Annotated in this window: 106 protein-coding genes, 1 tRNA gene, 4 rRNA genes, 1 other RNA gene and 1 pseudogene (2 of these 113 only partly in view); 53 read left to right on the forward strand and 60 right to left on the reverse strand. The window is 64.9% G+C overall.

The genetic code is table 11. The features are described from left to right. The 3 genes from fbaA to MUK71_RS00880 all read left to right on the forward strand — a co-directional run. Positions 1 to 283 carry the final stretch of a class II fructose-bisphosphate aldolase gene (fbaA, locus tag MUK71_RS00870; RefSeq protein ID WP_227905920.1) on the forward strand. 737 nt of this gene lie to the left of the window's left edge, so 283 of the gene's 1020 nt are visible here — the last part of the coding sequence; its start codon lies beyond the left edge, outside the window; the stop codon is at positions 281 to 283. Next, entirely contained in the window at positions 283 to 711 is a 429-nt protein-coding gene (locus MUK71_RS00875; protein WP_227905918.1) for a DUF3151 domain-containing protein, read from the forward strand. Before fbaA ends, MUK71_RS00875 begins: the two co-directional genes overlap by 1 nt. Positions 712 to 862: 151 nt before the next feature. Continuing rightward, on the forward strand, positions 863 to 1480 hold the full coding sequence (locus MUK71_RS00880) for a GyrI-like domain-containing protein (RefSeq protein WP_227929727.1): 618 nt from the start codon (positions 863 to 865) through the stop codon (positions 1478 to 1480). 22 nt (positions 1481 to 1502) lie between these two features. Here MUK71_RS00880 and MUK71_RS00885 read toward each other — a convergent pair whose 3' ends face one another. Next, positions 1503 to 2096, reverse strand: coding sequence for a hypothetical protein (locus MUK71_RS00885; protein WP_227929726.1), 594 nt, complete (start codon positions 2094 to 2096; stop codon positions 1503 to 1505). Between the two features lie 198 nt (positions 2097 to 2294). On the opposite strand from MUK71_RS00885, the gene MUK71_RS00890 reads away from it, so the two are divergent. Continuing rightward, positions 2295 to 3584 carry an adenylosuccinate synthase gene (locus MUK71_RS00890; RefSeq protein ID WP_227905912.1) on the forward strand — a complete coding sequence of 430 codons (1290 nt, stop codon included), beginning with the start codon at positions 2295 to 2297 and terminating at the stop codon, positions 3582 to 3584. 64 nt (positions 3585 to 3648) lie between these two features. On the opposite strand, the gene MUK71_RS00895 is transcribed toward MUK71_RS00890, so the two are convergent. Further along, positions 3649 to 4032, reverse strand: coding sequence for a VOC family protein (locus MUK71_RS00895; RefSeq protein ID WP_227929725.1), 384 nt, complete (start codon positions 4030 to 4032; stop codon positions 3649 to 3651). A gap of 133 nt (positions 4033 to 4165) precedes the next feature. Here MUK71_RS00895 and MUK71_RS00900 point away from each other — a divergent pair, with 133 nt between their 5' ends. Then, complete coding sequence (locus tag MUK71_RS00900; RefSeq protein ID WP_227929724.1) at positions 4166 to 5467, forward strand: ATP-binding protein; 1302 nt, start codon at positions 4166 to 4168, stop codon at positions 5465 to 5467. Further along, positions 5464 to 6939, forward strand: a complete 1476-nt coding sequence (locus tag MUK71_RS00905; RefSeq protein ID WP_227929723.1) for a tetratricopeptide repeat protein — start codon at positions 5464 to 5466, stop codon at positions 6937 to 6939. The genes MUK71_RS00900 and MUK71_RS00905 overlap by 4 nt, the downstream gene beginning before the upstream one ends. Before the next feature lie 10 nt (positions 6940 to 6949). Here the strand turns inward: MUK71_RS00905 and MUK71_RS00910 are convergent, their stop codons facing one another. Beyond that, positions 6950 to 7945, reverse strand: coding sequence for a DUF2804 domain-containing protein (locus tag MUK71_RS00910; protein WP_227929722.1), 996 nt, complete (start codon positions 7943 to 7945; stop codon positions 6950 to 6952). Between the two features lie 110 nt (positions 7946 to 8055). On the opposite strand from MUK71_RS00910, the gene MUK71_RS00915 reads away from it, so the two are divergent. The 4 genes from MUK71_RS00915 to MUK71_RS00930 all read left to right on the forward strand — a co-directional run bounded on the left by MUK71_RS00915 (position 8056) and on the right by MUK71_RS00930 (position 11559). Beyond that, the gene (locus MUK71_RS00915; protein ID WP_227929721.1) at positions 8056 to 9174 is read left to right on the forward strand and encodes an NAD(P)-dependent alcohol dehydrogenase; all 1119 of its coding nucleotides are present in this window, start codon (positions 8056 to 8058) and stop codon (positions 9172 to 9174) included. 39 nt (positions 9175 to 9213) lie between these two features. Next, positions 9214 to 10020, forward strand: a complete 807-nt coding sequence (locus MUK71_RS00920) for a carbon-nitrogen hydrolase family protein (RefSeq protein WP_227905903.1) — start codon at positions 9214 to 9216, stop codon at positions 10018 to 10020. Between the two features lie 194 nt (positions 10021 to 10214). Then, on the forward strand, positions 10215 to 10775 hold the full coding sequence (locus tag MUK71_RS00925) for an RNA polymerase sigma factor (RefSeq protein WP_227929720.1): 561 nt from the start codon (positions 10215 to 10217) through the stop codon (positions 10773 to 10775). Then, entirely contained in the window at positions 10759 to 11559 is an 801-nt protein-coding gene (locus MUK71_RS00930) for a hypothetical protein (RefSeq protein WP_227929719.1), read from the forward strand. Before MUK71_RS00925 ends, MUK71_RS00930 begins: the two co-directional genes overlap by 17 nt. Here the strand turns inward: MUK71_RS00930 and MUK71_RS00935 are convergent. Together MUK71_RS00935 and MUK71_RS00940 are read right to left on the reverse strand one after the other, a co-directional pair. Beyond that, entirely contained in the window at positions 11556 to 12062 is a 507-nt protein-coding gene (locus MUK71_RS00935; RefSeq protein ID WP_227929718.1) for a CoA-binding protein, read from the reverse strand. The genes MUK71_RS00930 and MUK71_RS00935 overlap by 4 nt on opposite strands. Next, the gene (locus tag MUK71_RS00940; RefSeq protein ID WP_227905893.1) at positions 12052 to 13389 is read right to left on the reverse strand and encodes an O-acetylhomoserine aminocarboxypropyltransferase/cysteine synthase family protein; all 1338 of its coding nucleotides are present in this window, start codon (positions 13387 to 13389) and stop codon (positions 12052 to 12054) included. Before MUK71_RS00940 ends, MUK71_RS00935 begins: the two co-directional genes overlap by 11 nt. 95 nt (positions 13390 to 13484) lie before the next feature. On the opposite strand from MUK71_RS00940, the gene MUK71_RS00945 reads away from it, so the two are divergent. Continuing rightward, entirely contained in the window at positions 13485 to 13793 is a 309-nt protein-coding gene (locus MUK71_RS00945; protein WP_227905891.1) for a hypothetical protein, read from the forward strand. On the opposite strand, the gene acs is transcribed toward MUK71_RS00945, so the two are convergent. From acs to MUK71_RS00965, 4 genes are all read right to left on the reverse strand, one after another. Next, complete coding sequence (gene acs, locus MUK71_RS00950; RefSeq protein ID WP_227929717.1) at positions 13777 to 15780, reverse strand: acetate--CoA ligase; 2004 nt, start codon at positions 15778 to 15780, stop codon at positions 13777 to 13779. The genes MUK71_RS00945 and acs overlap by 17 nt on opposite strands. Continuing rightward, a complete protein-coding gene (locus MUK71_RS00955; protein WP_227929716.1) occupies positions 15771 to 16598 on the reverse strand; it encodes an ABC transporter permease in 828 nt (275 codons plus the stop codon). The genes acs and MUK71_RS00955 overlap by 10 nt, the downstream gene beginning before the upstream one ends. Then, complete coding sequence (locus MUK71_RS00960) at positions 16595 to 17680, reverse strand: aliphatic sulfonate ABC transporter substrate-binding protein (protein WP_227929715.1); 1086 nt, start codon at positions 17678 to 17680, stop codon at positions 16595 to 16597. The genes MUK71_RS00955 and MUK71_RS00960 overlap by 4 nt, the downstream gene beginning before the upstream one ends. A gap of 166 nt (positions 17681 to 17846) precedes the next feature. Then, entirely contained in the window at positions 17847 to 18674 is an 828-nt protein-coding gene (locus MUK71_RS00965) for an ABC transporter ATP-binding protein (protein WP_227905882.1), read from the reverse strand. A gap of 427 nt (positions 18675 to 19101) precedes the next feature. Between MUK71_RS00965 and MUK71_RS00970 the strand changes: the two genes are divergently transcribed. Both MUK71_RS00970 and MUK71_RS00975 read left to right on the forward strand, forming a co-directional pair. After that, positions 19102 to 19719 (forward strand): alpha/beta fold hydrolase, encoded by a 618-nt coding sequence (locus tag MUK71_RS00970; RefSeq protein ID WP_227929714.1) that lies wholly within the window; start codon positions 19102 to 19104, stop codon positions 19717 to 19719. Positions 19720 to 19772: 53 nt separating this feature from the next. Beyond that, the gene (locus tag MUK71_RS00975) at positions 19773 to 20213 is read left to right on the forward strand and encodes a CoA-binding protein (RefSeq protein WP_227929713.1); all 441 of its coding nucleotides are present in this window, start codon (positions 19773 to 19775) and stop codon (positions 20211 to 20213) included. A gap of 18 nt (positions 20214 to 20231) precedes the next feature. Here MUK71_RS00975 and MUK71_RS00980 read toward each other — a convergent pair whose 3' ends face one another. Further along, positions 20232 to 21065, reverse strand: coding sequence for a DUF1206 domain-containing protein (locus MUK71_RS00980; protein ID WP_227929712.1), 834 nt, complete (start codon positions 21063 to 21065; stop codon positions 20232 to 20234). Positions 21066 to 21180: 115 nt separating this feature from the next. Between MUK71_RS00980 and MUK71_RS00985 the strand changes: the two genes are divergently transcribed. After that, the gene (locus MUK71_RS00985) at positions 21181 to 21567 is read left to right on the forward strand and encodes an MmcQ/YjbR family DNA-binding protein (RefSeq protein ID WP_227929711.1); all 387 of its coding nucleotides are present in this window, start codon (positions 21181 to 21183) and stop codon (positions 21565 to 21567) included. After that, the gene (locus MUK71_RS00990) at positions 21564 to 22142 is read left to right on the forward strand and encodes a DUF1990 domain-containing protein (RefSeq protein WP_227929710.1); all 579 of its coding nucleotides are present in this window, start codon (positions 21564 to 21566) and stop codon (positions 22140 to 22142) included. The genes MUK71_RS00985 and MUK71_RS00990 overlap by 4 nt, the downstream gene beginning before the upstream one ends. Here the strand turns inward: MUK71_RS00990 and MUK71_RS00995 are convergent. The 5 genes from MUK71_RS00995 to MUK71_RS01015 all read right to left on the reverse strand — a co-directional run bounded on the left by MUK71_RS00995 (position 22118) and on the right by MUK71_RS01015 (position 26733). Beyond that, the gene (locus tag MUK71_RS00995) at positions 22118 to 22654 is read right to left on the reverse strand and encodes a GNAT family N-acetyltransferase (protein WP_227905874.1); all 537 of its coding nucleotides are present in this window, start codon (positions 22652 to 22654) and stop codon (positions 22118 to 22120) included. The genes MUK71_RS00990 and MUK71_RS00995 overlap by 25 nt on opposite strands. A gap of 201 nt (positions 22655 to 22855) precedes the next feature. Then, positions 22856 to 25153: a phosphoribosylformylglycinamidine synthase subunit PurL gene (gene purL, locus MUK71_RS01000; protein WP_227929709.1), complete on the reverse strand. Its 2298-nt coding sequence runs from the start codon at positions 25151 to 25153 to the stop codon at positions 22856 to 22858. Further along, positions 25150 to 25929, reverse strand: a complete 780-nt coding sequence (gene purQ / locus MUK71_RS01005; protein WP_423724638.1) for a phosphoribosylformylglycinamidine synthase subunit PurQ — start codon at positions 25927 to 25929, stop codon at positions 25150 to 25152. Before purQ ends, purL begins: the two co-directional genes overlap by 4 nt. Next, entirely contained in the window at positions 25929 to 26183 is a 255-nt protein-coding gene (gene purS / locus MUK71_RS01010; RefSeq protein WP_227905872.1) for a phosphoribosylformylglycinamidine synthase subunit PurS, read from the reverse strand. The genes purQ and purS overlap by 1 nt, the downstream gene beginning before the upstream one ends. A gap of 124 nt (positions 26184 to 26307) precedes the next feature. After that, a complete protein-coding gene (locus MUK71_RS01015; protein WP_227905871.1) occupies positions 26308 to 26733 on the reverse strand; it encodes a hypothetical protein in 426 nt (141 codons plus the stop codon). Positions 26734 to 26887: 154 nt separating this feature from the next. Here MUK71_RS01015 and MUK71_RS01020 point away from each other — a divergent pair, with 154 nt between their 5' ends. Both MUK71_RS01020 and MUK71_RS01025 read left to right on the forward strand, forming a co-directional pair. Then, entirely contained in the window at positions 26888 to 27382 is a 495-nt protein-coding gene (locus MUK71_RS01020; protein WP_227929708.1) for a DUF4442 domain-containing protein, read from the forward strand. After that, positions 27375 to 27662 carry a hypothetical protein gene (locus MUK71_RS01025; protein ID WP_227929707.1) on the forward strand — a complete coding sequence of 96 codons (288 nt, stop codon included), beginning with the start codon at positions 27375 to 27377 and terminating at the stop codon, positions 27660 to 27662. Before MUK71_RS01020 ends, MUK71_RS01025 begins: the two co-directional genes overlap by 8 nt. On the opposite strand, the gene MUK71_RS01030 is transcribed toward MUK71_RS01025, so the two are convergent. The 3 genes from MUK71_RS01030 to MUK71_RS01040 form a co-directional block, all read right to left on the reverse strand. Then, complete coding sequence (locus tag MUK71_RS01030; RefSeq protein WP_227929706.1) at positions 27659 to 28240, reverse strand: hypothetical protein; 582 nt, start codon at positions 28238 to 28240, stop codon at positions 27659 to 27661. The genes MUK71_RS01025 and MUK71_RS01030 overlap by 4 nt on opposite strands. Before the next feature lie 93 nt (positions 28241 to 28333). Then, entirely contained in the window at positions 28334 to 28903 is a 570-nt protein-coding gene (locus tag MUK71_RS01035; RefSeq protein WP_227929705.1) for an SRPBCC domain-containing protein, read from the reverse strand. Between the two features lie 202 nt (positions 28904 to 29105). Beyond that, positions 29106 to 30563: an MDR family MFS transporter gene (locus tag MUK71_RS01040; protein ID WP_227929704.1), complete on the reverse strand. Its 1458-nt coding sequence runs from the start codon at positions 30561 to 30563 to the stop codon at positions 29106 to 29108. 151 nt (positions 30564 to 30714) lie between these two features. Here MUK71_RS01040 and MUK71_RS01045 point away from each other — a divergent pair, with 151 nt between their 5' ends. After that, positions 30715 to 31308 (forward strand): TetR/AcrR family transcriptional regulator, encoded by a 594-nt coding sequence (locus tag MUK71_RS01045; RefSeq protein WP_227905860.1) that lies wholly within the window; start codon positions 30715 to 30717, stop codon positions 31306 to 31308. On the opposite strand, the gene MUK71_RS01050 is transcribed toward MUK71_RS01045, so the two are convergent. The 3 genes from MUK71_RS01050 to MUK71_RS01060 all read right to left on the reverse strand — a co-directional run bounded on the left by MUK71_RS01050 (position 31291) and on the right by MUK71_RS01060 (position 35031). Continuing rightward, positions 31291 to 32226: a 3-methyladenine DNA glycosylase gene (locus MUK71_RS01050; RefSeq protein ID WP_227929703.1), complete on the reverse strand. Its 936-nt coding sequence runs from the start codon at positions 32224 to 32226 to the stop codon at positions 31291 to 31293. The genes MUK71_RS01045 and MUK71_RS01050 overlap by 18 nt on opposite strands. A 51-nt stretch (positions 32227 to 32277) precedes the next feature. Beyond that, the gene (locus tag MUK71_RS01055) at positions 32278 to 34350 is read right to left on the reverse strand and encodes a BCCT family transporter (RefSeq protein WP_227929702.1); all 2073 of its coding nucleotides are present in this window, start codon (positions 34348 to 34350) and stop codon (positions 32278 to 32280) included. Positions 34351 to 34560: 210 nt separating this feature from the next. Beyond that, on the reverse strand, positions 34561 to 35031 hold the full coding sequence (locus MUK71_RS01060; protein ID WP_227929701.1) for a MarR family winged helix-turn-helix transcriptional regulator: 471 nt from the start codon (positions 35029 to 35031) through the stop codon (positions 34561 to 34563). Between the two features lie 102 nt (positions 35032 to 35133). On the opposite strand from MUK71_RS01060, the gene MUK71_RS01065 reads away from it, so the two are divergent. After that, entirely contained in the window at positions 35134 to 35349 is a 216-nt protein-coding gene (locus tag MUK71_RS01065; protein ID WP_227905852.1) for a hypothetical protein, read from the forward strand. 75 nt (positions 35350 to 35424) lie between these two features. Here the strand turns inward: MUK71_RS01065 and MUK71_RS01070 are convergent, their stop codons facing one another. Beyond that, complete coding sequence (locus tag MUK71_RS01070; RefSeq protein ID WP_227905850.1) at positions 35425 to 36711, reverse strand: aspartate kinase; 1287 nt, start codon at positions 36709 to 36711, stop codon at positions 35425 to 35427. A 230-nt stretch (positions 36712 to 36941) separates the two neighbouring features. On the opposite strand from MUK71_RS01070, the gene MUK71_RS01075 reads away from it, so the two are divergent. Then, complete coding sequence (locus MUK71_RS01075) at positions 36942 to 37883, forward strand: ABC transporter ATP-binding protein (RefSeq protein WP_227929700.1); 942 nt, start codon at positions 36942 to 36944, stop codon at positions 37881 to 37883. Continuing rightward, on the forward strand, positions 37880 to 38944 hold the full coding sequence (locus tag MUK71_RS01080) for an ABC transporter permease (protein ID WP_227905844.1): 1065 nt from the start codon (positions 37880 to 37882) through the stop codon (positions 38942 to 38944). The genes MUK71_RS01075 and MUK71_RS01080 overlap by 4 nt, the downstream gene beginning before the upstream one ends. Before the next feature lie 14 nt (positions 38945 to 38958). Here the strand turns inward: MUK71_RS01080 and recR are convergent, their stop codons facing one another. From recR to ffs, 3 genes are all read right to left on the reverse strand, one after another. After that, on the reverse strand, positions 38959 to 39555 hold the full coding sequence (gene recR / locus MUK71_RS01085; RefSeq protein WP_227905842.1) for a recombination mediator RecR: 597 nt from the start codon (positions 39553 to 39555) through the stop codon (positions 38959 to 38961). A gap of 128 nt (positions 39556 to 39683) precedes the next feature. Next, on the reverse strand, positions 39684 to 43055 hold the full coding sequence (locus MUK71_RS01090; RefSeq protein ID WP_227929699.1) for a DNA polymerase III subunit gamma and tau: 3372 nt from the start codon (positions 43053 to 43055) through the stop codon (positions 39684 to 39686). 77 nt (positions 43056 to 43132) lie between these two features. After that, an RNA gene (gene ffs, locus MUK71_RS01095) (signal recognition particle sRNA small type) lies at positions 43133 to 43228 on the reverse strand. Between the two features lie 1305 nt (positions 43229 to 44533). Here ffs and MUK71_RS01100 point away from each other — a divergent pair. The 6 genes from MUK71_RS01100 to MUK71_RS01125 all read left to right on the forward strand — a co-directional run bounded on the left by MUK71_RS01100 (position 44534) and on the right by MUK71_RS01125 (position 51620). Next, positions 44534 to 46062 (forward strand): 16S ribosomal RNA (locus tag MUK71_RS01100). 539 nt (positions 46063 to 46601) lie between these two features. Then, positions 46602 to 49735: ribosomal RNA gene (locus MUK71_RS01105) — 23S ribosomal RNA — on the forward strand. Positions 49736 to 49964: 229 nt separating this feature from the next. Beyond that, positions 49965 to 50081: ribosomal RNA gene (gene rrf, locus MUK71_RS01110) — 5S ribosomal RNA — on the forward strand. A gap of 412 nt (positions 50082 to 50493) precedes the next feature. Then, positions 50494 to 50610 (forward strand): 5S ribosomal RNA (gene rrf, locus MUK71_RS01115). The 16S, 23S and 5S rRNA genes sit together here, the layout of an rRNA operon. Positions 50611 to 50806: 196 nt before the next feature. Further along, complete coding sequence (locus MUK71_RS01120; RefSeq protein ID WP_227904626.1) at positions 50807 to 51454, forward strand: TMEM175 family protein; 648 nt, start codon at positions 50807 to 50809, stop codon at positions 51452 to 51454. Between the two features lie 78 nt (positions 51455 to 51532). Continuing rightward, positions 51533 to 51620 (forward strand) — tRNA-Ser (locus MUK71_RS01125). 57 nt (positions 51621 to 51677) lie between these two features. Here MUK71_RS01125 and MUK71_RS01130 read toward each other — a convergent pair. Next, entirely contained in the window at positions 51678 to 54155 is a 2478-nt protein-coding gene (locus tag MUK71_RS01130) for an ABC transporter permease (RefSeq protein ID WP_227929242.1), read from the reverse strand. A gap of 2 nt (positions 54156 to 54157) precedes the next feature. Then, positions 54158 to 54913, reverse strand: coding sequence for an ABC transporter ATP-binding protein (locus MUK71_RS01135; RefSeq protein ID WP_227904636.1), 756 nt, complete (start codon positions 54911 to 54913; stop codon positions 54158 to 54160). A 146-nt stretch (positions 54914 to 55059) separates the two neighbouring features. Between MUK71_RS01135 and MUK71_RS01140 the strand changes: the two genes are divergently transcribed. The 6 genes from MUK71_RS01140 to MUK71_RS01165 all read left to right on the forward strand — a co-directional run bounded on the left by MUK71_RS01140 (position 55060) and on the right by MUK71_RS01165 (position 61863). Further along, complete coding sequence (locus MUK71_RS01140; protein ID WP_227929243.1) at positions 55060 to 56388, forward strand: sensor histidine kinase; 1329 nt, start codon at positions 55060 to 55062, stop codon at positions 56386 to 56388. Further along, on the forward strand, positions 56376 to 57020 hold the full coding sequence (locus MUK71_RS01145) for a response regulator transcription factor (RefSeq protein ID WP_227904641.1): 645 nt from the start codon (positions 56376 to 56378) through the stop codon (positions 57018 to 57020). The genes MUK71_RS01140 and MUK71_RS01145 overlap by 13 nt, the downstream gene beginning before the upstream one ends. Positions 57021 to 57143: 123 nt before the next feature. Then, positions 57144 to 57974: an SDR family oxidoreductase gene (locus MUK71_RS01150; protein ID WP_227904643.1), complete on the forward strand. Its 831-nt coding sequence runs from the start codon at positions 57144 to 57146 to the stop codon at positions 57972 to 57974. 23 nt (positions 57975 to 57997) lie between these two features. After that, positions 57998 to 59686, forward strand: a complete 1689-nt coding sequence (locus MUK71_RS01155; RefSeq protein ID WP_227929244.1) for a class I adenylate-forming enzyme family protein — start codon at positions 57998 to 58000, stop codon at positions 59684 to 59686. 7 nt (positions 59687 to 59693) lie between these two features. After that, a complete protein-coding gene (locus MUK71_RS01160; RefSeq protein WP_227929245.1) occupies positions 59694 to 60941 on the forward strand; it encodes a beta-ketoacyl-[acyl-carrier-protein] synthase family protein in 1248 nt (415 codons plus the stop codon). Positions 60942 to 61299: 358 nt separating this feature from the next. Next, complete coding sequence (locus tag MUK71_RS01165) at positions 61300 to 61863, forward strand: chloramphenicol phosphotransferase CPT family protein (protein WP_227929246.1); 564 nt, start codon at positions 61300 to 61302, stop codon at positions 61861 to 61863. 28 nt (positions 61864 to 61891) lie between these two features. Here MUK71_RS01165 and MUK71_RS01170 read toward each other — a convergent pair whose 3' ends face one another. The 5 genes from MUK71_RS01170 to MUK71_RS01190 form a co-directional block, all read right to left on the reverse strand. Continuing rightward, a complete protein-coding gene (locus MUK71_RS01170) occupies positions 61892 to 62503 on the reverse strand; it encodes a DUF305 domain-containing protein (protein WP_227929247.1) in 612 nt (203 codons plus the stop codon). 112 nt (positions 62504 to 62615) lie between these two features. Next, complete coding sequence (locus MUK71_RS01175; RefSeq protein WP_227929248.1) at positions 62616 to 63299, reverse strand: DsbA family protein; 684 nt, start codon at positions 63297 to 63299, stop codon at positions 62616 to 62618. A gap of 179 nt (positions 63300 to 63478) precedes the next feature. Then, positions 63479 to 64087, reverse strand: coding sequence for an isochorismatase family protein (locus MUK71_RS01180; RefSeq protein ID WP_227904655.1), 609 nt, complete (start codon positions 64085 to 64087; stop codon positions 63479 to 63481). Further along, positions 64084 to 65958 carry a hydantoinase B/oxoprolinase family protein gene (locus MUK71_RS01185; RefSeq protein WP_227929249.1) on the reverse strand — a complete coding sequence of 625 codons (1875 nt, stop codon included), beginning with the start codon at positions 65956 to 65958 and terminating at the stop codon, positions 64084 to 64086. Before MUK71_RS01185 ends, MUK71_RS01180 begins: the two co-directional genes overlap by 4 nt. A gap of 4 nt (positions 65959 to 65962) precedes the next feature. Next, the gene (locus tag MUK71_RS01190) at positions 65963 to 68038 is read right to left on the reverse strand and encodes a hydantoinase/oxoprolinase family protein (protein WP_227929250.1); all 2076 of its coding nucleotides are present in this window, start codon (positions 68036 to 68038) and stop codon (positions 65963 to 65965) included. A gap of 307 nt (positions 68039 to 68345) precedes the next feature. Between MUK71_RS01190 and MUK71_RS01195 the strand changes: the two genes are divergently transcribed. The 3 genes from MUK71_RS01195 to MUK71_RS01205 are packed head-to-tail and all read left to right on the forward strand — an operon-like array spanning position 68346 to position 71321. After that, positions 68346 to 69554, forward strand: a complete 1209-nt coding sequence (locus MUK71_RS01195; RefSeq protein ID WP_227904663.1) for a CaiB/BaiF CoA transferase family protein — start codon at positions 68346 to 68348, stop codon at positions 69552 to 69554. Next, positions 69551 to 70522: a beta/alpha barrel domain-containing protein gene (locus MUK71_RS01200; RefSeq protein WP_227904665.1), complete on the forward strand. Its 972-nt coding sequence runs from the start codon at positions 69551 to 69553 to the stop codon at positions 70520 to 70522. Before MUK71_RS01195 ends, MUK71_RS01200 begins: the two co-directional genes overlap by 4 nt. 10 nt (positions 70523 to 70532) lie before the next feature. Continuing rightward, complete coding sequence (locus MUK71_RS01205) at positions 70533 to 71321, forward strand: GntR family transcriptional regulator (protein WP_227904666.1); 789 nt, start codon at positions 70533 to 70535, stop codon at positions 71319 to 71321. A gap of 54 nt (positions 71322 to 71375) precedes the next feature. On the opposite strand, the gene MUK71_RS01210 is transcribed toward MUK71_RS01205, so the two are convergent. From MUK71_RS01210 to MUK71_RS01235, 6 genes are all read right to left on the reverse strand, one after another. Beyond that, a complete protein-coding gene (locus tag MUK71_RS01210; RefSeq protein WP_227929251.1) occupies positions 71376 to 72842 on the reverse strand; it encodes an HNH endonuclease signature motif containing protein in 1467 nt (488 codons plus the stop codon). Between the two features lie 365 nt (positions 72843 to 73207). Continuing rightward, entirely contained in the window at positions 73208 to 74125 is a 918-nt protein-coding gene (locus MUK71_RS01215; RefSeq protein WP_227904668.1) for an oxygenase MpaB family protein, read from the reverse strand. Between the two features lie 67 nt (positions 74126 to 74192). After that, positions 74193 to 74420 (reverse strand): hypothetical protein, encoded by a 228-nt coding sequence (locus MUK71_RS01220; RefSeq protein WP_227929252.1) that lies wholly within the window; start codon positions 74418 to 74420, stop codon positions 74193 to 74195. Between the two features lie 34 nt (positions 74421 to 74454). Then, positions 74455 to 77766: an ATP-binding protein gene (locus tag MUK71_RS01225; RefSeq protein ID WP_227929253.1), complete on the reverse strand. Its 3312-nt coding sequence runs from the start codon at positions 77764 to 77766 to the stop codon at positions 74455 to 74457. Then, entirely contained in the window at positions 77763 to 78554 is a 792-nt protein-coding gene (locus MUK71_RS01230) for a DUF4194 domain-containing protein (RefSeq protein ID WP_227929254.1), read from the reverse strand. The genes MUK71_RS01225 and MUK71_RS01230 overlap by 4 nt, the downstream gene beginning before the upstream one ends. After that, entirely contained in the window at positions 78551 to 80005 is a 1455-nt protein-coding gene (locus MUK71_RS01235; RefSeq protein WP_227929255.1) for a DUF3375 domain-containing protein, read from the reverse strand. The genes MUK71_RS01230 and MUK71_RS01235 overlap by 4 nt, the downstream gene beginning before the upstream one ends. Before the next feature lie 262 nt (positions 80006 to 80267). Between MUK71_RS01235 and MUK71_RS01240 the strand changes: the two genes are divergently transcribed. Genes MUK71_RS01240 through MUK71_RS01245 form a run of 3 tightly spaced genes read left to right on the forward strand, consistent with a single transcriptional unit; the run spans position 80268 to position 83045 of the window. Continuing rightward, positions 80268 to 81074 (forward strand): ABC-three component system protein, encoded by an 807-nt coding sequence (locus MUK71_RS01240; protein WP_227929256.1) that lies wholly within the window; start codon positions 80268 to 80270, stop codon positions 81072 to 81074. Beyond that, entirely contained in the window at positions 81071 to 81295 is a 225-nt protein-coding gene (locus tag MUK71_RS16290; protein WP_423724623.1) for an ABC-three component system middle component 6, read from the forward strand. Before MUK71_RS01240 ends, MUK71_RS16290 begins: the two co-directional genes overlap by 4 nt. 7 nt (positions 81296 to 81302) lie before the next feature. Continuing rightward, positions 81303 to 83045 (forward strand): DUF2326 domain-containing protein, encoded by a 1743-nt coding sequence (locus tag MUK71_RS01245; RefSeq protein WP_227929257.1) that lies wholly within the window; start codon positions 81303 to 81305, stop codon positions 83043 to 83045. Positions 83046 to 83453: 408 nt separating this feature from the next. On the opposite strand, the gene MUK71_RS01250 is transcribed toward MUK71_RS01245, so the two are convergent. From MUK71_RS01250 to MUK71_RS01260, 3 genes are all read right to left on the reverse strand, one after another. After that, entirely contained in the window at positions 83454 to 83726 is a 273-nt protein-coding gene (locus tag MUK71_RS01250) for a DUF3375 family protein (protein ID WP_231710101.1), read from the reverse strand. Positions 83727 to 84095: 369 nt separating this feature from the next. Then, positions 84096 to 84758, reverse strand: a complete 663-nt coding sequence (locus MUK71_RS01255) for an RES family NAD+ phosphorylase (protein WP_227929259.1) — start codon at positions 84756 to 84758, stop codon at positions 84096 to 84098. Next, positions 84755 to 85630, reverse strand: a complete 876-nt coding sequence (locus tag MUK71_RS01260; RefSeq protein WP_227929260.1) for a hypothetical protein — start codon at positions 85628 to 85630, stop codon at positions 84755 to 84757. Before MUK71_RS01260 ends, MUK71_RS01255 begins: the two co-directional genes overlap by 4 nt. Positions 85631 to 85828: 198 nt before the next feature. On the opposite strand from MUK71_RS01260, the gene poxB reads away from it, so the two are divergent. From poxB to MUK71_RS01285, 5 genes are all read left to right on the forward strand, one after another. Further along, positions 85829 to 87547, forward strand: coding sequence for a ubiquinone-dependent pyruvate dehydrogenase (poxB, locus tag MUK71_RS01265; protein ID WP_227929261.1), 1719 nt, complete (start codon positions 85829 to 85831; stop codon positions 87545 to 87547). Positions 87548 to 87900: 353 nt separating this feature from the next. After that, the gene (locus tag MUK71_RS01270) at positions 87901 to 88575 is read left to right on the forward strand and encodes a hypothetical protein (RefSeq protein WP_227929262.1); all 675 of its coding nucleotides are present in this window, start codon (positions 87901 to 87903) and stop codon (positions 88573 to 88575) included. An 83-nt stretch (positions 88576 to 88658) separates the two neighbouring features. Further along, positions 88659 to 89201, forward strand: coding sequence for a hypothetical protein (locus MUK71_RS01275; protein WP_227929263.1), 543 nt, complete (start codon positions 88659 to 88661; stop codon positions 89199 to 89201). A 244-nt stretch (positions 89202 to 89445) separates the two neighbouring features. Continuing rightward, positions 89446 to 89691 carry a hypothetical protein gene (locus MUK71_RS01280; protein WP_227929264.1) on the forward strand — a complete coding sequence of 82 codons (246 nt, stop codon included), beginning with the start codon at positions 89446 to 89448 and terminating at the stop codon, positions 89689 to 89691. Positions 89692 to 89800: 109 nt separating this feature from the next. Continuing rightward, positions 89801 to 90421, forward strand: coding sequence for a hypothetical protein (locus MUK71_RS01285; protein ID WP_244802806.1), 621 nt, complete (start codon positions 89801 to 89803; stop codon positions 90419 to 90421). Positions 90422 to 90496: 75 nt separating this feature from the next. On the opposite strand, the gene MUK71_RS01290 is transcribed toward MUK71_RS01285, so the two are convergent. From MUK71_RS01290 to MUK71_RS01315, 6 genes and pseudogenes are all read right to left on the reverse strand, one after another. After that, positions 90497 to 91192: an 8-oxoguanine DNA glycosylase OGG fold protein gene (locus MUK71_RS01290; RefSeq protein ID WP_227929266.1), complete on the reverse strand. Its 696-nt coding sequence runs from the start codon at positions 91190 to 91192 to the stop codon at positions 90497 to 90499. A gap of 177 nt (positions 91193 to 91369) precedes the next feature. After that, positions 91370 to 93475, reverse strand: coding sequence for an acyltransferase family protein (locus MUK71_RS01295; RefSeq protein ID WP_227929267.1), 2106 nt, complete (start codon positions 93473 to 93475; stop codon positions 91370 to 91372). A 207-nt stretch (positions 93476 to 93682) separates the two neighbouring features. Next, complete coding sequence (locus tag MUK71_RS01300) at positions 93683 to 94450, reverse strand: SCO1664 family protein (RefSeq protein ID WP_227929268.1); 768 nt, start codon at positions 94448 to 94450, stop codon at positions 93683 to 93685. After that, positions 94450 to 95007: a DUF3090 family protein gene (locus MUK71_RS01305; RefSeq protein ID WP_227929269.1), complete on the reverse strand. Its 558-nt coding sequence runs from the start codon at positions 95005 to 95007 to the stop codon at positions 94450 to 94452. The genes MUK71_RS01300 and MUK71_RS01305 overlap by 1 nt, the downstream gene beginning before the upstream one ends. 15 nt (positions 95008 to 95022) lie before the next feature. Then, positions 95023 to 95724: a histidine phosphatase family protein gene (locus MUK71_RS01310; protein WP_227929270.1), complete on the reverse strand. Its 702-nt coding sequence runs from the start codon at positions 95722 to 95724 to the stop codon at positions 95023 to 95025. Between the two features lie 76 nt (positions 95725 to 95800). Continuing rightward, a pseudogene (locus MUK71_RS01315) lies at positions 95801 to 96274 on the reverse strand (recombinase family protein); the annotation flags it as partial. Between the two features lie 153 nt (positions 96275 to 96427). Between MUK71_RS01315 and MUK71_RS01320 the strand changes: the two are divergent. Further along, positions 96428 to 97030 (forward strand): hypothetical protein, encoded by a 603-nt coding sequence (locus tag MUK71_RS01320; RefSeq protein ID WP_227904736.1) that lies wholly within the window; start codon positions 96428 to 96430, stop codon positions 97028 to 97030. On the opposite strand, the gene MUK71_RS16350 is transcribed toward MUK71_RS01320, so the two are convergent. Continuing rightward, complete coding sequence (locus tag MUK71_RS16350; protein WP_489884320.1) at positions 96942 to 97445, reverse strand: hypothetical protein; 504 nt, start codon at positions 97443 to 97445, stop codon at positions 96942 to 96944. The genes MUK71_RS01320 and MUK71_RS16350 overlap by 89 nt on opposite strands. Positions 97446 to 97922: 477 nt before the next feature. Here MUK71_RS16350 and MUK71_RS01325 point away from each other — a divergent pair, with 477 nt between their 5' ends. Together MUK71_RS01325 and MUK71_RS01330 are read left to right on the forward strand one after the other, a co-directional pair. Continuing rightward, positions 97923 to 98837, forward strand: coding sequence for an ABC transporter ATP-binding protein (locus MUK71_RS01325; protein ID WP_227904738.1), 915 nt, complete (start codon positions 97923 to 97925; stop codon positions 98835 to 98837). Further along, entirely contained in the window at positions 98830 to 100419 is a 1590-nt protein-coding gene (locus tag MUK71_RS01330) for an ABC transporter permease (protein WP_227904740.1), read from the forward strand. Before MUK71_RS01325 ends, MUK71_RS01330 begins: the two co-directional genes overlap by 8 nt. 72 nt (positions 100420 to 100491) lie before the next feature. On the opposite strand, the gene MUK71_RS01335 is transcribed toward MUK71_RS01330, so the two are convergent. Next, the gene (locus tag MUK71_RS01335) at positions 100492 to 100857 is read right to left on the reverse strand and encodes a nuclear transport factor 2 family protein (RefSeq protein ID WP_227929271.1); all 366 of its coding nucleotides are present in this window, start codon (positions 100855 to 100857) and stop codon (positions 100492 to 100494) included. 166 nt (positions 100858 to 101023) lie between these two features. Continuing rightward, positions 101024 to 101875: an aminoglycoside phosphotransferase family protein gene (locus MUK71_RS01340; protein ID WP_227929272.1), complete on the reverse strand. Its 852-nt coding sequence runs from the start codon at positions 101873 to 101875 to the stop codon at positions 101024 to 101026. A 186-nt stretch (positions 101876 to 102061) separates the two neighbouring features. Here MUK71_RS01340 and MUK71_RS01345 point away from each other — a divergent pair, with 186 nt between their 5' ends. Further along, positions 102062 to 102745 carry a hypothetical protein gene (locus MUK71_RS01345; RefSeq protein ID WP_227904747.1) on the forward strand — a complete coding sequence of 228 codons (684 nt, stop codon included), beginning with the start codon at positions 102062 to 102064 and terminating at the stop codon, positions 102743 to 102745. Between the two features lie 14 nt (positions 102746 to 102759). Here the strand turns inward: MUK71_RS01345 and MUK71_RS01350 are convergent, their stop codons facing one another. The 4 genes from MUK71_RS01350 to MUK71_RS01365 all read right to left on the reverse strand — a co-directional run bounded on the left by MUK71_RS01350 (position 102760) and on the right by MUK71_RS01365 (position 105375). Next, the gene (locus tag MUK71_RS01350) at positions 102760 to 103365 is read right to left on the reverse strand and encodes a DUF1349 domain-containing protein (RefSeq protein ID WP_227929273.1); all 606 of its coding nucleotides are present in this window, start codon (positions 103363 to 103365) and stop codon (positions 102760 to 102762) included. A gap of 173 nt (positions 103366 to 103538) precedes the next feature. Then, a complete protein-coding gene (locus tag MUK71_RS01355) occupies positions 103539 to 104006 on the reverse strand; it encodes a DUF2975 domain-containing protein (protein ID WP_227929274.1) in 468 nt (155 codons plus the stop codon). Positions 104007 to 104085: 79 nt separating this feature from the next. After that, positions 104086 to 104595, reverse strand: a complete 510-nt coding sequence (locus MUK71_RS01360) for a putative immunity protein (RefSeq protein WP_227929275.1) — start codon at positions 104593 to 104595, stop codon at positions 104086 to 104088. 63 nt (positions 104596 to 104658) lie between these two features. Beyond that, entirely contained in the window at positions 104659 to 105375 is a 717-nt protein-coding gene (locus MUK71_RS01365) for a DUF998 domain-containing protein (protein ID WP_227929276.1), read from the reverse strand. Between the two features lie 52 nt (positions 105376 to 105427). Between MUK71_RS01365 and MUK71_RS01370 the strand changes: the two genes are divergently transcribed. After that, positions 105428 to 106018 carry a TetR/AcrR family transcriptional regulator gene (locus tag MUK71_RS01370; RefSeq protein WP_227904761.1) on the forward strand — a complete coding sequence of 197 codons (591 nt, stop codon included), beginning with the start codon at positions 105428 to 105430 and terminating at the stop codon, positions 106016 to 106018. On the opposite strand, the gene MUK71_RS01375 is transcribed toward MUK71_RS01370, so the two are convergent. Then, on the reverse strand, positions 105982 to 106377 hold the full coding sequence (locus MUK71_RS01375) for a VOC family protein (protein WP_227904764.1): 396 nt from the start codon (positions 106375 to 106377) through the stop codon (positions 105982 to 105984). The genes MUK71_RS01370 and MUK71_RS01375 overlap by 37 nt on opposite strands. A gap of 150 nt (positions 106378 to 106527) precedes the next feature. On the opposite strand from MUK71_RS01375, the gene MUK71_RS01380 reads away from it, so the two are divergent. Further along, positions 106528 to 107382 carry a MerR family transcriptional regulator gene (locus MUK71_RS01380; RefSeq protein ID WP_227929277.1) on the forward strand — a complete coding sequence of 285 codons (855 nt, stop codon included), beginning with the start codon at positions 106528 to 106530 and terminating at the stop codon, positions 107380 to 107382. Here MUK71_RS01380 and MUK71_RS01385 read toward each other — a convergent pair. Beyond that, positions 107375 to 107827: a hypothetical protein gene (locus MUK71_RS01385; RefSeq protein ID WP_227929278.1), complete on the reverse strand. Its 453-nt coding sequence runs from the start codon at positions 107825 to 107827 to the stop codon at positions 107375 to 107377. The two genes, MUK71_RS01380 and MUK71_RS01385, sit on opposite strands and share 8 nt — an antisense overlap. 84 nt (positions 107828 to 107911) lie before the next feature. After that, on the reverse strand, positions 107912 to 108376 hold the full coding sequence (locus MUK71_RS01390) for a DUF2306 domain-containing protein (protein ID WP_227929279.1): 465 nt from the start codon (positions 108374 to 108376) through the stop codon (positions 107912 to 107914). Positions 108377 to 108699: 323 nt separating this feature from the next. Between MUK71_RS01390 and MUK71_RS01395 the strand changes: the two genes are divergently transcribed. After that, on the forward strand, positions 108700 to 109524 hold the full coding sequence (locus MUK71_RS01395) for an NAD(P)H-binding protein (protein WP_227929280.1): 825 nt from the start codon (positions 108700 to 108702) through the stop codon (positions 109522 to 109524). 264 nt (positions 109525 to 109788) lie between these two features. After that, entirely contained in the window at positions 109789 to 110370 is a 582-nt protein-coding gene (locus MUK71_RS01400; RefSeq protein ID WP_227929281.1) for an amino acid permease, read from the forward strand. A gap of 12 nt (positions 110371 to 110382) precedes the next feature. Here the strand turns inward: MUK71_RS01400 and MUK71_RS01405 are convergent, their stop codons facing one another. Then, positions 110383 to 110943, reverse strand: a complete 561-nt coding sequence (locus MUK71_RS01405) for a TetR/AcrR family transcriptional regulator (RefSeq protein ID WP_227929282.1) — start codon at positions 110941 to 110943, stop codon at positions 110383 to 110385. Between the two features lie 84 nt (positions 110944 to 111027). On the opposite strand from MUK71_RS01405, the gene MUK71_RS01410 reads away from it, so the two are divergent. Next, the gene (locus MUK71_RS01410) at positions 111028 to 111774 is read left to right on the forward strand and encodes an SDR family NAD(P)-dependent oxidoreductase (protein ID WP_227929283.1); all 747 of its coding nucleotides are present in this window, start codon (positions 111028 to 111030) and stop codon (positions 111772 to 111774) included. Positions 111775 to 111807: 33 nt separating this feature from the next. Here the strand turns inward: MUK71_RS01410 and MUK71_RS01415 are convergent, their stop codons facing one another. Both MUK71_RS01415 and MUK71_RS01420 read right to left on the reverse strand, forming a co-directional pair. Further along, positions 111808 to 112317: a universal stress protein gene (locus MUK71_RS01415; RefSeq protein WP_227929284.1), complete on the reverse strand. Its 510-nt coding sequence runs from the start codon at positions 112315 to 112317 to the stop codon at positions 111808 to 111810. Between the two features lie 208 nt (positions 112318 to 112525). After that, positions 112526 to 113201 carry the 3' portion of an MFS transporter gene (locus tag MUK71_RS01420; RefSeq protein ID WP_227929285.1) on the reverse strand. 605 nt of this gene lie beyond the right edge of the window, so 676 of the gene's 1281 nt are visible here — the last part of the coding sequence; its start codon lies off the right edge, out of view; it ends in the stop codon at positions 112526 to 112528.

Here is a 113201-nt window from a genome sequence, read left to right on the forward strand (position 1 = left end):
GGTCTTCCACGGCGGCTCGGGTTCCTCCGCCCAGGAGATTGCCGACGCCGTCTCCTACGGCGTCATCAAGATGAACATCGACACCGACACCCAGTACGCCTACACCCGGCCGGTGGTAGACCACATGCTGCGCAACTATGACGGCGTGCTGAAGGTGGACGGCGAAGTGGGCAACAAGAAGCAGTACGATCCGCGCGTCTGGGGTGCCTCGGCAGAAAAGGGCATGGCCGCCCGTGTGGTGGAAGCTGCACAGAACCTCGGATCGGCAGGCAAGGCGCTCTAATGTCAGACGAATTCCGCAAGAACCTGCTCGGCCCGGACGCCACCTACCTGCCCGAGGAAACCGACGTCGTCGCCCGCCTGGAGGCAGGCGACGAAGCCGTGGACCTCGCCGCGAAATTCCCCACCTCCTCGCAGGTGTGGGCCACGCTGGCGGACGAGGCGTTCGAAGAGGGCCAGAATGTTGAGTCCTACGCCTACGCCCGCGTCGGCTACCACCGCGGACTGGATGCCCTGCGCCGCGCCGGCTGGCGCGGTGTCGGTCCCATCCCGTGGTCGCATGTCCCCAACCGCGGCTTCCTGCGCTCGCTGTACGCGCTGGGCCGTGCGGCGGCCGCCATCGGTGAAGCTGACGAAGTGGACCGGATCCGGAAGTTCCTGGATGACTCTGATCCGCAGGCCAAGGCTGCCATCGAGGGCCAGCTCGCCTAACTGTATTCCGTGAGAGCCGGCGGTCCCCATACCGGGGGCCGCCGGTTTTTTGTTGTGCAGGGCCGATTGTCCTGCCCAAGCCGGCCCCGAACGCCTACCCTGAAGTCCGCCGAACGCCTACCCTGAAGTCCGAAGGGGAAGGGGAACTGCCATGGACACGTTCGAATTCCGCAGGAGCTACCCGGAGCTCTACGCGCCCGGCCGCAGGGATTTCACCCTGGTAGAGGTTCCGCCGCTGCAGTACCTGGCCGTGGACGGACACGGGAATCCGAACACCTCGCCCGAGTATGCCCGCGCCCTGGAGTGCCTGTATCCGGTGGCCTATACGCTGAAGTTCCGGTCCAAGCGGGAACTGCAACAGGATTTCACCGTGGGCCCGTTGGAAGGGCTTTGGCGGGCGGAGAACCCGGAGGCGTTTGTCAGTGGGGATAAGGACTCCTGGGACTGGACCATGCTGATCCCGCAGCCGGAATGGATCACGGCGGAGATGGTCGAGCAGGCAGGCGCCGAGGTGGCGGCGAAAAAGAAACTGCCGGAAGCGGCCCGGGTGCGGCTGCTGCCGTTGCATGAAGGATTGTCGGCGCAGATCCTGTTTATCGGTCCTTACGACGACGAGGCGCCGGTCCTCGCCCGGCTGCACGACACCTGGATGCCCGAACGGAACCTGGCCTTCAACGGCGACCATCACGAGATCTACCTGAACGACCCCCGGCGCACCGCTCCGGAGAAGCTCCGCACCGTGCTGCGACAACCGGTCCGGCCCGTCTGAGCGTTCCCGGCGCCGGTGTAATTCAGGGAAGGATGGTGGTGGTGACCGCGACAATCTGCGGGGTGGCCGGCACGGAGCTGAAACCGAACTTCACCGGAGGATCAACCGGCCGCAGCGGACCCAGATCCGCCCCGTCCCACGCGGCGTCCACACCGGTAAGGGAACGGATGGACCGGACACCGTAGAACTCGCGCCGTCCGCCGCCCGCAGACCCTGCCGTCTGCACACCGGGCACCAGCAGGGCCGCCATCGGACTGATGATCCGCAGCCACCAGGGGGCGACGGCGAGCGGCGCCGGCACGTGCTCCAGCAGCCGGCCCAAAACCGTTACCGGCCCCAGCCGCACGTCCAGCCGCAGCGGCCCGGCGGCCACCCGCAGGGTGCCCGGCGCCAGCTCCGCGTGCACCGGTGCCACCACGGTCCGGTCAAAACGGTAGGTAGCGTTCACGTAATCCGCCACGGTGTCGGAGGGGGCCAGCAGTGTGCGAAGGCCGGCGTCGTCCTCCACCATCACATCGGTGAACGCGCCCAGCGGGGAATCCTGCCAGTGCCCCACCACAAAACGGGTGCCGGAAGCGGTGCCCAGTCCGGCGATATAGCCGCGGAATCGGTCCATGACGCCCACGGTACCTGCGGGAGAGCGTATTTTCGGGTGAGCGAAAGCATGATCGGCTAAACTTGGCAGGTAAGAGCCCCGCAACTTGCGCTGAGGTAGGCCGTTACGGCAGCACCGGCAAGTTCAGGGGCGTTCTCATGCACGGTAGCGGATCTGCAACCAAGCAGGTTCCCGCCGTAACTAATGGGGGAGGATCCCATGCCAGCTATAGTCATCGTCGGCGCCCAGTGGGGCGACGAAGGTAAAGGTAAGGCCACCGACCTGCTCGGCGGCCGCGTCGACTACGTCGTCAAGCCCAACGGCGGCAACAATGCCGGCCACACCGTCGTCGTCGGCGGTGAAAAATACGAACTTAAGCTGCTGCCTGCGGGCATCCTCAGCCCCAATGCCATTCCCGTGATCGGCAACGGCTGCGTGGTGAACCTCGAAGCTCTCTTCACCGAGATCGACGGCCTGGAATCCCGCGGTGCGGACACCTCCAAGCTGCGCATCTCCGCCAACGCCCACCTGGTGGCACCGTTCCACCAGGTCATGGACAAGGTCACCGAACGGTTCCTGGGCAAGCGTGCCATCGGCACCACCGGGCGCGGTATCGGCCCGGCCTACATGGACAAGGTGGCCCGCCTGGGCATCCGCGTGCAGGACATCTTTGACGAGTCCATCCTGCGCCAGAAGGTCGAAGGCTCCCTGAAGCAGAAGAACCAGCTGCTGCTGAAGGTCTACAACCGCCGCGACGTCGACGCCGAAGAGATGGTGCAGTACTTCCTCTCCTACGCGGACCGGCTGCGGCCCATGGTCATCGACTCCACGTACGAGCTGAACACCGCCCTGGACGAGGGCAAGGTCATCCTGATGGAGGGCGGCCAGGCCACCTTCCTGGACGTGGACCACGGCACCTACCCGTTTGTGACCTCCTCCAACCCGACCGCCGGCGGCGCGTCCGTGGGCTCGGGCATCGGCCCCACCCGGATCACCCGTTCCGTGGGCATCATCAAGGCGTACACCACCCGTGTGGGCGCCGGACCGTTCCCCACCGAGCTGTTCGATGACATGGGCCTGTACCTGCAGAAGACCGGCGGCGAATTCGGTGTCAACACCGGCCGTCCGCGCCGCTGCGGCTGGTACGACGCCGTGCTGGCCCGCCACGCGTCCCGCGTCAACGGTTTCACGGACTACTTCGTCACCAAGCTGGACGTGCTCACCGGCATCGAAAAGATCCCGGTATGCGTGGCCTACGACGTCGACGGCGTGCGCTTCGACGAGATGCCGATGACGCAGACCGACTTCCACCACGCGAAGCCGATCTTCGAATACTTCGACGGCTGGACCGAGGACATCACCGGCGCCAAGACCCTGGAGGACCTGCCGGAGAACGCCCGCAACTATGTGCTGGCCCTGGAGAAGATGTCCGGCACCCGGTTCTCAGCGATCGGCGTGGGCCCGGACCGGGACCAGACCATTGTGGTGCGGGACCTGATCAACGACTAGGTCCGCACGCTCCGTTCGAAAGCCCCGCAAAGCTGCGGGGCTTTCGCCGTTAACGGGCGGACGGTTACCCCAGTGCCGCTTCCTCGGCGGAACGGCTGAGCACGCAGAATTCGTTGCCCTCCGGATCGGCCAGCACCACCCAGTCCACCTCGGACCCCTGCCCGACATCGGCACGGACCGCACCGAGTGAGAGCAGCCGGTCCACTTCCTGGGCCTGCGTGCTGCCCTCGGAGGCACGCAGGTCCAGGTGCAGCCGGTTCTTGACGGTCTTGCCCTCGGGTACGGGAATGATGTCGATGTCCGGTCCCACCCCGTCCGTTCCAACCAGGGAAATGACGTCGGCGTCGTTGGTTTCCTCGATCCGGTAGCCGAGCGCCTGGGTCCAAAACCCCGCCAGCCGCCGGGGATCGGCTGCGTCGAGGGCTATGGATGAGATGACACTGCTCATGGAGGGGCTCCTGACTTCGCATGATGGGTGGCCCGAAGCTAACAGCACGCAGGAGGCACCGTCAATGGAAACGCCGCTCGCGTCGGACGGGCGCATCCGGGCCATGGCAGCCGCTGGGCTAGAGTTTTGGACCATGGACGGAATCAGTGAAGAACTCATTGCCAGCCTGCGGCGTGCCGTCACGGCAGCCCCGGAGGACACGGCGCTGCGGCTGCATCTGGCCCAGCTGCTGCTGGACGGCAACCGGGCCGTGGAAGCACTGGGACAGATCAACACCGTCCTGGGCTCCGAGCCCGCAAGTGCCTCCGCCCTGGCATTGCTCAACCGGGCCGCTGCCGCACTGAGTTCCACCGTGCCCGACGTCGCTGCCTCCGACGGCGCTGCTTCCGACGTCGCTCCCGCCCCCGAAACGCCCGCCCCCGACGCGGGAAGCGATGACCGGCCGGATTTCGACTGGGAACGGGCAGAATCCGACATCGATTCCACCCTGCCCCCGCCCTTCGTGGAACCCGGGCGGATCAGCATGGGCGAGGACGGCGAGCCGGTCGCCATTACCGAACCCGAGGTGCCGGCCCTGACACTGGCCGACGTCGGCGGTCTGGAGCCGGTCAAGCAGCGGCTCAACGAATCCTTCCTGGTGCCCATGCGGCACGCCGACGTGGCCAAGACGTTTAGGAAATCCCTGCGCGGCGGACTGCTGCTGTACGGGCCGCCCGGATGCGGCAAAACGTTCCTTGCCCGCGCCGTTGCCGGCGAGCTCGGCGCCGCGTTTATGTCCGTGTCCATTACGGACGTGGTTGACCCGCTGATCGGGCAGACGGAGAAGAACCTCAAAGCCATCTTCGACTCAGCACGTGCACACCGGCCGACCGTCCTGTTTATTGACGAGGTGGACGCCATCGGGCTCAAGCGCAGTTCCATGGTGGGAAGCTCGGTCTGGCTGCGCCAGATGGTCAACCAGCTGCTGCTGGAACTGGACTCCATGTCCGGAGACAATGACGGCCTCTACGTGCTGGCCGCCACCAACCATCCCTGGGACCTGGACGAGGCGCTGATGCGCCCCGGCCGGCTGGACCGCGCGGTATTGGTGATTCCGCCGGATCCGGCGGCGCGCCGGGCCATCCTGAACCACAACCTCAAGGACCGGCCGCTTGCCGGGATCAACCTGGAGGAAATAGTGGGCCGCACGGACGGTTTCTCCGGCGCCGACCTTGCCCACCTGTGCACCACCGCCGCGGAGAAAGCGATGATGCGCTCCATCGAGGCAAACGAAATCCGGCCCGTCACCATGGAGCACATCAACCTCGCCTTTGCCGAGGTGCGGCCCTCCACCCTGCCGTGGCTCGAATCGGCGGTCAACGTAGTGAAGTTCAGCAACCGGCATGGCAGGTATAACGACCTCGCCGAGTACCTGCGGGCGAGGCAGATGCTGTGAGCACCGGCGCTGACCTGGACCGGATAGGCGCCCGGTGGCAGGTCCTGACCGCAGCGGCCCGCCACCGGGATGCGCTGGAACTGATTCAGGCACACCTGGACGCCCACCGTGCGGAGCCGTATGTCTGGACGCTGCTGAGCCAGACGCTGAACAACCTGGGGGAGGGGACGGACGGTGAGTCCGCAGCCCGTGAGGCATTGGAACTGGAGCCGCTCAGCACCTCGGCACTGATCAACCTCTCCCGCGGACTGGCGCTGCAGGGCAGGTTCACCGAAGCCGAAACGGCCGCCGCGCAGGCCCGGGACCTGGACGACCAGCAGGCCGGAACACACGCGTGGCTGGCGCTGGTGCACCACGAGCAGGGCCGCTATGTGGAGGCGCTGGAAGGCGTGCAGGAAGCCCTCCGCCTGCAGCCCTCAGGGGATAATTTCGCCTTGCTCGCCGAGATCCGGATCAGCATGGGCCAGCATGATCAGGCCCGCCGGGCGCTCGCGGACGGGCTGGCCGCGGACCCGCAGAACCGGCAGCTGCTGCTGCTCAGCGGACGCGTGTCCCACGGTGAAGAGGTGGTGGGGGACCAGGTTGAGCTGCTGAGCGGAATGCTGGCGGCGTCCCCGACGGACCGCGGGCCCCTGGACCAGCTGAAGCAGGAAGTCCTGGCCCGGGGGCGGCATCTGGCCCTGCTGCCCTGGCTGCAGGGAGTTCTCTTTTGTTTCCTGGCGCCGCTGATCACCCAGGTCCCGGCGGGCGGTGCCGCTGCGCTCGCGCTCTGGCTGGGATTGGCGGTGATCCTCCGGGCACGGTTCCTGCTTCGGCGCCTGTCCCGCGCCGTTCCGGCCGGGTTCCTCCGGGACGTGCTGCGGGAATCCCCGGACGCCCGAAAGGGCGTGGCGGCCCTGATCGCTGCGGAGGCATGGGTGCTCGCAGCCGGCTTTGGTGCCGGTCTCGCTGCCGCCGGCGACGGCCTTCGATGGTCCCTGGTTCTGCTGATGGGTGGAACGGTACTCGTGCTGGCTGCCCGGTATCTGCTGCACCGGGCCGCCTACCGGGCTTTGGAGGGTTTCACCGAAGAAGCGGCGCCCGAGTACGCGGCCGCCCGGGACCGGTATGCCGGAGACCGATCGGGCCGGGCCCTCTGGGCTGGTGTGCTGGGCGCCCTGCTTGGCCTGCTGGCCCTGCTGCAGCAGACCTACACTGTGTTTGCCGGTGCCGCGAGTGCCTTCGCCGGGGCCTTCGTCCTGGCCGAAGCGGTGCATTTCAGTGTCGTGAAACTCTCGCTGCGCCGCCACCTGAACAGCCGCCACCTAAACCACCGGACTCCGCCGGAAGGTCATCCCGGTGATACGGACCGGCCGGGCAGGCTCGGAAAACCGCCGCCCCGTGTCCTGCTGCTGGGGGTGGCGGTGCTGCTTGTTCCGGCACTGATGCTGGCGGCCGGCACCTGGCTGCTGGCAGCGGGAAGCGTTCCGTAGGCCCGCGGGCCTACCAGCGGTTCCGGGCTTCCTCGATCCAGCCGGTCAGCCCGTCCAGTGAATACTCCGTCCCGTCCGGCGTCCGGGCGGTGCCCGCCCAGGTGCCAAAGGCCTGCCAGACCTGCGCCTTGATCACGACGGCGTTGGTTGCCGAGGTGCGCCGGTGGAAGGGCGTCAGCACCGCATCGATCCAGGGGCCGCGCACCCGCCAGGTCGACGCCGGATCGGTGAGGTCGTATTCGAACTCCAGTTCGCCGTCGTAATGGTGCAGCCGGCCGTCCACAATGAGCGCGTTTTCCGTCGCCGGGGTGCCGGCGGTCCATTTGCCGCCGAACTGCAGTCCCAGCCGTGTGCCGTCCACCGTGCCCGAACCCACGCCCCAGTTCCACCGGCGGGAGTACGGCCAGCGTCCGCGGCCGCGGTCCAGCACGGCAAAGGAATCCTCGCCGCCCACCGTGTATTCCCGGCCGTCCACCGTGACGCTGCCGCAGACGCGGCGTGCCACGTCCTTCAGGGTGTACTGGTAGCGGCGCTCGGACCACGGGACCACCACACCAAGCACATCTCCGTCAGCAGCAGCGAACAGGTCCGCGGAAATCCGTGCGGAGGAGGCGTGCAGATGCGTGCCGCCGTCGGCGTCGTGGAAGCGGAGGGTGGCTCCGCCAAAGGAACCGAACGCGGTCAGCGGCGGAAGCGCATCAGGGACGGAGACATCCGCGAAGGAGGGCAGCAGCTTCAACGGTTCGGCACTGGTTTCCTTCCCGCTTGCGCGCTCCAGCACATAAAACTGCAGGGTCGAGGCGTAGTCCAGGTGTGCGATGGTCATGCCCAGCACCAGGTCCGGCGTCACAATGCCCCAGTATTCCCAGCGTTTGGTCCGCCAGCCGCCGGCTGCCCCGGAGGGAACCACCGGGCGGTGCAGCGCACTGCGGGCAAAGCCCACCGCAGCGGGATTCAGGGCTCCGGCAGGGGAGCCGAGATCAACGGGAGCAGTGATTTCATCCATGCGCCCCAAGTGTAGGGGAGCGTAGGGTGGGAACCGTGCCGGATTGCACCTCAGCGATGGCGTCGCTGCTGCCACGGGTGTCCCTGTCCGGCAGGAAAAGGAGAAAGCACATGGGTATCACCGCCACCGCCGCCGTCCTGCGCGGCACCAACCAGCCGTTCGAACTCACCGAGGTAACCCTGGACGATCCCCGGCCGGACGAGGTGCTGGTCCGTGTAGTTGCCAGCGGAGTCTGCGGAACGGATCTGGGTGTGCAGGCCGGTCACATTCCCTTCCCGCTGCCCGGCGTCCTGGGCCATGAAGGTGCCGGCGTGGTGGAAGCAGTCGGTGCCGCGGTGACCTCCGTCAAGCCCGGGGACCACGTACTGCTCACCTTCACCAGCTGCGGCATCTGCCGCAACTGCCGCAGCGGGCACCCGGCGTACTGTGTGGAATTCCTGCCGCGGAACCTGCTGGGAGGAGAACGCGCAGACGGCAGTTCCACCCTCACGGAGAACGGAGCGGAACTGCACGGGCATTTCTTCGCGCAGTCCTCCTTCGCCAACCTGGTACTGGCGGACGAGCGGGGTGTCACCAAGGTCGATCCCACGGCGGACCTGTCCCTGCTGGCACCGCTGGGCTGCGGTATTCAGACCGGTGCCGGTGCGGTGCTGAACGTGCTTAAGCCCGAACCGGGCTCCGTCCTGGCCGTGTTCGGCGCCGGCCCCGTGGGCCTGGCCGCAGTGATGGCCGCTGCCCTGTCACCGGCCACCCGGATTGTGGTGATGGACCTCGTGGATTCCCGGCTCGAACTGGCAAAGGAACTCGGGGCCACCGATGTGGTGAATTCGGGTACTGCCGATGCCGTGGAAGCCCTGATGGAACTGACCGGCGGTGAAGGGGTGACCCATGCCCTGGAAACCACCGGCAGCGTCCGGGTGGCCGAGACAGCGGCGTCGGTACTGGCACCGTTGGGCAAACTTGGCCTGATCGGTGCCCCCGCAGCCGGAAGCACCATGAGCCTGGACGTGAACTTCATGCTCAACGGCCGGCAGGTGCTCGGTATCACCGAGGGCGATTCCAACCCGCAGCTATTCCTGCCGGCACTGGTGGACCTGGTGCAGCAGGGGCGGTTCCCGCTGGAGAAGATGATCACCGGGTTCTCCTTCAGGGACATCAATGACGCCGCCGCGGCTGCCAAGAGCGGCAGCGTCCTGAAACCTGTGCTTCACTTCGATGACCTCGGCTAGGCTGGGCAGCAAACGTGCTTTAGCAAAGGTGGTTCTCCGGTGAAAGTCAGCGTCGGCCAGTTCAGCCCCTCAGGGGACGTCCGGGAGAATCTGGACGTCATGCGCACCCTCGCCGGGAAAGCCCGGGCGGAGGGCTCGGACCTGATCATTTTTCCCGAGGAATCCATGTTCAGCATCGGGAAAGTCGAAGGTGTGCTGGCCGAAGCCGTCGCCGCGTCCTGGTCGACCTTTGTCCAGCAGCTCTCCCTGCTGGCAGCTGAGCTTGGCATCGCGGTGATTGCCGGCGGGTACGAGTCAAGCGATGAGGAACGGCCCTACAACACCCTGGTCCTGATAGATGCCACCGGCCGGATCGCCGGCACATACCGCAAACTGCACCTGTATGACGCGTTCAGCTATGCCGAATCGGACCGGATCAAGCCCGGCGACGGCGGCGTCATGGTTATGCAGGTAGGGGACCTGCGGGTGGGGGTCATGACCTGCTATGACCTGCGCTTTCCGGAACTCGCCCGCGCGCTCGCGGACCTCGACGCGGACCTGCTGGCCGTCCCGGCCGCGTGGTTCAAGGGCGAACACAAGGTGGAGCATTGGGAAACCCTGCTCAAGGCCCGGGCAATTGAAAACACGCTCTGGGTTGCGGCGGCGGGAACATCAAGCCGGCATACGGTGGGACACTCCGCGATCCTGGACCCCATGGGAGTGCCGCAGGCCAGCTTGGCTGACGAACGGGAGGCAGTGGTGACAGCCGACGTCACCCGACGGCGGATTGACGATGTCCGCCAGTTCCTGCCGGTGCTGAAGAACCGCCGTTTCGCCGAAAACCCGCGGATTGTCGAGGCCCACTAGGCCCCGCAGTAGACAGGAAAAAGTTTTTTTCACCGGTGCGTAACCTTTTCGTACCCGCCGGCGATTACCTATTTGTAACGGCCGCGCCGAGGCTTATCCCCCCAACGAGCATCGGTGCGGCCGTTGCACATGCGCTTACAGGCACGGGCACGGTAGCATTTGGACCACCCCGCACCCTACGAGAGTGATCCGCCGTGGCCGCCCCCATTACCGAGCAAACGCTCCGTGATGCGTGCGCCCGGAAACCGGTGGCCCTGCGGGAAATTTACGACGACTTCGCACCGGGCATCCTCGGCTATCTCCGGTCCAAGGGCTGCGAGGATCCGGAAGCGCTGACCCAGGAAGTCTTCCTGACCCTGTTTTCCAAGCTGGACACTCTCGACGGCGGCCTCCGCGGCGCCCGCACCTTCGCTTTCTCCGTGGCGCATGCGCGGATGGTGGATGACACCCGCCGGCGCGAGCGTGAACCGGGGATGGCTGCTTTTGACCCGGGTGAGGATACACGGGCCTCGGAATCCGCTGAGGACAGCGTCCTGGGCGGTGCTGCCGGTGTTGCCTACCTGTTGGAGGGACTGCCGCCCCAGCAGAAGGAAGTCCTCCTGCTGCGCGTGGTTGCTGATCTTTCCATCGACGAATCGGCGAAGATCATGGGACGAACGCCGGGAGCGGTAAAGCAGCTTCAACGCCGGGCCCTGGGGACACTGAAGGAGCGACTGGAACGGAAGGAGGAGGCAGCGGATGAGCGGGCAAGCTGACGACAAACTCTATGTCCGCGGCCTCCTGGCGGAAGCCGGGATCGAGGAATCCCCCGAGCTGGTTGCTGCCCTTCTGGCTCTGCGCAGCGAGTCGCACGGCAAAGCCCCCGAGACAACGGGGGAGCTGGGCGGACTGCTCGCCGGCACCCCGGTGCCGCTGGCACGCAAGTCCAAGCGCACCCGGGGAATCATCCTCAGCGCGGCCCTGGTAGGTGCCATGGCCGCCGGTGCCACCGGCGTGGCCGCGAACCCCGATTTCCTGATCCGGGCCGATCCGCTTCCCTCTGTCACGTTCACCCCGCAGGACGTCCCCACCGTGGAGAAGGCAGCGCAGGAGCCCGAAGCCGAGTCCGCCGCCGAGGCCCAGGTTCCGGCCGCCCCGCTGCCGGAACCAACCGTGCCGCCGGTGGCGGAGGACGCGCCGGCGGCCGAAGCCCCGGAGGAAGAGGTGACCGCGCCCGTCCCCGCACCCGCCGCAGCGCCTGAACCCGCACCGGCACCGGTGCCCGCCCCCGGGCGGCCCGGAGCTCCCGGCACAGGCCCGGGAAACGGCAAGGTCGCAGTCCCCGGCCCCCAAACCGGCCATATCCCGGGTCACAACAGGGGATCGGGCGGCGGTCTTCGGGACACCATGGGTTCGGGCGTCCCCAACACCAAAAACCGGGCAGTGGTTCCGGAGAAGGGCCGTGGGCAGTCCTCACAGGAGCACGGCCGAAACGACCAGTTCCACCCGGGCCAAGGCCAGTCCTACCCGGGCCACGGCGGGCCCGGACGGGACCGCTAGGCCGTCAGCTGGCGTTTGGACGAAATGACGCCGGTATTAAACCCGGCCAGGTTCAGTCCGCCGTGGAACCGGGCGTGTTCAATCTTCACGCAGCGGTCCATCACCACGTTCAGGCCCGCTGCTTCGGCCTCCCGCGCCACCTTCTCATGCCAGGACCCCAGCTGCAGCCATAGGGTTTTCGCACCCACCGCCACGGCTTCGGACAGCACACCGGGAAGATCCTCCGTGCGGCGGAAAACATCCACGATGTCCGGTGCCTCCGGCAGGTCCGCCAGCGAGGCATAAACCTGCCGGCCCAGGATCTGTGTCGCCGTCGGATTCACGAAGTAGACGCGGTAGCGGGAGGAAGAGAGCAGATACGTGGCCACGAAGTAGGAGGCCCGGGACGGTTTGTCCGAGGCGCCGACAATGGCGATGGACTCAGCCGAACGCAGCAGCGCCAGCCGCTCCGGCGCCGTCGGCCCCGTCCAGGTGCCCGTGCGGGCAGAAGTTTCAGCGGACATGGGTGCTCTCCTCGAGAATCGGTGCTGCGGACGGGAGGTCCGGTTCTGCGGCGGCGGACAGGGCCTGGTCCAAATCCCAGAGGATGTCCGCCAGATCCTCCAGCCCCACGGAAATCCGGATCAGGTCCTCCGGAACGCCCGCTCCGGCAAGCTGCTCGGGGGAGAGCTGCTGATGCGTGGTGGACCCCGGGTGGATCACCAGGGTGCGGGAATCTCCCACATTGGCCAGGTGCGATGCCAGCTGCAGGGACTCAATGAACTTTTGTCCTGCCGCCCGGCCGCCGGCCACACCGAAGCTGAACACGGATCCGGGGCCCTTGGGCAGGTATTTGCGGGCCCTCTCATAGTGCGGATGCGAGGGCAGGCCCGCGTAGCTGACCCAGGACACCCTCGGATCCGCCTCAAGCCACTGCGCCACTGCCCGGGCATTGGCCAGGTGCTCGTCCATCCGCGGTGCCAGGGTTTCCACACCCTGCAGGAGGGCAAACGCCGACGTCGCGCTGAGGCTGGGACCGATGTCCCGCAGCTGCTCCGAGCGCAGTTTGGTCAGGAACCCGTATTCACCGAAGTTCCCCCACCAGGAGATGTTGCCGTAGCTGGGCACCGGTTCGGTCATGGCCGGGAACTTCCCGTTGCCCCAGTTGAATTTCCCGCTTTCGACGACGACGCCGCCCAGGGTGGTGCCGTGCCCGCCCAGGAATTTGGTGGCGGAGTGGATGACAATGTCCGCACCGTGCGCGAAGGGCTGCACCAGGTAGGGCGTGCTCAGTGTCGCGTCCAGAATCAGCGGCACACCGGCGTCGTGCGCCACCTTCGCCAGCCCTTCAATGTCGGTCACCTCACCGCTGGGGTTGGCCACCACCTCCGCGTAGACAGCCTTGGTGTTTTCCTGCACGGCGGCGGCATAGTCCGCCGGATCCGTGCCGGGGACAAAGGTGGTGTCGATGCCGAACCGGCGCAGTGTGACATCCAGCTGGGTGACGGTGCCGCCGTAGAGCTGTGCGGAGGCCACAATGTGGTCTCCGGCGGAACAGAGCGCCGCGAAGGTGACAAACTCCGCGGACATGCCCGACGCCGTCGCCACCGCCCCGATCCCGCCCTCCAGGGAGGCGATGCGTTCCTCGAACGCAGCCACCGTGGGGTTGCCGATCCGGGAGTAGATGTTGCCGTACTTCTGCAGCGAGAACAGGTTCGCGGCGTCGGCCGTGTCCTTGAAGACAAAGGAGGTGGATTGGTAGATGGGCACGGCGCGGGCGCCGTGCAGCGCATCGGGGGTACCGCCCGCGTGCAGGGCGCGGGTACGGAAACCGAACTGGTGGTCACTCATTGGCTGAGTGCTCCTTCCTGGGGTGGGGCCGGGGGAATCAGGCCTTGCGGCGTTGCGGTTTGGCCCCGGTATGGGTTTAGGTGGCGGTAGGCGGAGTGAGGTCAGAGACAGGACACGGACTGACGGCGTTCAGGGAGGCCGGCGTGGACGAGTACGTGATTGTGGTGGAGACGGGCTACAAGGAAGCTTCGGCAGCGCACCGGGTGTCCTTCACGGAGCCCATGCCGCGGCGGGAGGCCGAGACGATGTTCCTGGAGATCATGGACGGCCGGCATGAGGAGCTGCTGCCGTTCCGGACCAACCGGTTCATCCTGGAGGTTTCGCACACCGAATTTGTCCAGGTGCAGCAGAACATGGGCGGGTCCGTGGTGCTGGACCGGGTGACCCTTACGCGCAAGCATTAGCCTCCCTGTCTGCCCGCCGGGCGGCGCAGACCGCGGCAATCCGGGGGATGCAGGGTTCATTCTGCAGGCTGCTCGTATCCCCGAGCGGACGTCCCTCGAACAGCTGGGTGAGCAGCCGGCGCAGGATCTTTCCGGACCGGGTTTTGGGAACGTCCGGAACCACGACGACGGCGGATGGCCGGGCGATCGGGCCGATCTCCCGGGTGACGTGTGCCCGCAGTTCCTCGCGGACGCGGTCCGGGTCCGCCGCAGCGGTGAGCACCACGAACGCGGCGACGGCGTGCCCGGTCCGGGCATCGGCCACCGGGCAGACGCCGGCCTCCACCACCCAGGGGTGGGAGACCAGGGCTGATTCAATTTCGATGGTGGAGAGCCGGTGTCCGGAGACGTTCAGCACGTCATCCACCCGGCCCAGGATCCAGGTGTCGCCGTCGTCGTCATACCGCGCGCCGTCGCCGGCCAGGAACCATCCCTGCCGTGCATACTGCCGCCAGTAGGACTCCAGGTAGCGCTGCGGGTTGCCCCAGACGGTGCGGGCCATGCCCGGCCCGGACCGGTCCACCACAATGAAGCCCTGGGTGTCTGCCGGCACCGGATTCCCGGCGTCGTCCACAATCCGGGTGGAGACCCCGGGCAGTGCCCTGGCCGCGCAGCCGGGCTTGAAGGTGGTGTCCGTAGGGCGCGGGGAGAGGATGGTGGCGCCGGTCTCGGACTGCCACCAGGTATCCAGGACCGGCACTTCGCCGCGGCCGAACTGGTCGCGCAGCCAGCGCCACGCCTCGGGGTTCACTGCCTCGCCCACGGTGCCCAGCAGCCGGATCGAGGAGAGGTCATAGTCCTGCGGCACGCCGTCAGGGAACCAGCCCATCAGCGCCCGGACCAGGGTGGGGGCGGTGTAGTAGCTGGTGACCCGGTAGCGTTCGATGATTTCCAGGTGCCGGCCCGGGTGCGGGGTGTCCGGTGTGCCCTCGAAAATCACCTGCGTGGCACCGTTGGCCAGCGGCCCGTACATCTCATAAGTGTGTGCGGTGACCCAGGCCAGGTCCGCGGTGCACCAGTGCACGTCCGCAGCCCGCTGCCGGGGATCCGGGTTGGCAAAAAGGTATTCGTAACTCCAGGCCGCCTGCGTCAGGTAGCCGCCGGTGGTGTGGACCAGTCCCTTGGGCCGGCCGGTGGTTCCGGAGGTGTACATGATGAACAGCGGCGTTTCGGCGTCGAAGGACTGTGCCTGATGGGTCTCCGACGCCGTCTCCACGCTCTCGTGCCACCACACGTCACGCCCGGGCACCCAGCTGATCTCCGATCCGGTACGCCGGATGACCAGCACGTGCTCAATGTTGTTGGTCCCGGCCACGGCGGCGTCGGCATTGTCCTTCACCGGTACGGCCGCGCCGCGGCGGAACTGTCCGTCCGTGGTGACCAGCAGCTTGGCGCCGGTGTCCTCCACCCGGAATTTCAGCGCTTCAGCGGAGAAACCGCCGAATACCAGGGAATGCACGGCGCCGATCCGGGCGCAGGCCAGGGTGATGACGATGGTTTCCACCAGCACCGGCAGGTAGATCACCACCCGGTCCCCGGCCTCAATCCCGAGGGACTGCAGGGCGTTGGCCGCCCGGCAGACCTCCTGCTGCAGCTGCGCGTAGGTGACGGTGCGGCGGTCTCCGGGTTCGCCCTCGAAGTGCAGGGCAACGGTGTCACCGCGTCCGGCGGCCACATGGCGGTCCACGCAGTTCACCGCGGCGTTCAACCGGCCGCCGGCAAACCATTCAATGGACGGGACGGTGTACTCGGCGTCCTCCTCGGGAACCTCCGGCCCGCTGATGCGCTCAGGTTTCCGGAAGGTATGTGCGCGCTGCCACGGCTGCTCCCACTGAAGCGTGCGGGCAGCCGCTTCCCAGAAGGCGATGCGTTCGGCTTCCGTGGCGGGCTCCGCAACGTCCTCCGTCACGCGCCGGTGTCCGGCTTCCAGATCCGTGACTACGCCCATTTCTTCACCGCCTGCTTTTCGGCGATACCCAGGACGGCGTCGGTGGTCTTGCCGATGACGGCCAGCAGGATGATGGCCAGGAACATGCGGTCCGTCCGGCCGTTGTTCTGGGAGTCCGTCAGCAGGAAGCCCAGCCCCATGGAGGAAGCAATCAGTTCCGCCGCCACCAGGAACAGCCAGGCCTGCGCCAGGGCGAGCCGCAGACCGGAGAACACGGCCGGAACCACGGCGGGCAGCTGAACGGTGGTCAGCAGCTTCACCCCGCGCAGGCCGAAGGCCCGGGCGGCCTCCACCAGGTTCCGGTCCACATGCCGCAGCGCCAGGGCCACGGTGGTGAAGACGGGGAAGAAGGCACCGATGGTGATCAGTGTGACCTTCGAATCCTCACCGATCTTCATCCACAGGATCAGCAGCGGCACCCAGGCCAGTGAGGGCACCGCGCGCAGCGCACCGACGGCCGGCCCGAGCAGGGCATCGGCCAGCCGGGACAGCCCCAACAGTGCGCCGAGGAGCAGTCCCAGGGCTGCCCCGAGCGCAAACCCGGTCAGTACCCGCTGAGTGGAAATGGCAATGTGGGTGCCCAGCTGGCCGCGCTCCACCAGATCCGCCGCGGCGCTGTAGACCGCTGCCGGTGAGGGCAGCTGGACGGGGCTGAACACCCCGGCGGCGGTAGTGAGCTGCCAGGCGGCCAGGATCAGGGCAGGGACCACCAGGCCCAGACCCAGCCGGGTGAACCGGTTCTCCAGCAGGGATCCCCGGGCCTTGGTCACAGGGGTGGTTTCGTTGGTCCGTGTTGCACGGGGAAGGACGCTGCTCATGACGAGGCTCCCAGCGAGTCCGGATCAGCGTTGCGGACGTAGCTGTCCTCCAGCAGGGAGTCCAGGGCCGCATCGATCTGATCCTGGCCGGCCACGTCTCCGGTTTCCACAAGCGTGGGTCCGATCTTCTCCAGGACCTTGCGCTGGGCTTCGCCCGGGGCGGGATCCGTATCCAGGTTGCTTCGCTCCAGGATGACCGTGCTGGCGACGGCGGGATCAAGTCCGGCGACGTCGGCCAGGATCTGCGCGGTCTCCTCCTGGTTATCGGCTGCCCAGGCCCGGGCCTTGGCATAGGCGTTGACCACGGCCTGGGCCTGTTCCGGTTCCTCGGCGAGGAAGGATTCATTGGCGGCAAGGAGTCCGTAGGTGTTGAAGTCCAGGTTGCGGTAGGCGAGTTTGGCGCCGTTCTGCTCGGCGCCGGCCATGATCGGATCCAGCCCGATCCAGGCGTCCACGGAACCGTTTTCCAGGGCGGTGCGGCCATCGGCGTGCTGCAGCTGTTCCACCGTCACGTCGGAGAGGCTGAGTCCGGCTTCCTCGAGGGCCTGGACCAGGAAGAAGTACGGGTCGGTGCCCTTGGTCGCAGCCACTGATTTTCCGGCCAGGTCTGCCACGGAGGTGATGTCCGAGTCCGGGCCCACTACCAGGGCTGCCCATTCCGGCTGGGAGAACACGTCAATGACTTTGATCGGGGAGCCGTTGGCGCGGTTGAGCAGGGCAGCGGACCCTGCGGTGGATCCGATGTCGATGGCACCGGAGCGCAGGTTTTCGTTGGCCTTGTTGGAGCCGGCGGACTGGACCCATTCCACGGTGACCCCGTCCTCCGCCAGTGCCTCCTCCAGCCAGCCCTGGTCCTTGATGATCAGGCTGAGCGGGTTGTAGGTGGCGAAATCCAGGGTGAGGGTGCCGCCGTCGGCGTCCTTGACGGCGGCAGCGCCGGCAGTGTCCTCGCCGGCGACGCAGCCGGTGAGGGCCAAACCGGCCACCGCGGCCAGACCGGCGAACGTACGTGCTGTGCGTCCGCGGACGGAGCGGGGGAAGGGCAGGAAGGCCGGTCGGGTACGGGGTGCAGGGGCAGTCATGATGGTTCCTTTGAAAGGGTCAGGCTGGAAAAGGGGAAGCCGGGGCCAGGCGCAGGCGCCAGGGGCGCGGCCGGATCGGGGCAAAACAGGGGAAGCTCTCCCCGGAGCGGGAAGGGATGGGTCAGGCAGTGCCCGGAAAGGGGTGCCTGCGGAGTGAAAGGAAGGCCTAGTGGCGGTCGACGCCGAGCAAGGCCAATAACTCGCCGCGCATTCGGGCCAGCTCCGCCGAGGCACGGTCACGCGGTCGGGAACCGGGAACGGTGACCACGTTGGTGATGGTGGCACCCGGTTGTCCGGGTTCCCTGCCCAGGACGATGATCCGGTCCGCGAGCTGCAGGGCCTCATCAACGTCGTGGGTCACCAGCAGCACCGTGGCCGGGGCTGCCTCGTGCACGGCGAGGAGCAGATCCTGCATCTTCAGCCGGGTCAGTGCATCGAGGGCGCCGAAAGGCTCGTCCAGGAGCAGCACACCCGGTTCGCGGGCCAGGGCGCGGGCCAGCGACGCGCGCTGGGCCATGCCGCCGGACACTGCCCGGGGCTGGTGCTTGGCAAACGCAGCCAGACCCACCAGGTCCAGCAGTTCGGCTACCTTGGCCTTTCCCCGGCTGGCGCTCGCGGACTTGGGCAGTCCGATGGCGATGTTCGCCTGCAGGGTCTGCCAGGGCAGCAGCCGCGGCTCCTGGAAGGCGAAGGCACACCGCTCATCGATGCCGCGGACCGGCCGGCCGTCAATCAGGACGTCACCTGCGGTGGGGCGGTCCAGGCCGGCGGCGGCACGCAGCAGCGTGGATTTTCCGCAGCCGCTGGAGCCCAGAATGGCCAGGACCTCTCCGGGTTTGACCTCAAAGGTGACGTCGCGGAGCACTACGTGTTCATTTGCTCCGGTGCCGAAACTGCGGCCCAGGGCGTCGAAGGTGACCGGCAGGGCGGGATCGGCCGGCGCTGCCGTACCGGTGCCGGACGCGGTCGTGGAAGGAGACAACACTGCTGTCATAGAAAACACTCCATCGGTCCTGGCAGTAGCACCCTACGGAAGGTGTCCTGAGCCGGGGTAACGGCTTCCTGCGACACCAGCCTCGTTATTGCCGTACTTCAAGGAGGAAATACGGCAACCAGGGTTGCTGCGGCTTCATCGATCCAGGTCTCTCAGCCGCTCGGGATGGTCAAGGACTACTAAACGCCGGATTTACGGATCGGACAAGTCCCGGCCCTGCAGCCGATTCACAGAAGGAAATGTTCACGCGGACGCTCTTGGTGCCCGCCCCCGCCATGAACACCCCGGAGCATTGACCTGACGCGCCACCGGCTCCAAGGTTGGAAGAGGCCAGCCGGAGCCCATTCCCGTTCTTCGCGGCCGGTCTCTTTGCGGAAATCAACGAGCCTTCGGTTAAACGAGCCTGGATCAACGAGCAGGAGCAGCCATGGAACAAGCAGCGAACGCATCGGGAACGGTTCTATCCGCTGACGGCACAACCATCGCGTGGTCGCGGCAGGGCAGCGGACCGCCGCTGGCCATCGTGGGACCGCTGCTGGCACACCGGAGCAGCCGGGCCACGGCGGCTTTGGCGGACGCTCTTTCAAAAACCCACACCGTGTATACCTATGACCGCAGGGGGATCGGGGAAAGCGGGATTGGCGAGGAATACACTGCGGAGTCCGACGTCGATGACCTCCTGGCCGTATTGCAGGTGGCAGGCGGGGCCACGGACCTCTACGGGTTTTACGACGGCGCCTTCCTGGCCTTGCGGGCGGCGGAGGAATCCACGGTGGTGAGCCGTGTAGTGGCGCTCGAGCCCACCCTCTCCCCGGGCGACGGGGAGGATGAGCTGCTGGTGCTGCAAAGCGAGATTGAGGGACTGGGCGGGGTGAACGTTCCGGTGCTGATCCTGGCCGGCAGTGCCAGCGGCGGGGAAACCCAGGACCTTGCCCGGCGGGCCGCCGATGCGCTGGACGAAGGTGAATTCCGGCTGCTGGAGACGGACACGAGCGGGTTGCCCGATTCGGCGCTGACCGAGGCCATTGAGTCTTTCCTTCAGTGACGCACGCCCGGGTAAGCTGGAGCCCCCATCCCGGCTTCCCATAAGGACGGCAGATGTCAGACTCCAACGGCACCGCTACCGCGCACGCCAATGATCCCGAGGTCATCCGCAGGCTGATGGCCACCCCCGGCCGCTGGGCCGTGGTGGGCCTGTCCAACAACCCGATGCGCACCGCCGTCGGCGTTTCCCGCTACATCCAGGACCATCTGGGGATGGAAATCATTCCCGTAAGCCTGAAGGGAGACGACGTGCACGGCAACAAGGGCTACAAAAAGCTCAGCGAGATCCCGGGCAGCATTGACGTTGTGGACTGCTTCGTGAATTCGGAGCGTGTAGGCGACATTGTGGACCAGGCCATCGAGGTGGGCGCGAAGGCGGTGTGGCTGCAGCTCGGCGTGGTGGATGAAGAGGCAGCGGCACGGGCCAGGGCCGCGGGACTCGACGTTGTGATGGACACCTGCCCGGTGATCGAGGCCCCGCGGTTCGGACTCTGAGCCATCCTGCCGGCAGGCCTACAGCTTGGCGAACCGGGCCCGGATAATGCCGATGTACAGGCCGTAGAGCATCAATCCGATGCCTACCGCGGCCAGGGCCACCACCCCGAAGGGCTGGTCCCGCAGGGTATGCAGCGCGCCGTCGAGTCCGGTGGACTGTTCGGGATCCGCGTTGACCGCCGCCAGGGTCAGCAGCACACCCAGCACGGCGAGGGATATTCCCTTGGCGGTAAAACCGGCCACGCCGGTGACGTCCACTGCCCGGCGCCACACCGAACCGGGGATGCCCGTCAGTTCCCGGCGGAACCGGCGTGTCACACCCTTGAAGATGAAATAGCCGCCCACACCCACCAGCACGAGGCCCGCGATCGCGAGGATCCACTGGCCGGCAGGGACGGCGAGGAGGCGGGCCGTCCAACTGACCGAGGATGAGCTGCCGTTATCGCTGCCGCGTCCCAGGGCGAAGCTGGCAAAGATGGTGCCGATGGCTCCATAGACAATGGCCTGGCCGGCATTGCTGGCCCGGTCCTTCCACAGCTCCTTGTCCTTGAGCCGCCGTCCGGCCAGGAAGATGCGGGAGAGCTGGAACAGGGCCAGGGCGTAGCAGCCGATGAAGCAGAACCAGAGCAGCAGCGCCCCGCCGGGCTGCTCGGCCAAGGCTGCCACGGCGCCGTTGGTGTCGGCATTGCCGGATCCGCCGGAATCGATCTGCAGGGCAATGACGCCGATGACCACGTGGACAATACCGCTGGCTACATACCCCAGGCGGGCAACCCGTTCGAAGGTCCTGGAGTCCGCTGCGCGCCCGGCTGTCTCCGCCACGGAATTATCACTGCGGTTCCTGTGCTCCAAACCGTCCATCCTCTGCTTGGTCTCCGGCACGCCGGCTGGCATACCTCTTACTCCATCCTGCCATCCAAATCAGCAGGCAGTGCCGAAGCACCGAAAGCGGGGATAGGCTTCAGGCATGGATGCAGAGGCCCTGCGCCGGCTGTGCCTGGCGCTGCCGGGGACGTATGAGGACTTTCCCTTCGGACCGGAATCGTCCGTGTTCAAGGTGCGGGCTGCGGGAGGCCGGGCCAAGATGTTCGCGCTGGCAGCGCTGGCAGCCGAGCCCCTGATGATCAGTTTGAAATGTGAACCGGAGCTGGCGGTCCAACTGCGTGCCGCGCATCCGGAAATCAGCGGGGCCTGGCATATGAATAAAACGCACTGGAACCAAGTGGAGGTTGCCGCCGGGCTCCCTGAGGGAATGGTGGCGGACATGGTGGAGGATTCCTATGACCTGGTGGTGGCATCGCTGCCGCGAAAGGACCGGGAATCACTGCGCTGGAAGGGGCTGGCGGACGGATGAGCGGGGCCCGGCGTGCATTGACCTACCCGGACACGGGAAGTACCGAGCGGCCATACCCGGTGCCGATGACTGACCGGTGGCCCGCCGGGTACCGGCTGGTGCTGCGCAAGGAGGAGCTCGAGGTGCCGGACCCGCGCGCCGGGTTCCTTCGCCTGACGGAGGGCCTGCTGGACTGGGATCTGCACCGCGGAGCGGGACTGTTCGTCCGTCCCGGTACGCCCCGGGCCGCCCCCGGGGTGGAGATGGCCTCCGGTGTCGGAGTCTGGCGGGTGCGTTATTACGCGCCGTGCCGGGTGCTGTGGGCTACGGAAGCGCTGCTCGACGACGGCGGGGAGCCGGTCTCCGGCCAGCGCGCGGGGTTTGGGTACGGCACCTTGCCCGGGCATCCGGAACGTGGCGAGGAAGGGTTTTACGCCGAGCTGGATGAGGACGGCAGGCTTTATTTCCGCGTGGCTGCCTACAGCACGCCCGCCAACCGCATCATTGCCGCCGCGGACCGGGTCAATGTGCGCGTGCAGGCGTTCTACACCAACCGGTATTTCGCCTCGGCCTACCGGCTCGCTTCCGGCAGCTGATCACGCCGGAGCGTGAACTTCAGGGCAATGTCGCCTTCTTCTTCCGGCAGGAACCCGGCGGTCAGCAGCACCGAGTTGGAGGCGGTGTTGCCCGGATCGGTGTACGCAATGGCTTCCTCGACCCCCGGCTGCGCCAAGGCAAACCGGGACAGGGCAATCAACGCCTCCGACGCATAGCCCTGCCGCCGGCTGGAGGGCGCCACGCTGTAACTGATTTCCACCGCGTGTTCAACGGGAATGCCTTCGAAACCGATGGTGCCCACCACCAGGGAGGTGGCCCGTTCGCGGATCATCCGTGTGCCGAAGGCGGCAGCTGCGGGGGAAAGCAGCCCCGCCTCGAAAAACCGGCGCGCGGCGTCGTAATCAGCGGGCTGGGGGAAGTCCTCGGCCCAGTCCGGCAGCCGTTTCTGAATGATGAGGGCATCCACCTCGGCCACGGACATGAGGTCCAGCAGCAGCCGCTGAGTGGGAATGCCTGCATTGGCTGCAAGGTTCTCGGGGATTGTGCTCACGAGCTAATATTGCCTCTTCTTCCCCGATTTGCCGTATTTAGTGACCGGAGACGCCCCTCCGGCGCGCCGCTCCGGAGGTTGTTTCCGCAGCCCGGGGTTTTTTCTTAGCTGTCACCATGACTCGTGACCCTACACGGCCGCTGGACCGGCACAGGCCCGGCGGAAGAATCCCGCCGGGCCTGTGCCGCTCTGCCGTTCTGCTTAGCCGAAGTGCCGCGGCAGGGTGCCTTCGTGGGCCGCCTTCAGCTCGTTCAGCGGCACGGAGAACCGGCTCTGGAAGTCCAGTGCGCCAATCTCGGTATCCACCACGCCAATCCGGCTGTGGGCGAAGCCGCGGGCGGAACACATGTCCTTGAACCGGACTTCTTCGCTGCGGGCCACGGAAACCACGGCACGGGCCTGGGATTCGGAGAACAGCAGGGTGAACAGGTCCACGCCGTCCCGCTCGCAGACCTCATCCAGGCCTATCCGTGCGCCGACGCCGAAGCGCAGTGCCATCTCGGACAGCGCCGCTGCCAGGCCGCCTTCGGAAAGGTCGTGCGCGGCGTCGATCATGCCGTCGCGGGAGGCGTTGACCAGCAGTTCGCCGAGCAGCTTCTCCGCCTGCAGGTCCACCTTCGGCGGCTGGCCGCCCAGGTGTCCGCGCAGGTTCGCGTATTCGGAACCGTCCAGCTCGTCACGGGTCACACCCATCAGGTAGATGGCCTGGCCGTCCTCGCGCCAGCCCGACGGCGTGCGCCGGGCAACGTCGTCGAACACGCCCAGCACGCCCACCACGGGGGTGGGATGGATGGCGACGCCGCCGGTCTGGTTGTAGAGCGAAACGTTGCCGCCGGTGACCGGGACGCCGAGTTCGCGGCAACCGTCGGCCAGTCCGCGGACGGACTCGGCGAACTGCCACATCACTTCGGGATCCTCGGGGGAGCCGAAGTTCAGGCAGTCGGTGACGGCCAGCGGGGTGGCGCCGGAGGTGGCTACGTTGCGGTAGGACTCCGCCAGGGCCAGCTTAGCGCCCTCGTAGGGGTTCAGGTAGGAGTAGCGGCCGTTGGCATCGGTGGAAATGGCCACGCCCAGACCGGTGGTTTCATCCACGCGGATCACGCCGGCGTCATCCGGCATGGCCAGGGCGGTGTTGCCCTGGACATAGCGGTCGTACTGGTTGGTCACCCAGGACTTGTCGCACATGTTGGGGGAGGCCATCAGTTCCAGGATGGCGTCCCTGATGGCGGCGCTGCCAATGGGCCGCTCCCCGTCGAAGGAGGACCCCTGGATGCTGTCCTGTACGGCCGGACGGGACATTGGCCGCTCATAGACGGGGCCCTCGTGGGCCACGGTGCGCGGATCGACGTCGACAATGGTCTCGCCGTCCCAGTCAATGATCAGGCGGCCGGTGCCGGTGACCTCACCCAGCCAGGAGTACTCGACGTTCCACTTGTCCATGATTGCCTCGAACGCCTCAACGTTCTCCGGAGTGACCACGGCCATCATGCGTTCCTGGGACTCGGACATCAGGATTTCCCCGGGGGTCAGGGACGGGTCACGCAGCAGCACGTTGGTCAGTTCCACGTGCATGCCGCCGTCGCCGTTGGAGGCCAGCTCCGACGTCGCGCAGGAAATGCCGGCCGCGCCCAGGTCCTGGATGCCCTCCACCACGGAGGCCTTGAACAGTTCCAGGCAGCACTCAATGAGTACCTTTTCGGCAAACGGATCGCCCACCTGTACGGCGGGACGCTTGGAGGGCTTGTCCGCGTCGAAGGATTCCGAGGCAAGCACCGAGGCACCGCCAATCCCGTCGCCGCCGGTGCGCGCACCAAAGAGCACCACCTTGTTGCCGGCGCCGGAGGCGTTGGCCAGCCGGATGTCCTCGTGCCGCAGGACGCCCACGGCCAGCGCGTTGACCAGCGGGTTGCCCTGGTACACGGAATCGAAGACCAGTTCACCGCCGATGTTCGGCAGGCCCAGGGAGTTGCCGTAGCCGCCGATGCCGGAGACGATGCCGTGCACCAGGCGGGCGGTGTCGGGGTGGTCGATGGCACCGAAGCGCAGCGGATCCATCACGGCCACCGGACGGGCGCCCATGGAGATAATGTCGCGGACAATGCCGCCGACGCCGGTGGCGGCGCCCTGGTAGGGCTCCACGAAGGACGGGTGGTTGTGGGACTCGACCTTAAAGGTCACGGCCCAGCCCTCGCCGATGTCCACCACGCCGGCGTTCTCGCCGATGCCCACCAGGAGGTGTTCCTTCATCTTCTCGGTGACCTTGTCCCCGAACTGCTTCAGGTGCACCTTGGAGGACTTGTAGGAGCAGTGCTCGGACCACATGACCGAGTACATGGCCAGTTCCGCGGCGGTGGGGCGGCGGCCCAGGATCTCCACGACCCTGCGGAATTCGTCTTCCTTCAGGCCGAGTTCGGCCCAGGGCAGCTCGGTATCCGGGGTGGCGGCGGCGTGCTCGACGGTGTCGATGTTGAACTTCTGCGCGGCAGGGGAAACGGTCATGACTTGCCTCCGGCAACGAGCGTGTTGAGAACTGAGCTGAAGATGCGGAGCCCGTCGGTGCCGTAGCCCAGCCCGACCTGCCCGTAGGCGGAGGAATCCGGACCGAAGCCCGGTTCCACGGCGTGCTCGGGGTGGGGCATCAGGCCCACCACGTTGCCTGCCGCATTGGTAATGCCGGCAATGCCGCGGCGGGAGCCGTTGGGGTTTTCCCCGTCATAGCGGAAGACCACACGGCCTTCACCTTCGAGCTCGTCCAGTGTTTTTTCATCCGCGACGTACTGGCCGTCCTGGTTCTTCAGCGGAATGACCATGCCTGCACCCTGCTCGTACCCGGAGGTCCAGGCGGTGCTGTTGTTCTCCACCCGCAGGAGCTGGTCCGCGCAGGAGAACTTCAAATGGTTGTTCTTGATCATGGAGCCGGGCAGCAGGTGTGCCTCGGTGAGGATCTGGAAACCGTTGCAGATGCCCAGCACGGGCATCCCGCCAGCCGCGGCGTCCACTACTTTTTCCATGACCGGAGCAAAGCGTGAGATGGCTCCGGCGCGCAGGTAATCTCCGTAGGAGAACCCGCCGGGAACAATCACGGCATCCACGTCATGCAGGTTTGCCTCGGCATGCCAGAGGCCGACGGCGGTGCCTCCGGCGATGGTCACGGCGCGGGCGGCGTCGCGGTCATCCAAGGTGCCGGGGAAGGTGATAACACCAATCCGGACCGCCCTCAGGGCGGCGTCTTCGGGAGCGGCGGAAAAGTCGCCGATCAGGGGAGTGCTCAAGATCAGGCCTCCGGGATAACTTCGACGCGGGTGACGTCCTCAATCACCGGGTTGGACAGCAGGGTGGCCGCGGCCGTGCGGGCCTGTTCCAGGACTTCCTCAGTGACGTCACCGTCCACGGTCAGCTCAAAGCGCTTGCCCTGGCGGACACCGGTAAATCCGCTCAGCCCCAACCGGGGGAGAGCCCCGGCAATGGCTTTGCCCTGCGGATCCAGGATTTCAGGTTTGGGCATGACATCAACAACGATCCGGGGCATCCGGCAACTCCTGTGAGTGAAATGGGTGGCCGCGGACCCTGCCGTCTCACGCTGATTCAGCGCTCCGCGAGCTTGCACTGCCCATTCTAACGGCGTTGCGTATGTTACGCGGACGCCGTTCGCCTCAGGCTGGAATCTCCAGTTGGAAGCCGCAGTGGCAGCGCAGCACGGTGGTGTCCAGTTGAACGTCCGCCGGCGCCTGGGCCTGCATGGAAGAGGTGGTGAGCGGCTCGAAGATGGACTGCTGGCGGTGGTCCCGCGGCTGCATGGGTTCACCGCAATGCATGTAGTCCGCGGCATCGTCTTCGGAGCGGACCGTGCAGCGCGCCCAGACGGAGGAATGGCGGATGGGGTGGCCGTAGAACCGGTCACACTCCGCGCAGGTGTAGTTGATTTCGAGGAATTCTCCGCTGCCCGGCTTCGCTGCCGGTTCCACGGATTCGATGATCAGGAACTCATCGGTGCCGCAGTAGCTGCACCAGGGGACGAACTCACCCGGACCGGCAGAGTCTGCCCCTGACAGGTCCTCGGGTCTTGCTTCGATTGACATAGTGCGCCTCCAGTTCACGGGTCTCCGGACGGAGAATGCCTTCGTCCGGAGGGGATACTAAGCATGCTTATTCATAATACGGCATATTCGTTCCGGTGGCTGGCCGGGCCGGTAAGGGCAAATGATGCAGATCACATCTGGCTACAGTGGTCTGGTGAGACTCCTCAAAGTACAACCGGGCACTCTCCGCCGGTTCATGAACCTCTGGCCGCCGTTTGCCTTCACCGGCATCCGGATCATCCACCTGGACCCGGAGTATTTCAACGTCACCGTGCGGCTGCGCGAGCACTGGTGGAACCGCAACGTGGCGGGCGTGCATTTCGGCGGGTCCCTGTTCGCAATGACGGACCCGTTCTGGATGATGATGCTGCTGCACCATCTGGGCCGTGACCATGTTGTCTGGGACAAGGCGGCGGAGATTGACTTCGTGAAACCGGGCCGCGGGGAGCTCACCGCCCGCTTCACCCTGGACCCGGCCGACGTCGGACGCCTGCGCAAGCTCGCGGCCGGCGGGGACAAAGTGCTCGAGTGGTTCTCGGTGGAAGTGCGGGACGGTTCCAGCGAGGTCGTGGCGCGGGTCCGCAAACAGGTCTACGTGCGGTTGAAGCGCGACCGGGCGGTAGCTACGGAAGGAAACGGCAATGAATAACGCAGAGAACCCAGTGATCCCCACGGGCTGGGAGTTCCTGGTCACCGGGATTTCCGCGGCTCTGATCATCCTGCTCGTGGTCGCCGTCGTCCGGCTGGCCCGGTCGCAGGCCGTAACGGCCGCTGAACGGCTGGGCCTGCTGCTGTTCTGTCTTGTGGTTCCGCTGCTGGGGCCGGTGCTGACCCTTGCCCTGTTGCGGCGCCGGGACCAGCGGGTTGTGTCCTCTGCTGACAAGTCTTCTGCTGCCAGGCCTTCCGCGGCCAGGCGGGCCCGCCGCTAGAAGGTGCCCTCGGCCGGTCCCAGCAATCCGGTCAGCCGCTCCCAGCGGGAAATCTGGCAACCGTCGGTAAGGGCAAAGGATGTGTCGACTGCTTCCCCGTTCACCGTGCCCGTGACATGAGCGCGCTGCATTCCCACGATGTTCTGCGTGCACATGGCATTCCGGTCCGCTTCGGCGAACAGCGCCGCGCCCTGCTCGGCAAGGGCTGCACACGCGGCTGCAGGGTCCGGCACGTTCGAGCCGGGAAGCGGGGCGGCGCCGTCGCACTGCAGGGTCCAGGTGTCGGTGGTGCTCTGGCCATCGGCCATAAAATCCACCGTGAGCGAGGTTGCGGCCGCACTGGCCGGCGCCGGCTGGGAGGGGGACGCCGTCGGGCCCGGAGTGCCAGCCGCGGAGGGGGAGCCGGAGGCAGAAGCAGCGTCGGAGGCAGAAGCAGGTCCGGAGGCAGACGGCGACGCCGGGTCTGCTGGCTGATTGCCTGCGTTGTCGGCACCGCAGGCGGTCAGGGCCAGCACGGAACAGAGCAGGAGCAGCGGGACAGTGCTGCGGCGGGCACGGGTATGGCGGGCACGGATCACGGTGAGACCTCCATCAGTTGGTGGCACCCAGCCTAGTTCCCCCGTCAAGGGACAGTAGTGGACCCAGGACCTGTGACCCCGGACCTCATGGGCTCAGCCTGGGCCGCCGGCACCGGCACCGGCGCCACCGCTACCTGCGCCGCCACCACCGCCACCGCCGCGGGCGGTCCGCGCCTGGCCCTCGAAGTACGGGCCCTGCGCCGGATAATAATCCCCGAATTCCGGCGCGGGGACGCCGTTCAGGGCTGCCTTGAGCCGGTCCAGATAGTATTCCCAGCCCGGACCGTAACTTTCGGCAGCGGCAGGGTCGGCCAGATGCTGGATGAATTCCATCCTTGTGCCTCGGGCGGCATCCTGAAGGCGGACCTCCACATCCCATGCCCCTTCGTCGTCGCCCACCAGCAGCCGCAGGAGTTCGGGAGCAACGCAGTCCCTGACCTGCACCCGGCTCCAGGGCAATCCCTCCTCATACAGCATCTGCAGGTCAAGGGCTCCGCTATGGTCCGGGGCGGCGTTCCAGCGGCCAAACCACGCTGCCGCCTGCTCCGACTCGGTGAGGGCCGCCCAGATGTCCGCCGGCGGCACGGGAAATCCGCGGGTGAGAATCAGCTGGTAGGACTGGTCTCCGGTGCGGAGGACCCGCCCGGTTGGTTCTGGCTGCATGGTGATCCTCCGAGCGGTCGGCGCCGGCAGTCTGCCGCATACCGTTATCAGCTTCAGCCTCGTGAGGGGAGCCTGTAAACAGCTCCGCGCAAACAGCTCCGTGTAAACCGATCCGTACGCCGGGGCACCCCGCGGTATGCGAAAGGCCCCGGAGATTCCCATCTCCGGGGCCCGCGGCGCGTTTCCGCACCGAAGCGCAGTACTAGTGCTGCCGGGGAACCTTGACGAACGGTGCCAGCACCAGGCCGATGGTGGCCAGGATGCCGCCGATGATGAAGGCAACGTGTGCACCCGCAAAGAGTGAGTGGGCCAGGTCCGAACCGGACTCCAGCCGCGATGCCGAGAGCAGGGACATAACGGTCACAAAGATGGTGGTGCCGATGGCGCCGCCCAGCTGCTGACCCGTGTTGAAGATGGCCGAGCCGTGCCCGTAGAGGCGGGGTTCCACGGCGGACAGCGCCGAGGAGAGCAGCCCGGTCATCAGCAGGGCCAGGCCGATGCTGAAGACAATATGGATGACCATGAATACCCGGAGTTCCGTATCGGAATCCACGGTGACATAGAGCCACTGGCCCAGCGCCAGCATGGCTGCGCCGGGGATCAGCACCGGGCGGGGGCCGAACCTGTCATAGATCCGGCCGAAGATGGGTGATACCAGCACCTGGGCAACGCCGCCGGGGAGCAGCATCAGGCCAATGCTCATTGTGCTCAGGCCGCCGCCGGTCTGCAGGATGATCGGAATAATGACCACGGTGCCCAGCAGCGTGCCCATCGCGATCATGATCATAGCGACGCTGAAGGTGAAGGTGCGGTTCCTGAACGGGGTGAGGTTCAGCAGTTCCCGGCCGGAACGTGTCAGGCGCACCTGGCGCCGGACAAAGAGAACCAGCGCTGCCAGTCCGATGACGAAGGATGCGACGGTCAGCGCCACGTTGTCGCCGGCGTGTTCGAGGCTGGAGATGCCGTAGACGAGGAAACCGAAGGCAATGGCCGAAAGGATGACGGAGAGTACATCCACCGGGAGCTTGCGGGTGGCGGACGGGATCTTTATGAAGATGATGCCCAGGATCAGGATGACGACCGCCAGCGGCAGCATCAGCACAAAGATGTAGTGCCAGCTGAAGGAGCTGACGATCGAACCCGAGACGGTGGGGCCGATGGCCGGTCCCACCGAGATCACGATGGAGTTCAGGCCCATGATGGCGCCGCGGTTGCGTACCGGTACCAGTGTCAGGGTGGTGGTCATCAGCAGGGGCAGGACGATGGCGGTGCCGACGGCCTGGATGATGCGGGCGACGAGCAGGAAGGCGAACCCCGGAGCGAAGACCGCGATGAGGGTGCCGACCAGGAAGCTGGAGAGCGCGAAGATAAACAGGCTGCGGGTGGTGAACCGCTGCAGCAGGTATCCCGTGGTGGGAATGACAACGGACATGGTCAGCAGGAAGCCTGTGGTCAGCCACTGGCCGGCCGCTGCCGAGACCTCAAAGTCCGCCATGATCGATGGCAGGGCCACGGTCAGGACGGTCTCATTCAGGATCATCAGGAAGGCCGCCAGGGCCAGGGCTCCGATGATTCCGGTGAGTTGCTTGGTGGAGAGTGCGGGCGCCTCGGCGGCGTGCGGCTTTTCCCCTGCTGTTGCTGCGGAGCTTGCTTGGCTCAAAACTTCCTCTTCCTGGTGGAGTGAACTGCAAGATTCTGTCACAGACTGCCAGGTTTGATGTCAGAACCTGGCAGAATGTGACAGAAAACAAGTCAGGTCCCAGCGCTCGCGGCATGGCAAAGTAGAAGTAAGGAAAGCCGAGGTGACTGGTATGGGAGTACGCGCGGAACGCAAGGCGGCAACGCGGAGAGATATCCAGGCGGCGGCGCTGGACCTCATTGAGGCTGCCGGGCTGGAAGCGACCACTGTGGCGCAGATAGCGGAGCGTGCCGGAGTTTCCGAACGGACATTCTTCCGGTACTACGTCTCCAAGGAAGCTGCCGCCCTGCCGGGCCAGGATGAACTGATCGAGGCGTTGGTGGGACGGGATCTGGCCCGGAACATGTCCCCGGCACAGATCAGGGATGAGCTGATGGATGTCTGCCGGGCACAGTTTGCCCATGAACTGGAGAACTACGAGTTCCTGCAGATCTCCCGCCTGGTGCTGCGTGAGCCGAAGATCCTGCAGATGGTCAGGCGCCAGGAGCTTCAGCTCGTGACCGAACTCAGCAACTCCCTGATGGAGCGGAAGCTGCTGGACAGGATGCAGTCGCTGCTGGTGGCGGAAGTCATTGCGTGCACGTGGCGGGTGGCCTGGCAGTGTTTTGCCCACGAGCAGGACGCCGGCGCTGATGCGGACCCGGCCGAGCTGTATGAACGCGCGGTGGCCGACCTGTCCGAGATCGCCTCACCGCTCGGTCGGTAGCTCCGTACACGCCGCCAGGGCCGTCAGGATGCGGGTCCGCAACTGCTGTGATTCCTCGGCAAATGCCCGTTGGGCCGCCGCGTACTCCGCCCTCCCCTGTGGTGTTTCCACCTGGATGGGTTCATATCCCCAGTCCGCCAGGTCATAGGGAGAGGCCTGCATGTCCATGGCCCTGATGCGCCAGGACAGCTCGAAGCAGTCCATCACCAGTTCGCTGGGCAGCAGCGGCACCAGCTTGTACGCCCACTTGTACAGGTCCATGTTCGCGTGCAGGCAGCCGGGCTGTTCCAGGTCCCGCTGGTTTTCGCGGGTAGGGGTGAGCTCGTTCAGCGGAACGGCTTCAGGAGTGTAGAACCGGAACGCATCAAAATGGGTGCAGCGGATTTTGCTGCGCTCCACCAGCTCGTCAGTTCCCTGGGGCCCGAGCCGCAGCTGCAGATAGTCATGCCGGATCCCGTTGTCCTCGGACTTGTACGCCATGGCCCACTCATGCATGCCGAAACACCCCAGCACCGGTTTCCGTGCGGCCGTGCGGGAGAGCAGCATCGCGGTAAACGCTGCGGCGTCGCCGCGTGCAGCGGCAAAGGCGGCAACGTCCACGGTGACCGCCGGTGTCCCGGCATCCAGGCCGGCTGCGGCAGCTTCGTCCGCGGTGAGGGTGCGGTAAAACTTCCAGCCTGCCCGCTCGGCGGCAGCCTCCCCGGTCAGGACGACGCCGGCGCCCGGGTGCCAGCGCAGCAGCTGGCCGGGCTTCTGGGAATAGTAGGTGAAAAGAAAATCCTCCACGGGGTGCTTCCGCCCCGCAGAGCGGCGCTCCAGGTATCCCTCGGTAAAGGGGCGGACCCTGGCCTCGTGGGCGGCCTGGCGCGCGCGCCAGTGCTCCTGGGGCAGGACGGCAGGGGCTACTGAAACGCTCACGGGTCCATTATCCCGCCCGCAGCAGTTCCCGCAGCCCCTGCCCGCATGGACCTAGCGCACCGGTGCCGGGCTCCGGTCGGCGTCGCCGTCGTCCGCGCGCTCGCCGTCGTCTGCCCGCTCGCCGGTGCCAGGCACCGAACGTTCGCTGCCGGCTTCCTCAGCAGCGCCTTCGGCGGTCCAGCCGTCAGCGTATTCACCGGATTCATAGTTGTAATCCACCGGCCGGCCTTCCTCATCGGTGCGTTGGTACCAGTCAGTGACGGTGGTGTCATAGGAGTCGAAGCCGGCGCCGGCACCTTCACCGTCCGCTGCCTTTTCGACGGTAATGGCGAAGTTGTCACCGTGTTCGTCAATGCCGGCCCGTACCGCGTTTTCCAGTGCGTGGGCGGCGTACTCCCTGCGGATGATCAGTGGATCGGTGTGCAGGTCCTTGGTGAACGCCACCATCATCAGCAGCAGGATCACCGCGAACGGCAGCGCCGAGACAATGATCAGGTTCTGCAGCCCCTCCAGGGCGGTGTTTCCGCCGACCAGCAGCATCACCACGGCAATGCCCATCATGGCCAGGCCCCAGAACACGGTGACCTTGCGGTCCGGCACGGGCTTGCCCCGCTGGGACAGGGTGCCCATGACCAGTGAGGCGGAGTCCGCAGAGGTAATAAAGAAGATCGCAATGCAGAACATGGCCAGGAACGGGGTGAACTGGCTCAGCGGCAGCCCGTTCAGGACCTGGAAGAAGAGGTCCTGCGGTGAGGTGTCAATGTTGATGCCGGGCTGGCCCTGGGTGCGCATCCAGATGGCCGTGCCGCCGAAGATGCCGAAGGCGAGGATGCAGACCAGGGTGGGCATCACCAGGGCGTACTGGACGTATTCACGCAGCGTGCGGCCGCGGGAAATCCGGGCCAGGAAGATACCGACAAACGGGGACCAGGAAATCCACCAGGCCCAGTAGAAGACCGTCCAGGACTCGGAAAAGGCCGCCGACTCCTCGCCCCAGGAGGGCCCCTTGCTCATCATGTTCAGGACTTCGGAGAAGTAGGTGCTCACGGAGGAGGGAATCATGTTCAGCAGGAACAGTGTGGGGCCGGCCAGGAAAATGAACACCGCCAGCACCAGGGCCAGTGACATGTTGATGTTGGAGAGCCAGCGGATGCCGCGGCCGACGCCCGAAACGGCGGAAGCAATAAACGCGGCAGTGAGGATCGCGATGATGCCGATCAGAGCCGCGTTGGGCAGCCGGCCGATGCCCCCGACAATCTCGACCCCGCGCCCGATCTGCAGGGCGCCGATGCCCAGGGAGGCTGCCGTACCGAAGAGGGTCGCAACAATGGCGAACATATCGATGGCCCGGCCCGGCAGGCCCTCGGTGCGGTTACGGCCCAGCAGCGGGGTGAAAATCGAACTCATCAGCGGCACCCGGCCGCGACGGTATGAGCCGTAGGCCACGGCGGCGCCGACCAGGGCATAGATGGCCCAGGCATGGAAACCCCAGTGGAAGTAGGACTGGGCCATCGCCTGGTGCATGGCTTCAGCGGTCTCCGGTTCCGCAGTGCCCGGCGGCGGTGAGAGGTAGTAGGTCAGCGGCTCATAGGGGCCGAAGAAAAACAGGCCGATTCCCACGCCGGCCGAAAACATCATGGCGATCCAGGAGAACTTGGAGTACTCCGGTTTCTCGCCGTCCACGCCCAGCGGGATTTTGCCGTAACGGCTGAAACCCACAAAAAGCATAAAGATCACAATGACGGCAATCAGGGCATTAAACAGCCAGCCGGTATTGTCCACCACCCAGGCCAGGGCGACATCCGAGACGGCCTTGAGGCTTTCCGTGGAGAGTATCCCCCAACCCACGAAGCCCAGGATCAGAGTGGCTGCCACACCGAACACCAGACGGTCGGTGCCGTAGCGCACCCTTTGCTCGTCCACGCCGATGCCCGGTACAAGGCCCGGATGCATGTCATGCGGATACCGCGGTTCCCGGCGCAGGACCTTGGCGGCACGTTCGCGTACTGTCGGTTTCGGTTTGCCGCTGCCCGGTTCCGGGGGTTGCTGCTTCCCTGTTCCGGAGCCGCTCACTCGCTCGGAATCGTTCGGATCGTGCTGCTGGTGTGCTGGCCGTGTTGCCACGTGACTCTTCTCCTCGGGGGCGCTGTGCGGCGCCCTTGGGTGTGCGCTAAGCAGGACCTTAGGGAGAATAGTGGCGCTTCCGGATCAATTCCAACCGACTTTTCCGCATGCCGGAAAATGTGGGTTGTATATATCACACATCAATTGTTACCGGTTTGTAGCCATTTTCAGACTATCGTTTCGAATATTTTGATAGGCGGAATTCTGCTGCTACGGGGCGGATGCCGGAGCGGCCTGCGCGGCGGAAATCAGCCGGTGCATGCTGCGGTTGAGCTCTTCGACCTCGGTGCGGTCCAGGCCCAGGCGATCCATCATGGTTCCGGGAACCTCCAGTGCCGCAGCACGCAGGGCCTGGCCGGCGTCCGTGAGCTTGACGGCGAGTGCCCGGTCATCGCCCGGCGCGCGGTCCCGGCTCACCAGGCCGGCGGCCTCCAGGCGTTTGAGCATGGGGGAGAGGGTGGCCGGTTCCATCAGGAGGGTCTCGCTCAGGTCGCGGACCCGGCGCGGGCTCTCTTCCCAGAGTGCGAGCATCAGCAGGTACTGGGGGTGGGTCAGCCCAAGACGCTCCAGTACCGGCTTGTAGGCACCCACCACGGAGCGGGAGGCGACCGAGAGCGCGAAGCAAAGCTGGCGCTCGAGCAGCAGGTCATCTTCTGCGGAAGGAGCTGTATTGATTGCCATGACGCGCCCCTTTGGGTAGGCAGGTGGGTGGTGAAACAGATAGTTAGTGCACTAATTATTAGCGTACTATAGAGCCAGAATCCCGTCGGAGAGGTAAGCAGCATGGTTGAGAAGGAAAGCTTCGTATCCCGATTTATGCGGGCCACGGGCAAGGTGCGGCTGATTTTCGGGCCCGCGCAGCAGGGTTCCCTGGACCATCCGATGACTGAGGAAAACAAGGCGCTGCTCAAGTCACAGCAGGAGCAGGAAAAGGCCATGTGGGAAACCGTCACCCGGGCCGACGGCAGCAGCTACATCGTCTCCCGCAAGCCGGAATAGCGGACAACAGCACCGTATGCCAGAACGGAAAGAGGCCGGCACCCTTGGGTGCCGGCCTCTTTCTCTGATGTCTGCTTAGCGCCCGGTGCCGCCGTAGACAGTAGCCTCGTCGTCGCCGTCGAGCCCGAACGCCGCGTGCACCGCACGCACTGCCGTGTCCAGCAGCTTGGCGCTGGTCACCACGGAGATGCGGATCTCGGAGGTGGAGATCATGTCGATGTTCACCCCGGCATTATGCAGCGCCTCGAAGAAGCGGTGCGAGACGCCGGGATTTGAACGCATGCCGGCACCGATCAGCGACAGCTTGCCAATCTGCTCGTTGTACTGGATGGCGTCAAAGCCGACCTGTTCCTTGGCGGCGTTGAGCGCGTCAATCGCCTCCTTGCCGTCAATGATCGGCAGCGTGAAGGAAATATCCGTGCGGCCGGACCCCTTGGTGGACACGTTCTGCACAATCATGTCGATGTTGGAGTTGGCCCCGGCCACAATGCCGAAAATCTCCGCGGCCTTGCCGGGGATGTCGGGAACACCCACCACGGTGACCTTGGCTTCGGAACGGTCATGGGCGACGCCGGAGATGATGGGCTGTTCCAAGGGTTCTCCCTCTTGAATCTTGATCTTGTCATCGGGGCTGGGCAGTACCCAGGTTCCCTCATGCTGGCTGAAGGACGAACGGACGTGCAGGGGCACGCCGAAGCGGCGGGCGTATTCCACGCAGCGCAGGTGCAGGATCTTCGCGCCGGAGGCCGCCATCTCGAGCATTTCCTCGCTGGAAATGGTGGCAATCTTCTGTGCGCTCGGGGCCACGCGCGGATCAGCCGTGTATACGCCGTCGACGTCCGTGTAGATCTCGCAGACGTCCGCCTCCAGGGCAGCGGCCAGGGCGACGGCGGTGGTGTCCGAGCCGCCCCGGCCCAGGGTGGTGATGTCGTGGCTCTCCTGGCTGACGCCCTGGAAGCCGGCCACGATGGCAATGTCACCCTTTTCAATGGCCGTTTTGATCCGGTGCGGGGAGACATCGATGATCCGGGCCTTGCCGTGGATGGCGTCGGTGATCATGCCGGCCTGGCTGCCGGTGAAGGACTGCGCGGAGCCGCCCAACTCGTTGATGGCCATGGCCAGCAGCGCCATGGAAATACGCTCGCCGGCGCTGAGCAGCATGTCCATTTCCCGCGCGTTGCTCAGCGAAGTGATCTGTCCGGCCAGGTCCAGCAGCTCGTCCGTGCTGTCACCCATGGCGGAAACCACCACCACAACTTCGTTTCCGGCAGCGTGCGTGTCCACCACGCGCTTGGCGACGCGCTTGATGCCTTCGGCGTCCGCCACGGAGGACCCGCCGAATTTCTGCACTATCAGGCTCATGCGTACACTTTCCCAAATTTCGTTGTGGTTGCTGGTGCCCGGCATCTTCGGCGCGGCAGGATTGTTCCGGGTCTTTTCCCGGGAAACCGGACCGCGGGACCCACTGCGTCCGTCCAAAAAGTCTATAGCCGGTCTGCTGAAGTGCCGAAACAGAAGGGAAATATGCACTTAACGTCACGTTGTGGTGAGTCTGTCCCGCAAGCTGCAATCCGGCAACCTAGGCTGGCGCCATGGGGAAGAGAGCCGAGACAGGTACCGGCATAGTTGCCGAGGGCATCCAGCGCAGTTTCGGCAATGTGCAGGCGCTCCGGAACATGGACTTCACTGCGCCTGCGGGCGAAGTGACCGCCCTGATCGGCCCCAACGGCTCCGGCAAAACCACCCTGCTCCTCATCCTGGCGTCCCTGCTGGCCCCGGACAGCGGATCGGTGCGGATCAACGGGTTTGATCCGCTGACCCATCCCGCGGAGGTCCGTTCAGCGGTGGGCTGGATGCCGGACACACTGGGCACGTGGGAGGCGCTGACCTCCGCGGAAATCCTGGCCACCGTGGGCACCTTCTACGGGCTCACCCGCACCCATGCCGCGGCCCGTGCTGCCGAACTGCTGGAAACCGTCCACCTTGAAGACTTTGCCGACCAGCCGGCCCGAGTGCTCTCCCGCGGCCAGCAGCAGCGGCTGAGCCTGGCCCGGGCCCTGATCCACGATCCGTCAGTGCTGTTGCTGGATGAACCGGCGTCGGGCCTGGACCCGGGGTCGCGGGTGGACCTTCGGGTGCTGCTGCGCCGGCTGGCCGCAGAGGGCAAAACGGTGCTGGTCTCCTCGCACGTCCTGTCCGAGCTGGATGAAATGGCCGACCGTGCCGTGTTTGTTGCCCGCGGCGAGACCGTGAAGGCCCAGTCACTGTCCGACGCCGGCGCCCAGGCGCGCTGGTACACCATCCGTGCCCTGAACACGGGGTCCCTGCTGCGCCAAATCGATGAGCAGCGCATCGAGTACCGCCAACCCGGGGACCGGCACGGACCGCAGGTGCAGGTCCGGCTGGCCGGTGAGGACGCCGCGGCGGACCTGCTGCGCACCCTGGTACTGGCCGACGTCGCGGTCACGGCCTTCGCGCCGGCCGGCGGGGCACTGGAGGAAACCTACATGAGTCTGGACACCGATCGCCGATGAGCACGCAGAATCCCGGCACGGCCGCACCGTCCCTCGGCTATTGGAACGGGGTCCGGTCAGTCTTTTTCCTCGAGATCAAGCAGCGGGTGCGCTCACGGAGCTGGTATGTGCTGCTGACCGTCTGGTTCTTCGTGATCGGCCTGGTGGCCGTACTGACCGCACTGAACGCCGGGGCGGGGGAGGGCGGGCCGGTCCTCTTTGAACTGATGGTCGGTTTTGTCCTGTTCTTCGGTCTGCTGGTGGCGCCCGCGTTTTCCGCCAATGCCGTCAACGGGGACCGGGCTGCAGGAACCCTGGCCATCCTGCAGGTGACCCTGTTGCGGCCCGGGCAGATCCTTGCGGGGAAGTGGCTGGCGTCCTGGACGGCGTCGCTGGGGTTCCTGGTTGCCAGCATTCCCTTCCTGCTCTGGGCCCTGGCCCTGGGCGGGGTGCGCCCGCTCTCCGCCCTGGTGGCGGTGCTGATGCTGGCGGTGGAACTGGGGATGGTCTGCGCCATTGGGGTGGGTGTCTCCGTCCTGGCTTCCCGCCCGCTGTTCTCCATTGTGGTGACGTACATGCTCGTGGCACTGCTGGGTCTGGGCACACTGATCGGCTTCGGGCTCAGCGTCACGCTGACGGAGGGCACGGGCTCATCCAACAGTCCCCGGTATAACTACGAGCTGTATTCGGGAGACCAGGACTTGGGCGAATACACCTGCGAGGGCCCGCTAACGCCAATATCCGTGGTCCACACCGAACGGGTTGCCTGGATGCTGTCCGCGAACCCGTTTGTCATTGTTGCCGATGCGATGCCCGCAGAATCAGCCGATGCTGAGCGGAACGGCTCCACCGGCGTCATGGAGGGCATCAGTTCCCTGGTCCGTTACGCGCAGGCGGGCCCCGCCTACTCCGTTCCCTGCTTCAACGGTGAGGAACAGCAAGCCGGTGCGCCCGACGTCCTGCCCATCTGGCCGCTGGGCCTGACGGTTCAGGCGGCCCTGGCAGCGCTGCTCCTGGCCCTCGGACGACGGCGGCTGGTCACGCCGGTACGCCGGCTGTCAGTGGGAACGCGGATCGCCTAGCCCCCGGCGGACCGCTAGGACATGTTCCGGCGGCCTTCGAAGGCGCGGCCAAGGGTGATTTCGTCGGCGTATTCCAGGTCGCCGCCCACCGGCAGCCCGGAGGCGAGGCGGGTGACCGTGATGCCCAGGGTTTTCAGCATGCGCATCAGATAGGTGGCGGTGGCTTCGCCTTCGAGGTTCGGGTCGGTGGCGATGATGATTTCCGAGATCTGTTCATCCGAGAGCCGGCTCAGCAGTTCACGGATGCGCAGCTGGTCCGGGCCGATGCCCGCAATCGGATTAATGGCGCCACCCAGCACGTGGTACCGGCCGCGGAAGGAGCGGGTACGTTCCACCGCGATGACATCCTTGGATTCCTCCACCACGCAGATCATGGTCGGATCCCGGCGCGGGTCGCGGCAGATGCTGCAGGTTTCCTGCTCCGTCACGTTCCCGCAGACGCTGCAGAACTTCACCCGGTCCTTCACGGTGACAATGGCGGTGGCCAGCTTCTTCATGTCGTCGGGATCGGACTCCAGGATGTGGAACGCGATGCGCTGGGCAGACTTCGGTCCTACGCCGGGAAGCCGGCCTAGTTCGTCGATAAGTTCCTGAACCGCACCTTCGTACACGTAACCTTCTCTGCTGGGTTGATCTGCGTTTGGAGCTCAGGTGAGCCTGTTGCCGGCGCCTGGCCGGTGAAGCGCTGCTGCGGGTGCTGCCGGCCGGCACCGGATGCGTGGGCTGACCGCCGCGACGGTCAGCGGCCGTCGAGGCTGCGTTCCTCGATGAGCCGTCCGCCCAGGATCCGCTCAATGGCCTTGCGGCCTACCAGTCCGGAATCCTCCAGCGTGATGTCATCAGCACTGGGAACGTCTTCAACGTAGGACGATTCTACTGGCCGGCTTCCACGCACGGGGGCGCCGCCACCGCGCTGGGCTGCTTCATTAAGCAGCTTCTGGTAGCGGCTGAGCGGCTGGTTCGGGTTGTTGCCCGCCGGTGCGGTAGGTGCTGCAGGGGCAGACGGCGCTGCCACGGACCCTCTGGCTCCTGCCGCTGATGCCGGTGAACCGGGAACCGCGGATCGCTGACCTGCCGCACCCAGTCCTCCCGCACCCTGTCCTCCCGCACCCTGACCTGCGGAGCCGTGAGCCGCTGTGCCCTGAGCCCCTGTGCCCTGAGCCGCTGTGCCCCGGGCATCCGGGGTCCCCTGCGGCGTGCCGCCGGGTACGGAAGCAGGACCGGACGCTGCCGGTGCGTTCTGTGCCGGTGCCGCGCCCGGCCGGGTGGTGGACCCGGTGCCGGCCCAGTTGGTGGTGGCCCACTCGGAGTCCGACAGGTGGCCGCCGGAGTACACGTCAGTCGGCGCTTCCGCGGTTTCCCAGGCGTTGCTTTCAGGCGCGTCGTTAAACGGATCGGAGGGCTCGTCCGGCCATGGCGCGTCGGGCGGCCCGTCGGTGCCGGTGCCGCGGGAGGGGCGTCCGCCGCTGCGGCCGGAGCCGGACCCTGCCGGGCCGGAACCGGCGGGGGCACCGCCAGAGCGGCGGCGAAGTGCTGCGGACGCCGCATTCGCAGTCGCGCCGTTCGCGGGACCTGCTTGCGGCGGTGCGCCGTTCGCCGGTGCTCCAGCAGGGGTGCCCGCCGTAGTGGTGCCCGCAGCGGCTATCGGCCATGCGGCGCCGCTGGTATCGCCTGCCGCAGGAGAAGCTTTCCGCGCCGTGTCATTCGGCCCGGCTGTACTGGCCGGGGTGGCGGAATCCGGGGTAGCAGCAACGGGTGCTGTAACGTCTGTCCGCGCTGTTGCGCCCTGTGCCGCAGGCCGAGTCGCGGGGTTATCCCACGCCGGCCCTGCCGGCGCGCTCTGGTCCGAACGAGCCTGGTCCGGCCGAGCCTGGCCCGGATTGTTCTGGAAAGCAGGTGCGGATGCGGAAGCTCCGCGCACTGCTGAATCAGCTGCCGAGGTTCCACCGGCCGGGGGAGCCGTGGGAGCCGAGGGAGCCATCGGAGCCGGTGCAGCCGGGGCTACTGGCGCGGTGGCAGCAGCCGGGGCTTGTGCTGCCGGTGCGGATGCCGGCGCGCGCCGGCTATCGGCTTTTGGGCCCGACTCACCCGCTGACGCCGAGCTGTCATGGATCGGATTGATCTGGCAGTCCAGCGCCAGGACCTGGTGGATGGCCTTACGCAGGTTCTCCAAATGGTCTGGGCGGTTGAAGTTGGTTGCAGCGCCGGGGTTGGTAAACGCCAGTTCGAGGACTTTCCCGTCGAAAGCCCGAGGGCTGGAGTTCTTGCTGACGTTCAGCCAGGTGGCGCGGCGGATGCTGGTCAGGGCATCCATGATTTCCGGCCAGGCGCGGCGGATCATCTCAATCTGACCGCCGCCGCCACCGGCAGCAGATGCCGGCTGGCGTGCAGCCTGTGCCTGCGCGGGAAACTGGCCCTGCTGTGCTGCCGGCTGGTGCGGAGCTGTTGCTGGCGGCGTCTGTTGTCCGGGAGCCTGCTGCGCCGGGCTGTGCTGTCCAGGAGCCCGCTGCCCCTGGCTCTGCTGTCCCGGGCCCTGCTGCCCCGGGCCCTGCGGTGAGGCGCTGTTGGGATCGGCGCCGGAGCGAGGTGATTCCGGCTGGGCGGGTGCAGCCTGGGACGCTGCAGTCGGGGAAGCAGATGCGGCCGGGGATTCCACCGGAGTGGACCAGGTGCCGCCCCAGTCCAGGGAGCTGCCGGAGGACTGGCTTCCGGAGGACTGGCTTCCGGAGGACACCGCAGAGCTGTCGTCGCTCCGGTTTGCCGATGCCCGCGATTCGCTGCCGGGGGCCGGAGTGGCTGCAACATCAGTTCCCCGCGGGGCTGAGGGCGCCTCGTCCACAGCCGGAGCAGGGGAAGCGGCCTGGGACGCCGTGGGCGCCGCCGCGGGGACTGTGTTTACCGGTGAAGCTGCGGCTGCGGCGCGGCCCATGGCTTCGGTGGGATCACCGGCGTAGCTGAGCCGCCGTTCAAGGCGGTCCACCCGGGCAGCGGTGCCGCGCTCGGTCTGGTCAGCCGCCGGCAGCAGGATGCGGGCGCAAAGCAGTTCTAGATGCAGGCGCGGAGAAGTCGCACCGGTCATTTCCGTGAGTGCGGTATTGGTGATGTCGGCAGCACGGGAGAGCTCGCTGCCACCCATTTGTGCAGCTTGGCTCTGCATCCGGTTGATCTGGTCTTCCGGCATGCCGCGGAGTACAGCGGCGGCGCTGTCCGGCATGGCGTTGACAATGATCAGGTCGCGGAAGCGTTCAAGCAGGTCCTCCACGAACCGGCGGGGGTCCTGGCCGGTCTGGATAACCCGGTCCACGGCACGGAAAACGGTGGCCGAATCCGCGGCTGCGACGGCGTCCACCACGTCGTCGAGCAGCGATACAGGTGTGTAGCCCAGCAGTGACACGGCGAGCTCGTAGTCCAGGCCTTCGGGGCCGGCTCCCGCCATGAGCTGGTCCAGCACGGAAAGGGTGTCACGGACGGACCCGCCTCCGGCGCGGATAACCAGGGAGAGAACGCCGGGAGCCACGCTGACGTTCTCCTGTGCGCAGAGCTTTTCCAGGTAGGCCAGCAGGGGCTCCGGCGGAACCAGCCGGAAGGGGTAATGGTGCGTACGGGAGCGGATGGTCCCGATGACCTTGTCCGGTTCCGTGGTGGCAAAGATGAACTTGATGTGTTCCGGCGGTTCTTCAACGATCTTCAGGAGCGCATTGAATCCGGCGGACGTGACCATGTGGGCCTCGTCAATGATGAAGATCTTGTAGCGGTCCCGGACGGGTGCAAAGGTGGCCCGCTCCCGCAGGTCACGGGCGTCGTCGACGCCGCCGTGGCTTGCCGCGTCAATCTCAATGACATCCAGGCTGCCGGATCCGTCCCTGGCAAGTTCGACACAGCTGTCGCATTCGCCGCAAGGGACGGGGGTGGGGCCCTGGGCGCAGTTCAGGCAGCGCGCCAGGATGCGTGCGGAGGTGGTTTTACCGCAGCCGCGGGGTCCGGAGAAGAGATACGCATGATTGACGCGGTTCTTTTGCAGGGCCGCCATCAGCGGCTCCGTTACATGCTCCTGGCCAATCACATCCGCGAAGCTTTCGGGACGGTAGCGGCGGTAAAGGGCTGTACTCACAGATAGAAGCCTATCGGTTGGCACTGACGGTTTTCACTCCGGCTCCCGGCGCGGTGACGAAGCATTCTCCGGGGAAAATTAAAGACCCCCCATGCACCTGCCAGAGCCCGCTTACCCTTGCTACCTTCCGGTCCTGGGGGAGTTCACAGGATGACACCACATGAGGGGCCGCGAACAAGTCTACCCGAAATTTCCCGAGCTTTGGTCTGGGGTGCCGGGGGCCCGCTCCCGGGCCGCTTTGGCGGACCTCCCCATGGGAAGGCGCGCCAGGTGCTGCCGCCCGGATCTCGGCGGAAGCCCTCACATCTGCGGGACTACTACACCGGGGCAACGGTATACATACGGGTCTACACATACGGGGCAGCACATACAGGGCGACGGTTGCCGTAGGGCCGGCAGCTATAGAGGTGTCCCCTATCTGTCCCCTATATGTCGCCCGCACACAGGGCACCCGTAGGTAGGGGACAGTCAGGGTCTGGGCACCCCGTCTGCCGGGGGCACCCCTATAAGGCGGAACATTCGGATTCGGCATTCGGGCGAGCGGCCTTATAGGAGTGGCAAGTGGCACCTATAAGGAGTCGCACTTATAACGAGCCGCACCTATAAGGAGTCAGGAACGGGGGCGGATTGCCTGCCGCTGCCAGGTTGCCCCGACACCGGTGGGGTCCTGCCCCGTCAGTGTCGGCGGCAGTGCATTGGAGGCGGTCCTGCCGTGTAGAGAGGGCAGCCCTATAGGTGGTTCTTCCTTATGGCGGGCTCAGCCCTATAAGGAGTGCCGGGGAAATGGATATGGGGCGCCGGAACGGAGAGGCCCGGACAGTCCCGTCAGCGGAGGGTGTGCCCGGGCGACCCGTGGCGGGGGATTCAAGGGTTCAGCCATGCTTCGATCGCGCGGACGGACCTCGAACATGCCGGGCCGAATGCCTCGTGACGGCGCACAAGCCGGCACCTGGAATGGGGCAAAAAGAGAGTGTCCGGGGTCACCCCGGATCCGAGTTGCACGTGGGCTCGAACCTGTGTAAAGTCTTCTAAGTCGCCGCGGCAGGGACGCTGAAAAAGCGCCCGAGCATGGCGGCCAAACCCCTTCGAAAATCAGAGTCCAACTCCCGTGCCCTTCACCGGGCCGGCGGAAAAGACTCCGGTTCACGCTGGGTCCGGAACGGCGGTACAAACGCTTTTCACGGGATTCCGACAGGAAAACCGCGAATTGCAAATAGCGCCGGAATGGAATAAGATAATAAAACATTGCAGCGAAGAAGAAAAGGAAAACATTGTTTTCCCGAGTATTTTCGGATTGCGTCTGTTGTTTGAGAACTCAATAGTGTGCCAAGTTTATTGATACCAATTTATTTTGATTGGTTGAATCGACCGTGTCCGCCCACCCCGTGGGTATGGAACGGTTTTTTTAGCCGGTTTCGAATTTAGTGCAGTGCCTGGCGGCCAATTTTCCTTGGCCCCGGCATTGTGTCTGTAAAACATTTACGGAGAGTTTGATCCTGGCTCAGGATGAACGCTGGCGGCGTGCTTAACACATGCAAGTCGAACGATGACTTCTGTGCTTGCACAGAATGATTAGTGGCGAACGGGTGAGTAACACGTGAGTAACCTGCCCTTGACTTCGGGATAAGCCTGGGAAACCGGGTCTAATACCGGATACGACCTCCTGGCGCATGCCATGGGGGTGGAAAGCTTTATGCGGTTTTGGATGGACTCGCGGCCTATCAGCTTGTTGGTTGGGGTAATGGCCCACCAAGGCGACGACGGGTAGCCGGCCTGAGAGGGTGACCGGCCACACTGGGACTGAGACACGGCCCAGACTCCTACGGGAGGCAGCAGTGGGGAATATTGCACAATGGGCGAAAGCCTGATGCAGCGACGCCGCGTGAGGGACGAATGCCTTCGGGTTGTAAACCTCTTTCAGCAGGGAAGAAGCGAAAGTGACGGTACCTGCAGAAGAAGCGCCGGCTAACTACGTGCCAGCAGCCGCGGTAATACGTAGGGCGCAAGCGTTATCCGGAATTATTGGGCGTAAAGAGCTCGTAGGCGGTTTGTCGCGTCTGCTGTGAAAGCCCGGGGCTCAACCCCGGGTCTGCAGTGGGTACGGGCAGACTAGAGTGATGTAGGGGAGACTGGAATTCCTGGTGTAGCGGTGAAATGCGCAGATATCAGGAGGAACACCGATGGCGAAGGCAGGTCTCTGGGCATTAACTGACGCTGAGGAGCGAAAGCATGGGGAGCGAACAGGATTAGATACCCTGGTAGTCCATGCCGTAAACGTTGGGCACTAGGTGTGGGGGACATTCCACGTTTTCCGCGCCGTAGCTAACGCATTAAGTGCCCCGCCTGGGGAGTACGGCCGCAAGGCTAAAACTCAAAGGAATTGACGGGGGCCCGCACAAGCGGCGGAGCATGCGGATTAATTCGATGCAACGCGAAGAACCTTACCAAGGCTTGACATGAACCGGAAAGACCTGGAAACAGGTCCCCCACTTGTGGCCGGTTTACAGGTGGTGCATGGTTGTCGTCAGCTCGTGTCGTGAGATGTTGGGTTAAGTCCCGCAACGAGCGCAACCCTCGTTCTATGTTGCCAGCGCGTTATGGCGGGGACTCATAGGAGACTGCCGGGGTCAACTCGGAGGAAGGTGGGGACGACGTCAAATCATCATGCCCCTTATGTCTTGGGCTTCACGCATGCTACAATGGCCGGTACAAAGGGTTGCGATACTGTGAGGTGGAGCTAATCCCAAAAAGCCGGTCTCAGTTCGGATTGAGGTCTGCAACTCGACCTCATGAAGTTGGAGTCGCTAGTAATCGCAGATCAGCAACGCTGCGGTGAATACGTTCCCGGGCCTTGTACACACCGCCCGTCAAGTCACGAAAGTTGGTAACACCCGAAGCCGGTGGCCTAACCCCTTGTGGGAGGGAGCCGTCGAAGGTGGGACCGGCGATTGGGACTAAGTCGTAACAAGGTAGCCGTACCGGAAGGTGCGGCTGGATCACCTCCTTTCTAAGGAGCACCTCAGGACGGTATGTCCGGCCACAGCGTCGGATGTGTCTCCTGCAGGAGATGCCCATATCGGAGACATCTGTTCTCCGGTGGGTGCTCAAGGGTGGAATATCAATGGATAGGCGCCGGCGTGATGCCCGGATCGGTGAGTACGGTCTTCCCCTTGGGGGAGTCCTGGAAAGCGTTGGTTCGGGCGGGTATGCCGGTTGACCGTTTGGCACACTGTTGGGTCCTGAGACAACAGGACCGTGGGTAATGATCCGGGCTTTGCGGCCGGGGTGGTTGTTCATGGTTGTGGTTTGTTTCTGTTTGTTCCTGCGCATGCCGGATACATCACGGGTTTCGCCTCTTTGCGGGGGTGCCGGGTGTGGATGGGTGTGACGGGGTTGTTGTTTGAGAACTACATAGTGGACGCGAGCATCTTAAAAATTATTAAGTGCAATTTCAGAAAAACCTGGTAGATCCCGGTGCCGCCTTTGGGTGGTGGCGGGGTGTGACCGTGGTTTTCTCGATAGCGATAATTAATTATTGATCTTTGTGGTCAAGTTTTTAAGGGCACACGGTGGATGCCTTGGCATCAGGAGCCGAAGAAGGACGTAGGAATCTGCGATAAGCCTGGGGGAGTTGATAACCGAACTTTGATCCCAGGATGTCCGAATGGGGAAACCCCGCCCGGCGCGCGAGTGACCGGGTGACCCGCATCTGAACACATAGGGTGCGTGGAGGGAACGTGGGGAAGTGAAACATCTCAGTACCCACAGGAAGAGAAAACAACAGTGATTCCGTTAGTAGTGGCGAGCGAACGCGGAAGAGGCTAAACCAGTGGTGTGTGATAGCCGGCGGGCGTTGCATCACTGGGGTTGCGGGACTTTCCGTACCGATTCTGCCGGATCGGTGAAGTGAGTGCAGATGCATAGGTGAACTGGTTTGAAAGCCAGGCCGTAGAGGGTGTTAGCCCCGTAACCGGAATGTATGCTGCCGCTTGGAGAGGATCCCAAGTAGCACGGGGCCCGAGAAATCCCGTGCGAATCTGCCAGGACCACCTGGTAAGCCTAAATACTCCCTGATGACCGATAGCGGACAAGTACCGTGAGGGAAAGGTGAAAAGTACCCCGGGAGGGGAGTGAAATAGTACCTGAAACCGTGTGCCTACAAACCGTTGGAGCAGCCTTGTAGCTGTGACAGCGTGCCTTTTGAAGAATGAGCCTGCGAGTTAGTGTTACGTCGCGAGGTTAACCCGTGTGGGGAAGCCGTAGCGAAAGCGAGTCTGAATAGGGCGTTGCAGTGGCGTGATCTAGACCCGAAGCGGAGTGATCTACCCATGGCCAGGTTGAAGCGACGGTAAGACGTCGTGGAGGACCGAACCCACTTCAGTTGAAAATGGAGGGGATGAGCTGTGGGTAGGGGTGAAAGGCCAATCAAACTCCGTGATAGCTGGTTCTCCCCGAAATGCATTTAGGTGCAGCGTTGCGTGTTTCTTACCGGAGGTAGAGCTACTGGATGGCTAATGGGCCCTACAAGGTTACTGACGTCAGCCAAACTCCGAATGCCGGTAAGTGAGAGCGCAGCAGTGAGACTGTGGGGGATAAGCTTCATAGTCGAGAGGGAAACAGCCCAGACCACCAACTAAGGCCCCTAAGCGTGTGCTAAGTGGGAAAGGATGTGGAGTTGCCCAGACAACCAGGAGGTTGGCTTAGAAGCAGCCACCCTTGAAAGAGTGCGTAATAGCTCACTGGTCAAGTGATTCCGCGCCGACAATGTAGCGGGGCTCAAGTACACCGCCGAAGTTGTGGCATTCAGATATAGATAAGCCTTCGTGGTTCAGTCGTCTGGATGGGTAGGGGAGCGTCGTGTGGGCAGTGAAGCTGCGGTGTAAACCAGTGGTGGAGCCTACACGAGTGAGAATGCAGGCATGAGTAGCGAAAGACGGGTGAGAAACCCGTCCGCCGAATGATCAAGGGTTCCAGGGTCAAGCTAATCTGCCCTGGGTAAGTCGGGACCTAAGGCGAGGCCGACAGGCGTAGTCGATGGACAACGGGTTGATATTCCCGTACCGGCGAAGAACCGCCCATACCAAGCAGGGGACACTAACCGTCCGGAGCCTGCCCGAGCATCCTTGTGGTGTGAGGGTTTTGGCCGAGCACGGGACCTGATCCTGGGAGGTAAGCGTATTAACAGGTGTGACGCAGGAAGGTAGCCGGGCCAGGCGATGGTTGACCTGGTCTAAGGATGTAGGGTCCGTGATAGGTAAATCCGTCACGGTGTCTTTGATGACGATCCTGAGATCCGACGGGACCCCCTCACGGGGGGATCCGGTGATCCTATGCTGCCTAGAAAAGCATCGGCGCGAGGTTCCAGCCGCCCGTACCCCAAACCGACACAGGTGATCAGGTAGAGAATACTAAGGCGATCGAGAGAATTATGGTTAAGGAACTCGGCAAAATGCCCCCGTAACTTCGGGAGAAGGGGGGCCCCAACCTTGATGGACACTTGCTGTCCGGAGGGGATCGGGGCCGCAGAGACCAGGGGGAAGCGACTGTTTACTAAAAACACAGGTCCGTGCGAAGTCGCAAGACGATGTATACGGACTGACTCCTGCCCGGTGCTGGAAGGTTAAGAGGACCGGTTAGCCCTTACGGGCGAAGCTGGGAATTTAAGCCCCAGTAAACGGCGGTGGTAACTATAACCATCCTAAGGTAGCGAAATTCCTTGTCGGGTAAGTTCCGACCTGCACGAATGGAGTAACGACTTCCCCGCTGTCTCAACCATAAACTCGGCGAAATTGCAGTACGAGTAAAGATGCTCGTTACGCGCAGCAGGACGGAAAGACCCCGAGACCTTTACTATAGTTTGGTATTGGTGTTCGGTGTGGCTTGTGTAGGATAGGTGGGAGACTGTGAGACCCGGACGCCAGTTCGGGTGGAGTCATCGTTGAAATACCACTCTGGTCATACTGGATATCTAACTTCGGCCCGTAATCCGGGTCAGGGACAGTGCCTGATGGGTAGTTTAACTGGGGCGGTTGCCTCCTAAAGAGTAACGGAGGCGCCCAAAGGTTCCCTCAGCCTGGTTGGCAATCAGGTGGCGAGTGTAAGTGCACAAGGGAGCTTGACTGTGAGAGAGACATCTCGAGCAGGGACGAAAGTCGGGACTAGTGATCCGGCGGTACATTGTGGAATGGCCGTCGCTCAACGGATAAAAGGTACCTCGGGGATAACAGGCTGATCTTGCCCAAGAGTCCATATCGACGGCATGGTTTGGCACCTCGATGTCGGCTCGTCGCATCCTGGGGCTGGAGTAGGTCCCAAGGGTTGGGCTGTTCGCCCATTAAAGCGGTACGCGAGCTGGGTTTAGAACGTCGTGAGACAGTTCGGTCCCTATCCGCTGCGCGCGCAGGAAATTTGAGAAGGGCTGTCCTTAGTACGAGAGGACCGGGACGGACGAACCTCTGGTGTGTCAGTTGTACTGCCAAGTGCACCGCTGATTAGCTACGTTCGGATGGGATAACCGCTGAAAGCATCTAAGCGGGAAGCCCGCTTCGAGATGAGATTTCCATACACCTTGTGTGTGAGAGGCCCCCAGCCAGACCACTGGGTTGATAGGCCGGATGTGGAAGCGGGGACTAAAGACCCGGGAAGCTGACCGGTACTAATAGGCCGATAACTTACACCACACCAACATCTGGGGAAACACGACTTCAAACGGTTTCCCAACGTACAGGGTGTTGTTGATCATGCTGCTTGCGTCCACTATGTGGTTCCCGGATAACAACCCTGGTTGTTGTTGGCCGTGGAACAAAAAAGTTGAATATCACTTCGTCTAAGGACGTTCGTGACCCATTGTTTTCCCCTCTGCACACCCGGTTTTTTGGCCGGTGGTTGTGCGGGTGCGGGTAGTAGGGTTACGGCGGTCATAGCGTGGGGGAAACGCCCGGTCCCATTCCGAACCCGGAAGCTAAGACCCACAGCGCCGATGGTACTGCATCCGGGAGGATGTGGGAGAGTAGGTCACCGCCGGACAAATTGTGAAGGGTGAGGCCCGTACCAGTGTTGGTACGGGCCTCACCTGTTTAACCCGTCGTTAGTCTTCCGGCGGCCTGGGCCGGCTGCGCCGGACGGTTGGACGGCCTGGTTCCCCGCCGGGCACGGCCGGCAGAGGAGCAGGTGGGCAAAATCATGCTGCGCCGTCATCCGGCCCCGACCCAGGGTCCCCCTTGGCTCTGACCCCGGTCCGCCCCTGGACCGGTCCGCCCTGCCCCCGATCCGCCCTGGACCCGGTCCGCTCTGACCCCTGCCGCCAGGAGCCCGCCGGGGACACCAAAAGTAATGGTCAAAGGTGACTCAAAGACGCGGTAGACTTGTAGAGCAGAAACCCGAAAGGGCAGCCTGTAACCGAAGATTTCCCGCCGCGAAAGCGGTCCGGGGCAAGGGTTACGGCGGTCATAGCGTGGGGGAAACGCCCGGTCCCATTCCGAACCCGGAAGCTAAGACCCACAGCGCCGATGGTACTGCATCCGGGAGGATGTGGGAGAGTAGGTCACCGCCGGACATCTGTTGAAGATAAGGATCCGCACAAGGACGTGCGGGTCCTTATCTGTTTAAGCGTCTTGTGAGGCCGTACCCGGTATTCCGCGGCCCAGCAAGACAATCCGCGGAACAGTAAAAGCACAGTAAAAGCCGTAGGCCCGTGCCCGTTGCCGCCCGTCCCCGTGACCTGTGCCCGGCCGCCGGGGCACGATGGTCCGGTGGCCGAAGCGAACATGAACAGGCACTTTGCCCGGCGGGTCAATTCCGGGCCAGATCTGGAGCGCACCATGTTCTTCAGTGATGCCGTGTTCGCCATCGCCATGACGCTGCTGGCCGTGGACATCAAGGTTCCCCAGGTTCCACCGGATCAACTGGGGGCCGCCGTCGCCGAGCAGTTGCCGGAGTTCGGCGCGTATGCCCTGTCCTTTGTGGTCACTGCCGCCTACTGGCTCAGCCACCACCGCCTCTTTCGCCTGCTCAAGGGCTTCACCGGCCGGCTGCAGCAGCTGAACCTGCTGCTCCTGCTGTTTGTTGCCCTGCTGGGGTACGCCACGGACATGCTGGCCTTCTACGGAGACCAGGTGCTCGGCGTCGTGATTTATGCGGCGGCGCTGGGGCTGATCGGCACCGTCAACAGTGCGCTCTGGTGGTATTGCAGCCGCGAGCACATGTTCCTGGATGACGTTGACCCCCGCCTTCCGGCCTACGCGCAGGTCCGCGCCCCGGTGACGCCCGCCGTGTTCCTGGCCTCCATCCCGGTGGCTTTCCTCTGGGGTCCACAGGCGGCGACCCTGTCCTGGCTGGCAATTCTTCTGATCAATGCCGTGCTCCGTTACCTGGGCAGCAAACAGGCCGCGCCGGGCTGACCGGCAGGCTGGGACGCCGATTCGTTGGATTGGCACTGCGTCGGGTAGTCTTATATCTGCTTCTTACGGAGCAAGCCTGGAGGATTCGCCTAGCGGCCTATGGCGCACGCCTGGAACGCGTGTTGGGTTAACGCCCTCGGGGGTTCAAATCCCCCATCCTCCGCCAAAAAGAAACACCCCGGTCCTTTGGGCCGGGGTGTTTCTTTGTCTACGGGGTAGGCCCTCAGCGCTGTTTCTCCTCCCGCAGGGCAGCCCGGGTAGCCACGGAGACCGAGCCGAACCCGATCACCGCCGCGGCACCGGCCAGGCCCAGATACACCCACGGCTGGATGGTGGGCAGCGGTATCCCTGAGACGTTCACTGCGATGCCCATCAGTGGCGGGATGGCCAGGGCGGTGCCGAGAACGACGGCGGCCACCACCAGCAGCAGCGATTCCGCACCGGTCATCCGGCGCAGCTGCCGGTCCGATGCTCCGAGGGAGCGCAGCAGCATCAGTTCCGGCCGGCGCCGTGCGGTGGCCATCACCAGTGAATTCACCACGGACAGGCCCACATAACCCAGCAGCACCAGCATCGCGATGATGTTCACCCAGGATTCCGCCTGCCGTTCCGCGGCCCCGGCAGCACCGGCGGCATCCCGGTCCGCGGCGGTCAGGCCGAGCCCTGCCAGCTGATCAGCCAGGTCACTGCCTGCTGCTCCGTCAGCGGCGTTCACCAGCAGGTAGTCATTCAGCCCGGCGGTGGTGTGCTGCAGCAGGGTGTCATTGGCAACGGTGACGTCGCCGAACCCCAGTCCCCGCTGATAGGTGGCCACAACGACGGCGGACGTTTCGGTCCCGTCTCCGTAATGGAAGGCGAACTCTTCACCCAGGCCGACGCCGGATTCCCGCGCCAGGTTCACGCTCAATGCCACGGTTTCGGGCTCGGCCAGCCGGTCCAGGGATCCTTCGATGACATCCAGGTCCAGGGTGGCGCCCAGATCCTGCGGGTCCACGCCCTGGATGCCGTACGCCTCCATCCCGTCCTCGGTACCGAGGAACCGCAGGTCGGCCAGCACCGCTGAGTGGGCCACCGGGGTGGCGGTGTCTACTGCCGGCAGGCCGGCAACGTCTGCTGCCAGCTCGGCGGAGATGCCGGACGCCGGTGCGCTGACCATGTAGTCCGCCACCATGCCGTCCCGGGACTGGCGGTCCGCTTCCGACTCCACCGTGGTGGGCATAAACAGCTGCACCGAGCCCAGCGCGATGGCCAGGGCCAGCGGAATGATTCCGGAGGCCAGCCGGCGGGGGAACGCCGAGGCATTGGCTTCCGCCAGAGCCAGCGACGCCGAGGGGCTTCGGCCCAGCAGCGGCTTCACCAGCCGCAGTACACCGGCGACAATCCACGGCCCCAGCATGCCCGCGCCGATGATCAGCAACAGCACGCTGGACGCGGCCACCGCCAGTCCGGCGGTGCCGGGCAGCGCCGCGGGAAGCAGAGCGGCCACCAGCCCCGCCGCCACCAGCGACACACCGCCCAGCCGGCGGCCCCGGCCCAGCTGCGACTTCTCCGTCACGGCTTCACGCAGGGCCGTGGTGGGAGCCATGCGCACCGTGCCGCGGGCTGAAACCAGCGACGCGCCCACGGCGGCAGCCACACTGAGCACCACGGCGGCCAGCGCCGGGAGGGGACTGTAGGCCAAGGCGAAATCTTCCGGAATGATGCCGCCGGCAGTGAACTGCGCACCCAGCAGATACGCCAGCCCGAAGCCCTGTGCTGCCCCCAGCACCGCCGCCGCACCGGACACCAGCAGGACTTCGCGGATGATCATGCCCAGGGTCTGTCCGCTGCTGGCGCCCACGGCGCGCAGCATCGCGAACTCGCGGCGGCGGCCCAGGATGGACAGGGACAGGGTGCCGGCGGTGACAAACACGGCTGTCATCACGGCCACCCCGGCCAGAGACCCGCTGAGCAACAGCAGCATGGAACGGGCGGCGGATCCGCCCAGGTTCTCCACGTCCCCGCGGCGGTCACCGGTATAGGTGACGACGCCGTCCACCCGGTTTTCGATGTCGGCCGCCAGCTGCTCCGGATCCACGGAGGAATCGGCAATCACCCCCACGGTGGCAACCGACCCGGGATGCGGCCACAGGGCGTCCGCCCCGGCCGCGCTGAGGAATACTGCGGGGGTTGAGCCGGCGTCCTGCGCCGACGCAATACCGGACACGGTGTACTCGGACGGCACGCCGCCGTGCGAGAGCATCAGCCGCTCCCCGGGAGCCGCACCGAAGGAGCCGTCCACCACCACATCGGTGGCGGCACGGGGTGCCTCGCCGGCGGTCAGTTCATAGGGCGCCAGGGCCGCGGAGTCCCAGGCTGCGGCGGAGAGGCTGCGGCCGCCGTCGTCGGCCAGGGGAATACTGACGGTACCCACCGCTTGCCCGACCCCGGGGACGTCGGCGATCGCGGCGGCCACGTCTTCCGGCAGGAGCACCCGCTCGGAGAACGGGGCGTCCATGTCCTCGACCACGGGCAGGGACTGCGGGGCGCCCACCACCACGTCCGCGGCCTGCAGGCGCTGCGCGTCGGTACCGCCGCGCAGCCCGGATTCAATGAGAACACCCATGGCGGTGATCAGCGCCGCGCACAGGAACACGGCCACAAACACGCCGGCGAATCCGCCGCGGTGGTGCCGGATGGATTCTTTGGCAAAAGACCACATGGTTAGCGCTCCCCAAGGTAGGCGACGTGCTCGGTGACTTCATGAACGGTGGCGCCGCTGAGGCTGCCGTCCAGCTGCCCGTCGGCCAGGAACACCACGGTGTCCGCCGCGACGGCGGCCACCGGATCGTGGGTCACCATCACCACGGTCTGTCCCAGTTCCGAGACCGTGTGCCGCAGCAGGTCCAGGACCTGGCGGGCGGTCCCGGAGTCCAGGGCGCCGGTGGGCTCATCCGCGAAGACGGCGGCGGGCCGGGTGATCAGCGCCCGGGCGATGGCTGCCCGCTGCTGCTGCCCGCCGGAGAGCTCCTGCGGCTTCCGCTCGCCGAAGCCGCCCAGACCCACTGACTCCAGTACGTACTCCAGCCAGACGGCGTCGGTGGCGTGCCCGGCCAGCAGCAGGGGGAGGGTCACGTTGCGGGAGACCGTGAGCTGGGGCAGCAGGTTGTAGGCCTGGAAGACAAACCCCACGTGGTCCCGGCGGAACCGGGTCAGGGCCTTGCCGCGCAACCGGGAAATTTCGGTTTCGCCCAGCAGCACCCGGCCCTGATCCGGCGCGTCCAATCCGGCCGCGCACTGCAGCAGGGTGGATTTACCGGAACCGGAGGGGCCCATGATCGCGGTGAAGCTGCCCTGCGGAACGGCCAGGGACACATTGCGCAGGGCGGGTACGGCGGCGGGGCCGGAACCGTAGCTTTTGGAAACGCCCGCAAGCTGCAGGGCTGCGGGGGCGGAGAACTCGTCGGCATCGGTAAACATGCGGATCATCCTTTGAATCGGGCGGGCAGGTTGGCTGTCTTCGACGCTACGGATCGGGAAGAGCGGATCCGATACAGCCAAACGGCCGGTTGAGGGTATAGCTGGCTATACCGACATGGGCGGGCCGCTCCGGCATAATCGGGCAGGTGACTATCCGTGCCGGCCTCGAATCCCGTTTCCGGGATGCCGCCTTCCTGCTGCGTGAGGGCGGCTACTGGCTCGCCTCCCTGGGAATGCTGGTGGCTGGCATTGTGCTGCTCCCGTTCCTTCCGCTGGGGGTGGGCTTGTACGCAGTGCCGGGGCTGCTGGGTACCCTGAACCTCCTGGCGGCGCGGGCCCAGGGGCGGGCAGCGGGTTTCACGTCCGCCGTGATCCCCTTTGACCGGCGGCATCTGGCCGGAAAGCATTCCTTCGGTGAACTCGCCGCCATGGTCAGCGCCTCGGAAACCCGGCGGGATGTGTCCTGGCTGCTGTTCCACGCTGCCTCCGCCCTGCTCGCTGCCGTGCTGACCCTGGCGCTGCCGCTGGGCGGTGTGCTGTATGTCCTGGCTGCCCCGTTCTGGCCGCTGTTTCCGCCGGATGCACCGCTGGAGCTGACCATCCCCGTCCGCAGCTGGACGGATGCCGGGCTGATGATCCTGCTGGGGCTGGCGTACGTGGCGGGGGCTTGGATGCTGGTGCCCTGGCTGGCCCGGCGGCTGAGCGGTGCCACTCTGGCGATCCTCTCGCCGCGGCGTTACGCGGACCTGGCCCGGCGGATCTCTGATCTCTCTGCGGCCCGGGCCAGCGCGCTCGCCGCCCACGCTGCCGAACTGCGCCGGATTGAACGCGAACTGCATGACGGCGCGCAGAACCGGCTGGTCGGCGTCGTGATGATGCTCGGGCTGGCGCAGCGGGCGGCGGAAACCGACCCGGCGGCGGCCGTGCCGTTTATCGGCCGTGCCCAGGATGCCGCGTCCGAGGCGCTGGCCGGATTGCGCGCCGCCGTGCACGATATTTACCCGCCGGTGCTGGATGAGCTGGGCCTGGGCGGAGCGGCGTCGGCCCTGACCAGCCGGTCACCCATTCCCTGCTCCCTGAACATCACCGGCCTGCAGCGCGCCCCGGCAGCGGTGGAAGCGGCCGCGTACTTTGTGCTGGCCGAAGCCCTGACCAACGCGGCGAAACATTCCGGCGCGGACCGGATTGATGTGGTGCTGCGGACCGAAACCGCGGGCCGGGAGGAGATCCTGGTGGTGCAGGTGGACGACGACGGCGACGGCGGTGCCCGGGTCGGCGCTGCCGGGGATTTGCCGTCCAGGGGCGGGGCTTCCAGGGACGCGGCGTCCGGCGGCGATGAGCCCGCCAGCGACGGCTCGGGCACCGGGCTGGCCGGCATTGCCCGGCGCGCGGCGGCGTTCGGCGGCCAACTGATCCTGACGAGTCCGCCGGGCGGACCGACACACCTGCGAGTGGAGCTGCCATGCGCCTTTTGATTGCCGAAGATGATGCCCTGCTGCGGGCCGGAATGCAGCTGCTGCTGCAGAGCGAAGGCTTCGAGGTGGTGGGTGCGTGGGATAACGCCGATGACCTGCTTGCCGCATTCGAACCGGGCAGCGCCGACGGCGCCGTGCTGGACGTACGGATGCCGCCCACCTTCACCAATGAGGGGCTGAAGGCCGCGCTGGAGCTGCGGGCCCAGGTCCCGGACTTCCCGGTCCTGGTGCTGTCCGCGTATGTGGAGGACCGGTACGCCAGCCGGTTGCTCGGCTCCGGTGCCCAGGGCGTGGGCTACCTGCTCAAGGAACGGGTGGGCAACGTGGGCGAGTTCGTGGACGGCCTGCGCCGTGTACTGGGCGGCGGGACCGTGATGGATCCCGAAGTGATTGCCCAGCTGTTCAGCCGGCGCTCCACCGAGGACCCCATCCGTTCCCTGACGCCGCGGGAGTTTGAAGTGCTGGGCCTGGTGGCCGAGGGGCTGGGCAACACCGCCATTGCCGAGGCCATCACCGTGTCAGAAACCGCGGTGAGCAAACACATCGGCAACATCTTCGCGAAGCTGGGGCTCGCGCCGTCGGACAGCGGCCACCGGCGGGTGCTCGCCACGCTGGCCTACCTGCGTTCCTAGCCCGGCTACCCGCCCTCCCGCACCAGGTGCCGCAGGTCCGGGCCCGGGTTGCCCGCCGGGTCTTGTTTCCCGGCGGCGTCCGGTGACAAGGTGTGAGGCACGGACCGGCCCGGGAGGTTGCACGTGGAACAAAGCGAGGCAAAGATCGCCCTGATCACCGGTGCGTCCCGCGGTATTGGGCGGCGGGTGGCGGAGCGCCTCGCGGAGCAGGGCACCCAGGTGGTGGTCAGTTACCGGCAGAACGCGGAAATGGCCAAGGAGACGGTGGCGAAACTGCAGGAACTGGGCGGCGGCGGGATAGCCGTGCAGGCGGACGTGGAGAATCCCGAGGACATTGTCCGGCTTTTTGATACCGCCGCGGATGAATACGGCCGGCTGGACTACTTCATTAACAATGCCGCCGCTGCCGCCTTCAAGAACGTGGTGGACCTGAAGACGCATCACCTGGACCGGGCTTATGCCGTGAACGTGCGCCCGTTTGTGCTCGGCGCCCAGGAAGCGGTGAAGCTGATGGACCGCGGCGGGCGCATTGTGGCACTGACGAGTTACGGCAGCAGCCGGGCGTTTCCCACCTACGCCGTTCTGGGTTCCTACAAGGCCGCCGTGGAGTCCTTTGTGCGGTTTATGGCTGTGGAATTCGCCGGCTACGGCATCAACGTGAACGCCGTGAACGGCGGACTGATCGATTCGGATTCGCTGGACTACTTCTACTCCATGGAGGGCATGGCCGCCATGGAGAGCGTGCTGTCCCGGATTCCCAAACGCCGGGCCGGCACCGTGGACGAGATGGCGGCCGCCGTGGAATTCCTGCTTTCACCCGGCGCCGAGTACATCACCGGCCAGGTGCTGGCCGTGGACGGCGGCCTGTCAGTGATTGCCCCGCCCTTCCATTCCGAGGCCTCGGGCCCGCCGATTCAACTTCCGGACCGGCCCACCCGGGACCGCCGCCAGTAGCCGGAACCCACCAGGAGGCAGCTGTGAGCTACGATTCCACCCGCTACCGGGACTATTTCGAGCACTCCCTCACCTATGCCGCCGGGTTTGGCCGCAACGTGGCCCGGTACGGGGACAGCATTGCGCTGGTGGACCCGCCGACCGGCCGGGAATGGAGTTACGCGCAGCTCGGTGCCGCCGTGGACTCCGTCGCGCGCGCCCTGGCCGAACGCGGCGTCGGACGCGGTGACCGGGTGCTTTACCAGCTCTACAACGGTGTGGAGTTTGCCCTGCTGTATCTGGCCACGCAGCGGCTGGGCGCCGTCAGCGTCCCGGTGAACTACCGGCTGGCGCCGGCGGAAACCGCGCACATCCTGCGGGACAGCGATCCGGCCGTGTTTGTGATCGACGCCGAACACGCGGACGGCGCGCAGCGGGCGCTCGAGCTGGCCGGCGTCTCCCCGACAGTGCTGGTGGCCGGCGGCAACGACGCCGGGCACTGGGGGATGGGGTCCGGTCACCTGGGACAGGACTTCGACGCCGCCGTGGCCGAGGCATCCGGCACCCTGCCGGACCTGCCTGCGGACTTCTCCACCTTCGAGGAAAGCACCCGGTTCTACACCTCCGGCACCACCGGCATGCCCAAGGGAGTGCCGCTGCCCTCCATTGCCGAACTGATGAGCGCCCACGACGTGATCATGCATTTCCCGCTGACCCCGCAGGACCGCACCCTGAACATGACCCCCTGGTTCCACCGCGGCGGGCTGCACTCCGGCGGGCCCAACCCGGTGTTCTACATTGGCGGATCGGTGGTGCCGCTGCGCAGTTTTAATCCGGCCACGGTGCTGGACTGGGTGGGGGAGCAGGGGCTGACCTACCTGATCGGCGCGCCCACCACCCTGGAGATGATCGCCGCCGAGCAGGAGAAAAACCCGCGGGACCTGACCACCCTGCACGGCATTGTCACCATGGGAGCGCCGCTGGACCGCGCCGCCGCGATCCGGTACCAGGAACTGCTCACCCCGCGCCTCTTCAACGGCTATGGCACCACCGAGGGATTCTGGAACACCTTCCTGCGCCCGGAGGACCTGCCGGCCCACGCGGGCAGCGCCGGACGTTCCTGCACGGACGACGACGTCGCCGTCGTCCGCGTGTTCGAGGGCCGCCGCGGGCAGCCGCACGAGCTGGCCGCCCGGGACGGCAGCGAAATCGGCGAGGTGATCATGCGCTCGCCGAAGTCCGGGTTCAGCTATGCCAACCTGCCGCAGGTGGAGGAGGAGAAGTTCCACGACGGCTGGCTGTATCCCGGGGACATGGCCACCTGGGATGCGGACGGGTACGTGACCATCATGGGCCGGACCGATGACATGATCATTTCCGGCGGCGAGAACGTCCATCCGGTGCAGGTGGAGGCCGCGCTCGCGGACCATCCCGGCGTGCTGGACTCCGTGGTGGTGGGGGTCCCGGACGATCAGTGGGGCCAGCGCGTGGTGGCCTACGTGGTCCGGCGGGATGAGGCAGTGGATGTGGACGGCCTGGACGCGTTCTGCCGGGAACACCCGGGCCTGGCGGACTTCAAGCGGCCGCGCGGCTACCGCTTCGTGGACGAGGTGCCGCTGACCGCAACCGGGAAGAAGATGCACTATAAGGTGGCCGATTCCGCCGCCCAGGACTGGCTGGACGGCCGGATGCATGTGCCGGGGGCGGGGCGGACGGCGGCGGCGGATGGGTGAGGGGCCGATGGCTGGGGGACGAGCAGCTGAGCGGGTCGTCATCACCGGAATGGGGGCGGTGACTCCGCTGGGAAACACCTGGCCGGACACCTGGTCCGGCCTGCTGGCGGGGCGCAGCGGGATCGAGAAGATCACCGCATTTGACGCCTCGGATTTCCCCACCCGGATTGCCGGCGAAGTAAAGAACTTCGACGCCGCCCGGTTGCTGCCGGTCAAACGCCTGCGCCGTTCCTCCCGCGCCTCCCATCTGGCCGTGGCGGCGGCACGGGAAGCGGTGGCCGACGCCGGACTGGGCGAATCGCTGGAAGGCACCGAAGCGGCGGTCCTGATTAACAGCGCGGTGTCCGGGTATCCGGAAATCCAGGACGCCACCGAGACACTGGGCCGGGACGGGCTGCGGCCCATCAGTCCCAGCTTTGTCGCGTCGTCGCTGACCAATATGCCCGCCTGCGAAGTGGCCATTGACCTGGCGGTGCACGGGCCGGTGAACGCCAGTGCGCTGGCCTGCGCCAGCGGCACTGCTGCCCTGCTGGAGGCCCGCCGGACCCTGCTGGCCGGCGACGCGGACGTGGTGGTGGCCGGCGGTACCGACGCGGCGATCACCTCGGTGATGTTTGCCGGACTCTCCGCCATGCGCGGGCTCTCCCGGCACAACGAGTCCCCGCAGGAAGCCAGCCGGCCGTTCGATGCGGACCGGGACGGTTTTGTCTTCGGGGAAGGGGCGGTGGTGTGCACGCTGGAGCTGCTCAGCCATGCCCGGGCCCGCGGCGCCGACGTGTATGCCGAGGTGCTGGGCGGGGCGATGACCAGCGACGCCTTCCATATTGTGGCTCCCGAACCCAGCGGCAGGTATGCGGCCGAAGCCATCTGCCGCACCCTGGACCGGTCCCGGCTGAACCCGGAGGACGTGGACCTGGTGGCAGCGCACGGAACCTCCACACTGGCCAATGACCGGACCGAAACCCTCGCCCTGCATGCGGCGTTCGGTGAGCATGCGCCGTCGTTGGCGGTCACCGCACCCAAATCCATGACCGGGCACCTGATTGGGGCGGCAGGCACCCTGGGCTCGTTGCTCTGCGCCATGGCCGTCAGGGACGGCGTTATTCCGCCCACCATCAACTACACCACCCCGGATCCGGAGTGCGATCTGGACTATGTGCCCGGGACGGCGCGGGAATCCCGGGTGCGCTATGCCGTGACGAACGCCTTCGGGTTCGGCGGGCAGAATGCCGTGGCGGCGTTCGGGCCGGTCTGAGCCTGCTTGTTGCCGTTCGCCTGTCGGGGGTGGCGCCTGCGGGCGCTTGCGGGTGACAGCCGGGCGCCTGCGGGTGACAGCCGGGCGCCTACGGGCCCGGAACGGCGGCAACGAAATTTCCGCGCTCGCAGAGCTCGCAGGAAATATTAAAGCCGCCTTCCTCCGGGCCCTCCGGTGCCCCCGGTGCCCTCCGGTGCCCCCGCCGTCAGTCGCCTGGCCCCGACCCGTGGCCCCCGGTTGTTAGCCGCCCGGGACCCGCGCCCGTCGTCCGTCCGCCCCGTTACCCGGGACCCGGTGCCCTTGTGTCAGTCCCGGGCCAGGTTCCTTTTCCCGGGGTGGACTCCGTTAGGCTCGCTGCATGTCTGTCCGCCGAAGTCCCCAAGTGCTTGTCCTCAATGGTGGATCCAGTTCGGGTAAAACGTCCCTGGCCCGGGCGTTGCAGGAGGTTCTGCCCGGGATCTGGCTGACGTTCGGCGTGGACAGCTTCATCGATGCCCTTCCCGGCGGAGGGGACAGCCCGCGTGCTGGAATCACCTTCCCTCCGGACGGCACCGTCAGCGTCAGCGCCGCCTACCGTGCGCTGGAGGCCTCCTGGTACGCCGGGCTCCATGCCATGGTCCGTGCCGGTGCCTGCCTGATCCTTGACGAGGTGTTCCTTTCCGGCGCTGACGGGCAGGACCGGGTGAAGGCAGTCTTCAGCGACGTGGAGGTGATGTGGGTAGGCGTTCACTGCCCGCCCGATGTCGCCGCGTCCCGGGAGACGGACCGTCCGGACCGGGTGGTCGGCATGGCCAGGGCGCAGGCCGCCAGCGTGCACCGCGGAGTCGTTTACGACGTGGAAGTGGACACCAGCCTCGCTGCCCCCGACGAGTGCGCACACCGGATTGAGCGCGCCGTCGAAAGCAGGGTCCCGCAGGGCTAGGTGTTGTCTCAGTACAGCTAGGCTGCGTCTACAGCCCGGCAAGCAGCGCGTTCATGCGCTCGATTCGCGGGAACCGGTCCTCGTACACGCCGTGCGCCAGTGTCAGGACCTCTTCATTCTGTCCGCCGCCCACCTGTCGCTGGTACTTGTCGATGGCGGCGTCGTGATGCACCGTCATCGACTCCAGGTAAATGCGGGAGGCGTCCGTGCCCTGGGCCGCTTCCAGGGCGGCCACCTCGGCGGTGCTGAGCAGGCCCTCTCCCTCGGCGGTTTCAGCATCAGGAGTGGCCTGCGCCGGCTGGTCCCTGGCATCGAGCCAGGTGGTCAGGGTGTCCATTTCCGATCCCTGGGTCTCTTTGATCTCCCCGGCCAGCTCCGCGACATCCGGGCCCACGCCCTCCTTGGCAAGGATCATGTCGCTCATCTCCACTGCCCGCTGCTGGTGCGGAATCATCGATTGGGCAAACTGCACATCGGCATCGTTGTGGCCGAGCGGCCCGGTGGGCGGAGCGGTTTCCGGGGCAGCAGTATCCGCGCAGCTGCTAAGGGAAAGGACCACCGCCAAGGCGAGGGCGGGAAGCAGCCTGAGCAGTGAGCGCGGGGAGCGTCCCCGGGAAGTTGCCTTGGACGGTGTGGTCATGATTCCCCCTGTACTGCGTTGAGACCTGTGTGGGCCCAGCGTAGCCATCCCATCAGGGCAGGGCAACGTGGGGCCGCACCGGCCTCTGCCCGCTTAGTTGTCCTCTGCCCGCTTAGTTGTTCAGGGCGTTATCCAGCGGTTCGGAGATTTCGCTGTAGTCGCCGGTTTCCAGCTGTACGGCCTTGCCGTCCAGATAGAGCGTGGGCGTGCCCCGAACCTGGAGATCCTGGGCATCCTGCAGGTCCCGCGCCACACGGTCCTTGATGGCGTCCGAGGAGTAGTCGGCGGTGAACCGGTCCATGTCCAGGCCCAGCTCTTCGGCGTACTGCTCGAAGATGCCATCCACATCGGACTCGTTCTTCCAGTCCTGCTGGTGCTCGAAAACCTTGGCCGCCATTTCCTCCAGCTTGCCCTGTTCCGCTGCGGCTTCGACGGCGCGGGCCGACGGCTCAGCGTTCTGGTGCTTGGGCAGTGGATAGTTGCGCACCACGATGCGGACCTGGTCGCCGTAGTCGGTCTTGGCCTGCTGGATGAGCGGGTCCATCATGCCGCAGTACGGGCACTGGTAGTCGGTAAAGAGGACCAGGGTGGCCTGCGGATCGGCCGGATCGGTGATGGTCCGGGCATCAGCGGGAACCAGCTTGTCCATCTGGTCCGCCGGGATGGTGACTTCCGCGGAGGCCGAAGCGGAAGCGGTGGCGCTGGTGTCCGGGTTTGCGGAGTCCGTCCCGCAGGACACCACCCCTCCACTCACAAGCAGTCCGGCAATGATCAGTGAAGGTACAACCCTGCGCATAGTTCCTTTCCGGATCGGGGAAGCGCGCGCAGCACGCGCCAAGTACGGGTTGGACAATGCTTTCCTTCAATTTTCCTACCGGCACGGCAGGCTTCGAAAGGGGTTTTGCGGCCTGCCCGTGTGATCTTGAACGGGTCAGTGGGTGAGCCGGATTACCGGGGCGGGTTATCCAGGCCGGGCTATCCGGCCCGGAAATACTCCATCACTCCGGCGCCGTCCCAGATTTCCGCATACTTGGCCTGCAGGTCATACAGCGAGGCGTTGTGCACCGTTTCATCCCGGTCTCCGACGGCGTCTCCCACCACAATCGGAATGAAGCCGTGCTGCACCGCATCCACGGCCGTGGCGCGGATGCAGCCGCTGGTGCTGGTGCCCACAATCACCAGGGTGTCCACTCCCCGGGCACGCAGCCGCTCCGCCAGATCGGTGCCGAAGAAGGCGCTCGCATACTGTTTGACCAGCACCGTCTCACCCTCCGCCGGCGCCACTTCCGGCATGATCGTGCCCAGCGGTGCGTCGCCGATCAGCAGCCGCAAGGCCGGGACCTTCAGGATGAAGACCCCGCCGTCCGCGCCGTCGGGCGCGTAACTGACCCGGGTGTGCAGCACCGGAATGCCGACCGCCCGGGCCGCCCCGATCACCGCGGCGGCAGTGTCCAGGAAATCCTTGTCCGGCAGGCAAAGCGGGCTCTGCGGCTCGAAGTAGGCACGCATCAGGTCCACGGACACCACCGCCGGTGTGGCGCCCGGTGTCAGGCTCCCGTCAAAGCCGGAGGCGAAGCCGGTCACAGCATCGCCACCGGGGGAGTCGGTGCGGCCAGGCCGGTTTCGGCGAGGCTGTTGGCCAGCAGGTCGGAGAGTTCACCGCCCCGGTTGAACAGGGGCAGCGGCTCCTCCCGGGTGGCACGCAGTTGGGTGCGCAGCTCAGCGGTGGCGCCGTCGTCGAGCATCCCCTTTTCCGAGCACACGACGCCGTAGCGGCGGGCGCCGTCGGCGGTGACCAGCCCGCGGCGCACTTCCTTGGCCACCAGTTCCGGATCCCGCTCCAGCGGATCCCCCCAGCCGCCGCCGCCCCACGTGACGAAGTGCAGCACATCGCCGGGGTGCACCGCGACGTCGTGCACCTTGGAGGGCAGGATGTCCGTGCTGCCGTCCGCCCGGTCAATCCATTTGCGGCCCCGGGCGCCCGGATCGCCGCCGCGCACTCCCCAGGGGTAGGTGAGCCACCGGTCATCGTGGATGGCGATGGTGCCCGGTTCCAGGAACCGGTAGGCAACATCCACCCCGTTGCCGCCGCGGTGCAGCCCGGCGCCGCCGGTGTCCGCGATGGTTTCCCAGCGTTCAATGACCATCGGGTAGTAGGACTCCAGGTACTCGCAGGGGATGTTGGTGAAGGAGGGCCAGAGGGAGTGCCCGTCCGGTCCGTCGCCCACGGGCCGTCCCGGGATACCCCCGAAACCGATGGAGTAGAGCTGGAACCACTCGCCCTTGCGGTCCCCGGAACTGTAGTTCCCGGAGTACATAAAGTGCGGCGAGGAGGAGAACCCGGCGCCGTTGAGCAGATCGGGATTGGCCTGGCCGAGCAGCCCGCCGAAAAGGTCAAAAAGCCGGCCGATGCCGTGGTTGCGCCCGTTCAGCGCTGCGGGGTAGCGGGGTTTCCAGAAGGTGTCCTCGGGGATTTCCACGTCCACCAGCGGATAGAAACCGTCATTCCACAGGATCTGCGGATCCGCGACGGTGATCATGTAGATGCCGAAGAACATCCGGATCAGGTTTTCGTTGATGTAGTAGTTGATCGGGCCCTGCGCCTGCGGGCTGCTGCCGGTCAGGTCGATCAGCACCTTTTCCCCGGTGCGGGTGATGGTCATCTTCAGTTCGTAGGGACCGAAGCCGCGGCCGTCGTCGTCAATGAAGTCGGTGAAGGAGAGCGGTTTGCCCTCTTCGAACACCATGGAGAGCAGGGTTTTCATGGCCCGGTAGTTGCGGTCCAGCAGGGCGTTCAGTGCCGAGGTGTAGGTGTCGACGCCGAAGCGGGCGCACATTTCCTGCACCCGCCGGGCGGCGGTGCTGCAGGCTGCCACCAGTCCGTTCAGGTCCGCCCGGTTCCAGTCCGGCTTCCGGACCTGGTTCAGGATGATGCCCAGCGATGTCTCGTCCCGTTCCCCGCGCCGGTAGAGCTTGAACGGCGGGATGACCACACCTTCTTCGAAGATGGTGCGCGCGTCGGTGGGCATGGACGCCGGGGTCTTGCCGCCGACGTCGGTCATGTGGCCGAACTGGGAGGACCAGCCGACAATCCTGCCCTCGTAGAAAATCGGCATCACCACCAGCCAGTCATTGGCATGGCTGATGGCGGCGCCGCAGGAGTACGGGTCCGAGGTCATCAGGACGTCGCCCTCCTCGATGGTCCCGTTGAAGTTCTCCAGGAAATCCGGGATGGAGAGGCCGAACTGGCCCACGATCATTTTTCCGGCCGGGTCCGCGATCAGCGGGAACTCGTCATGCTGTTCCCGGATGCCCGGGCTCAGGGCCGTGCGGAAGAGGGTTTCGTCCATTTCGTAGCGGGCGCTGCGTAGGGCGTTTTCGATCAGGTCGAGGGTGACGACGTCGACGTCGACCGCCTGCAACGGCTCGGTGGCGGTCTCCACAAGCTGGGCCATGGGGCTACTCCTTGGAATCTTCGACGGGGCGGATGAGCAGGCTGCCGTGCGGGTGCACCGTGGCGGCGTGTCCGGGCAGGACGAGGGTGGTGGAATCCATTTCGGCAATCACTGCCGGGCCGGTGACCACGTTCCCGGCGAGCAGCCGGTCCCGGTCATAAATGGTGGCCTCCACCGTGGCACCGTCCACGTAGATGCTGCTTTTGGTGCGTTCGGCGGCCGACGGATCGGTGCCGCCGGATTCGAGGGTGATCGCGGCAACCTCCGGATGCGGCCCGTTGACCGTGGCGCGGACGGTGACCAGCTCGTGGTCATTGTCCAGCAGGAAGGAGAACAGCCGCTGGTGCTCGGCGTCGAAGCCTGCGCGGAGGGCGGCGAAACCGCTGCCGTCCCCGGCCTGGAAAGCCGGGAAATCAATGGGCACCGGGATTTCGAAACCCTGTCCGTGGTAGCGGACATCAGCCGAGTAGGTGGTGTTCAGGTCCTCCTCGCCGAGCCCGGCGGAGAGCAGCGTTTCCCGGGCGGTGCCGGCCAGTTCCTCCAGCAGCCCGGCCAGGTCGGCGTCGGAAAAATCGCCGAACGGGCGCACGAGGGTGCGCGCCGCTTCATCGCGCAGGCTGGTGGTCGCGTCCCCGTAGGCGGAGAGCACGCCGGGGGAGGGCGGAATGATGACCGGCCAGGCGCCGGTGAGTTTCCCCAGCGCGTTGGCGTGCAGCGGTCCGGCACCGCCGAAGGCCACCAGGGCGAAGTCCCGGGGATCAAAACCCTGCTGGGTGGAGACGAGTTTGAGCGCACCGAACATGTTTTCGTTGACAATGTGCACAATGCCTTCGGCCGCGCGCTCCACCTCGTTCAGCCCCGTGGCATCGGCAATGGTTTTGACCGCCGCGGCCGCTGCTTCTGTATCCAGGCCGATTTCGCCGCCGGCCAGCTGTGAGGGCAGGTAGCCGAGCACCACGTTCGCGTCCGTGACGGTGGGTTCGGTGCCGCCGCGGCCGTAGGAGGCAGGGCCGGGGGCGGCACCGGCGGACTGCGGGCCAACCCGCAGTGCCTGGGTCAGCTGCGGAACGTGGGCAATGGACCCGCCGCCGGCGCCGACGGTGCGGACGTCCACGGAGGTGGCGCGGACGGTCAGGTCACCGACGGTGGTTTCGCGTCCGATCCGCGGCTGCAGGTTCTGCACCAGGGCGACGTCGGTGGAGGTGCCGCCCATGTCGAAGGTCAGGAAGTCTTTGTAGCCGGCCTGTTCTGCCGCCCAGGCTGCACCGGTCACCCCGCCGGCCGGTCCGGAGAGCAGCAGCGAAACCGGGTTGTCGGCAGCAACCGCACCCGAGACCAGGCCGCCGTCGCTGCGCAGGATGGAGAGCTGGGCATTCATGCCGGCGTCGGTCATCTGGGCGTCGAGGTTGCGGACGTAGCCGGACACCTGTCCCTGGACGTAGGCGTTGGCCACGGTGGTGATGGCCCGCTCGTATTCGCGCAGTTCCGGCAGCACCACCGAGGAACGGGAGACGGGGATTCCCGGAAGTTCCTCGGCTGCAATGTCCGCAATCCGCGCCTCGTGGTCGCCGTTGGCGTAGGCATTGATGAGGCAGATGCTCAGTGCTTCGATGCCGTTCTCCCGCAGCTTGCGGAGCTGCGCCCGGACGTTCTCCTCGTCCAGGGGGATAAGCACCGACCCGGTGGTGGAAACCCGTTCGGTGACCTCCACGGTGTCTTCCAGGTCTGCCAGCGGTTCAGGTTTGGGCCAGATGATCCAGCCGGCCAGTCCGCCGGGGACAAAGGAGCGGGCAATCTGCAGGACCTGCCGGAATCCGCGGGTGGTCACCAGCCCGACGCGGGCGCCCTTCTTCTCCAGGATCGCGTTGGTGGCAACGGTGGTTCCGTGCAGGACATCGCGGACCTCGGCCGGATCGATGCCTGCCGCTGCGCAGACCTGGCGGATGCCGTGCAGCACCCCGGCGGACTGATCTTCGGGCGTGGAGGAGGTCTTGTACCGGTGGGTCTGCCCGGTGTCCTCATTGACCAGCAGAATGTCGGTGAATGTGCCGCCCACATCTACGCCTAACCGAAATGCCATCAGTTCTCCTTGGGGGTGGCCCGGCATCCTTCCGGCCGTGGCGGCGCTGAGACGCCGGAGCCGGGCAGATATGCGGGGACGGGATGTGCGGGGTGGAAGCATGTCGGAACATTGCGGGTGATGCTGTGCCGTGTCCGGTGGCATCAGGTTAGGTGTGACGTACACCACTGTCAAGACATTGCATACAACCCGTTGCTGCAGCCCGAGTAATTCCTTGACATCTACCTAGGGCGACTGCCAAGTTGTATGCATCACGGCTTCCGTCACTGCGGAAACCGTTCCCGGCACCATCCTCAGGAGGACCACCATGACAGCTTCCGGACAGTCCGCCGGGCCGTTGGCCGGGGTGCGGGTGGTGGAAATGGGCCAGCTGCTGGCGGGGCCCTTCTGCGGCCAGCTGCTTGGTGACCTGGGGGCCGACGTCGTCAAGATCGAAGACCCCGCGAAAGGGGATCCGCTGCGCCAGTGGGGACGGCAGCTGCCGCAGGGACAATCGCTCTGGTGGTCCGTCGTCGGGCGGAACAAACGCTCCGTCACGCTGAACCTGCGCGATCCCGAAGGTCAGGAGCTCGCCCGGCAGCTGATTGCCGGGGCTGATGTCCTGGTGGAGAACTTCCGCCCGGGGACCATGGAGCGCTGGGGACTGGGTTTCGCTGAGCTGCAGGAGCTGAATCCTGGTCTGGTGATGGTGCGGGTGTCCGGCTTCGGGCAGGACGGACCCTATTCGCAGCGCGCCGGCTACGGTGCAATTGGCGAGGCCATGGGCGGGCTGCGGTATGTGGTGGGGGATCCGTCCACGCCGCCGTCCCGGGTGGGGATTTCCATCGGGGATACCCTCGCTGCGCTGTTCGCCACCATCGGAGCCCTTGCCGCGCTGCAGGAGCGGCAGACCAGCGGACGCGGACAGATTGTGGATTCGGCGATTTACGAGGCGGTGCTCGGCGTGATGGAGTCCCTGGTGCCGGAATGGCAGGTCACCGGATACCAGCGGGAGCGTACCGGTGCGGTGCTGCCCAATGTGGCGCCGAGCAATGTGTATCCCACGCAGGATGGGCAATGGCTGCTGATTGCCGCGAACCAGGACACCGTGTTCGCACGGCTGGCCAAGGCGATGGACGCTCCCGAACTGGCTGACGATCCCCGTTACGCCAGCCACGGGGCCCGGGGTGAGCGGCAGGAGGAACTGGATAACCGGATTGCCGCATTTACCTCCGCACTGGATGCGGAGAAGCTGGAGGCGCTGCTGGAAGAACACGGGGTGCCCTCCGGGAGGATCTTCCGGCCGGTGGACATGTTCGCGGACCCGCAGTTCCAGGCCCGGGAATCCATCACCGAGGTGGACCACCCGGTGCTGGGGCCGGTAGCGATGCAGAATGTTTTTCCGCGGCTGAGCCGGACCCGGGGGACCGTGCGCTGGCCGGGCCCGGAGCTGGGTGCCCATACCGCGGAGGTGCTGGCCGGCATCGGCGTCGATCCTGATGCGTTGGCGCAGCTGCGGGCGAGTGGTGTGGCATGAGTCTGCCCGGGTTGCCGCAGTCAATCCGGCTGGTGGAGGTGGGGTTGCGGGACGGCCTGCAGTCCGTGCCCGAACCGCTTGCGACGGCGGAGAAAGTGGAACTGGTCCGGCTGCTGATCGACGCCGGGGTGCGCGAGATTGAGGCGGTGTCCTTTGCGCATCCGAAGGTGCTGCCGCAGCTTGCCGATGCTGCGGACGTGATGGCTGCCGTGCCGCGGGTGCCCGGCGTCCGGTACCGGGGTCTGGCGCCGAATTACCGCGGTGCCGAACGGGCCGTTGACTGCGGCCTGGACGAGCTGGTGGTGGTGGTGTCAGCGGACGAGGAGGTCAGCCTGCGCAACCAGCGGCTGACCGTCACGGAGGCGCTGTCCGGTCTGGAGCGCGTCGGGAAACTCGCCGAAGGTGCGGGCCTGCGACTGGTCACTGCGGTGGCGTGCTCGTTCTTTGCGCCGGCCCGGGGTCCGGTGCCCCGGGCCGAACGGCTGCGTGCGGTGCAGGCTGCCGTGGATGCCGGGTCTGCCGGGGTGTATCTGGCCGGGACCTCCGGGGAGGAGGAGCCCGGGGAGATGTACGACGGCGTGGCGGAGGTGCGCTCGCTGTATCCGGGCCTGGAGGTGGGAGTGCATCTGCATAACCGCAACGGGTTTGCTCCTGCCAATGCTTTGGCGGCGATGCTGGCCGGTGCGGACTGGTTGGAAGGCTCCTTTGCCGGGCTTGGCGGGGACCTGTGGTTTCCCGGCGATCCCTCGGTCCTGGGCAATGCGCCGCTGGAGGATCTGGTGCACCTGTGTGACGGGTTGGGGATTTCCACCGGGATAGACCTGCCGGCGTACATGCGCGCGGTGGACCGGAGTGTTGAACTGACCGGGAGGCCTTCGGCGTCGTTTGTCTCCCGTGGCGGCACCCGTGCCGATCTTGCGGCCGCGTCCTGGCCGGAGCTGCCCGAACCTGCTGCCGGTCGGGGATAACGTGGTGGGCATGGAAGAACCCCTCGCGACGGCCGGGACTGCGGGATCTGGCACGTCTGCTGCGGCGCCAGAGCAGCCCGCTGCGCCCGCTGATGTGCAGGCGCAGCCTGCTGCTACACCGGCACACCCTGCAGCGCCCGCTGATGTGCAGGCGCAACACGGCGTTCCCGCTGATGACAGTGCCTATGCCCGGATCCGGGAACTGATCGCATCTGGCGAGCTGGGACCGGGGGACTGGCTGCGCGAAGCAGCGCTTGCCTCGCGGTTCGGTGTCAGCCGCACTCCCATCCGGGAGGCCCTCAACCGGCTGGCTGCCGAGGGGATAGTGGAACTCAGCCGCAACAAGGGTGCCCAGGTGGTCAGCTTCAGCGGCAAGGATGTGGCGGACCTGTATGACGTTCGTGCCGGGTTTGAGCCGCATGCTGCATTGCTGGCGGTGCCCCGGCTCTCGGATGCCGATGTGGACCGGCTGGCCGAGCTGGCAGCGGCCATGGAAGAGGCTGCTGGTTCTGGATCGCTGGAGGGACTGAGCGCCTTGAACAAGGAATTCCACGAGATTTTTGTCCAGCGGTGCGGCAACCGGCACTTTGCTGCAGCGCTGCAGACGCTCATGCGTCCTGCCGTGGTGGCTCACACCTTCCATAAGTACAGCCCGGAAGCGTTGCAGCGCAGCATGTCCCATCACGCCGAGCTTGTGGCTGCAGCCCGGGCCCGGGACGGGGAGTGGGCCGAAGCGGTGATGCGGACGCATATCCTGGCTGCCCGGAATGCCGCGGGGGCTGTGCAGGCTGCTTCGTAGGCGGGGGCTGGCGTTCCCTTGTTGGTCCGCCTTGTAGGTCCGGGATGAACCTTGTCAGAACGGGGGTACCTCTTCCGGTCCGGGGACGGAGCGTGCGTTTGGATCCGCGTCCGCCAGTTCCAGGAAGGGCTCGGTCCGGTAGACCCGCCCGGTGGGCGAGGTCCATTCCAACACCCCCGGCTTCGGTTGGCAGGCTTTCCAATAACCCAGGGTCTTGAACCGGTGATGCCTCCGGCACAGGTGAGCCAGGTTCGAATGCTCGGTGTTCCCGCCTTTGGCCCAGTCTTTGGTGTGGTCAATCTCGGTCACCCCGGTACTGACCCGGCAGCCGGGGAACCGGCAGGTCCCGTCCCGTGCCCGTAACCAGCGGGCGAGTCCGGCGGGGACTTTCCGGCGCCTGCCCACCCACAGGATCTCTCCGGTGTGCGGGTCCCGGACGAGTCCGGTCCAGCGGGTAGCGTTGCGGGCCAGCCGGCGGGCCGCTTCGGCACTGATGGGCCCGTAACCGTGGAGTTCGGCGGGTTCCTCGTCAGCACCGAAGAGGGTTTCAGCGCTGATCAGCACCATGATGTCGGCGCGCGGGATGCTGCCAGTATCGTCCGGATCGGTGATCCCGGCGGCGGTTTTGTCCGCGTGCCCGCCACCGTCGGCCGCCCCTGCGTGCCCTCCACCTTCGGCTTTGTCCGCGCGCTGGCTGCGGGCTGGTCCGAGGCCGCCCATGAGCAGTTGGGCGAGGATGTCGGCACGCAACTGGTCCCTGGTCCGCGGGTCCCCGGCCGTCTGTTCTCCCTGGGCGGAGGTGCTCAGGGCGGTGTAGATCTGCTGGGCGTCCGGTGCCGGCAAAAGGGCCGAGAGCCAGGACATACCGTCCTCAACCGGATCCAGGGTGACCTTCCGTTTCTCGAAGGCGCTTTCGTGCCGAGCAGGAATGGTCAGTGGATACTGTTTCTCCCGCAGTCTGCGGGCTTTGGCGGAGAACTGTGCCCGGGTCAAACCTTCGGCAGCTGCCAACAGATCCGCTTCGAACTCCTGCAGGTCAGCGGCGGGAACGTTCTCGCACTGCTCCAGAACCACTTGCGCATGCGGGTAGCTGAACGTGCCTTCCTGCAGGGCGGTGAGGGTGGAGGCGTGCGGGCCGCAGAGGCTGCCGGCCTCGTCCATCAGCCGCTGTGCGGTCATTTGCGGGATTCTTAGGATGGCCGCACACTCGGTGGAAGCGAGGCTGAAGGCCATACCCGGTTCCAGCCGGCCGGTGGCGTCATGGTAGCTGTCCCGGAAGACCTCCTGCATATGGTTCATCAGCCGGGCCTGCTGGGCCTGGGCCCAGGAGATCAGGTGTCCCATCCGGCCCAAGGCTTCGCCCGTGGTTACTTCGTCGAAGGACTCAAGATTCGCCAGGGCCAGGATTCCGGTAAACCCATCCGGATAAATGTTGCCTGAGCATTCCGCATTGCCTGGGGCGCCCGCGGGACCGGTGAAAGCAGTGGCGCTGGCTGCACCCATGGAACTTGCAGCGGGCATGGCATCCGCAGACCCCGCGACAGATTCACCAGCCGGATCAGCGCAATAGATCGCAACGCTGGGCGCCGCACATGGTGTTGAGGGCGCATCCGGACCGCTGGCTGCCCCTTCCCGTGGAAGGTCTTCGCCGGCCGGCATTCCGGTTCCGCACCCGGTATTCCCGTCCTGATCCATGCTTCAGCATTTCATCCGGCACTGACATTTCCGGGCCAAAAAAGCTCCCAAAAGGACCCGCCAGAGCACCAGCAAATACCTGTCTTTTTGGGTCCACTACTCGTGTTCAAAAGGGGTCGCCTTGGAAAGGAAAACGGTAGTGAATCGACGAGCAGCGCCCTGCCAAGTGCACCGCCATCACACACCACCCGTCACACCCCGCCCGTCACCCGCGCAATCCGCTCGCGTGCCGACCGCTCGCTGGGACCCATAGGACCCAGACCCAGCCGGATGACACCCAAAACCAGTTTCACGGGAAACCGCATGGGCACCGGCACCGGTCCGATATGCGGCGCCTTCAGCCCGAGCAGCTCCCGATGCTTCGGTTCCAGACTGGCAACGGCACCGGCAAACAGCACCCGGTAGCCGAAACGCTGGTTCCGGGGCAGCGGAGGCCGACGCAAAAACCGCAACGCCTCCTGCACGTACTCGCTGCTGCGCAGCTGGGCATCATAGGAAGCCATCTGCTTGCGCAGCTCGTCCTCGGACCGGGTCGGATTCGGAATGCCCATCAGTTCCCCGGCCACCGCCCACTCGGCGACATAGGCGTCCGGCCCGCCGGGAATCGACGCGCCGTAGCGCTGGTGCGAGGAAAGGAACGCGTCGGTGAACGCCAGATGCACCCAGCGGGCAATTTCCGGATCGTTGGCGGAATAGGGCTGCTCGACGTCGTCGGCGTCCACATAGGTGCCATGCACCCGCTCATGCAGCCGCAGCACCCAGTCCGACCCGGCCTTGGCCGCATGCGTGTCCCCGTACGTGACGGTGAAGATCCAGCGGATGGTCCCGGCCAGCCGCCCCAAGGGATCCGAGCGATAGTCGGAGAAATCATGTACCCCGGCCATCGCACCCGGGTGCAGTGCCTGCAGCAGCAGGGCCCGGATGCCCGCGATGATCGGCGTCATGGACCCGTGCACCGCCCACACCGCTGACTCTGGACCGAAGTGGCCGACGTCGTCGCCCTTGGCCAGCTCGAGCTCCCACTGCGGAATCTCGGTGGCGTTGTTGCTGAACGTGCCGATCAGCTGGCGGCGCCAGGTGGCGATGGATTTGGGAAGGGAAATGCTCACGTCTCCCAGTCTCGTCCCGTTCGGGCTGTGCCGCCAGCGCGGCCGACAGCACAGCAGAAGCGGCAGGCTACTCGCCGGCCGCGCCGCCGGCCGCGCCGCCGGTCCCGTCTCCGGACTCCGCACGACGGCGGGCGTTCCGTGACCGGGTCACGGCACCCACCACGCCTGCCGCGAGAAACAGCAGGGCAGCGATCTGCAGAACCCAGGCAATGCTCTGCAGCGGGTCGAACGTTGCCAGCAGGATGCACACCATGCCGGCAAGAACGAGGACATTCACCAGGTGTTGGTTTCGCATGCGCCACCCTTTCACAGGCCGGGCAGGATGTGAATCACCGCAGCAGGATGTCCACCGACCGCGAGTTGCCCAGCCCGCGCTCGAGCACGCCGGACCGGTTGGTGACGTCGTCGCGCAGGATTTCGGTGACCGAGCCCAGGAAGCGGGACAGGTCCACCTTGTCCTCCGGAGCCGCCAGCAGCAGCTGGAAACCGAACTCGTGCAGGGCATTGATGGACGCCTCGGCGAAGGACAGCGAGGACTTCACAAACGCCTCGTCCATCATCACCGTGCCGTAGGTGCTGAAGCCCTGGGACACAATGCCCAACTGGTACGCCAGCGCGGAGGCCATGATGAACGCGGTGAAGCGCTGGCCTTCGCCGCCGGACATCAGCGACGCCTGCAGGTTGGTGTACGTGTGGCCGTTGGCCAGGCGGTGCGTGCAGGTGATGGTCACGTGCGAACGGACGTCGAGCACCTCGGCCCGCCAGCGCTTCTCCTCCGGGTCCTTCAGCCGGTCCACCAGCGCCTCCAGCGCAGCGTACCGGGCATCCATGTCGGCCTTGTCCTGACGTGAGCCCATCATCGGCAGCGCGTTTTTCAGCTCGGTACGGAACTTGTACGCGGCGTCGGGAATGGTGGTGGCCACCTCGATCTCCAGGTGGCTGCCGGCGTGGTATTCCACCCGGCGGAGCACGGAGTTCAGCGGCAGCAGGCGGGAGGAGATGCTGCGGCGTTCCTCGTCCAGCAGCTGCAGCAGGTCGCTGAACCGCTCGTAGGTGCGGTTGTTGAAGTACTCGCTGAACTCGGCTTCGCGCTGCGGCAGGCCCTCGGTGATGATGCCCTCGAACCGGTCCTCGTACGCGCCGGCAGCCTCCACGGAGGTGCCGAAGTCCGAGCCCCACTTGTCCGAGAACGTCTCGAAGGTCCGCTCCAGCTTGGCGCGGGTTTCCAGCAGGGTCTTCTCCAGACGGGCCTGTTCGGTGATCAGGGCACGCTCCACCTCGCCCGCGGCTTCCTTCAGCCGGGCGGCGTCGGTCAGGTCGCCGAACGGGTCAAACAGCTCGGCCAGCGCGGTCCGCAGCCCCTCGGACAGTGCCTCGGGTGCCTTCGCGGAGAGCGCGCTGCGGCGTTCGACGGCGGCGGCCAGGTCGGCGTCGAGCCTCGCCGCTTCGCCCTTGAGCCCGCCGACCTTCTCCGTGGCGGCGGTCAGGTCCAGCTCGGCGGTGTCCAGTTCGAAGCGGATCTGCTCCAGGTCCGCGTTGGCGTCCCGGGCGGCATCCAGCCGGTCGGTGGCCTGTTCGACGGCGGCGCGGGCCTCGTCTGCGGAGAGTTCCTCCCAGCTGCGCTCGTCTTCGGCGACGCGGCGGACGGCGGCCAGCCGGCGCACAATTTCGTCCTGCTCGGCGGCATGCTGCTTCGAGACGGTGTCCGCCTCTTCGAAGACGGTGCGCAGGGCCAGCAGTTCGTTGCCGAGCGCCGCGACGGTGTCCTTGTTGTCGAAGCCCAGCACGTTGTCCGAGGCCTTGGTGTGCCGGTCATCCTTTTCGGTGGTGCTGCGGTTGCGCTTGACCGCACCGCCCAGGCTGACGCCCTTGGCGACGCCGGCCAGCCCGGCCGGGTCCTCCACGCAGACGAAGTCGTAGTGCGCGGTGATTTTCCGGCGTACCCAGTCGCCCATGGCTGAATCGTGGGTGAGCAGCTTGGTGATCAGGTCATCCGGGCCGGGCTCGGCGGGCCCGTCCAGCGGCACGGACACGTCGATGCAGCGCACGTAGCCCTGCATGTCGTTTTCGCTCAGGAACCGGGTGACCGCTGCCATGTGCTCGCCGGGGACCAGCAGGGCAGTGGCCAGGGAACGCAGGGTGCGTTCGGCGGCCGGACGCCACTGGGCGTGTTCGGCGGGCAGGTCGATCAGTTCCGCGGCGAACGGCATGTCCGCTTCCCTGATGCCGGTGGCGGCGCAGATCCGGGTGCGCTGGTCCAGGGATTCCTGCCGGATGTTGGACTTGCGGCGGCGGAAGGAGCCGATCTCGTTTTCAAGCTTCGCGATCTGCCCCTTCAGGGACCAGGCCTCGCCGTGCGCGTTGCTGCTGCGCTCCTTGGCGGCCTCGAGATCAGCGGTCAGGGACTTCATCAGGTCCGTGGCACGGCTGCGGGCGGTGACCAGCCCGGCGGGGGAGAAGTCGACGTCGATCCCCGCTGCGGCGAGCTCGTGCCGGAACGCGGTTTCCACGGTTTCGCGGGAGCGCAGCTGTGCGGCGGCGGCGGCGAGTTCGCGTTCCAGGGTGGCGATGGCGCCGCCGCCCTCTGCGGCGTAGCGGGCGCTGAGCGCGTCGCGCTGGTCCTTGAGCGTGGCGCGGCGGGTTTCCGCGGCGGAGAGTTTGGCGCGCGCAGCGGAGGCTGCGGCGTCGAGCTTCTCCGCGGTGCGGGTGGCGCCTTCCAGGGCCAGGCGCTGCCGGTAGGCGGGCAGCCCCTCGGTGGTCAGGGCGCGGTTGTGCGCCAGGGCGTCCGCGGCCTGCCGGTAGCGGGCGTGCAGTTCGGGGACGGAGGCCAGGTGGTCGCGCTGCTGCCGGGCACGTTCGAGCTGCCGGCGGATGCTGCGCAGGTGGCTGAAGTCCTCCACCGCTTCCTCGGCGGCGGTGAGGGTGCGCGGGGTGTCCAGCACGTTGGTGCGGAAGAAGTCATTGACGGTGCCGCCCAGGCCCTTGCCGGTCTGCAGGATGCGCAGCAGGTTGAACGCCTTCTCATCCTCGACGCCGAGTGCCGCGCGGTAGCGTTCGGCGAACATCTTGTGCGAATCGAACACGGCGGCGCCGGGCAGCAGCGCCTCGAGGCTGCCCTTGGTGAAGCGGCCGCGGATGCCGGTCTGCAGGGCGGCGAGGTCCAGGGGCTTGTTGTGCACCAGGTAGAAGCGGCCCAGGTTGTGTTCGGTGCCGGAGGCGGGCAGGTCCATGACCACGGAGAGGGAGGTGATCTGGCCCAGCCCGTTGTCGAAGGTCAGGCAGACCGCGGACCAGGTGGCGCCGGGACGCTGGTAGGCGGTGCCCGCGCCGTCGTCCGCTCCCTGCGTGCCGAGCCGTCCGCGCATGTAGGAGAAGGCGGTGCGTTTTTCCTCGGCGTTGGTGCCGTTGTTGTTCTGTGCGGCCTCGTTCATGCGGGGGCGGGCGTCCATGACCAGCAGCATGGCGTCGAAGACGGTGGATTTGCCCACGCCGGAATCGCCGGTGAGCAGGGTGCCGGCGCGGTCCACCTTGATGGTGTGCGCGCCGTCGAAGGTTCCCCAGTTCACGATCTGCACGGAGGAGAGCCGGTTCTGGCCGGGGTTGATCAGGTCTCCCATGGGGAGGGTGGTTTCGATGCTCATGCCGGCTCCTCGCCGTCGTTCGTGGCGGGGGTAGTGTCCAGATCCAGCGTGGCCGCGCCGTCGTCGTCCGCTGTATCGTCCCCAGCGTCCCCGGCGAGGGTCTGCATAAAGGTGACGATGTCGCCGATCTGACTGTAGGGCAGGGCCAGCGGCAGGGCGGGGGAGATGACCCAGACGTTGTCCAGCTCGGTGGGGATGAGCAGGCGGCGGTCCTGGACGAGCTTGCGGATGGCGGCGTCCGCGGTGTCCTCCACGGACTTCGCGTCGCGCTGGCCCGGATCCACGTAGGCCTCGAGCACCTCCAGGATGTCCTGCCGGGCGATGGTGGCCTCGTTCCCGGTGCCGGTGTGCCGGTCCAGGATCAGCCGCAGGCGCAGCAGCAGCAGGGTTTCCTCGCGGGTCATTTCGCGCTGGCGCTGCAGGGCGGAGGTATGGGGCTCGGGCATTTCCACCGGGCGCAGCAGGGCGACCTTGCGGTCCTCGTCAATGACCAGGGACAGGAACAGTTCGCTGAGGCGCACGCGCAGCTGCTCCTGGTTGTCCACCACGGTCTCGTACACGTTGTCGCTCGAAGTGGCGTCCAGGTAGGGGCCGCGCAGCAGTCGGATCAGGGCCTGGCGCAGCTTCAGCGGCAGGGTGCCGGTGTCGCCGGGGAACAATTCGGGGCCGTCGACCAGCAGGTCACGGGCTGTTTCTGTTTCCTGCTCTTCTGCGTCCAGCTCCGGGGTTTCCGGGGTGCTCTCGTCCAGGGCGTTCTCTTCCGGGGCGGCGTGGGTGGTCTCGCTCATTTTTCGGGGGCTTTCGCGACGGCGACGGCGGGCAGCAGCGCGGTGCGCTCGCTGCCGTCGATCTGGGTAAAGGTAACGGATTCAAGGGGTTTGCTTGCATCAAAACCAGCCGAGCCGCCGGCGAGGAGGGCGCGGATGCTGTTCAGGTGCCGATGTTCGGGCGGCAGCTGCTCGAAGACCTGGGCCACCGTGGCACTCGGGCGTTGCGCGGTCGCCCGGGAGACGGCGTCGGCCAGCACCCGCCGGTCCGCGCGCGGGGTGCGGGCCGAGCGGTGGATGTCCGCCTCCGTGAACTGCGGCGGTTCGGGCAGCGTGCGCGGGGCGGCGTGGTCCTCGGGGTTGTAGACCCGGACCATGCTCAGCGACTCGAAGCCTGACCCGTACAGCTGCGGCGCGGGCACGACGGCGGCGCGGCGGCGTCCGCGCGGGGCCTTGTGGATGGCGGCCTCGGCGGCGCGGATGAGCTGGCGCAGCTGCACGGACTCGCGGTACTCGTCGCTCTGCACGTAGGTGTGCATGGATTCGGAGAGCCGGCCGTAGATGCGGTGGATTTCGGTGGCCTGGTCGCGCATGTCGGAAATCAGCCGGTACAGGCTCTGCCGGTCCTCGGGGGTCAGGTTGTCCGCGAAATCGCGTTCGAGGACCTCGGCGATGGCGGCGCGGAAGCGGGCCTGCTGGTCGGCGTCGTTCAGGAAGGCGGTGAAGCCTTCATAGGTGCGGCCTTCGGCGGTGCTGCGCAGCTTTTTGTCCGCTTCGAGGATTTCGCCCATGGTCAGGCCCTTGGCGGCGTTGGATTCCACCATTTCCTGGCGCAGGTTGTGCAGCATCTTTTCCAGGCCGTCGCGCATCCGTTTGAAGTCGGCCGGCAGGGCGGCGGCCAGGTCCAGGATGTCGCGGGCGGCTTCGACGGCGGTGTCCTCCGGCAGGGGCGGGGGAGCCTCGCCGGTTTCCAGGGCGCGGATCATGTCCTCGCGGCGGGCGACCTCTTCCTTAAGCACGGCGATGCGGGCGGCGGGGTCCGGATTGGATTCCTGCGCGAGGTTTTCCACCCGGTCCAGCAGGGTGGCCAGGCGGGAGGAGTTCAGGGAGGTTTTGTCGCTGCTGAACCCGTCCAGATAGGAGAGGAATCGGGCGGAGGATTCGGTGAGTTCGTAGACGAACTTCCCGTCTGCTCGCGGCCGGGCGAGGAAGCGGCGGGCCACCCAGTCATCGGCGTAGTTCCGGCCGGTCCAGTCCTCGCGCAGCTGGACGCCGTCCATGCGGAGCCGGGTCAGGAAGCTGTCCGTCATGGCGTGGAAGTCGTCCAGCGGGACCCGCGGCCGGGTGCGGGTGAAGGCTTCGCAGAAGAGGGCCAACACCCAGGCGTTGGCGTTGGTCAGTTTCCAGCCGGGGGCCGCCTGGAGCCGCTGCAGTTCGGCCCAGCGGGCAACGGCGTTCTCGATGAAGGACATTCTGCGCTTTCCGGCCGTGCGGTGAGGAGAGACGGGCCTCCTCGATTTTAGCCGGGTGGGAGGGTGCGGTGGGGCAAGGGCGTCCGGGGCGGGAAGCTTCGGCAACGGTAATGCACCTAGCATGGCCCTAGCACTAATCACCCCGATGTAGCCACGCCGATTCAAACTGAGTTGACGGGCGCACTGGGTGATGATGAGAAGATGATTCAGCAAGTCTTGCATCTTTCGCGTATGGCGCACGCATCTGCGCCATAGTCGAGAGATGCCGCACAATGAAATTGGGGGATCGATGCCGAGGAACTATTCACCTCTAACCTTGAAGCAACTCTTCCTAACTTCCGGGCATTATTGTGCGTTTCCCGAGTGCACATCCGCAATCGTGCACTTCACTGATTCTGGCCCGGTTGTTCTGGGTGAAATCGCTCATATCGAGGGATCATCTGATGACGGGCCGCGGCCTAATCCGTCGCTGAGTTCGAGTTCACGTGACGGTTACGGCAACCTCGTTATCCTATGCGCTCACCACCATAATCTGGTCGACAAGATAGATTCCGCCTATCCCGTAGAGGCTTTGCAGGAATGGAAGCGAGATGCCGAGCAAGCGACTGCTGAAAAGCTTTCAATTGGCGCAACATCGGTGTCTTTTGCTGAGTTGCAGATCGTCTGTAATGCCTTTGCTGACGGCGACATAGACCTTCCGTCCACTCCTATGATTGCCGTCCCGCCCCAAGAAAAGATGGATGCGAACGGTCTGACTGAAGCGATCCGCCCGACCATGACCATCGGCCTTGCACAAGCTCCACAAGCCGCGGACTTTATTCGTCGCCAAGCTCAGCTATCGTCCAGGTTTCCAGCTCGAATCCGGGCTGGTTTCGTTCAAGAGTATGACCGCCTGCATTCGAAGGGGCGGGTGGGTGACGAGCTCTTCCTATCGCTTCTGGACTTCGGTGCGAACAGCGCTGTCAGTCCTCAAACCGATCTGTCGAGGATGTTCGTCATCCGTGCCGCTGCCGCTGCCGTGCTTTGCCACCTATTCGAGGTTTGCGATGTTTTTGAGCCGCCCGCATGATACTGCCCACGAAATACATCCCCGCAGCCGACAGCGTTCTAGGGCGAGCAGCCTCGATCCTGCCGTTGAGGGGCAAAAACCCCACAGTCAGTGAGCTGTGGCACTCGTACAGGATAGCCAGCCCAGATTCGTCCTTTGACACATTTACGGAAGCGTTGACATTGCTGTACTTGCTCGGATTTGTATCTCTCGACTCCGGTGTCCTCGAATGGAGGGTGTGAAATGCGCTTGAACTCACTGACAGCGAACTTTGCGGAGTTTCGTGCCGTCACCTTCCAGGACGGGCTAAACATAGTTGTTGCGGATAGAGCTAAGGAATCGACTAAGACCGATTCTAGGAATGGGCTCGGAAAAACCACTGTTATTGCTCTTATCGACTTTTGTTTGGGCGCAAACATGAGTGCCCGCTTGGAGCAGATGAAGGGTAACGAATGGTACTTCACACTGTCATTCACGACGAGGGCAGGCATAACACTTAGCGTTTCTCGTGGTCCTGACTCTCCCGGTGAAGTCCATATCGAGGGTGACGTCGTCACTGCAGGGATTGTCCTGCGAGAAGGCGCCAACCTGGATGAAACAACCACCATAGGGTCGCGCCAATGGACGAATTGGCTAGGTCAAGAGTGTTTCGTGAGGGAAGGAATGCCGGCTGCGCCCCCGTCGTTTCGAAGCCTCGTGCGTCATTTTGCTCGCTACCGGACAGACTCGCTGATCGATCCATTCCGCACCCTCGCGAACCAGCGCGCCGAGGCTGTCCAAGCCGAAAACGCTTACCTCCTCAATCTCGACTGGCGGTTTGCGAAGGAATGGTCTGAACTCAAGGAACGTAAGGCCCGTGTCGCACTGGCCGATGACCCAGACAACACAATCGACGCACGCATCGCCGCGTTAGAACCTCAGCTCGTCCGGCTAAAGCGGCGTGCGGATTCCCTAACAGAAGACATACGCACCTTTTCAGTTTTGCCTGAGTATCGGAAGATCGAATCCCGGGTTCAGGAGGCTACGTCTAGGATCAAATCTCTGGCGAACCAAAACTTTACTGACCGTCAACAGCTTGCTTTGTATGAGTCGCAGGTACGCGACGAGTTCACGACGAGTAATATCAGCGTCCAGAGGCTATTCGCCGAAGCTGGAATGGTCTTGGGTGATGCCATCATCCGTAGCCTCGATGAAGCAGCTGAGTTTCAGCGACAGGTGGCAGCCAACCGGGCCTCGTATCTGGAAGATGAAGCGCGCCGTATTCGGGAACGGATCGCTCAACGCGAAGCTGAGCAAGCTGAAAATGCCGCTCGCCAAGAGCAAGACATGCGACTGCTGCGCAGTGGAGGTGCGCTTGATGACTTCGCAGCTCTGCAAAAGCGGCTTGCTGAATCGCAAGTGCAGGTTGCTCAGGTTGAGGAACAGATCCGGACGTTGCGCGAGCTGGGGGATCGCAAGTCCAAGCTTAAATCACTCGAGCTGGACCTAGTCACCAGGACCAAACTCGACCTGCAGGAGCGTTTCGAATTGCGTTCTGGAGTGATTGCACGCTTTGGTGAGATTATGGAGTCGCTTTACGGGGAGCCAGCTGATCTTCGAGTATCCCCGGGAAGGGGCGGAATTCAGTTCAAGGTTGTCTTACCGAAGACGGGGTCGGGCGGGGTCCATTTGATGGCAATCTTTGCCTATGACGTAGCACTAGCGGAGGATCTGGCAGCTCGCGGACGAGGTCCTGGGTTCCTACTCCATGACAGCGCGATTTTTGCGGACGTGGATGAAAGACAGACTGCGAAAGCCATTGAGGTAGCGTCTGCATCCGCAAGCGAGTTCGGCTACCAACATCTATTGACCATGAATAGCGACAATGTGCCTTGGGAAGAGTTCTCTGTGCGGTCGGTGTTCAGCGATTCAGTTGTGCTCACACTGCACGACGGTGATCCTTCTGGCAGTGTCTTGGGTACGAGATTGAGCCCCAGCGACGAGTCCGAATGAGTTGAGGACGGCTTGGCGGCTAAGAGTAAGTGGGACAGTCGCAAACCTCCTCGACCGCAGCATCGACCAGTCGTCTGGAGTGCCCGCTGGAACCTGTAGCCAAGCATTTGGCTGCCACCACCCCTCTGGCATAGCCCGCCCCCGCCGCTTAGACCGGCTGCGCCGACCGAGCTCACCGAAACCGAGGAGCAGCATGCCCACGATCGCCGAGACCGTGGTCCATAACCTCGACGACACGGGGTCCGGCGGATCTGGGGTGTTCCCGGCGATTCCCTGAGCGCGGTAACCGACGCGGATCATCTCCTCGCGGCAGCCAACCTCTTCCTTGTGCACGGCGCCGCGCGTGACCGGGTCCGGGTTAAATTCCTGCGCCAGTTTGTCCACCCGGTCCAGCAAGCCGGGAGGAGTTCAGCGAGGTCTTGCCGCTGCTGAAGCCGTCCAGGTAGGCGAGGAAGCAGGCGGAGGATTCGGTGAGTTCGTAGACGAACTTCCCGTCCGCGCGCGGCCGGGCAGGAAGCGGCGGGCCACCCAGTCATCGGCGTAGTTCCGGCCGGTCCAGTCCTCGCGCAGCTGGACGCTGTCCATTCGGAGCCGGGTCAGGAAGCTGTCCGTCATGGCGTGGAAGTCGTCCAGCGGGACCCGGGGCCGGGTGCGGGTGAAGGCTTCGCGGAAGAGGGCCAACACCGGTATCCGGCAATACGTCGCTGGCGGGGTGCCTGCGGTTTCGGTTTAGAGGAGCTTGGAGGTGCTCGGCAAACACACGGACATCCCGTTCAGAAGCGCGGTCCAGCGGCGTCCTCGGCACGTTGCTCTCATGCATACGGATTCTTGCTACGGGCAGCAAATATGCGGCGCCCTCTAGAGTCCTAAGCTCATCGGCAGGGAAGGTCGAGTCACACTTGGGCTACCAGAGCTATAGGTCAAAGCCCTGGCAGGCGATCCATATCGGCAGATCTGTTCACAAATATCATCCAATTTTGTTTGCATAAAAATTGCTGTATTCGTTAAAGTCTAGAACTTAGATACTAGGTCTTCGGCTCAATTCCTACACTAACTGCTTATCCATTTCGGAGTCGAGGCGAGTTTTGGCGTGGGGGCCATTCGCATTGCGGAAGACGTCGGAATCGGCGCGATAAATGCCTCCATGTCTGCCAGGATGAAGGCCTCCTCACCCGTGTACCTGTCACCCGAATCGTCCCAAGTCGGCTTTGGTCCCTCTGCTCCAAAATATGCAATAGCCGTCGGCCTCGCGATGCTGGTAAATCGTGATTCGTAGAGCACACCGTCTAGTCCAGCGGAATCAAAGGCCGTCGCCCATTGGCAAGTTAATGCATAGGCGTTAGATATGGATCCAAGCTCTCGAATAGCTCCGAAGTTGGCGGCCGCCTCAGCACCGGTGTCAGCTAGCTTTGCTTCAGCTGGCAAACGAAGTGTCGTTACTTCCATCGCGTCGACAGTCGCCTGTGGCACCAAGCGCTCCCGAGTGATGGTCTCTCCTAGCCTTTCCCGAATCGCTGTCGGGATGTCCGTGGCCATGTAGCAGGTCCCTCTGGGTGATGACAGGTTGAACCTGCCAGTCGGTTTCGAGGCAAAGTACCAGCTACCGTTCCCCTTGGCCACCGCGCGGAATAGGTCGTCGGATACGCCCTGTTTGTGTACAGGGAAATCGGTGACGTCGTCGGGTTTCTTCAGTGCGGCATTCTCACGCGTCATGAGGCCCAAGCTGCTGCATCGTGGCGGGCCAACTCGAGGACCGCTCCAGGATCGTTTCTCTTGACCAACCATTCCGCCGCGGATTCGTCCTTGAGCGCCTCTTTCGGGCTGCGCATCCAGAGTGCGATCATCCAGTCATCACTAGTCCCATTTCGCAGCTCGGCGAGAACCTCCGGTAGATAAGGAATGAGTTCACCCTCTGCGGTGAACTGCCACTCCGGGTAGAACCTCTTGCGGTCCGAAGTCATCAGTCCGATGAGCTTGCCAGTTTTGACTTTTTTATCTAAGGCCTGCCGCGTGATTCCCAACCACTCGCTCATCGCCGCCGTGTCATAGAACGGTCCAACCCGATCCGCCAGCGTGCTGGAGCGCAGCGGAACAAGACGCATCATGGCCCGAGCGAGGCGTTTTGAATCAAATGTTTTCATATCGATGTCAGCTTCAACTAGCTCTTTATACAAAGCGTCTGTGAGGGCACGAACTGTCTGGGCCTTAGTGCCAGCTTTACCAAAACGCTGGACGGCTCGGTTCCATGAAGATTGGATGACATCCCGAGGAATAGTGGTGTCCTGGTACCTCGTTCGCCCTAGAGGCTCTACCCAGTCATCATTCGTGTGTAAGGCAATCGCGTACATGATTGAGGGAGTGGCGGGCGTCCAAGGCTCATCGGTCTTCCGCCAGAACGCCTCAGGCAAAGATTTTGGTTGCGAAGAACGATCAGCCCGCGATTGCTGGGCATCGAAGTTGTGTATATCTTCGATGCCTGAAAGTGCTTCAGTCTTCCCACCGGGATTCCTAGCAATTCGTGTTTTGAGGCGTCTACTCGTAGGTGGAGTCAATTTAGTACCCTCCTTGTCAACCTGAGCAACCACCTTATGCTTCCCCGTCAACCGTGGCAACCCCTCCAGACGTTCTATTCGTCGAATAGGGGTACAAGACTCCCGAGCGGGGACGCAGAGCCTCAGTCACTGCGTCATCGAATCAAAGCAAACCCCCACCACACCTCTAGCCCAGCCCGATCCCGCCGCTTAGACTGGCGGCCATCTGAGCGCACAGAACGGAGGAGCAGCATGCCCACGATCGCCGAGACCGTCGTCCACAACCTCGCCGCCAACGGGATCCAGCGGATCTGGGGAGTTCCCGGCGACTCCCTGAACGCGGTGACCGAGGCCATCCGCCGGGAAAAGGGCATCGAATGGATGCTCACCCGGCACGAGGAGGAAGCAGCGTTCGCCGCCGCCGGGGAGGCGGCGCTGACGGGCGAGCTCGCGGTATGCGCAGGCAGCTGCGGACCCGGCAACATGCACCTCATCAACGGGCTCTACGACGCACACCGAAGCCGGGTCCCCGTGCTCGCCATCGCCTCGCACATCCCCAGCGACGAAATCGGCAGCCAGTACTTCCAGGAAACCCGCCCCACCGAACTGTTTCGGGACTGCAGCGTCTTCTGCGAGATGGTCCTGAGCCCCGAGCAGATGCCGCGGCTGCTGGAGATCGCCATGCGGACGGCCATCGAGAAGAGGGGCGTCGCCGTGCTCGTGATGGCGGGCGACACCGCCCTGCAGGACGCCGCGGACGAGCGCGTCTTCACAGTCCGCCGCACCGACCCCGTCACCGTGCCCTCCCCGGCGGAGCTGCAGGAGGCCGCCGCCACGCTGAACTCCTGCGAGAAGGTCACTATCCTGGCGGGCGCCGGCGTCGAGGGGGCACGCGAGGAGGTCCTCGCCCTCGCCGACGCGCTCGGTGCGCCGATTGTGCATGCCCTCCGCGGCAAAGAATTCATCGAGCACGACAACCCGTTCGACGTCGGCATGACCGGGCTCCTGGGCTTCGCATCCGGCTACCGGGCGATGGAGGACTGCGACGCGCTGCTGATGCTCGGCACCGACTTCCCGTACCAGCAGTTCTACCCGAAGCACGCGAAGATCCTGCAGGTCGACATCCGCGGCGAGCAGCTCGGCCGCCGCGTGCCGCTCACCCAGGGCCTGGTCGGCGGGGTGCGCGAGACGGCGGCGGCGCTGCTTCCGCTGCTCGAGCGCAAGTCCAACCGCACCCACCTTGAGAAGTCGCTGGACCACTACCGCCGCACCCGCAAACAGCTCGACGACCTGGAGAAGCAGGGGCCGGGTGCCATCCATCCGCAGCACCTCACCCACTTGATCGACGAGCTCGCCGACGACGACGCAGTCTTCCTGCCCGACGTCGGCACTCCGGTCATCTGGGCGTGCCGGCACCTGCACATGGGCCCGCGACGGCGGCTGATCGGATCCTTCTGGCACGGCACCATGGCGGCGGCAACCCCGCTCGGCCTCGGCGCCCAGGCGGTGGACCGGAACCGGCAGGTGGTGGTCCTGGCCGGTGACGGCGGCCTGGCGATGATGCTCGGCGAGCTGCTGACGGCGGTGCAGCACAATCTGCCGATCAAGATCGTGGTGTTCGACAACGCGGCGCTCAGCTTCGTCGAGGTGGAGATGAAGGCCGCGGGCATCGTCAACTTCGGCACCGGGCTGCAGAACCCGGACTTCGGCAAGGTGGCGCAGGCGGTGGGGATGCACGGCGAGAGCGTCACGCGCCCGGAGGACCTCGAGGGTGCACTGCGCCGTGCGTTCGAGTACGACGGCCCGGCGCTCGTCTCCGTCGCGGTGGAGCGTCAGGAGCTCTCCATCCCGCCGAAGATCGACGCGAAGCAGGCCACCGGCTTTGCGGTCTACGCGCTGCGCACGGTGATCGCCGGCAACGGCCGCGAACTCATCGACCTGGCAAAGGCCAACGCGCGGCAGCTGCTCTGAAACCCAGCTGGTCAGCGGTGGCAGTTGTCTGTTCGATCCGATCGTGTAACGGACTTTGATGGGATAATGGGGATATTCGGTGGTGGGTGTTTATCTCAGTCTCGTGAGTTTTGACGACGTACATCCAAGCCAAATTGCTCTTGTCCCGGGAGTTGTTGCTAGATTTAAAAGTGGAACAAGGATTTGATAACCACTGTTGTCCCCTGTGCGGCCACATATAACTGACTGGCTGTTCCTACGCGGCAGAAGTCAAGTGCTCCAGCTCTCACCTAGTAATTCCCTAAGTTGTTCGTTCAATCGCAGCAGGCCCTCACGGGGTCTTTTTTTATGCCCAAAATCAGGAAGGAACCACCATGTCCACTCTCTTTGCAGGTTCTGTCGACAGTGCTTACCGTCGGTCCATCACGCCATCAATGGCAGGCATCGGTGTAGAAAGCAGGAGTTCGTTCGAGGTCGTCATGGACTCAGTAGCCAAACTGCTGGCAGATCCCCGGGCCAGGTTGTCCTCGCCACGAACCATCAATGTGCTCAGCGGACAGATTGCCCGTGCCGAAAAGATCGTCAACACCACGGATCCCAGGTTCTCACTCATCGACGTATGGGAGGCTCTGCTGCTGGTAGCTGAAACACCCGACCACAATCAGTCCGTGGCGGCTCGCCGACTACTTGTTGTGGCCTTGGCGAAGATGCTTTGCAGCCCCGTCGAGATGCCTCTTCGTCAGCGCCAGCGCTATTGGGAATACCTGAAGGCTTATCTCGCGGTGCTGGGACAAACTCCTGGCTACGAGGAAGCTCTGACGCGTATCGACCAGCGGTTCGCCCGATGGATGGACGTCCTCCGCTCGGCTGTGTGGAACGGAAGAATCCAGCCGGTTACCGGTCCTCCGGAGAATGCCAGCCACAGGAAGTACCTCAGCACGACCGAAGGATTGGACAGAGGACGGTGCATGTCGCGCGCCACAAATGATGAAGCGCAATACTTCGGAAACACCTCGGATCACTGGAGGAGGCATACGTCCCACCGGTAACAGTCAATTACATGCAATCCCCAGCCCCGCCTTCGCCAAGGCGAGGGCTTTTTGTTTTATACGCCTTTGAAAGGACCCGCCTCATGTCTTCCCCATCCAATCCCTCGGATCCGGCCCTGTTCCTCTGGGCGTCCCACCTCGGCCGTGCCGCCAGCGATGTTGATTCCCACCAGCTGAGTCGCGGGATTGCCGCTGTTGGGCCCCTCATTGAGCAGTACATCGACGGTTATCGTCCCGGTAAAGCTCTACCAATAATGACCATGCTCAGCATTCTGGAAATCTGTGGTTCCGGGCCGGAAACTCCGCGCTTCTGCGACGGACGCGCCAAACTGCTCAACGTCTGGGCATGCCTGGGCAACCTGCAGGGTGTCCGCGGAACACCCCTATCTGTTCTGACAAGCAGAGTGGAGCTGATCCTGGCGCTCAATGACCTGCTCATCATTGATGAGACGCCGCCCAACGTGGAAATCTACATCACCGTTTTGGACGCAGAGTTGGCGGCTATGCAGTGGGAGCTCCTGTATCTGTTGCCTGCTGATTGTGCCTTGCAGATTCAACAGATAGATGAAGATTGGCGCGCTTCAGCGATGGAGGAGCCCATCGACGAAATGCCGGTGGGTTGGTGAGAGCGGCATCCGGGATCGGTTGAAGGGCGTTTGAGTACGACGGCCCTGCGTCGCCTCCGTTGCGGTGGAGCGTCAGGAGCTCTCCGGGCCGCCAAAGTTGACGCGAAGGAGGGCCATCGGCGGCCAGGTTCCGCAGGCACGAAATGATTTCACCGAGCGCCTTCTAAGTTGTTATGTAGGCTTGTCCGGAAGCGTCCGAGCGGCGGGTTAGGCTGGGCCGGTTGTCATCTTCAGGGGGAAATACATGAAGCGTCCGCACCCGGTTGCCGGAATGTTCGCCGCCACGCTTGTGCTGTGGCTTGCATCTTTAGGCTGCACATTATTTGCCACTTTCACAGTCGGAATTGACCCGAACGCCGGGATCGCGGGCCAGCCGTCGCTGCTGGCGGTTTTCGCGGCCGTCGCCGCGGTAGGCGCGGGAATCTTTGGCATCTGGACCGGATGGCGGGCCTGCCGGGCTCTGGATTATCTGGTGCGCACAGCCAGGTGACTGGGTAGCCGCCACCGCAGACAGTGAAGCAGGCACCTCACATCCTCCGCTAAACGACCGATAGTGAAACCTGTTCACATCGCACGTTACCGGAGGATCCTTGAAGTATTTGAAGATTGTTGTCGTTGCCGCACTCAGCGCCATGGTGGTCACCGGCTGTGGTGACACCGGTCCTGCGCCAGCGGAGAAAGCGGTCGTGGAGCCGTCAGCCTCCAGCGCACCAAACACACCGGCCTCCGCCCCTAAACAGGACGGCACAGCATCCCGTCCATTCGATTTTGGAACGCTAGCTACCTCTTCTCCCAAGAGCAGGTGGGATGTGACTGTGACTGAGGCGGTCACGGCTGGGGGCGCGGAGCTGGTCCTCGCCGAGAACCTATATAACGAGGTCCAGGACGGTTGGGACTACGTGCTCGGCCGCATGACCTCGGTGGTGAATGAAAACCTTCCAAGTGCGGATGCAGGTGAACCCGTGTCTCCCACAGCATCTGTTATGCCGGTCTTCATTGGTGGCGACGGACGGATTTACGACATATGGAACGACGACAACTCAGCCGTCGTCATGGAAGAGGACTGGATCGGGCAGCCCGAAATCATTGCCAAGACAGGGATTGAAACCACCGGTCGCTTCGCTATCCAGGTACCAAGGGCTGCTATTCCAGGAGGCCAGTTCGCGACGCGTAATGAGGTCAATGGAACAATTCTCTACTTTGGGGCACCCATCAAGTAGGACTGGTGTAGAACGGCGGCTAGGGAACCGTCGGTACCTCGCCGCTCACCTCATCCCGGGCCCAGCCTCAGCATGCTACCGGCGCTTGAAGAGAACGAACTCAATTTCGTCGGCACGGACTTTGCGTGCACCGTCCAAGCGTTCCGTTGCCTGCTCGGCCCAAGAGCCGGTTACGGCACAGTAGCGGGCGTAGGTGTCCGGGAACCATGCAGCCGTCGGTGCGCCGGGCCAGACATCGGATAGGTTGCGGGCAACCACCTGATCGAGGATGAGGTAGCGGGGTGGAGCTTCCTGGCCTTGGGCGAAGTAGAGGAACTTGGTGGAGAAAGCCGGGCCGAACCAGGGGATGCGTCCCTTGCCCTTGTCCGTGGTCAGGACGCCGTAGACGTCCTGTGCAGATTCGCCGCTCCTGACCCCTTGCCAAGCTTCGACCAGCAGCTCTTCGGCTCTGTCCTGATGGGCGGCGAGGGCGTTCAGACGCTGATGCAAGCGTGGAGCCCGGCGGCCAAGGCCCCAGGCGAGTGAATAATACAGAAGCTGGAAGGCATTGGACGGGGTGATTTCACGGCCGCCCAACTCGAATACATCCGCACGGGAAACCTTTGTAATGCCCGGGCCTGCCAGTACACCTTGCAGCGGTGGCAAACCGCGCGTGCTGAGGGCGTCCTGCCATCGGTCGCAGTTGACCGCGATTTCGTGGCCCATGACGGCGTCCTCCCCAGGAAAAGCGGCGAAGAGGTCTTCGGGCAGGGGCGCATCGGCATTGATCATGGCGTGACTCTACTGGGTGAATCGCCGGTTTACCTGCGGCTCGCAGGACGGTCCAGGGAATTCGCGACTGGCGCCACACGCTCACTCACGCGGCCACCACTTCTTCGGGCCCGCCCGTTGGACTATGCGGACATAGCGTTTCGGCCGCATCTGATATTTATTACGCGCCGACAGCGCTCACCCCTCCTCCGGGCCAAGGATGGCTTCAGAAAGGACGGGTGCGAGCTTCGCAGAGTATTCCGGTGTTATGTGCTGCGGGTCTACGAATATCGGGGTTGTTCCGGCGAAGGCAGGGCAGGAGACCGAACCGCAAAACCACGGGACGGTCGAAACGAAACGGGTTCCTTCCACACTCTCCGCTGCAGCTTTCTCCGCGGCGACCGTGCTGACGTATCGATCCCTATCCGTAACGGCGCAGTCGCCGGGCCTGCTCACCCTGGTGGCGCATTCCATCAGGTTTTTACCGGTCGCAGCGACCGACATCAGAACGATCTGCCCTTCCGTCACCTCACGAACGTCCGTCAGCTTTTGGACCGTTGCTTCGGACCAGAGTGAAAGGGCTTCCTCCTTTGCGGGCGCTCCCACGAGGCGATCACGCGTATTAAGGGCACTGGATACGAGCACCATGTCCGGCGTCATCTCGGCGATTTTCGCCATGGTCCACTGCTGGTGCGCAATACATTCATCGGCAAAGCCGGCCTTGTCATCGGACCGCTCAACCTGCAGCTCGATGGCAGGACATTGCTCCTTGGTCAGCAGCTGGATCCTCCACCCCTGCTTTCCAAGCGATTCGCGCAGCCCCGGCATCCAGCTGAGAGCCACGGAATCACCGATGACCACTGCCGTCTTTGCAGCGGCGGTATCCCCGTAAATGCACTGGCTGAAGTTTGCGTCAGTGACATTCATGCACTTATCGACGGTCCACTCGGGAACAAACGCCAGGTTATCCAGCGACGGCGAGAGTTCCGGCCAGGCCGTTGACGTACTGGCTGCCTCGATTTCAGCGGATAGTCTGCCGGCAGCGGTGTCCGGCGGTGCGTCAGGAGTTGCACCCTCCTGGCCGGAGGTCGACGCCGGTGCCGGCTGGACGGACAGCGACGGTTCCGTTTCGGTGGTCGTCGTTATGGCGAGAATGACTGCAAAAGCCGTCACTGACACAAGGACACCCATCGCGGCCTGCTTTGACGGCTGGTCAAGGCCGGAAGACTTCCTCTTCCTGGGGGGACGGGGCGAGGGATCCAGCCATGACGATTTACGGATGGGATCTTCAATAAAGTGGTAGGAGGCGATTGATAACGCACCCATTCCCAGCACCATAAGAACCCATGCGGTCAGATTTTCCTGCGGAACAACCGATTCCATCAGGATGATGACCGGAAAGTGCCACAAATACAGTGAGTAGGAGATGTTGCCAAGGTAATTGCTGACGCGGTTGGTCAGGGGATACAGATAAGGCTGTGGGCCATTTATGCCTGCGGCTATAACCAGCGCCGTAGACAAAACGGGTACGCATCCCCATGGTCCGGGAAACGCCATGTCAGGACTCACGTAGATGATGCTCCATATGATGCCGGCCAGCCCCGCGTAGCCCAAAACAGTCCTCATCATCAGGGATAGCGTTGGAAGACTGCCCGCTATCACTGCGAGCAGCGCCCCGACTGCCAGTTCCCAGGTACGCGACGCCGTTGAAAAGTACGCGACGGTTGGACGCGCTGCGGTCTCCCAGAGGGAAAAGACAAAGGCCGCCGCAACGACAAGGCCCATGACTCCGGCCAGGAGACGGCGGGCGGCAGCCAGGGAGAGACTAAGCCGGTGGGCGAGCACACCCATCACCAGAACTATCAGCCAGGGCCAGAAGACATAAAACTGCTCCTCGACGGCGAGGGACCAGAAATGCTGCAGCGGCGACACCGGTCCGCCGGCCTGCATGTAATCGGTACCCGTTGCGGCATAATGCCAGTTGGCGCCAAAGATCAGAGCGTAGAAGCCGTCCCAGGTGATACTTTCGGCCCGCGTCCGCCGGAAAAGCGCCCAGGAAAGAATGATCGTGACCGCTATGACGATAACTGCCGCCGGAATGATCCTCTTGACGCGGCGCCGATAAAACCCGCTGAAAGAGATGCGGCCGGTTCGCTCCTGTTCCCGTAATAGCAGGCTGGTAATCAGGAAACCGGATATCACGAAAAAGACGTCCACTCCAACGAATCCGCCGAACGGATAGCCCAGCAAATGATCCGAGATCACCGCTAGGACGGCGACGGTACGGAGTCCCTGAATATCCAAGCGTGCTGAGCTGGGGGGCGTACGGCGGGCCCTTCGCGTCGGGGCCGGCAAAGCGGCCTTAAGCACGGTCATGTACGTGTCCCCCATCGTTGCAACCGCAAAATTTTCCACAGCATAGTGTTCGCGGATGCGATCGGGTAGCGTACCGGCACCGCTGGCGAATCAGCAGGTTTCCGGGTGAAAAGGCCTCGCGAGGCCGGTAAGGTCCTAGAACAGCGGCCAGGGCACGGCAGGCATGTCACCGCTCGGCTCCGGGAACCGCGACGTCGAGCGTAACCGGGCACAACGCGCGGCAAACGCCGCAATCTCCTCGGCGGTGAGCAGCTTCGCCAGCTGTGAGCCCAGTTCGCCGTGCAGTCCTTCGAGCACCCGGTCAATGCCCGCAAGCTCTTCGGCGCTCAGCTCCTCACCGATCCAGCCCCACAGCACGGTGCGCAGTTTGTGCTCCTGATGGAAGGTGAGCCCGTGGTCCACCCCGTACCGGTGCCCGCCGGCCATGCCGAGGACGTGGTCGCCCTTGCGGTCGGCATTGTTGACCAGGACGTCGAACACCGCCATCCGCCGCAGCGCCGCAGTGTCCTCATGGATCAGCGAGACAATCCGCCCGGCCTCATCGGAGCCCTGCAGCACCTCTTTCCAGCCGGTGTCCGGCACGTCCTCCTCCGGGACCAGGTCCACCGGAGCCTGCTCCGGGTCGGTCTCCTGCCAGAGCTGGACCATGCCTTCGCCGAACCGGCCGTCCCGCAGCCAGGTGCGCGGCACGATGTTCCAGCCCAGCGTTTCGGACACCAGATAGGCCGCCACCTCGCGGTGGGCCAGGCAGCCGTCGGGAAAGTCCCAGAGGGGCTGCTCGCCGGCAATCGGTTTGTAGACGACGGCGGCACCGCCGATGCTGCCCAGGAAGGTGGCGTTGGACGCCGTGGTGAGGCGGCCGGTGAGCGTGAGCTCGGCGGTCACCAGGTCGGGCGCGGGCATCAGGCCTCGGGGAAGGTGCAGGTGTGCCCGTCGGCGTCGATCGGCTGGCCGCAGATCACGCAGATGGGCCGGCCGGCGCCCACCACTTCGCGGGTGCGCTTGGCGAAGGCCCGGGCGGTGCCCACCGGCATCCGCACCCGCAGCACCTCTTCGGCGTCGTCGGCCTCGTCGTCATCCTCGAGGAAGCCGTCGTCGTCCTCATCCACCTCGCCGAGGGGGTAGGCCTCGATGACCACCTGCGCCGTCGTCGGGTCCCAGCCCAGGCTCATCACGCCGGCGCGGAATTGTTCCTCCACGGCGTCCAGATCATCATTGTCCACGAGCTCCAGGGGAGTGCTCGCGGGAACGTGGAAGGGGTTGCCGTCCACGGTCATCAGCTGGTCGAGGATCTCGTCGATCTTCTCGGCGAGCTGGGCGGACTGCAGCTTTTCCAGGGCAATACTGACAATCTGCTTTCCGGTGCGTACCTGCAGGTAGAACGTGCGCTGGCCCGGGACGCCGACGGTACCGACGACAACGCGGTCCGGCCAGTCGAACTCATGAACGGTTGTAGGCATGGAACTACTCTAGGCTCATTGCGCCGGCGGCGCCGCGTGGCCTGCGCCACCACCCACCGGCGCATCCTCGGACGGCGGGGGAGCGGCCAGCCAGGACAGGTCGCCGGCGTCGGTGTTGGTGGCCAGGACGGTGGGCCGTCCCGCGCCGTAGTGGACGATCGACACGGAGGCCGGACCCACGTTGATGCGCTGGAACATGTCCAGATGCATACCGAGTGCGTCGGCAAGGACCGACTTGATGATGTCCCCGTGGCTTACCGCCACCCAGACGGCGCCGGGCCCGTGCTCGGCCTCGAACGCGGCGTCGTGATGCCGGATGGCGGCCACCGAGCGGGCCTGCATCGCGGCCATGGACTCGCCGCCGGGGAAGGTGACGGCGGAGGGCTGGGACTGCACCGTCTTCCAGAGCTCCTCCTTCGCGAGGTCCTCCAGCGTGCGGCCCTGCCAGGCGCCGTAGTCGCACTCGGTGAGGCCGTCCTCGACCGGGGTGTGCGGAGTGCCGGCCTGGCGGTCCAGGATGAACTGCGCCGTCTGCCGGCAGCGTTCCAGCGGACTGGACACCACACCGGCCAAGGGGACGACGGCGAGCCGGTCACCGGTGGCGGCGGCCTGGTCGCGGCCCACCTGATCGAGTTCGACGCCGGGGGTCCGGCCGGCCAGCAGACCGGAGGCGTTGGCGGTGGTGCGGCCGTGCCGCACGAGGATTACTGTTGCCATGCCCCCAGCCTAGTTCTACGGGCGGGGGCGGGGCGGACGGTGAGTGGGGACGCCGTCGTGCGTTAGCTGTCTGGGGGTGTGATCGCTGGACGATGCGGTACACAGTACTTCGAGCGACTTTGAAGAGTTCGGCGATCTCGGAGGTGGTATGTTCCCCTGCGTTATATAGGGAGACCACGTGTGCTTCCTGCAGCTTCGAGAGTTTGGGCTGCTTACCGCGAAGCCTGCCCTTGGCTTTGGCAACCTGCATGCCTTCTCGGGTTCGGGCGCGGATGAGGTCGGATTCAAACTCGGCGACCATCGCGAGGACGTTGAACAGCAGCCGCCCGACAGGGTCCGAGGGATCGTGGACGGACCCCAGCGTGTCCCCGTCACGCACCGCTGCCAAGGCCTGGCGTAGCCCCGGCCGGTCACGGTTGGTGCCGGTCAGCCCGTGGTCGGTGTAAACCAGGTCCGCGGGGACGCCGAGGGCTGCAAGTTGGTTCTGTTGGACCGTGAGGTCCTGCTCGCTGGTGGACACCCGGGCATAACCGACGATGTGGGCACTCATGGTTGCGAATGTAGCGGTTGGGCTACCTTCATCGGGCGCATGCCCGGGCGGGGTATACGCGAACCACGAGGTCAAACAGGTATCCGGGCATGTCAATGCCAGTAAGTGCGGTTGCATGTGCCGCGGAGTAGGACCGGCTTACGGGCTCCAGGAATGCGAGTTCCTACCTGCGGCAGCGGGCTGGCGGCTGCCTCCTTCCCATTGACGATGGGAGGCATGATCGGCGGCATCGTAATCTCGCTGTTGGTTGCCGGAGCCGCCCGGCGGCTGGCCGCCCTGGCCGGATTCGCCGTTGCTGCAGGGCTCGGCCTCACCCTTGTCCTGCAGTCCTGGTTCGAATACCTGCAGGGGGATTTCTGGATCAATGCCGCCGCGATGGGACTGTCGGTTCTCGCAACCGCTTCGTTCATCGTGGGCTGCAAGTCGTTGCTTGGCGCCAAGGGCATCGGCGTCGGCGCGGTCATCACCATGTTCGTGGCTAACCCAATCTCCTCGGCGACGACACCATGGCAGTTCCTGACTGAGCCTTGGGGCCAGATCGGGCAGTTCTTCGTTCCGGGAGCGTCGAACTGGCTCATTCGCTCCCTGAGCTATTTCCCCGATGCGAACCTCGCCCCGCAGTGGTGGATCCTCATCGGCTGGACCGCCGTCGGCGTCGTCCTCACGCTCACCGCCCATGCACGGGCAGCTGCAGCGACACCCGCGCCGCACGCCCAGCGTGATGACGAGCCCCGTGAAGAAGTGTCTGTGGCCTAAAAAAGATGGTCAGCGCACGAGGTCGACGGCGGCGGAACCTCGCGAACCCGACAAGCAGGAACAGCGCAATGACTTGGGTGATCCACAGCAGTCCCCACCAGTCGGGCTCCGGGCTGGTGGCGTTTGGGATGTGCCAGAACGGGCTGATCGCCAGGGTCGTATCCGGGAGCTTGAATGTTGGGCCGAGCAGGGTCAGCCCAAACGAGAGAAGGACACCCAGCCATGCGGCGAGGCTGACCTGAGGTCGGGCGCCGACGACGGCTACGGATACCGCGATGACCGTCCAGACCGCGGGCACGGTTGCGACGGCTTGCAGGAAAGCGTCGCCGAAGTTGACGCCAATGTGTGCGCCGGCGGCCAGAGCGGCGATCAGTGTGCCGGGCCCCGTTCGGGGCGTCCCGGTCTGAGGAGACACTGAGGTCTACTATTTGCATCGTTCAGGCGAAGAACCACTGGGTGTTGAATAGTTGCTGCTCGGCTCTGCTGAACGGGCATGGGGAGTCGCGGTGAGCCTGATGCCCAACCCGCCGAAGCCGAACGCGGTGGTCGGCATTCCGGGGTTCTAGAACCACTTCAGCCGGATGTTCGTGAGGACTGCATGGACGAGGTTTTGGCCGACTCCCACGAACCCGATGTTGTCCTCTTCGCTTTACGTTGGTCACCATGGCGGAGTGCTGGTTCAGGGGGAACTGTCCGCATCGCTGTGGTCCCGCGGCAGCAGCACCCGGTTCATGATTCATTGCACGCCGCCCGGCCAGACATACTCCTCGACGTGGTCAAGAATAATCCGCAGTGATCCCGGCATAGATCCTCAGGAACCCCTTGCTGACATCGCCACCATGGTGATTTGCCAGCACACTAGCTCTAGGCATGACTAGAGAACGGGGAGGCTATGAGCGCGGAGTCGGTCATCAGTGTTCAGGGGCTGGAGAAGTCTTTCGGGAAATTCCAGGCTCTGAACGGGCTGAACCTACAGGTTCAGCGTGGGCAGGTGCACGGTTTTCTGGGGCCAAACGGTGCAGGGAAATCAACAACTATCCGCGTGCTCTTGGGGCTGTTGAAGGCCGACGCCGGAGACCTGCATGTCCTGGGAAAGGATCCGTGGCGGGAGGCCGTGCCGCTGCATCGGCGGCTTGCCTATGTGCCGGGCGATGTCGCGTTATGGCCGGGCATGACCGGCGGCGAGGCCATCGACCTGCTGGGATCGCTCCGCGGCGGGCTGGACGAGGGGCGGCGGGCGGAACTGATCCAGCGGTTTGAGCTGGATCCCGCGAAGCGGGGCCGCCAGTACTCCAAGGGCAACCGGCAAAAGGTAGCCATCGTCGCCGCACTGGCCTCCGACGTCGAACTCCTGATCCTCGACGAGCCAACCAGCGGTCTGGACCCGCTGATGGAGAACGTCTTCCAGGAAGTGATCGGTGAGGCAAAGCAACGCGGCACTACGGTGCTGCTCAGCAGCCATATCCTCGCCGAAGTCGAAACCCTCGCGGACCGGGTGAGCATTATCCGGGACGGACGGATTGTGGAGGAAGGAACGCTGGCCCAGCTTCGCGGGCATACCACCACGGCCGTCCACGCCACTCTGGAACGTGACCCGCTGCCCGGCCAGCTGACCGCATTCGGGAACGTGCACCTGGACGGCGGCAAACTCACGGCTGTGGTGGAGTCCGCACGGGTGGGTGAGGCAATGGCAGCACTCACCCCGTTCGGCATCACATCGCTGACCGTTGAACCGCCCTCGCTGGAGAGCCTCTTCCTGCGGCTGTACGACGATGACACCCCCTCTCCACGGCGCGCCCATGAGTAACGCCCTGACGGGTACCGGGCCCCTGCTGCGTGCTACTGTCCGGTTCGACGGACGTAGCTTTGTGCCGTGGATCCTGATCGCGACGGCGCTCTCTGCGTCCTCCGTGCTCGTCTACCCATGGGTCTTTCCCACCCAGCAGGACCGCCTCGGACTGGCCCTTGCCATTGGCTCCAACCCGGCACTGGGCCTGATCTTCGGGCCCGCCTACGATCTGAGCACCGACGACGGTTTCAACGCCTGGCGCAGCCTCGCCCTGGGCGGATTCCTCGCCGCACTCGGATCGATTTTCACCGTCACCCGGTCCAGCCGGGGCCAGGAGGACTCCGGACAGGCCGAGCTTCTAGCATCCGGTGTGCTGGGCCGGAGCAGCCGTCTGCTGGCGGGAGTGAGCCTGGCCCTGATCGGCTCGGTGGCTCTGGGCGGCGTCGCCGGAGTCGTCACTTCCTGGTGCGGCGGCGGCTGGAATGCCTCCCTGCTGCTGGGAGCAACGTTCACTGCCACCGGTTGGATGTTCGCGGCGGTCGCCGCTGTGACCGCGCAGCTGGGATCCGATGCGCGGACGGCGAACTCGCTGGCTGTGGGTACCTTCGGCGCGCTTTTCCTGCTGCGCGGCTTTCTGTATTCGGTGGAGGCACCGGACTGGACGTCTTGGATAAATCCGTTGAGTTGGATGACGGAAACCCGGCCGGCCAGCGGCAACCACTGGTGGACGCTGCTCCCCGCAATGGCTCTTACCCTGGTCCTGCTCGCTATAGCCTTCGTGCTGCAGTCGCGGCGCGACTTCGGGCAGGGGGCAATCGTCCCCGGACCCGGCCCCGCCCGGGGCAGGGTTGGAACTCCGTGGAGCCTGGCGGTCCGGCTGAACCGTGCCCCGCTCCTGACGTGGACCGTTGCATTTCTGATTATCGGGGTGGTCTTCGGGTTTTTTGCCCGCTCCTTTAAGGACATCCTGAGCGGTGACAGCGCAGCCGCCTCGGTTCTCGCATCCGGCGCAGCCACGCCGGATGGCCTTGCGCCGGCCTTCCTGGTGACGATCCTGAGCCTGGTCGGTATTCTCGCCGCCATTCCCGGCGTGCAGATCCTGCAGAAGGTGCGGATCGAGGAACTGGAGGGCCGGCTTGAGCCCGTTCTGGCCGCCGCCGTTCCGCGCTCCCGTTACTTCACGGCAAACGCCATGCTCGCATTGGCCACACCAACCATGTACCTGCTTCTCGCTGGAGCCATCATCACGGCGCTGGCCTCCGGGGACCTGGGCATCGACGCCGGCAAGGTTCTGCTGCAGGCCGTCGTGACGGTTCCGGCCGTATGGACGGCTACCGCCGTCTCGGTGGCGGTCGTCGGTGCGCGGCCGCAGGTGGTAATCGCGTCCTGGGCTGGTGTGTTTATTTCCTTCGTGCTCACGTTGCTGGGCCCGACGTTCAGGCTCTGGGACTGGGTACTGGCGATCAGTCCGTTCTGGCACGTTCCCAACGTTTCCGTCGACGACGCCGGGTGGGGCGGGTTGGTGGGAATCTCCGCCGTGACTGCGGTGTTCCTGCTGATCGGTTTCACTGGTTTTCGCCGTCGGGACCTCGATGGGTAGCCATTCGTCGCCGATGGAGCGGGGAGTGGCGTTTTGACGTCGCGGTGGGGGATCCCTCAGCGTGCGTGGTGGTCAGCTTGGGATCGGAGTCTGCTGATACGACGCGAGAGCCCAACCGTGGCTGTTACGGACATACACGCTGGTCATTAGGGCCTCGAATGCCGGTGCTGGGTTGTCGCGGTAGGCAGTACCTCGATAGACGAGCACGGCGGCGGATTCCCCGAGTGGGATGAGTCGTTCCTCATCGATGTCGTAGGAACGCCATGGTGGTGCTTCATTGAGTGAGTCAATGACGTCCTGTCGGCTGAACACTTGACCGTGTGCCAGGACCATGACGCCGTCGTCTGTCATGATTCGACCGTAGAAGTCGGCACCGGTGCTGTTGCACAGCGATTCCCAGCCCTGATGCTCTAACTCCATAAGTTCTTGCAGGCTCATGTGGCTAGGGTAGTCGCCCTTGTAAGGCCCTGGCTGCCCGAGCGTCGTGCGGCCATTGGCCGCACACGCAAGCAACGCGCCCTGTATCTACATCTTCAGGTCAGCCCGTCCCCATCGCTACATGTGGCCTATCTTCAGGTGCCGACGGCGGGCCACGGTCGTTCGCTCAAAAGGACTGTTTCTCGAACCAGGAATTTGCTCTTGAGACCGCCCTGTCGATCTCTGCTGGAGGCCGTTCATGGAGAATGGCGAAGGCAAGCTGCTGGAGCCGAAAGGTATTCCGCCGGACGGAGGCCCGGCGCACCTCCGCAGCATTCGCAATGAGTGAAAGTTGTTTCCATCCGTTCCAAACACCCACGCAGGCGAGGTCGGTGGACAGGTCGCTTCGGGAAGACAGGTCCCAGTCGAGTACACCCGACATGCGCCCGCCCTCCCAGAAGACGTTGTGGCCCCCGAGATCGCCATGGGCAAACACTTCCTTGACTGGCTCAAGGTTCACCAACGCCCAGATCGCATCCATGGCTTGCCTCTGCACCTCCTGCTTCAGGCGTGGAAGTACCTCTTCGCGCTGGATCCGATACCACTCCGGCCCCCCACAAAATGCCAGAGGCTCAGCGAGCAACCCTGAGATTGGCTCCGTGGGAATGGATGACATCCGGGCGAGCAAGTCCTGTAGCTCTGATGGCTCACCTTCACCTGCAGGACAAGGTGAGCCGGGCACCAGTTCAACCGCAACGGCTGAAAACTCATTTAGCGTTACTGCCGGGCCCAACGATCTGGGTACGTGGAATCCGATCGATACCGGAATGCTGTCTACTAGTTCCTGGCGCTTTCGCATCTCAACGTTCATGCGCGGATCGCGTCCGATCCGAACCGCAGCCGCCCCATGCAGCAGAACAACAATATGAGCTGACCCGATCTCTACAACCTGTCGCTGAGCCGCTTGTGCAGCCGGCGACAGGTCCTTAATAGCGATATCCACGATCGAGTGAAGAATGCCGTCTTCCATGCTCCCCATGACCCGAAACTAACAGGGCTCTGTCGCAGATGCGCGTTTTGCCGCTAGGCCGCAGCAGAAACAGGCATGGCGTTGCACCGCGTTGTTCCCGGCGATCGAGCGTCGCGATCCGGTCCTTTACGGGACATTTGCGGCCTGAAACTCATTCCCATTTACAGACATCTTCGCTTGATTCATAGTCAAGGCATGAGAGTGGTCGGTATTCTCCCCGAAGACGCCCCCGATCCCCGTGTTGAATGGGCCGAAAACCTGAAGCGCATGCCTATTCCGGTGCTGGGGCTTGTACCCCAGCCGTCGCTGGAGGACACGGACTTAGTCAGCCTGAACTCCGCCATGGGGGAACATGGGTACAGCGAAATGACAGCGAGCATCACCTACACTCTCTGGCGAAACCCGGATGATCGCTCAGACCCGGTTAACCTCGCGGACCTCGACGAGGAGACCCGCAGATCGATCGAGGAAGTTCCGCCCTGGCCCCGGCCTCCGTGGCTGATCGAGCAGGTGGAGCGAATGCGCTATCCGCAGCTGTGGGAGGCCGTGCGAACCACTTGGCACCGCGAGCCGTCGGAGCGTTCTTCGGTTCAAAGCCTCCTGGCTGACCATGTCAACTACATCCTCATGAACCAGTACCGGCAAGAGCTCTGGCCAGGGGCCAACCCCTGGGACCAGCACGCACCCATAATTACCGGCCGGATGGTCAACGGCCACGCCAGGACCGTCGTCAACGGAGTCGATGTGCCCGGTGCAGAGGTCGATACCGACCCGTTCGTCTACGGCGTCGGAGCCCGCTTTACCGGCGGCGTCGTGACCGCCGTACTTCCACGCACTGAACTCAAATGGATCCAGGTCCGGTTTGCGACCCGAGGCTGACGGAGCACGCGACGCTAGTCGCTCTCAGGGTGCAGCGACGGATCCGCGCCGGTTTCGACCCATCGGGTGAAGGTGACCGTCAGACCATCCCGCGTGGGCGAGGCACAAAACGGACCGGCCGCGGCACTCGCGGTCTCGCTCAGGGGAGCGACGCGGATGAGGCGGAAAGGTTCATCGCCGGCGCGTGCCCTGATGGTGACAGCGTCACCGGATCTGCTCAACCGCACCGTGATGACCTGACCGATCCACTCCGGAACAGGTGCCACCGACCAGTCCGAGACCTCGTGCGTGACGACGGCACCAACCTGCGGAATCCCGTCGGAAACCTCGACGCCGGCCTTGATCCACACCGACTCCGAGACGTGCAGGAAGATTCCCGCCTGATCGAACTGCTCCGAGTAGTCCAGGAGAAACGAGACCTCCATTGCACCCTCAGCACCTAGCGGCGCAAGGAGAGCATGTGCGCTGTCATGGACGAACCCATACGAGGTGTACCTCCACGCATCACTGTGCCCGGCCGCGGTCACCTGCAGACAATTCCCGTCAGCGACGACTTGTATCGGCGGGTTACGCCACGTCCCCCGGCCCCAGGCAATCTGGTTTTCTTCGGCCTTTGTCATCGCGCTCAATCTCCCCGTGTGAGTCTTGAAATCCTTTTACATTGTCCAAGCAGTGGCGCATGGGCCTGCACTTGGGGCGATTCAGTAGCGGTCGTTGGGTGGCTAAGCCTGCCCCACTCGTTTCACGCTCCCATGAAGATAGTTGGTGAAGCCGAGAGGCTGATGCGGATTGGCTACTGGTGAGAGCCCTCGTCCGAGGCATTCTCCAACCAATCCCTTAGCCCGTGCCGAACAGCGAAGATACCGGCAAGCAGGGCGAGGGAAACAAAAAACCCGAAAAGGATTGCCGGGCCTCCAAACTTCGTCCAGGACAGGGCATGGGCACACACGCCGGCAAAGACCGCTGCCATGAACGCAAGCGAAGCCGTCATAACGTTGGTCCATCCGACTGTCCGGCTGTCCAGCGACCTTTCCGTCAGGACAGCGGAGACGAGCTGCCACGCTGCCACCAACGCCACTTCAAAACCGATGAACCCGACCGTAATTGCTGCGGTATAGGGGAAAGCGAGATACGCAGCTTCGGGAAATCTGCCGGCGTAGCTGTCACCCGCCTGCGGAATGAGAATGAGCTGAAGCAGTAGTGCTCCGAGAGCTAGGACTGCGAACGCAATGCGCAAAGGCAGGGCTTCCTGCTTCGTCATAGCAACATCATCTTCCTATCTCACGGTTGTTTTGCCTGCTTTGGCGGGAGGGGCTCTTCAAGCCTTGCTGCAAACGCGATCAGAAAACAGACCAGCAGATGCTATTCCTGCGGGCCTGGTCCTCCAGGACCAGGGAATGGAGACGGTCCGGTATCTGCTGACGCTGCCAGTCGCGCTCAGCACGCGCGGCGCCCCGTTCCTGATCGTGAGGTGCCGTCGCAGCAGCAGCCCTGATGGCATACGCGGCCGCCCCCAGATTATGTTCCGGAACGTGGGCGACACAGGCCGCCTGCCCGGCCGCGTACGCGGCGAACCGGGAAGCGCCACGCAACGGACGCGCAGCACCCATCGCGTGTCCGCCGATTGCACGAGTGGCCATCATCTTCACTTCACCGCGCGTCCAGGCCCGTACAGCTTCAATCGCCCTACGAGGCCGATCATCCGCACGGTTTGATATCTCGAAGAGCTCTAAGACATGCTCTGCGCAGGTAGCCGCCCACAACGCCAGGAGCCGGTGATCGGCTTCCGTCAAAAGTCCACCGCGTCGGACAGACACGAGACGAGGATCGCGGACAGCAGGGAGAATCATGGGACTGTTTTTACTCCTCCCTGTTCTGGCAGCGGCACAACACCCGGACGGTTTATGGCCTCATTATGCAACTGTGGGCGTCGTCGGCGCGGAACCAGGAACCGCTTCCTGGCTTGAGGTGGTGCTCCGGCGGCCGGGTGTCGTCATCAGTAGGATCACGCCCAGCACGGCGCCCCATATGGTGAGGGTATCGAAGGCGAGGCGCTCGGTAATGCCAAGGCCCAATGAAATCGATGGCCCACCGCTGATCGCATCGATGAAGAGAACAAAGCCGGCGATCGAGAGTGCGAGACTCGCCAGGGTCAGGGCTAACGCCCACCGTGCTGCCGTGCTGCCTTTGAGTGCGACGGCGAGGATGGCCATTCCGATCCACTGCATCAGGGCCTGGGCCAGGGCCGCGGCGTCATGAGCCTCCGGGTGAGTATCCCAGGGTAGGAAACCGACCAGCATCACAAGCGCACCGCCCGCGGCCAGGAAGGACATCGCGGCTTTCCCTACCCGCTGTCGAGGCCAGGCCGACCACAGAAGGATGGCTCCGACAGCCATCAGGGCTCCGTTGGCAATCGTGGAACCGTTGGCCAGCAGATGGCCGGGGGAGCAGATGTAGCGCTCGACGTGCGTGCCGGCGTCGAACGTCCTGCAGGCGGTCACGCCGAGATCGCTAATGAAATTTGAGGACCAGGAGTACGGGTTTGGCCACTGCGCTGCCGCAATTACCTGCGCCGGAAAGGTCAGGAGGCACAGCGTCCACAGCGCGGCGCCCCAACGAAGTCGTGTCATGCCCCGAGCATACAATACGAACGTATGGTTTGGTTCGGAGTAATCTCAAACCATGACTTCGGCGGGCGCCCAGCGCATTCTTACGGCTGTGCAGGACATTCTGGTTGAGCGCGGTCTTGAAGAGGTGACGATCCGCAACGTTGCTGCAGCCGCCGGCCTCTCGATAGGCGCCGTCCAGCATCACCATAAGACGAAAGACGATTTGATCATGGCGGCCATGAACGAGGTCTCCAGGAACTTCATCGAGCGGGTGGGCTCCGCAGTGCACCCGGAGGCATCGGCGCGGCAGAATCTGGACGCAGTGTGCAGGATTCTCGGGGGAGTGGACGATGAATCCCGCACCGCTTCGGTGATTTGGTTGTCCTACGCCTCGAAGGCCACAACCAGCAGTGCAGTTGCCAGCGCCCATCAGGCATCCTGGCGCCTGATGGAAGAAGGCCTGACAACCCTGCTCCGGCAATGGAATCCGGACCTCGCCCCGGATGACGCCGCCATGCTCATGGCACTGCTCGATGGCCTGGCCATCGCCAGGGTAACTGAGACCGATCGAATGACATCTGAACGGGCTCAGCGTCTCATCGACCAATACCTGGACGGGCTCGAACCTCAGCTCCAGGAACGCGTGGACAGTACCACCAGATAGCCGTCGGGATCAGCGATGGTGACCCCATGCTCGTCCCAATACGGATTGCGTGCGCTCACCCGCCGCCCGCCTGCATTCTCAATGCTCTCCAGAAGCTGGTCCTCAACCGGACCCTCAAGATAGAGAACCAGAAGGTCCTCCTCGCTAGGCGCGGGAGTAATTTCCCGGTCCAGAACCAGCTCGAGATGCCAATTTCCGCCCGGCCAGCCGATAAACGCCAGCTCCTCCAGCGTGCCGGTTTCACTGGGCTTCCGCCCCTCCAATGTCATACCGAAGCCTTGCACCCAGAAACGTATGGCGGCATCCATATCCTTGGTGGGCCGTGCAATTCTGATGTGGGCGGCAGCGAGGGAAGTCATATATGAAGGCTACAAGTGACATAGAGCAGTTCAGCGGGATTCGGGTGCCCTCCGCCCGGTAGTGTCTTGCGAAAGGTTGTCAGCACCGTCATGAAGTCCGGGTGTGGAGTCCGGGCGTGACGTCCCGCCCCGTTATGGAAGGCCCCGTACATGCCCTCACCGCTTGTCCCGCTTCCGCCGCGCCAGGTCGGGATTGCTGACGCGGCACAGTTCACCGGCACCGCACCGGAAACGATCCGTGAGTATCAACGGATTGGCCTGCTGGCCGAGCCCGCACAAGGCAGCGACGGCGGCGGCAGGTACGGCTATGAGGACATGATCCGGCTGCTGTGGATCCGCAAAATGGCCGACGCCGCGATGGCCGTGGATGACATCCGTGAAGTCTTTGCCGACCCGGCTCCTGCCGGTGACGACGACGGCGGCGATGCCGCCGCCGTCGTCGTAAAGCGCATGCGCACCGTGGAGGGCCGGATGGGCCTGCTCTCCGACGTCGTCACGGGACGCCTCGAGGAGCTGCCGGCGGGCTGGCTGCGCCAGGCGGAGTTGGACAGCCTGCTGGTCATGGAACGGATTTTTGGGCCGCTCGGAGCGGCCGTTAATGCCGGCCGTTACACCGTCATGGCCGCGCACCCGGGTCTGCGGGAGGAATCGGACCGCGTGGAGGCCGCGGAGGAAGCGCTCGATGACACGGTCGCCGTCGAGGACCCCCGCGTGGTGCAGGCCGCCGCTGACCGGCACGCTTTTGAAGGGAAACTGGACGCCGCCATCATCAATTCCGGCCAGGCGCAGAGCGACGATGAGCTCTTCGACTCCTGGGATGCCCTGAACCCCGCCGGCACGGCACGTGGGGAGGACGCCGGCGCGGGGGAAGCGTGCGTAAGCCTCATCGACGCCGTCAAAATGATGCCCTACGACTACTCCCCGGCCCGCCTGCGGTGCCTGGAACTAACCGCAGAGCTCGCCGCCAACGAGCCGAACGCGGCCCCTGCTGCGGCGGCTAAATAGCGGCTACGCCGTCGCCGGGTCCATGCTTGATAAGCGGGCCTGACGTGCCGCTGAGACGGGTGCCCTGCTCGGTGGTGGCGGCCATAACCAGCACGCCAAACTCGAAGCCTGAATACCGTGTGCGCTTAAACAGGCCGGCCTTCGGCTCGGCGTGCGCGCCGGGCCCGATAGCCGATACAAAAACGTCGCTGGCCTCGTCACCACTGGCAATGAAGGTCACCCGGCGCTCGTAGATCTCCGACTCGAAGCGGGCGTGCAGCTCAACGACGAACTCGCCACCGACTTCCACATCGGGATGCATAACGCTCCCGTCCCCCAAAGAGACTTCACCGGCGGGCTTCAGCGTTCCGTCAGGCTGGCGGACCAGTACTGTCGCACGGCCTTCCCGAACCTTGCCGTCTTTCGCCCATGCGACATCGTCACGGGGATAACTTCCCAGGGTCACCTCGGCTTTATTCACAACGCGCACCCCTTTCCGAAGCTGTAGGGCACAACGTTACGGCCTCCAGGGTTTCGGCTGTGCCGCGGCTCATCCATGGCGGGAAAGCGGTGTTTTTAAGTGCGCTCGTGCCGAAACTGAAATAAGGACAATACCCATAACGAGAGGAAGCTGGAGGAAAACAATCGCATTTATCGCCGGACTTTCGAAAGGCAGCTGATCGAAGAACTGGGCTATCCCCGTTACCACCAACATGAGATACGAAGTCTGCATGAGCACGAGATGGCGGGACATCCAAGTGGAGCTTCTCGGCCGCCGTAAAGGCTGGTAAACGGCGAAGCCCACAAGGACGAGGACCACCACTGATATGGCATGGAAGAGGCTGGGCCCGTTCCTTATCTCGTAGATGCCGAAGGAAGAAAATGCCATCACCGAGGCGGACGCAGCATACAGCCACCCCAACCTTCTATGGAGAGCTGTGCCCTTGCGCAGGACAAGCACGATAGCGCCAGCGAGCAGTGCAACGCTGACAGCGAGAACATGCAGGACCACCATGGTGTTGAGTATGACATCGAGCAGAACACACCCGGTGCCCAGCGGGGCGGGTCGGTTGCCGCACGCCCCGGACATCTGCCCGCCGACCCCGGGCAGCACACGTTCCGGCGGGAAGCACCACCAGTCCCGCTGCGCAGATCATCGGAGCTGAGCCTGGACGAGGAGCAACAGAACATGGGCAAGAACCGCCGACAACAGTCCGCCGGGGGGCCTTGCGGACAGGAGCTGACCGCAAGCCCTGCCACGCTGGGATCAGTACCAGATCGGACGAGCCCCGTGATCATCGAGCTCAGCACCGGACCGCCAATGAAAGGACCTGCCCCATGCGCATTCTCGTCACCGGAGCCACCGGCCAGGTCGGACGCCACCTCGTGTCTCAGCTACACGAGTCCGGGCACACGGTCCGTGCGCTCACCCGCAACCCCGCCAAGGCCGATCTGCCCGCCGGTGTCGAGGCGGTAGCCGGCGACCTGACCGGCATCACCAGCCTTAGATCGGCGTTCGAGGGCATAGACGCTATCCACCTGATCACCTTCGGCGGTGACGACGGCGAGGATCTCACGAACGGAGCGGAGATCGTTCGGCTCGCCGAGCGTTCCGGCATCAGCCGAGCCACGGTCCTAGGCGGCTGGTCACCCACCAGCATCGAAGGGGCCCTGAAGGCCAGCTCCATCAGCTGGACGATCGTGCAACCGGCCGAGTTCATGGGCAACGCCCTCGACCTGGCACCCGAGGTCCGTGCCTCACGCACGGTCTCCATGCTCGCCAACTACCCCAGCGCCGTCGTGCACGAAGCCGACATCGCCGCAGTGGCAGCCACGGCGCTCACCTCAGACGGGCACGGCGGCAAAGCCTATCCGCTGACCGGACCGGAGGCACTCACCACTGCTCAGCGAACACAGCTACTCGCTGAGTCAACCGGTGAGCCGATCAGGTTCGTTCAACTGAGTGAGGAGGCGGAGCGCGAGCGGCTTCGTGGCTACGGCTACGACGAGGACTATGTCGAGTTCGGCATCCAGCTGGCCGCCAACCCACCCGCAGCTGCCGGCACGGTCCTGCCCACCATTGAAGAGGTAACTGGACGCAGCCCGCGAACCTTTGCCCAGTGGGCCAGGGAACACGCCAACCAGTTCCGAGCCGTCTCTTGATCCGGGCGCATCCTCCCAGGGCGTCGACGCCGCCCTGGGAGGATGCGCGGGTCTCCGCCGAGACTGGGCGGCGAGGATGGCAATCATGGCAAAGCGGGCCGGCCGGTTGATGCGCAGTTCCGCGAGGATGCGGCGGACCGGAGCCCGTTTCATCTGCCCCGGCCGGCACCATGGCAGGTCGGTGCGCCTACCGGCCAACACTTTTTGTGCACCGGATTCCGCCCAAGTATTGCGCAGGGGCAGCAAACGGAAGCCAATAGCCCAATGACGACAGATTCCGGCACGGCCGCAGCAAAAACACCAACCGGGCTGAAGCGCGCCGTTGGCGTGCCGCTGCTGTTCGCGTTTATCGTGGGCGACACCCTCGGTGCCGGCATCTACACCCTCGTGGGGACCATGGCCTCCGACGTCGGCGGGGCTATCTGGATACCCCTGCTGATCGCGCTGGTGGTCGCGCTCCTCACTGCCGCAACCTACGCGGAACTGATCACCAAGTACCCGCACGCCTGCGGAGCCGCGCGCTATGCTGACCGGGCTTTTGGCATCCCCTATGTGTCATTCCTGGTCGGCTTCCTGATGATGGCCTCCGGAATTACCACGGCTGCCGCGCTGGCGAACGCCTTCGCGGCCGACTACCTGACGGCGCTCATCGATGTGCCGGCAGCCCCCGCAGCCGTTGTCTTCATCATCCTGCTGACCCTGATCAACCTTCGCCAGGATTGCGCTCCTCACCCAGCAATCCGCGGCTATCTGGCTCAGTGCCGCCGTCTACGTGCGATCGGATCCTTGTTGTTCCTCGCTGCCCGTGCGCAACGCAAGCACGAGGACCGGGTGAACGCCGGCTAACCCGCACCCCGCTCAGCCTGGGGCATGCAGCATCCGTTCGACGGCGGTGACAACCGCCTGCCGGCGGGCGGCAACCTCCTCACCACGGGTCGGGTTCTCCGCGAGACCAGTCAGACCCTCCGGTGAAAGCTGCCAGGCCTGCGCTATGGCGTAGATAAACACCAGAATGTCGACGGCGGAGAGTGGGTGGGCGGCAGCCGTAGCGACGGAGAGGGTCTTGCTCCGGTAGGTATCGCCCGGCTCCGCGGTGGCTTCGGGCCGTTCAAGCCGGGCCCACATGCTGAGGCGGAGGACTTCCGGGAAGCGCTGGTGATGGTCGAACACGTCTCCGGCCCAGCCTGCGAGGTCCTCGGAGCGCGGCGGGACATTCTCTGCCATACGGCGCAGGGCGTCCGCGACGGTGGCATCAAACAGGCCGCTTTTGCTGCCGTAGTATGCGTAGATCATCCGGACGTTGCTCCGTGCCTGGGCAGCGATCCGCTCCACACGCCCGCCGGCCAGGCCGTGGGCCGCGAACTCGATGGTCGCCGCGGAGAGAATCCGCTCCCTCGTAGCTTCGGCGTCGCGTGCCATGCGGTTCCCCCTGATCAGGTCTTGACGGGCCCGTGCCCGGACACTAGCTTAGCGGTAAGTATCCATTTACTTACAGGAGACGACATGACCCGCATTGCCCTCGTCACCGGAGCCAACCGCGGACTCGGACGAGCCACCGCGCTCGATTTGGCGCGGAACAAAATCAACGTCGTCGCCGCGTCGCGGAACGGTGCAGGTGACGTCGTGGACGAAATTACCGACGCCGGCGGAGAAGCCATCGCCGTCCGGCTGGACGTCTCGGACCTGTCCTCCATCGAAGCGGCCCGTACCGCAGTGCTCGACGGTGTTGGGGAGAAATGGGACGCCGACACTCTCGACGTGCTGGTCAACAACGCCGGAGTTGGACTGTTCGCGCCGCTCGGCGGCATTACTGCCGAAGACTTCGAGACCACGTTTGCGGTCAACGTCCGGGGTCCGCTGTTCCTCACGCAGGCCTTCCTGCCCCACTTGTCGGACGGGGCGAGCATCGTGAACGTGTCGAGTTCGCTCAGCCGGCACGTGAGTCCGGCGACCTCTGTCTATGCGGCGTCGAAAAAGGCACTAGAGGCACTGACCCGCAGCCTCGCCGTCGAACTGGGTCCGCGAGGCGTCCGGATCAACTCGATTGCGCCCGGGCCCACCGCGACCGACTTCAACGGCGGAGCCATGCGCGATGACGAAACCATGCGCGCGGCACTGTCCGGGCAGACCGCCCTCGGGCGGGTGGGCAGGCCGGAGGACATTGCCGACGCGATTGCGGCCATGGTCTCCTCAGAATTCCGTTGGGCAACGGGGGAGCGGTTCGAAATCTCGGGCGGCGTGCTGCTGTGACCGGACCCTGCCTCCCCGGCACGGCGCGTTCGCCTACTCCGTCCGCTCCCATGGCAGCAGACCGTCGTCGAGGACAGGGTTGAGCGGGACCATAACCACCGGACGATGCTGGCGGTGGGATAGCTGCACGGCTACGGAGCCGGTGAAAAACTCCTCAACGGAGCCCCGGAAACCGGCTTCCCGGGTGCCGACCACAATCATTGCCGCGTCCAACTGCTGCGCCAGCCGGGCAAGCTGCTGTGCCGGCCCGCCGGCCAGCGCCCGGACGGACCATTTCACCGGGTGGGGATCCAGGATCCCCGCAATCTCTGCCCGCAGCCCGGGATCGATCTCCTCTTTCTCGGTGAAAGGCAGGTCCGGATTCAGCGGCGTCGACACCACCGTTCCGTCGGACCGCTGCTCCACCTGCTCGCTGGAGTCGTCAACATGGGCGCAGACCAGATCTGCACCGAGCTGGTCGGCCAAGCCTGCCGCCGCCTCGACTACCGCTGCAGCAGTGCCGGTCTCGACGCCAACCAGGACCTGGGGCTTGGAGTTGCTCATGAAGGTGACTCCTTATGTCTGGACCGGCGGCACGTCCGGGCCGACGGCCTCATGGGTTGCGGCGGTGCCGGTACCGGGTTAATCGGATCTGCTTCAAAGGCTCATCGTCTAAGGAAAAGGTGCCACACCGTCCCGGGTTTGTGCACCGGCTGGGCATGATGCCGGCTCGCAAGGCGCGGATTGGTGGTTGCTGCCCTTTCCCGCCGGCTCAGCCAGTCTTGTGCCGGCGTCGGACGGTGAGGACCGCGAGCGGAAGCAGGACAGCGGTGGCGAGGACTGAAAGCACGGGGAAGCTGCTGGCGGCGAGCAGCGGGCCGGCGGCGAAGGCGGCCACGGCGCCGCACAGGTTTGCGAGGGCGTCGACGCCGCCCTGGGAGGATGCGCGGGTCTCGGTTGAGACGACCCGGCTGAACAGGGCGGAGCCGGCTACGTTGATGAATGACCAGCCGACGCCGAGCAGGAACAGCGACACCATGATCCAGCCGGTGTCCGCAGGCCGGAGGGCACCGATCGTTGCCGATGCTGTAAACACCAGGATGCCCGCCACGATGCTGGGCCGGTGGCCGTGGCGGTCCACAATGAATCCGACCAGGGGTGCCAGCGCGTACATACCGGCGATGTGCAGGCTGATCGTGATGCCGATAACCGTGATCGATCCGCCCTGGTGCGCAAGATGCACCGGGGTCATCGTCATGATCGACACCATCACCACCTGGGCGGAAAGGATGGCAATCATGGCAAAGCGGGCCGGCCGGTTGATGCGCAGTTCCGCGAGGATACGGCGGACCGGAGCCCGTTTCTTCCCGGCCGGTGCCGCGGGGGAGGGGACACTGGCCTGCAGGGTCAGCAGGGGGTCCGGCTTCAGCCGGAGGAACACAACGACG

It is taken from the genome of Arthrobacter zhangbolii, from assembly GCF_022869865.1.
GTDB lineage: Bacteria > Actinomycetota > Actinomycetes > Actinomycetales > Micrococcaceae > Arthrobacter_B > Arthrobacter_B zhangbolii.

Excerpts from the sequence above, each read along its gene's own strand:
- MUK71_RS00875 (WP_227905918.1), top strand. The coding sequence starts at position 283 with ATGTCAGACGAATTCCGCAAGAACCTGCTCGGCCCGGACGCCACCTAC.
- MUK71_RS00880 (WP_227929727.1), top strand. The coding sequence starts at position 863 with ATGGACACGTTCGAATTCCGCAGGAGCTACCCGGAGCTCTACGCGCCC.
- MUK71_RS00885 (WP_227929726.1), bottom strand. The coding sequence starts at position 2,096 with ATGGACCGATTCCGCGGCTATATCGCCGGACTGGGCACCGCTTCCGGC.
- MUK71_RS00890 (WP_227905912.1), top strand. The coding sequence starts at position 2,295 with ATGCCAGCTATAGTCATCGTCGGCGCCCAGTGGGGCGACGAAGGTAAA.
- MUK71_RS00895 (WP_227929725.1), bottom strand. The coding sequence starts at position 4,032 with ATGAGCAGTGTCATCTCATCCATAGCCCTCGACGCAGCCGATCCCCGG.
- MUK71_RS00900 (WP_227929724.1), top strand. The coding sequence starts at position 4,166 with ATGGACGGAATCAGTGAAGAACTCATTGCCAGCCTGCGGCGTGCCGTC.
- MUK71_RS00910 (WP_227929722.1), bottom strand. The coding sequence starts at position 7,945 with ATGGATGAAATCACTGCTCCCGTTGATCTCGGCTCCCCTGCCGGAGCC.
- MUK71_RS00915 (WP_227929721.1), top strand. The coding sequence starts at position 8,056 with ATGGGTATCACCGCCACCGCCGCCGTCCTGCGCGGCACCAACCAGCCG.
- MUK71_RS00930 (WP_227929719.1), top strand. The coding sequence starts at position 10,759 with ATGAGCGGGCAAGCTGACGACAAACTCTATGTCCGCGGCCTCCTGGCG.
- MUK71_RS00935 (WP_227929718.1), bottom strand. The coding sequence starts at position 12,062 with ATGTCCGCTGAAACTTCTGCCCGCACGGGCACCTGGACGGGGCCGACG.
- MUK71_RS00940 (WP_227905893.1), bottom strand. The coding sequence starts at position 13,389 with ATGAGTGACCACCAGTTCGGTTTCCGTACCCGCGCCCTGCACGCGGGC.
- acs (WP_227929717.1), bottom strand. The coding sequence starts at position 15,780 with ATGGGCGTAGTCACGGATCTGGAAGCCGGACACCGGCGCGTGACGGAG.
- MUK71_RS00955 (WP_227929716.1), bottom strand. The coding sequence starts at position 16,598 with ATGAGCAGCGTCCTTCCCCGTGCAACACGGACCAACGAAACCACCCCT.
- MUK71_RS00960 (WP_227929715.1), bottom strand. The coding sequence starts at position 17,680 with ATGACTGCCCCTGCACCCCGTACCCGACCGGCCTTCCTGCCCTTCCCC.
- MUK71_RS00965 (WP_227905882.1), bottom strand. The coding sequence starts at position 18,674 with ATGACAGCAGTGTTGTCTCCTTCCACGACCGCGTCCGGCACCGGTACG.
- MUK71_RS00970 (WP_227929714.1), top strand. The coding sequence starts at position 19,102 with ATGGAACAAGCAGCGAACGCATCGGGAACGGTTCTATCCGCTGACGGC.
- MUK71_RS00975 (WP_227929713.1), top strand. The coding sequence starts at position 19,773 with ATGTCAGACTCCAACGGCACCGCTACCGCGCACGCCAATGATCCCGAG.
- MUK71_RS00985 (WP_227929711.1), top strand. The coding sequence starts at position 21,181 with ATGGATGCAGAGGCCCTGCGCCGGCTGTGCCTGGCGCTGCCGGGGACG.
- MUK71_RS00990 (WP_227929710.1), top strand. The coding sequence starts at position 21,564 with ATGAGCGGGGCCCGGCGTGCATTGACCTACCCGGACACGGGAAGTACC.
- purL (WP_227929709.1), bottom strand. The coding sequence starts at position 25,153 with ATGACCGTTTCCCCTGCCGCGCAGAAGTTCAACATCGACACCGTCGAG.
- purS (WP_227905872.1), bottom strand. The coding sequence starts at position 26,183 with ATGCCCCGGATCGTTGTTGATGTCATGCCCAAACCTGAAATCCTGGAT.
- MUK71_RS01015 (WP_227905871.1), bottom strand. The coding sequence starts at position 26,733 with ATGTCAATCGAAGCAAGACCCGAGGACCTGTCAGGGGCAGACTCTGCC.
- MUK71_RS01025 (WP_227929707.1), top strand. The coding sequence starts at position 27,375 with ATGAATAACGCAGAGAACCCAGTGATCCCCACGGGCTGGGAGTTCCTG.
- MUK71_RS01035 (WP_227929705.1), bottom strand. The coding sequence starts at position 28,903 with ATGCAGCCAGAACCAACCGGGCGGGTCCTCCGCACCGGAGACCAGTCC.
- MUK71_RS01045 (WP_227905860.1), top strand. The coding sequence starts at position 30,715 with ATGGGAGTACGCGCGGAACGCAAGGCGGCAACGCGGAGAGATATCCAG.
- MUK71_RS01060 (WP_227929701.1), bottom strand. The coding sequence starts at position 35,031 with ATGGCAATCAATACAGCTCCTTCCGCAGAAGATGACCTGCTGCTCGAG.
- MUK71_RS01065 (WP_227905852.1), top strand. The coding sequence starts at position 35,134 with ATGGTTGAGAAGGAAAGCTTCGTATCCCGATTTATGCGGGCCACGGGC.
- MUK71_RS01070 (WP_227905850.1), bottom strand. The coding sequence starts at position 36,711 with ATGAGCCTGATAGTGCAGAAATTCGGCGGGTCCTCCGTGGCGGACGCC.
- MUK71_RS01075 (WP_227929700.1), top strand. The coding sequence starts at position 36,942 with ATGGGGAAGAGAGCCGAGACAGGTACCGGCATAGTTGCCGAGGGCATC.
- MUK71_RS01080 (WP_227905844.1), top strand. The coding sequence starts at position 37,880 with ATGAGCACGCAGAATCCCGGCACGGCCGCACCGTCCCTCGGCTATTGG.
- MUK71_RS01130 (WP_227929242.1), bottom strand. The coding sequence starts at position 54,155 with ATGTGGTCTTTTGCCAAAGAATCCATCCGGCACCACCGCGGCGGATTC.
- MUK71_RS01135 (WP_227904636.1), bottom strand. The coding sequence starts at position 54,913 with ATGTTTACCGATGCCGACGAGTTCTCCGCCCCCGCAGCCCTGCAGCTT.
- MUK71_RS01145 (WP_227904641.1), top strand. The coding sequence starts at position 56,376 with ATGCGCCTTTTGATTGCCGAAGATGATGCCCTGCTGCGGGCCGGAATG.
- MUK71_RS01160 (WP_227929245.1), top strand. The coding sequence starts at position 59,694 with ATGGCTGGGGGACGAGCAGCTGAGCGGGTCGTCATCACCGGAATGGGG.
- MUK71_RS01165 (WP_227929246.1), top strand. The coding sequence starts at position 61,300 with ATGTCTGTCCGCCGAAGTCCCCAAGTGCTTGTCCTCAATGGTGGATCC.
- MUK71_RS01170 (WP_227929247.1), bottom strand. The coding sequence starts at position 62,503 with ATGACCACACCGTCCAAGGCAACTTCCCGGGGACGCTCCCCGCGCTCA.
- MUK71_RS01175 (WP_227929248.1), bottom strand. The coding sequence starts at position 63,299 with ATGCGCAGGGTTGTACCTTCACTGATCATTGCCGGACTGCTTGTGAGT.
- MUK71_RS01185 (WP_227929249.1), bottom strand. The coding sequence starts at position 65,958 with ATGGCCCAGCTTGTGGAGACCGCCACCGAGCCGTTGCAGGCGGTCGAC.
- MUK71_RS01190 (WP_227929250.1), bottom strand. The coding sequence starts at position 68,038 with ATGGCATTTCGGTTAGGCGTAGATGTGGGCGGCACATTCACCGACATT.
- MUK71_RS01195 (WP_227904663.1), top strand. The coding sequence starts at position 68,346 with ATGACAGCTTCCGGACAGTCCGCCGGGCCGTTGGCCGGGGTGCGGGTG.
- MUK71_RS01200 (WP_227904665.1), top strand. The coding sequence starts at position 69,551 with ATGAGTCTGCCCGGGTTGCCGCAGTCAATCCGGCTGGTGGAGGTGGGG.
- MUK71_RS01205 (WP_227904666.1), top strand. The coding sequence starts at position 70,533 with ATGGAAGAACCCCTCGCGACGGCCGGGACTGCGGGATCTGGCACGTCT.
- MUK71_RS01210 (WP_227929251.1), bottom strand. The coding sequence starts at position 72,842 with ATGCCCGCTGCAAGTTCCATGGGTGCAGCCAGCGCCACTGCTTTCACC.
- MUK71_RS01220 (WP_227929252.1), bottom strand. The coding sequence starts at position 74,420 with ATGCGAAACCAACACCTGGTGAATGTCCTCGTTCTTGCCGGCATGGTG.
- MUK71_RS01225 (WP_227929253.1), bottom strand. The coding sequence starts at position 77,766 with ATGAGCATCGAAACCACCCTCCCCATGGGAGACCTGATCAACCCCGGC.
- MUK71_RS01230 (WP_227929254.1), bottom strand. The coding sequence starts at position 78,554 with ATGAGCGAGACCACCCACGCCGCCCCGGAAGAGAACGCCCTGGACGAG.
- MUK71_RS01235 (WP_227929255.1), bottom strand. The coding sequence starts at position 80,005 with ATGTCCTTCATCGAGAACGCCGTTGCCCGCTGGGCCGAACTGCAGCGG.
- MUK71_RS01240 (WP_227929256.1), top strand. The coding sequence starts at position 80,268 with ATGCCGCACAATGAAATTGGGGGATCGATGCCGAGGAACTATTCACCT.
- MUK71_RS16290 (WP_423724623.1), top strand. The coding sequence starts at position 81,071 with ATGATACTGCCCACGAAATACATCCCCGCAGCCGACAGCGTTCTAGGG.
- MUK71_RS01255 (WP_227929259.1), bottom strand. The coding sequence starts at position 84,758 with ATGACGCGTGAGAATGCCGCACTGAAGAAACCCGACGACGTCACCGAT.
- poxB (WP_227929261.1), top strand. The coding sequence starts at position 85,829 with ATGCCCACGATCGCCGAGACCGTCGTCCACAACCTCGCCGCCAACGGG.
- MUK71_RS01270 (WP_227929262.1), top strand. The coding sequence starts at position 87,901 with ATGTCCACTCTCTTTGCAGGTTCTGTCGACAGTGCTTACCGTCGGTCC.
- MUK71_RS01275 (WP_227929263.1), top strand. The coding sequence starts at position 88,659 with ATGTCTTCCCCATCCAATCCCTCGGATCCGGCCCTGTTCCTCTGGGCG.
- MUK71_RS01280 (WP_227929264.1), top strand. The coding sequence starts at position 89,446 with ATGAAGCGTCCGCACCCGGTTGCCGGAATGTTCGCCGCCACGCTTGTG.
- MUK71_RS01290 (WP_227929266.1), bottom strand. The coding sequence starts at position 91,192 with ATGATCAATGCCGATGCGCCCCTGCCCGAAGACCTCTTCGCCGCTTTT.
- MUK71_RS01300 (WP_227929268.1), bottom strand. The coding sequence starts at position 94,450 with ATGCCCGCGCCCGACCTGGTGACCGCCGAGCTCACGCTCACCGGCCGC.
- MUK71_RS01305 (WP_227929269.1), bottom strand. The coding sequence starts at position 95,007 with ATGCCTACAACCGTTCATGAGTTCGACTGGCCGGACCGCGTTGTCGTC.
- MUK71_RS01310 (WP_227929270.1), bottom strand. The coding sequence starts at position 95,724 with ATGGCAACAGTAATCCTCGTGCGGCACGGCCGCACCACCGCCAACGCC.
- MUK71_RS01320 (WP_227904736.1), top strand. The coding sequence starts at position 96,428 with ATGCGAGTTCCTACCTGCGGCAGCGGGCTGGCGGCTGCCTCCTTCCCA.
- MUK71_RS01325 (WP_227904738.1), top strand. The coding sequence starts at position 97,923 with ATGAGCGCGGAGTCGGTCATCAGTGTTCAGGGGCTGGAGAAGTCTTTC.
- MUK71_RS01330 (WP_227904740.1), top strand. The coding sequence starts at position 98,830 with ATGAGTAACGCCCTGACGGGTACCGGGCCCCTGCTGCGTGCTACTGTC.
- MUK71_RS01335 (WP_227929271.1), bottom strand. The coding sequence starts at position 100,857 with ATGAGCCTGCAAGAACTTATGGAGTTAGAGCATCAGGGCTGGGAATCG.
- MUK71_RS01340 (WP_227929272.1), bottom strand. The coding sequence starts at position 101,875 with ATGGGGAGCATGGAAGACGGCATTCTTCACTCGATCGTGGATATCGCT.
- MUK71_RS01345 (WP_227904747.1), top strand. The coding sequence starts at position 102,062 with ATGAGAGTGGTCGGTATTCTCCCCGAAGACGCCCCCGATCCCCGTGTT.
- MUK71_RS01350 (WP_227929273.1), bottom strand. The coding sequence starts at position 103,365 with ATGACAAAGGCCGAAGAAAACCAGATTGCCTGGGGCCGGGGGACGTGG.
- MUK71_RS01355 (WP_227929274.1), bottom strand. The coding sequence starts at position 104,006 with ATGACGAAGCAGGAAGCCCTGCCTTTGCGCATTGCGTTCGCAGTCCTA.
- MUK71_RS01360 (WP_227929275.1), bottom strand. The coding sequence starts at position 104,595 with ATGATTCTCCCTGCTGTCCGCGATCCTCGTCTCGTGTCTGTCCGACGC.
- MUK71_RS01365 (WP_227929276.1), bottom strand. The coding sequence starts at position 105,375 with ATGACACGACTTCGTTGGGGCGCCGCGCTGTGGACGCTGTGCCTCCTG.
- MUK71_RS01370 (WP_227904761.1), top strand. The coding sequence starts at position 105,428 with ATGACTTCGGCGGGCGCCCAGCGCATTCTTACGGCTGTGCAGGACATT.
- MUK71_RS01375 (WP_227904764.1), bottom strand. The coding sequence starts at position 106,377 with ATGACTTCCCTCGCTGCCGCCCACATCAGAATTGCACGGCCCACCAAG.
- MUK71_RS01380 (WP_227929277.1), top strand. The coding sequence starts at position 106,528 with ATGCCCTCACCGCTTGTCCCGCTTCCGCCGCGCCAGGTCGGGATTGCT.
- MUK71_RS01390 (WP_227929279.1), bottom strand. The coding sequence starts at position 108,376 with ATGGTGGTCCTGCATGTTCTCGCTGTCAGCGTTGCACTGCTCGCTGGC.
- MUK71_RS01395 (WP_227929280.1), top strand. The coding sequence starts at position 108,700 with ATGCGCATTCTCGTCACCGGAGCCACCGGCCAGGTCGGACGCCACCTC.
- MUK71_RS01400 (WP_227929281.1), top strand. The coding sequence starts at position 109,789 with ATGACGACAGATTCCGGCACGGCCGCAGCAAAAACACCAACCGGGCTG.
- MUK71_RS01405 (WP_227929282.1), bottom strand. The coding sequence starts at position 110,943 with ATGGCACGCGACGCCGAAGCTACGAGGGAGCGGATTCTCTCCGCGGCG.
- MUK71_RS01410 (WP_227929283.1), top strand. The coding sequence starts at position 111,028 with ATGACCCGCATTGCCCTCGTCACCGGAGCCAACCGCGGACTCGGACGA.
- MUK71_RS01415 (WP_227929284.1), bottom strand. The coding sequence starts at position 112,317 with ATGAGCAACTCCAAGCCCCAGGTCCTGGTTGGCGTCGAGACCGGCACT.